Source organism: Paenibacillus sp. PK4536, from assembly GCF_028594455.2.
GTDB lineage: Bacteria > Bacillota > Bacilli > Paenibacillales > Paenibacillaceae > Saccharibacillus > Saccharibacillus nuruki.
Genome location: NZ_CP126313.1, coordinates 10001 through 125343, shown reverse-complemented (window position 1 = coordinate 125343; position 115343 = coordinate 10001). Strand labels below are relative to the sequence as shown.

Genomic DNA, 115343 nt, shown 5'->3' with positions numbered 1-115343 from the left:
TTTCCAAAAGCATGTTCAGCAGTCTTCGTCTTGGTTATGCGATCTTGCCAACTGTGCTTGCTGAAGCTTTAACGGCTGCTAAGCGATTATATGATCCATTACCGCCTGCTCGATTAGAACAAAGAGCACTGGCACGATTTATGATCCGTGGTGATTATGTACGCCATTTGCGCCGTATGACCCGATTATATCGTTCCCGTTACGATGTTTTTCAACAATCTATTCAAGAAGAGCGATTGGATGAACTATTTGATTGGCAACAAACCGATTGCGGTCTACATGCCTATGCCACATGGAAGCACGATGCTACCCGGTACAATCAATGGATGACAATTGCTCGCACATACGGTGTGATCTGGCGCGATGCTGCTGATTATCAGTTAACGCCTAGCGCTCCATCGGCGTGCTTTATTTTCGCTCATTTATCAGAGTCTCAGATCATTGAAGGTGTTAAGCGCCTTCGGCAATCTTGGGAAAGTCTACAATAGAAGGATTGACGATTACTGACTTTTTGGTCAATATAAAGTAAAGTTATCTAAAACATAGCTATACAAACTATTTCATCATCAACTTATATTCAAATTGAAAATAAATCTAAAACCAAGGAGGGTTGAGTGATGCTGAATTTGTCACCTTCTTCATTTATACTAAAACCAGCGTTTGCCAAAATCTTTTGCGAACCGGAATGGCGCTGGCCCAAAAGAGAGAAACCGATGCCGAACTATGACTTGTTCTATGTATGGAGTGGCGAAGGAGAATTAATGTTGAACGGCGAGGCTTATCCAATCAGTCAAGGAAGTTGCTTTTTATTTTATCCCGGGGATGAGACAACAGCAACACACAATCCGCAAAAGCCGCTAGTCCTTACCTATATTCACTTCGATATTGCTGAACCTGCACAAATGATTCCTGTACGTTATCGCAAATTAGACGAACGGATTGATTTTGAATATATGCTTGTACGGTATGTGAGACTATTTCTTGAACAAGCTTTTGCCGCAGAAGAAGAAGCGAAGTTGATTCTGAAGCAATTAATGATTCATTTACTGCGTGAAGATCAGCGTCAACCCGTTGAACGTAAAGTCAGTAACCAACTGAGTGAAGTGGTGCAAGAGATCGCTAACTATATTCGTCAGCATCCAAGTCTAGCTCACCGGGTAGAAGATTTGGCTTCTCGGGCTGGTTTGTCGCCACGCTATTTTTCGATCAAATTCAAAGAGTTAATAGGTGTATCTGTGCAATCGTATATCATTAAGATGCGGATTGAGCGGGCAGAGCATTTACTGGTCTATACTGGAATGAATGTGACTGAGGTTGCCGATGCGCTGGGGTATCGTGATATTTTCTTTTTCAGCCGTCAATTCAAGCAATACACAGGCAAAAGCCCCTCAGAAATTAGATAAAGTTATCGATTTACTGCGTATCAGGATATTCTGCGAACTTTGCATTTTACATGATGCTTGATTTAAGATGAGTATACTCGTGATTACAGTTTGTTTCACAATAATTGTCAACGGGTAATACTTGTCATGTTAACGTAATGTAAATGGAAGGAGGAATATACCTAATGCGTTTTAGACAGCGGATTCGTAACAGAGGCGGTTCATCTACAGCAGGCAAAAACATTTTTCGCAATCGGCTGCGTCGATTTAAAGGATCGACGACTGTAACTGAATCATGGTTTTAAGCAAACCATATACTTAAGCCGTTCATTTAACTCATAAGAAGCTTGTTGAATGCTTATTCAGCAATCTACTATATATAGCATATCTCAATCATTATTGGTTGACGCATAACAGAAAGACAGCCCTATTTGAAAGTATTCTTTCAAGCAGGGCTGTCTTTCTATTCCTATTCTTTGGTAGATCCTATACTTTCAGGTGCAACACGGCGATACGGTCGAGTTGCTTGTAGATCCACTAATGTACCTAAACTCTCACCCATTTTGACTTTGCTGCCAATCTGTAACTGTTCATTAGCTACAAATGTTCCTTGTTGTACCAGAAGCACAACGGTAGAACCAAATTCAAAATAAGCAAGTTCATCACCTTTTTGCCATGAGGTGCGTTCAGGATCAGCATATTGAATACTACTTACATTTAATGCACCTACTTTGACGACAGCCACTTCGCCACAATCATGAGACATATACGTAATTAATCGTTCATTACGACTAAGTACAGAACGCATAAAGGTCATGCCTTTATCATTAACCGGATAGACTTTACCCGGAATATGCTCTGATTCAGTTTGTCTACCGGTAACCGGTGAATGAATACGATGGTAATCGGTTGGGCTTAAATACAACACAAACATATATCCGTCTTTGTATGACTCCATACGTGGAGAATAATTAAGTAGTTCTTCCAGTAAGTAATCTTGGCCTTTCACTTGTGGAATAACATTATGCTGAAGTGGACCCATTGCTGTAATCACAGCATCCACCGGACTCACAAGCGACATCGGATCGGCATCAATCGGACGCATACCCGGACGAAGTCGACGTGTGAAAAATTCATTAAGGCTATTATAATCTTGTATATTTTTTTCTGCTTCTTCCGCTGGAATATGATATGCCTGAATAAATTTCGGGATAAATTTCCGGCTGGCCCGTGATTTAGCGAAGCTTCCTGTAAGCCGCGAAACCCACTTGCGTGAAGATAACTCGGTCATCAGGCGAAACACTGTATTGGCCATAATCAAGTTGAACCCCTTTCTACATTCGGGAAAACGATAAAGATGCAAAGCAAACTATCTTACGATAAGCGCTTGGTAGTATAAGCGCGACCATAATGCAATCAAAAGTGATTTTTGCAAAGCAAAATATCTTACAATAAAGCTCTTTAGTGCGCTACGTTATATTGCCATATATAACACATGAAATCAATGCTTTGAATCAAATGTGACAGTATCGTATCTAAAATCAGCCTACGAATCGTCACCTAACAATGATAAAATAGATAGAACACGTACGTGAATGGAGGAATAAGAATGACTACATTTGGATTAATAAGACACGGAAGTACCATTTGGAATAAAGAAGGTAGAGCACAGGGAAGTTCAGATATTCCTCTGGATGAAGGTGGTTGGGAACAAGCACGTCAACTGGGCAAACGCATCAAAACTGAATCTTGGGATCGGATTTATGTAAGTGATCTGATTCGTGCACAGCAGACGGCTCAAGCGATTGCAGAAGGTGGCGATTTGCAGATTAGCTCGGATCCTCGTCTACGTGAATTAGATGGAGGATTGATCGAAGGTACAACTCAAGCTGATCGGATCGCACGCTGGGGAGAAGATTGGAAAAGTCAGGATCTTGGACTGGAAACACCAGAATCAGGAGCGGCACGTGGAGTGAGCTGTCTGGAAGAACTGGTAAGCTTATATCCCAATGAACGTATTCTAATTGTAAGTCATGGTGTGCTACTTAATCATGTGCTGAATCAGATTCTATCTGACGAACCGAAATGGCATGGACTGGAAAATATGTCGATGACTGTTGTACACTGTAATGAAGATCATGTATGGAGCTGTGAATTATACAATTGTACTCAGCATTTGTTGCCGTCTGAAGCTGAAGCATTAGACTAAAAGGGACAGAGTGTGGCTGATCAAAGGAGAGCATAATCATGCAATTAAAGTGGCTAGAGTGGGCCAAACAAATTCAAGCAATCAGTCAAGCAGGGTTAGAATATTCTAAAGACATGTATGATATTGAACGGTTTGAACAGTTACGCGCACTTAGTGTAGAGATTATGCATCAGTACACCGATGTAGAAGTAGAAAAAGTACAAGAACTTTTTGCAAGTGAAACTGGTTATGCTACACCGAAAGTGGATATACGTGCAGTAGTTTTTCAACAGGATAAAATACTAATGGTACGTGAAAAGCAGGACGGTGCATGGGCATTACCGGGTGGATGGGGAGATATCGGATTGTCGCCCAAGCAGATCGCTGTGAAAGAAACTAGAGAAGAGTCTGGCTTTGAAGTAGAAGCGGTACGTCTGCTTGGTGTGGCTGACAAAAATTTTCATAATCACCCACCTTCTCCGTGGCATGTGTATAAGTTTTTTATTTTGTGCCGTATTGTCGGTGGAGAAGCAACTGTAGGTGACGAGACATCCGATGTAGGCTTTTTTGCTGCGCATGAATTGCCACCTTTATCGGTTGAACGTAATACAGAAGAGCAAATGTTGAAAATGTTTGATTGTATGAAGAGTCCGCACAAAACCGTATTTTGCGATTGATACTCATAAAATCTATCTATCCTCAGGATCAGCTTAGGACTGTAACCAGACAATCAATACAGGCATTAGAATAAATGAAGCCAGCGTAGTCCAGAGAATACAACGTGAGACAAGCTTAGGCGCGGCATTGAATTGCCCTGCAAGAATAACAGCATTAACGGCTGTTGGCATTGAGGTCAAGATTAATAAGACACTAAACAATATCCCTTCTACTTGTAACCATGTTAACAATAGCCATGACAGCAACGGAGCGACCAGCAGACGGATACTTAGACCTGCCCAGAACGCTCTGTTGCTAGACTGTGTTGTCTGGTTAGCAGTAACTGTAGCGCTTGTAGAGCCTACACTGATCATTTGTGTACCTAGTACGACAAGAGCGACGGGTGAATAGGCAGCAGCTAACATCACAAATCCTGAATCGAGTGCAGTAGGGAGCGCAATATCAGTGACTCTCAAGATCACAGCAATCAGTGTGGCATAGATGGCAGGCAGACGAAATATAGCCAACCCTGCTTGCTTAACGGAAAATTGAGAACGAGCTGCAAAAAACACACCTACCGTATTTACAATAATCATTTGCCCGATAACATAGACAGAAGCTTTATCTAATCCCAATTGTCCAAAAGCAAGCAACACCAACGGTAATCCATAATTCACACAATTCGTAAATGTAGAAATAAGGGTTAGACCTGCTTGTTCTTCTTTATTTAATTTCAGGATACGGCTCATACCGATTGCAATTGCCCATAACAATACAAGGCTTAATAAAGAGAAACTAATCGTGGTGCCGATATCATTTAAAGAAATATCTGCATGTAGCAACGTATTAAAAACAATGGCGGGCGTCAATACATAAAGTGACATCGTAGCAATCGGTTTGCTATCCAGATTGCGGAAGCGCTTGAGTAGAATACCACCAATCACAGGTAGCGAAATCGGTAAAAAAACTTGGTATAACGTGTGTAACAGATTCATGATCAAATGATATTCATCCTTTCCAGTACGATGTTATCAATTTACGTCTGAATCTATAGTTCGTCAAATACCTATATCCTATTCGTTTATAGGCTGTAACTATTAATTTTATTTTACTTATTGGTTATAGTGATGTAAGGATAAACATACTGATATGTATACACGCAAAAGCCACTTCGCTATTCTACATCACATAGAATACGTTGAAGTGGCTTTTGCGTCTTCCTAGCTTTTTAACCTAATGATTTAAAACATTGTGTTTTTATTTGCTGATTTCTCAGGGACGGCTTGAACAGTGTCCCAGTGTTCTACAATTTTACCATTAGCTACACGGAAAATATCGACAACCGCAGACCCACGATCATTTTTATCCATACGACTCCAGCTATGCAGAACAACGATATCGCCTTCAGCAATCACGCGAATAATTTTGTTACTGCTGCTTTTATTCGATTGCAAGAAAGAAGCGAATTGATTCAAAGGTTCTCTGCCTGTAGGTACACTTGGATTATGTTGAATATAATCTTCAGCAACATATTTATTGATTACAGAGACATCATGTTTGTTGAATAGATCATCGTAAAAAGTTCGCACCATTTTGGCATTGGCTTGGACTTCACTTGGACTGAGAGGAGTCACTTCTACTGGTGTGCCTTTAGCAGGGAACATGGTATTCGTATTTGCTGATTTCTCAGGAACCGGTTGGAAAACATCCCAGTGTTCGACGATTTTATTGTTTTTGATACGGAAAATATCGACTACGGAACTTCCACGATCTTTTGCACCTGTTGTCACATGATTATGCACAACCACTAGATCATTTTGAGCGATAATACGTTTGACTTCGGATTTATAATTTGGATTCTGCTTCAGATAAGATCCAAAAAATTTCACAAAAGCTTGGCGACCGTCACCAGCTAACGGATTATGTTGCTTATAATTAGAAGCAATATACAAGCTAGTTTTGTTCAATTCATGATCATTGAAAACATCTTTGTACATGTTGAGTACCAGCTTTTTATTTTTGGCCAGTTGAGCTTCAGTAGACTTGGCTGTTGTCGCACTAGCTGCTGTAACACTGGTGGAAGACATTGGGGTAGGAGAAGAAGTGCATGTATTATCTTTTGATCCTGTAAGCGGACTTGCATGTACTCCTGTCACTGCTAGTGCAGATACCAATGTAAAGCTGATCGCTAAAGTACTTGTTTTCTTCATCATGAATAACACTCCTTTGTATAAAAACATTGTCTATCCTGTATGGATGAAATGATTGTAACTTATATAGTTACAAGTGTGCAAGTTTTACTTTAAACCGTTTACATACTTGTAGAAACAACAAAAAGAGCCACTTCGTGTCAGGTAGACGTTGAAGTGGCTCTTCGTATATAATGACTTCTATTCGTTAACGTGTAGAGGTGTGAATGTGACAGGATACTCTTTGACTCCAAATACAAAAGCACTTTGAATCGGTTGTAGTGGTGTATTAGGAACCAATTGAATCTGATCCATATGACTTAATAAGGTCTGAAGTACAACTCTGCCTTCTAAGCGAGCAAGCGGAGCACCGAGACAGAAGTGGATTCCGAATCCGAATCCCATATGTTGATTTGGTTTGCGATCAGGAATAAATGAATCTGCGTTCGCAAATTTCTGTTCATCTCGATTGGCTGAGCCGACCCATGAGATGACTTGATCACCGGCTTGAATTGTTTGTCCACCTAATTCAACGGTTTCTTTGGCAACACGTCCAATAGCGACAATTGGTGGATAATAACGTAGAGTTTCTTCTACAGCGGTCTGAATCATTTCAGGATGTTCACGCAATTGCTGTTGCAACTGAGGTTGTTCCGCTAGAATACGGACAGCATTGGTAATCAGATTAGTGGTAGTTTCATTACCTGCTGCTAATAATAAAATACAGAAACCGACGATTTCTTTGTCTGTTAATTTCTGTCCATCAATTTCAGCGGCTAATAATAACGATATCAAATCGTCTTCTGGTTGAACACGGCGTTGCTCCATAATATTCATAAAGTACGAAGACAATTCTTCATGATTTTTAGCCTTTTCAACCATTAACTCTTGAAAAGCTTCATCACTATCATTTTTAGCACCTTTGACCTGAATATCAGACCACTCTTTAAATCGTTCACGATCCGATGAAGGCACACCGATCAATTCAGCGATTACGATCACAGGTAGGGGTGTAGCTAGATCATGTACCATCTGAATCTGTCCTGTAGCTAAATGAGGAGCTAACAGATCATCAGCAATCTCTTGAATCCGTGGTGCCAGTGCTTCGATCGCCCGTGGAGTAAATGCTTGATTGACTAGATCACGTAATTGTTTGTGTTTGGGTGGATCCGTAGTTAACATACTTTCATTGGCACGGTTACGTTGGGACGAGAACAATTTCGGATTTTTAAGTACATATTGTACATCTTCATAGCGAAAAATATCCCAACATTTGCGATTTTCATCATAACGAACAGGAGTCTGTTCTCTCATTTCATCATAAACGTTAAAGGGAGAAAGCTGACTTTCTATCGCCGCTAGTTCTCGAATAGGAATGTAGTTGGCATATTTCTTGGTAGCTTGATTCATCATATTCCTCCACCTTTATATATTTATTTACATATTAATTTCTTTCTTTATTATAAACGTACTTGTACTAAGATACAAATTTTGTAATTTTTTATGTTGAATATACAGATCTAAAGGAAGTGTCAATCATGCATTCATTATGGAAAAAGATCGAACAAAGTTCTTTAGAGACTTGGCCTGCACTGCATAGTAAAAAAGTAGGCGGATGGAATATACGCTTGTCAGATGGATATAGTAAACGTTCCAATTCAGTCAGCACTTTAGAAGATATTGATCCCGATGTAACACTAGAAGATCAGATTGCTAGTTGTGAAGCGGATTATCACAAGGCAGGATTACCTGTGGTCTTCAAGATGACTCCTTTTACCCGACCATCAGAGTTAGATCAACAGTTGCACCTACGCAATTATCAGATTCAAGATGAGACCCGTGTGCAGTGCAGATCATTAGCAGGAATAGAGGAAGAATATAAGCAGTACCAGGAGTCCAGATCAGATAAATTATCGCAACTGACTTATACGATTCAAGAGCAGTGGAGTGAAGAGTGGATTAAGCAAGCAAGTGCACTTGGAGAATGGCCTGACAGTGTGGGACATTCTATCGCCAAGTTGATGAGTGTAAATACATTGCCCAAAGCATACATGGCTGTATATCAAGCCGATCAACCTGTAGCTTGTGTTATCGGTGTGCTAGATCATGATTATATGGGTATCTATGATGTGATTACAGGCGCTGCGTATCGTCGTCAAGGTATCGCCAAAATGATGTTATATCATTTAATGAAATGGGCTCAATCACATGGAGCAAGTTATACGTATCTACAAGTGGGCGAACATAATCAAGCGGCTATTCAGTTATATGCAGGTTTAGGATTTGAGGAAGTCTATCGTTATTGGTATCGTGTACTGTTGGAAAAATAAACAAGAGCGCCTATTTTCTAAGGCGCTCTTTGTTATATAGTAATACTTCAAATCCTGATTTTAGCTACAATAATCAGCGATTCGATTATTTCATTGCTGAATTCAATTCTATACAATCAATATATACACATTTCACATAAATACTTTTCACGGTAAGGAGGCGTTATATTAATATTAAAAAAGGTATATGAAAGGAAGCACAGTATGACAGATGAAATACTGCCTATTGTTAAAATAAACTCTATTTCTGAACAGCATCATTATATGGGAATTCCCAAGCCTGAACATCCTCTAATTAGTATTTTTAAAATAGACGATCTTCCGCATGCTAATCATGATGCAGTCCGTATGAATATGAATTTGTACACCATTTCTTTGAAAAGAAACGTAGATAACAAAATAAAATATGGTCAGAATTATTACGACTTTGATGAAGGAATCATGGGGTTAATGTCTCCTGGTCAAATTTTTACTAATGATAATAGAGGAAATATTACTGGATGGTTTTTAGCTTTTCATCCTGATTTTATTAGAAATTATCCATTAGGGCAAAAAATCAAAAACTACGGCTTTTTTTCCTATAATGTAAATGAAGCATTGCATGTATCAGAAAAAGAAGAAAACATGATCTTGAATATTATGGATAGCATCAAAAAAGAATATCATGCCTCTATTGATAATTATAGCCAAGATGTTATGGTCTCCCATCTTGAGGTGTTGCTAAATTACACAAATAGATTTTATAACAGACAGTTTATCACACGCAAAGCACCTAATCTGGATTTGCTAGACAAAATAGATGTTTTGCTTACTGGCTATTTAGATAATGAATTAGGACAGGAACATGGTCTTCCGACTGTACAATATCTGTCAGAACAATTAAATATCTCTGCAAATTATTTGAGCGATATGTTGAGAAAATATACAGGACAAAGCGCGCAAAAACATATTCATTATCAGTTGACCGAAAAAGCAAAAAATTACTTGGCAACGACAACATTATCCGTCAGTGAAATTTCATATTTGTTGGGATTTGAGCATCCACAGTCATTCAGTAAATTGTTCAAAAGTAAAACGGATCAATCACCATTAGAATATAGAAGTTCTTTCTATTAATAGGATGAAAACTATTGATAAATTGGCAATAGATGAGAACATTAAAGGAGATTAAAACAATGAAAACGACAAAATTAGGCAATAGCGATGTGACAGTATCTTCTATCGGTTTGGGACTTATGGGAATGTCAGGTATATATGGTCAAAGTAATGATGAGCAGTCTATTCAAACGATTCATAGAGCATTAGAGCTTGGTGTGACTCTTTTGGATTCTGCAGATGTGTATGGAAATGGACATAATGAAGAATTGCTTGGGAAAGCTTTACAAGGTCGCAGGGATCAAGCAATAGTCGCTACGAAATTTTCATACGGACCTGATTTTCAAACTATTAACGGTCATCCCGATTATGTGAAAAAAGCAGTAGAAGAAAGTCTTCGCAGATTAAATATGGATTATATTGATCTTTATTATCAACACCGTGTAGATCCAAATGTGCCGATTGAAGAAACTGTAGGAGCTATGAGTGAGCTAGTTAAAGCAGGTAAAGTACGTTATCTTGGACTATCTGAAGCTTCTGCACAGACCATTAGACGAGCACATGCTGTACATCCTATTTCTGCACTGCAAACAGAGTATTCTTTATGGAGTAGAGAAGTAGAAGCAGATATTTTACCTGTTCTTAACGAATTAGGTATTACTTTTGTAGCTTATAGTCCTCTAAGTCGTGGCTTTATTTCTGGCGAATTGCGTAAATTTGAAGATCTGGCAGAAGATGATTTACGTAGGTATTTACCAAGATTCCAAAAAGAAAATTTCCAGAAAAACGTAGATATTGTTGAAGAGATTTTGAAAATGGCTAACGAAAAAGGATGTACAGCATCACAATTAGCATTGGCATGGACGATAGCTAAAGGTGCTCTACCTATTCCAGGAACTAGAAGAGTTAGTTATCTAGAAGAAAATGCAGAAGCAACAAATATTGTATTAACTCCAGATGAATTAGAACGTATAGAAGCGGTTAGCCCTGAATCTGCTATTCAAGGCGGTCGTTACGAAGATTCGCATATGAAAGGTTTAAATATTTAAAATAGATCATGATGTGAAATCTAGAACGTGAAAAGAGCGCTTATGATAGAGCGCTCTTTTTTCTTGAAATTTATTGAGCCGCTTTCGGCAATACAGATGGGGTGTCTTTGTAATATACTCTGGTCTCATATGGACGTAATGGCAACGAATGAAGATGATGATGTTCATGCTCATCATAATTAGACAACACCAATTCCCAACCTTCATCACTAATACGTTCAGACAATTCGAATGTCGGTTCATCGTCAAAGAAGTTCATAATAACCATCAGTTCTGTACCTTCATAACTGCGTATAAATGAATACACTTGATGATGCAGTGCGCATAGTAAACGATAATCACCATAGATCACGACCGGATATTTTTTGCGTAAAGCAATCAGGTTTTTGTAATAGTAAAAGATCGAATCTGGATCATTCAATGCTTGTTCAACATTGATATCGGTATAGTTCGAATTCACTTGAATCCACGGATTACCGTCTGTAAAACCCGCATGGGTTGTGTCGTCCCACTGCATAGGGGTACGGGCATTATCACGACTACGTCTAGCTAGATTTTGAAGAATTTCTTTTTCGGTTTTGCCTTCTTTTAACGAAATATTATAGTAATTAATCGTCTCTACATCACGATAATCTTCGATATGTTCAAAGCTAGCATTCGTCATCCCAATCTCTTCACCTTGATAAATATAAGGCGTTCCTTGCAGTAAATGGATAAGAGTGGCTAGCATTTTGGCAGATTGTTTACGATATTCGCCTGTATTTCCGAATCGGGATAGATGTCTGGGTTGATCATGATTAGAGAAATAGTTAGCATTCCAGCCTTTACCATGAAGAACGGTCTGCCAGTGACTCATAATCTTTTTGATATCAAGTAAGTTCCAGCTTCGTCCAACCCATTTGGAACTTCCTGTACCCACACAATCCAGATGCATATGCTCAAATTGGAATACCATATCCAGTTCATGACGTTCATTACCTACATATTCTAATGCTTGTTCAGGGCCAAGACCGGATGTTTCGCCGACAGTCATTAGATCACGAGTTGCAAATACCTGTTGATTAAGGTCTTTGAGTAGGGTGTGTACTTTTTCGAGATTAGAGAAAAATTGAAAAGCTTGCACTACAGGTAAGTTTTGCGGATTATCTGCGTCAGGGAGACCGACAGCTTTGACAATATGAGCAATCGCATCCAAGCGGAATCCATCGACCCCTTTGTCCATCCACCAGCGGATCATATCATGAAGTTCGTTGACGACTTCTTTATTTTCCCAATTGAGATCGGGTTGTTGACGAGCATAGAGATGCATATAATATTCTTCAGTTTCCTGATCATATTCCCAGACCGATCCACTAAAGTAAGATTCCCAGTTATTCGGATAACCGCCATTTTTCCCTTTGCGCCAGATATAATAATCGCGCTTCGGATTATCGATAGAAGAACGTGATTCTACAAACCAATCATGCTTATCGGATGTATGATTCAGCACCATATCCAGCACGACTTTAATTCCACGTTCATGAGCTTCTCGCATAAATTCGTCGAAATCTTGCATCGTTCCAAAATCTTTCATAATCGCTTGAAAATCGCTAATATCGTATCCGTTATCAAAATTAGGAGATTCATAGATCGGACATAGCCAGATCGCACCGATCCCTAACTCTTGCAGATAATCTAGTTTGGAAATAATTCCTTGAAAATCACCGATACCATCACCGTTAGAATCTTTGAAACTTCTTGGATAAATCTGATAAATAGCATTTTCTTTCCACCATTTGCGTATCATCGTTGTTCCTCCATCTGCAAGCTGATTATATGTTCGTTGTTAAAAGTGTTTTCCACCATTTTGTATAGTTGTCGGTATAAAATAGGGGCTTAACGTTCTAAGCACTACGATGTACGCTATATCTCTACTTTACTTTTATCCAATTTACCTACTTACGAAAACGAAAATAAGTATTCTTATCGCATTCTTACCTGAAATGTGTATTTATTGTGGTCATTCATCGTATCTGCTAAACTGCTAACAAATACATATTTATCTAAAGGAGCTTGTCATAATGAATAATCATACGGTTGTTATTCGTGAAGCACATCAGCAAGATATCACGCCATTAGTAGGATTGATGGAGCAATTAGGTTATCCGACGACAGAAGAAGTTTTTAAAATAAGAATGGATGCTTTAGAGCAACATGAAGATTATCAAATCTTTGTTGCTGAAGTGGATGAGCAAGTGGTTGGGATGATTGGATTAATCCGTGAACTTCGATTTGAACGAGATGGTGTACATGTACGTATCGGTTCATTAGTCGTGAATGAGCAATACCGCGGAGCAGGAATTGGACATTCTTTAGTACAAGCGGCAGAAGGTTGGGCAGGCAGTGTCGGTGCTCAAGCGATAGCTCTAAATAGTGGTAATCGTGATGAACGTACAGGAGCACATGAATTTTATCGTAAATTGGGCTTTGCAGGGTTATCCACAGGGTTTGTCAAAAAACTATAATTCAGTAGAGTATAATATGTCTATATCAGAATAATCACATCTATGTATAGAGAGGATGTTCATGATGGCTAAAGCATTTGATTCGATCTCTCCCGAGCATGCGAATTTTATTCAAGCACAGAAGATGTTTTTTGTAGGTAGTGCTGGAGTAGATGGTCATGTCAATATTTCGCCTAAAGGTTACGATTCATTTCGCATGTTATCTCCTAATCAGGTCGCTTATCTTGATCTAACAGGTAGTGGTAATGAGACCAGTGCACATTTGCAAGATAACAATCGAATGACGTATATGTTTATCGCTTTGGAAGGCAAGCCCCAGATTCTGCGCTTGTATGGAGATGGACAAGTTATTTTACCTGATGATTCTGCATGGGAGCAATATGCCTCACTATTTGATCTACATCCCGGATATCGACAGATTATTGTATCGAATATTCACCGGGTGCAGACTTCTTGCGGGTATAGTATTCCTTTCTATACGTATGAAGGTGAACGAAATACATTAATAGATTGGGCAGGCAATAAAGGCGAAGAACAATTGGAACAGTATCGTAAGCAGAAAAATTCAACCACAATCGATGGCATCACAACCCCGATCGGTAAAAAGTTTGCTGATATGCGGTAAATTGTTGTATTTCACCTGTATTATTGATAGCATTCAAATGATGGATTATATATGCAGATGAAGAGGGATGAGCATGAAATTGATCAATACGATCAAAAATAATTTTAGAATATCTGATTTTATTACATGGTATGTGATTATGGCGATTTTGTTGACTGTATTAGAAGTGAAAAATAATCCAGATGGTGTTACTTTTCTAGGTGTACTGATTACACTTGTAACTGCACTGATTCCAGCGGCTATTTTTAGTTTCTTTTTCCGCTTGATTACAGGATGGATTGTAAAGCTTAACGAATAAATGAAAGTTTAGACCTACAAAGGAGTCATTATGATGAAAAATCATGCGATTGCGAGACGAGTCCGTGAATTGGAACAATATGCCCCGATGCACACAGCACAATCTGATTTAGCTGATTTTTGGCAATACACATTACAACAATTTAAAGATAAACCTTTACATGCACAGCAAACGAAGCAAGTGACACCCATGAAAGCTATTGAATCGTATCAAGTGATCTATGAAGGGTTTGACGATACGCCTTTACATGGCATTTATGTACGTCCTGCCGATCAAAAAGGGCAACCGATACCTTGTATCGTTATGTTCCACGGGTATACGATGAACAAAGGGTATCCTGAAGATTATGCACACTGGACAGCGATGGGCTATGCGGTATTTGCGATTGATATTCGCGGTCAGGGTGGAGATACAGGCAATCATTTGAATTCTGATTTTGGGATGAGTAGTGGTTGGTTGTCTCAAGGATTATTGGACAAAGATCACTTCTATTATCGAGCGATTACGGTGGATGCACTTAAAGCGATAGAATGGGTAGCTCAGCAAGCCGATGTAGATCATACCAAGATTGCTGTTTATGGAAGCAGTCAAGGTGGCGGACTGGCACTGATCACGTCTGCACTTAGTGATATTCCAGTGATTGCTGTCGCTAATATTCCGAATATGAGTCATATGGATTTTGGGATCTTAAATTCAGAAAGTTCACTACGTGAAGCTGCTCAATTGGTAAGTCGTTATCCTGAGCATTTGGATCAAGTGTTAGAGACGTTGAGTTATTTTGATATGATTAATCTAGCTGATCGTATTCAGGTGCCTATCTTGATCTCATGTGGTCTTAAAGATACGGTCTGTATGCCTGAAACGGTCTATGCTGTCTATAACTGGATTCATTCGGAAAAAGAAATGTGCTTGTATCCGTTTGATGGGCATATGGTGAGTCCATATCATCAACGTAAAACGATGGAATTTGTGCAGAAACATTTCGGATAAAGTATAGATATATTGCTAAAAGACTGTTTCGAGATAGATAAGAAACAGTCTTTTTTTGCTGAAAATTATTTCTTTTTAAATAAAAGGTCAAAATAGGTCAAAATCGCTAAAAGAAGTTGAAAACAAGAATTTTAATATAAAAAAGACCTGAAAATCGATCTAAATGAACTTATTTTGTCTATAATCAATTTTGATCAAATCCAAGGTCATAACTATAATAAAGACATAAGGTCAAACAAAGTCAAACACATCAAAAGCAGTTAAAATCATTTAAGGAGGAGATTGTATATGTTTGATTTAGTTCCTTTTGGTAAACGTCGTGAGGATATGTTGAGTCAATGGATGAAATCTTTTCAAGATGTATTTGAAGATGATTTGTTAACACCGTTCAAAGGATCGACCTTGTCCTTCCGTACGGATATTCGAGAAAATGAAAAAGCATATCTAGTTGAAGCCGAACTGCCTGGTTTGCAAAAAGAGAATATCGACATTGATTATGCAGCTCCTTATCTGACGATTAAAGCTGTTCAGCAACAAGAACGCCAAGAAGAAAATACAGATCAACGTATGGTGCGTAAAGAACGTCGTTATGGAGAATATGTCCGGAGATTTTATGTACAAGATATTGAAGAAGATCAGATTCAAGCCACTCTGAAAGATGGGATATTGTTACTAACTATTCCGAAAAAACAGCGCTCTGAAGGACGAAGAATTCAGATTGATGATGGAAGTTCCTCTACAGCTCGACTTGAAGACGGACAGCAAACGTCTTCTGAATAAAGGTCGCATCATTCGCAGGTTAGCTGTAAAATAATTGTATATCTAGAGGTGCATTGTAGATTAAACAGCTATGATGCACCTTTTTTAAGTAAAAAGAAGCCATTCCGCTTATTTTCCTGTAAAGTACGTTAATAAATAGAAAGATTAGAGCTACAGGAAAGGGGGAGAACCTATGGTCAAAGATTACTATAAGATTCTAGGGGTTAATCGCGAATCTTCATCCAAAGAGGTTAAAAAAGCATATCAACAATTGGCTAAGAAATGGCATCCTGATGTTAATAAAGCAACAGAAGCGGAAAGTAAATTTAAAGAAATTGCAGAAGCTTATGAAACGTTAAGTCATACTTCTAAAAAAGAACAATATGATCAACAACTATATGCTCAAGAAAATCCTGCTCGTCGTACAAGAGCGAATACCGCATATTCAACCCGTGAAAATAACGCAGGTCGAGCTTACAATTTTGATAGTTTTGATAATGCAGGTTTTCCTGATGAAGACCTATTCGATATGTTTTTCAATAGTCGTACCGGTGGTCAAGGGATGGGTATGGGAAATATCACTCAAACGTTGCGTGCCAATCTAGATATTACATTAGAACAAGCATACCGGGGAGATCGTATCTCTGTACGGGTTAGTGGGAAGTCGATTCAACTTAAACTGCCTGTTCGTATCAAAAATAATAGTACTTTAAAAATCCGTGGCAATGGTAGCAATGGACTTGATCCGAACGAAGAATTATTGATTAGTTTCCATATTGTACATCATTCTATGTATACGATAGAAGAAAGTAACCTTGTTGCAGTAGCTCAAATAGCACCATGGCAAGCAATTTTCGGTGGAGATATACCTGTACGTTTACCTGATCAATCTACGGTTCGCCTTAAAATCCCTGCTGGCACACAGACTGGTCACACCTTGCGACTATCAGGCAAAGGATTAAGCAAAGATAAACATAACTATGGTGATGTACTCATCCGTATTGAAATGATTATTCCTGAAATTAATGATATCGACGAGCAAGAACGTAAGCTTTATCGTCAATTAGCAGAATTTAACCCGTTCCAACCTCAAATCAAAAATAACTAAGGAGGAGTTCACAATGGATTATAATAAGCTGACTCAAAAGCTTCAAGAAGCTGTCGCTTCTTCACAATCCATTGCTTCAACGATGGGGCATCAAGAGATTGATACGACTCATCTGTTAAAAGCATTACTAGAACAATCAGAAGGTTTATTACCTCGATTATTGCAAAAAATGAATATTTCACTGTCAGAAGTAACCAGACTGAATAACGAATTATTGCGTCGCAAACCAACCATTAGCGGGTCTTCTGGGGCAGTGCGTCGTTTTGCATCACCTGCTTTATTATCTGTGTTAGATCAAGCCGAGCACGAAGCCAATAAGATGCAAGATGAATTTGTAGCGGTAGAACATGCTGTACTGGCTATCGTATCGGGACATGATCGTGAGAATCAAGAGATACGCAAAATGCTAGAACAACAAGGATTAACACGTGATCCTTTATTAGCGGCATTGGCTGAGATACGAGGTCATCAACGGGTAACCAGTCGTGAACCGGAAGCCACTTATGAAGTATTGCAAAAATACGGTCGTGATCTTGTGGCAGAAGTGCGTAGTGGCAAAGTCGATCCAGTGATCGGACGAGATGCAGAGATTCGCCGTGTGATTCGTATTTTATCGCGTAAAACCAAAAATAATCCGGTATTAATCGGTGAACCAGGTGTCGGTAAAACAGCCATCGTAGAAGGTCTAGCTCACCGAATTGTTCGTAAAGATGTACCGGAAGGGCTGAAAGACAAAACGATCTTTTCATTAGATATGAGCGCACTCGTTGCTGGTGCAAAGTATCGGGGTGAATTTGAAGAACGTCTACAAGCAGTACTCAAAGAAATTCGTGAAAGTGATGGACGGATTATCTTATTTATTGATGAATTGCATACGATTGTTGGAGCAGGGAAAACAGAAGGCTCCATGGATGCAGGTAATATGCTCAAACCGATGTTAGCACGTGGAGAACTTCATTGTATTGGTGCAACCACACTGGATGAATATCGCAATTATATCGAGAAAGATCCAGCTTTGGAGCGTCGTTTCCAACAGGTACTTGTACATGAGCCCAATGTTGAAGATACGATCTCTATTTTACGTGGCTTAAAAGAACGATTTGAAGTACATCATGGTGTTAAAATTCATGATAGTGCGATTGTAGCGGCGGGTGTGTTATCAGATCGTTATATTTCAGATCGTTTTTTACCAGATAAAGCGATTGATCTGATTGATGAAGCGTGTGCGATGATTCGTACAGAGATCGATTCGATGCCAAGTGAAATGGATGAAGTGACACGTCGTATTATGCAGATTGAGATCGAAGAAGCAGCACTGACTAAAGAAACCGATGACGCCAGTCAACGTCGATTAGAGCATTTACAACGTGAACTTGCAGATCTTAAAGAAAAACAATTAGAAATGACAGCACGTTGGGAAAAAGAAAAGTCAGCGATTCAAATCGTACGGGATCTCAAAAAGAATTTAGAACAAGCACGCAACGATCTATTAGAAGCACAAGAAGAATATGATTTGAACAAATCAGCTGAACTCAGTTATGGGATTATTCCAGATCTGGAACGTCAATTGAAGCAAGCCGAAGAAGAAGCTTATCAAGATCAAGACAATCGTTTATTACGTGAAGCTGTCACTGAAGAAGAAATTTCAGATATCGTTTCTCGCTGGACGGGTATTCCAGTGAGTCGTCTGGTTGAAGGAGAGCGAGACAAGTTATTACGGTTAGAAGACAGTCTGCATGAGCGTGTAGTCGGTCAAGATGAAGCTGTACAATTAGTTGCTGATGCTGTTATTCGTTCGCGCGCAGGGATTAAAGATCCTAATCGTCCGATTGGTTCTTTTTTGTTCCTTGGACCGACAGGAGTAGGGAAAACAGAACTTGCCAAGTCGATTGCTGCTTCTTTATTTGATCGTGAAGATGGTATGATTCGAATCGATATGTCAGAATATATGGAGAAACATAGCGTTTCTCGTCTGGTCGGAGCGCCACCAGGATATGTTGGTTATGAAGAAGGTGGTCAGTTAACAGAAGCTGTACGTCGTCAACCATATTCAGTATTGCTGTTGGATGAAGTAGAGAAAGCTCATCCAGATGTATTCAATATTTTATTGCAATTACTAGACGATGGACGATTAACCGATTCGCAAGGACGAGTAGTGGATTTCAAAAATACGATCGTTATTATGACTTCTAATATTGGTTCTGCTCATCTAGTTAGTGGATTAGGGGAAGATGGAGAGTGGAGCGAGACGGTACGTGGACATGTGATGCGTGAACTCGGTCATCATTTCCGCCCTGAATTTCTAAATCGTGTCGATGATATTGTGTTGTTCAAACCGCTAAGCTTAACTGAAATTGGACAGATCGTCCGTAAATTGGTAGAGCATTTGCAAGCACGTCTGAATGATCGTCAGATTACACTGCAATTGACCGATGAAGCCGTGAATCTAATCGCTGAACAAGGTTTTGATCCTGCATATGGTGCAAGACCCCTCAAACGGTTTATTCAGCGAGCCTTAGAAACCAAAGTTGCTCGTGCAATGATTGCTGGTGAAGCGTCAGAAGGATCGACTGTTGTAGTGAGTGTGGTGGATAACGAATTGCAGATTGTAATTCAGCCAGCATCTGGATCACCTGAAGACCAACCGATAGAAGGCGATTCTGCTGCGGTATCAATCGGATAACTATAAAGTTATTTACAGTTGAGAATAGATATGATATTCTTGCCAAAAGAAAACTATGTCTTAATACCTATAATATCGCGAAGCACGCGGATTATTCCTTACTAAGGGAGTAATCCGCTTTTTTGTGTTTAATTCTCGATATAACTGATTATTTGCTAACTAAATAAGTACTTGGAAGAATCCTATTTATCCCATATAATGATGCTTGTGGTACATAAATTAGGTTTAAATACCTAAAAATTGATGAATAGAGGAATAACTTATATGAAAAAATTAATAGTATCTGTTTTGGCAACATCTATCGTTTGTGCAGGCATCACTTATTCAGAGCCGCTGTTACATTCGTCTACAGCATCCCAACCCCATTCTGTGGCTTATGCAGCCAGCTCCTCAGGGAATTTTAAAGATGTCAAAGGACACTGGGCAGAAGCAACAATTGCCAAAGCGTATGCTATGGGACTTGTTCAAGGTTATCAAGATGGTACTTTTCGTCCTAATGCCAAAGTAACACGGGCTGAATATGCTTCACTGTTAACAAGAGCAACCAAGCTTGGAAGCGGAACGGGTGGTTCATCCTTCAAAGACATGAAAGGACACTGGGCAGAAAATGCAGTCACTAGATTATCAGCACTTGGTTTTATTAATAACAGTGATTATTCGAATGGATTCAAGCCTAATACAGAGTTAACGCGCTTAGAAATGATGAAATGGATGAGCAATGGATTAGTGCAGTCCAATATCAGCTTTAAGCAAGCCTTTGAAGATACTCAAAATACATTATTGCCTACACCAGAAGCGACAAAAGGTAAAATTGCTAAATCTCAAATTCCTTATCTTGCTCTTGTTAGAGGTACGGGGATTGTAGGCGGATTTGCAGACGGTTCATTACAACCGGAAGAACCGACAACCCGTGCAGAAGTTGCTGCTATTTTATTAAGATATATTGATATTGAAGGTCAAGAAGCCAGTAAGTATGCTGATCTGAATGAAATGAGAGAGGTAGGGACAACAGGGACTAATTTGTTGACGATCTCGAATTATAAATACACTGAAGGCGATTTTGGAAAGATTATGGATGCGAAAATGACTTTAAGCAATAAGTCAGCTTCCTTGAAATTACATCATTATATTGTTATTGATGCTCGTAATAGCAAACCTAGAAGTGTATATTCTGATTTATTTATTGATCCACAAAAAGGGTTAAAATCTTATCAAAAAGGATTGTTTTTGACGTATGCAGATATAACGTTTACTTCAAATATAGAGTACGCTATTTCAAATATGAATACGTTCAATAATGGTTTAACAAATGGTGTAATTAGAATAAATAGAATTTCTGATTTTGACTATATTAAAAAAATGGGAATTAATACTATATCTATGAACTCTAGCAATTTTGATACAAAAGGTAAAACTACAACATTTTGGACTGAATCTAATATCAATGCTTCAGGAGTTGGATATTCTTTAAAAGTAGATGATGGCACTAAAGTTCAGTTTGAAAATTAATTAGATCAACGGTGGTGTAAAGAGTTGTCTTTTAAAATGCTGACTCAATATTTTAGTTTTATAATTTTTAGTATAGTAATTTTAATTTCTATATTCTCATTTTTTTCATTTTCAATTGAAGAAAATAAAAGTTTTGCGGCTGAATCTGTGCCTCCTAAAACTCAAAAAGTAGTAAGCGAAATTTCTTCAATTTTGAGAACTGGAACTCCTGGAGTTTATTGGTATCAATTAGATGATGGTTCTTTTAATGCAGATCATTCTAATGGGAAAACTACTAATACTCCAATGACAGGCACTTGCAAAGTTCCTTTGCCTCAAAAAACAACTATACCCGATGAAATTGACTTAGCTAAATGGCCTCCTACTGAATGGAAAAAGTATAAAGATAATACCGTACTAAGTAATTGGGTGAAAAATATCAAATTAGAATCTGTATTATTCCATCCTCAAGGTACATTTGAAAAAGTAGGAGAACCTATTATTACTTCTGCAACAAAAGCTAAAATAGAAACTAAAACTGGCGGCGATTTAAACTATAGTATGTATGATGTTTTCATGAACAGACCCTCCGGCAACTGTTCTAAAGTAACAGTAGGCTATGATACTCCTGTCGATATTATTTGGCAGGGAGATTTAATAGAAGAAAAAGAAATTGAAGTTGATCCAGATTCTGTTTTGCAAATTAATGATACGAAGCAACTTAAAGCATCTATTCGTACTAAAAGTATTGGAAGTGATACATGGGGCAATTACATTGATATCACTTCTAGAACAGACGAACTGAAATGGTGGTCTTCGGATGAGTCGATTGCTACAGTCGATCCGACAACCGGGTTGGTGACTGCTGTTAGTGAAGGCAAAGTGACGATTCGAGCGATATGGAAAAAAGAAGAGTATCTGATCTCCGATACAGCAGAGGTTATTGTTGGAGAGGGCGGAGCAAGAATTGCGATAGATTTGCCAAATGAAATATGTACGACTGATACATCACCCATACAAGCAGAAGCTACATTAACCAAGATGGATGAAACTACATATAGCTTGCAATCCCACCCTTCATTATCATGGGCAAGTTCAGACTCAAGTATTGCGACGATAGGGAAAAATGGTGTACTCACACCTACGGGAACTATTGGAAGTACAGAGATTACAGCGCATTTTGTAGATACCGAACAAGCTTTAGACGTACAAGATACGTTTACGGTGCATGTGGTCGATTGTAACGGGTCACAAGAACCCGATGCAGGCGTGATTTGTACTATACCTGCTGTCAGTAATACGTTACATCCTGCTTATATAGACCCGACGCCTACTGGCGTGATCAAAGCAGACAAACGAGATCAGGAAACATTTGATGTCGCTCAAGGGATTCCCACTTCTGAAGATTTATATGGGAATGTTCTATCTCGTGAATATTTATATGATGCAACATTTACGCAAATGACGGGAACATGTGATTTTAAAGTACCGGTTACCAAAGTCTATCATCGTAAATGGGATGCAGGAAAATATAAAGAACGAAGCAATGGCAATCGGTATTGGGATTCCGATTGGAAAAGTGATGATAAAAAAGTAACTAAAAATTATACGATTACCCGACCTTATTCATATTGGACGATTCCATCATTAGCGATGTACCAATTGTCGCAAGCGGAACTTGCAAATTATGCGTTACCTAATGGGAAAATTATTCTCACTCCAAATGGATATCATCCGCCGTCCTATCAGGCAGAATATACAGGAGGGTTTACAAAGCCAGAATCGGTTAAAGCAGATGCCCCTTCTTCTTCACTTAATGGAGGACGGAAAAAGTCAGCACCTTCGGTACCTACAGAAGATTTAAGCCGATTTGCAGAAAAAGAAGTTCCTGATATTCAAGTGCATAATGATAAGCTTATTGTTGTAGGACAATTGATTATGGATGCTCAAGAAAAAACAGTGTCTACACCAACACCGACCAGTATGCCTACCCCGACCATGATCGGACGTAATGTTCTTTATAAAAGTGGAAATCGAATTGAAAAAACAAAAGTGAATCGGAAAGATACTCAAAGTACAGGAACCGTTTTTTACACCATAATGGAAGGTGGTAAAGGAAACTATACTCCTATTCAAAAGCCGATCCAAGGTATCCATACGGTGACTGTACATACACCTGTCGTCAACTATTCACTAGTAGCGGATGATCAATCACATAATCAGAAAACAATCCCGGATCTATATCGTTCTGCGCTTATATTAGATCGTCCTTTCTCTGTTCGGATTCCAACGAGTGGACAGCATACAAATTATCCGGGCTATGGGAATCGAGATTATGCGAAATATATGCGTACCAAACAAGTACAGTTTCCTTTTGATGTATATAACAACGAACAGACCACATTTATTCCCAAACATACATGGATAGATATACCGGTAAATCAATTGGATACATCTTTCTTTTTGCCGGTATGGGTAGATGAAGGCAAGTATGATATTTTATTTCGTACCATTGCTGAAAATGCACCGGCTGCTTTTACAGTTCAACATAACGCTAATGTGACTCTAGACAATCATGTCGCTGTAGAAAGTGTTCCTGTTGATGTGATTGGACGTGTCTATGAATTTCATATTACCGATATTGCTGATTATAACTGGCAGATTGTATTTGCACCGTGGAAGAACTTAGACATTCCTCAGTCAGCTTCTTATTGGGTTGGTGATAAAGGAATAGATGGTGAAACGCGAGGAACTACGGCTCCTTATATGCTGCCTGTTCGTCAAGGAAGTCATCCGATTTATCGCAACTTAGCGGTCAAAACCGGTTATCATTTCAAATTCGATCTCAAAACCAAAGGCAATATGTTTGGAGCACAGGATAGTATTCGAATTACACCTTCATTCAGTTATGTTTCTCGTCAGGGTGGAAAGCCGTTTCCAGTCGATTTATATTATTCGAATGCGAGTAAAAACTTTATTCAAATAGGATCGGCGCAAGACCAAGTACAACGGTATACGATTTTGAATAATCCTTTGCGAAAAGTACCTGCTGAAGAACTCCAAAATACGGCTCTTTATATGTATGATCGATTATTACAACAACCAAATGAACCAATTAGTAGCTCGGAGTCTAATGGATCAATTGTAGACCAACAACAATCCAATCATTTCTGGACAGCCCTGATCGAAAGAGTAGCCGAATCCATCTGGGTTAATCAAACGGGAATCTCGTGGGAAATTACAGCTGAACAGATCCAAGCAATCACGCAAAAGTTAAGCCATAGTAACAATAATACAGATACACCCGCTTCATTTACACAACATACGACGAAGTCATTACCTGCTAATTCAGGAGAAGCAATTGCTATGTTTGCAGATGCTAGTGCTAAGCGCAAAGTCAATATAGGCAAGTTCACTCAATTGTTACTGACTCAGCCTTTACGTACATTGATAGGGCCACAGCAACATCTACCTGAAGGCAATAATACGATGCGTTCATTAGCAGCTGTGCAGAAATGGTACGGTGAATATAGTCTGCCTGCTGATGTATATGTCGTGAAGCAAGGAACTCGTTTGCAAGATGTAACAGGGTCAACGTCTACCAATCGTTCCAACAATCCATCTTTAACAACAGAGTCTAAGCATTCATCTATATCTGCGATAAATACTCCAAAAGGGTTGGATGATCATTCTTCTATTTTTCTAAGTGATGGCTATATCGTTGTTAATTTTAATATCGAAACGATTCAGAATGGAGATCTGGAACATCCACATCTTCAGTACATTCATGCGCCACTTATGAATCAATGGCAACTGGAAGGATTTCAAAAGCAATTTAATGATCCATGGGGATTTACATTTGAGCTTCAAGATGGTGATGTGATATTTTATCATGCGAATAAAGGAAGTAAAGATGACTTCCAATCTTCGGTGACGCATTAGTACCATGTATCTCCAATCAAACCTCTATATGAATAATATAAAATGGATATACAAAAAGTCTGTATTCTTTATGTCAAAGATACAGACTTTTTTGTGTTTATTTACGAGGGTATTTATTTAAGTCGTTATTTACGAAGGAATAGATATAGCCGACTCGATAAATAATTCTTCAGCGGTTTTGATCAGTAACTGCACAGCAAGTGAAGCATTTGGTAATGAAGGAATAGCGATGCCTATTTGGCTTGTGATCCGTGGTGTAACTTCTCGAACATCTAGTTGATGGGGGTGCATAGATAAAGCTAGATTGGATACAATACCGATGCCTAGCCCCTGACGTACCATATTAATTAATGCACTCACATTATGAGTAGTAAATGTAATATTAAGCTCACAATTTTCGTTGTCAAAAGCTTCAATAATCGCTGTTTCGTGTCCACCTTTGCACAAAATCATATCTTCTTTATGAAGATGTTGAATCGTAATATGAGCTTGTTGTTGTAACGGATGGCTAGCAGGTAAAAGAAGCACCATATCATTTTGACATAACGGAATCACATCTAATTCGGGTGCAGGCAGAAGAACAATACCGACTTCGATTTTGCGATTGTATACCCATGCTTTTACATCGTTTGCAGAGCCTTCATGAAGATCGAAGACCAGGTTAGGATAATTTTGTTTGATTTTTTGAATAATAGGCGGTAAAAAATAAGCAGATGCTGATGGAAAAGCTCCTACACAGATTGTACCGACATCAAGCCCTTTGACAGCAGCTACCTGTTGTTGTACTTTTTCCATGCTGTGTAAAATAGTACGGAATTGCACCAAAACTTGCTCACCGATCTCTGTCAGCAAAACTCCTTTTTTGCGATCACGCAGTAGTAATAGAGTATCTAATTCATTTTCAATACTGGCTATAGCATGGCTCACCGCAGGTTGGGTCATATGCAAATCATGAGCAGCTTGAGTAAAGCTTAATGTCTCAGCAACACGTACAAAAGTCATAATCTGAGTAATGGTCATAACAATATCGTTATCTCCTTTATGCAAAACATTCATTTTCTTTATAAGTGATAACAGTATAACCTAAAGAAGCACAAATTTAAAACAGTGTAAACGCAGTAGATGAAAGGATGAATAATATGAAGACATTATCCCCTAAAACAACATTATGGTTGGTGATTTTCCTTGTTACGATCTGGGGAATCAACTGGCCTTTAACCAAATTAGTATTACCTGATGTGCCACCTCTTTTATTTTCAGGACTGCGGACTTTAATAGGAGGTCTAATTTTATTAGGATTTACTTTAAAACATATTGAACGATTGCAATGGAAACGGAATATGAAAATCTATGCAGTGCTCGCTATTCTGAATATTATCGGATATTACGGACTACAGACGATAGGCATTGGCTATTTGCCAGCAGGTTTATTTTCAACGATAGTATTTTTACAACCGATTTTACTTGGATTGTTTTCATGGTTATGGTTAGGTGAAAAAATGAATACGATGAAAGTGGTTGGATTGGTACTTGGGTTTGCCGGTGTGGCTGTGATTAGTTCTGGCGGAATCGAAGGCAACTTATCGGTAACAGGTATCGTTTTGGCTCTGGCATCTTCATTATGTTGGGCGCTAGGTACGATTTATATGAAGAAAAATAATCAGCAATTGGATTCTCTATGGACAGTGACCATGCAATTGTTAATTGGTGGAGTTGTACTGATGATTCTTGGATCATCTACTGAAAGTTGGAGCGATATTCAGTGGACGCCTTCCTTTATCGAAGTCTTATTGTTTATTTCCCTTTTTGTGATTGCGGGTGGTTGGATGGTGTATTTCAAATTAATCGACAGTGGAGAAGTAAGCACTGTAGGAACGTATACCTTTTTAATTCCGGTATTATCTAATATCTTTAGTATCTGGATATTAAATGAGTCGATCACTTTACCTTTATTGATCGGTCTGGTTATGATTGCTTGTAGTATAGCGTTTGTAAATTGGAAAAAGGCAGTCAAGCCTCCATTGATCGTACAAGTTCCTTTAGATAAAAAGTAACTGCATGCATAATTAAAATATATAGAGAAAATATAAAAGCAAATATAAAAAGACTATTTCTATTAAAGAGCTAGTCTTTTTTTTTGTGATCAGATTGTATTCTAGAATTTGTATCCTTTTAGAGGTATCTTTTATAATATAGTAGTGAGTTCTATAGAATATTTATGTAGGATTTAATTTTGATTATTATTTTATATTTTATAGAGCTTTATGAAATCAAAAGGAGGCAGACCTTGTTATCATCCAAAGTTGAACAATACTTCAAAGAACAAAATGGCTGGTATGAAGAAGCTTCGTCTGACTATGTAGGTGCTTTGGAACAGTTAAATATTCCGCTAGACTCAGACTTTGCTCAATTTTATTTGCATGCTGAGACAGGGCCTACGTTTTACAGTAGACATCGTGAACTTTACCATATTGCTTGGTTTGTACTGTATTCGAATTATGATCTAAGTGTACATAGTGCCCGCACGACGTTGCAATTACCAGAAGAATATCTTCCACTGGATGCTTTTGTCGGTGAAGGTGGATACTTTTATAATCGGCAGACGGGACAAGTGTTAGAATTGAGTCTTGGTCAACCGTTACAAGACTTTTGGGCAGGGCAATTACAACCGCAATGGTCCGATTTTAATTCATTTTTAGAATGGTTTTTTGAACTGGATCATTCTGCTCATTCTTCTTCCTAAATCAGTCGCTAAGATCATCATGATCTGGCGGCTTTTTTTAAGCTTTCCTTTACCTTCCTTTAAGCTGAATTTATAACATTTACGTTATAGTAAAAAGGATTTTGGGAAAAGCGGGAGGGAACGAGGTATGCTGCAAGTCCAGCAAGTAAGCAAATGGTTTGATCAGCGTCGCAGTGTAGATGGAATAGATTTTGAGATGAAGCGTGGTGAAATTGTTGGTTTTCTCGGCCCTAATGGAGCGGGTAAAACAACAACTATGCGAATGATTACAGGATATTTAACCCCTTCTACGGGACAGATATGGGTAGATGGACTACCGATGCATGAACAATCCAGACAAGCACGTAGTAAAATCGGCTATTTGCCAGAGACACCGCCACTTTATCCCGATATGACCGTGCGTTCGTATTTACGTTTTGTGGCGGATCTACGTGATGTGTCGGTACGAGAACAGAAGTTACGGATAAGTGAAATGGTGGATCGGCTTGGACTACAAGGAAGAGAACGACAGGTGATTCGTTCTTTATCTAAAGGATATAAGCAACGTCTAGGATTAGCAGGTGCGATTATTCACCAACCGGAATTATTGATTTTAGATGAACCAACATCTGGGCTTGATCCAAATCAGATTATGGAAATTCGTCAATTGATTCGAGAATTAGGAGAGCAACATACCGTGTTGTTGAGCACTCATATTTTGCCAGAAGTCAGTATGCTCTGTAACCGAATGTTGATTATCCATGAAGGCAAATTAGTACTGGATCGAGCAGCTGATCATATTGGTGATTCATTGCACGAGAATTTCCAGATTCAATTGGAAGTGAAGTCTAAGCCTGCGATCGTACGATCAGTACTGGAACATTTAGTCTTTGCACATATGGAATTTCAGTATTCAGATACCAATGAACAACAAGAACAATTGATTACGATCCAATTAACTGGAGTCGATCAGGAAGATTTTAGAGAATCACTTTCTTTATTATTAGCCGAAGCACGAATACCTGTATTAGAAATGCGTAAAGAAGGTCACAGTTTAGAAGATCTATTTGCCAAATTAACAACAGATTCGATATCGAGTAAAGAAACCAATGTATCATCTGTCGATGTTACAGATACTCCTGAGACAAAGGAGGATACATCCAAGTGAGACGTATGTGGGCGATCTGTTCTAAAGAATTACAGCTGTATTTTTTAAATCCAACGACTTATTTTGCAATTGCCGTCTATGTATTGCTATCCAGTTATATGTTTTATGTTAGTTTTGTCGGTTACCAGCCAAGTATATTGGATTACCGTTTGATTTTGGGCAATACGATTTTTATGTTATTGATTATTATTCCGTTGTTAACAATGCGTTTGATATCTGAAGAATTTAGACAAGGAACCGATGAACTTCTGCTCACTTCGCCTGTTACAGTGACAGAGATTGTGGTGGGTAAATACTTAGCTTCGCTTGGTTTATTAGTAGTATTGATTGCATGTAATCTAGTGTATCCGGTGACGATGTCTTTTTTCGGTACGATGAATATGCCAATGTTATTGTTATCTTTATTGGCGGTATTTTTACTCGGTGCTGCAATGATGGCGATAGGGCTATTTGCTTCTAGTCTGTCTCAACACCAGATGATATCGGCAGTGATCGCATTTGTACTCTTACTGGGACTATGGATTATTGATTCTTTTACAATGAATTCAGATATTGCACAGAAATGGTTAGAACCTTTTTCAATATCGAGTCGAATCGATAATTTAATTAAAGGCATACTGCATGGACCTGATATTCTGTTCTATCTTACGTTATCTCTATTGTTCCTCGTGCTGAGTATACAAGTCGTGGAACGGAAAAGGTGGAGGTGATCAATATGAAAAAATGGATACAAGGTACAAATGCAGTTGTCTTTTCAGTAGCAGTGATCGGGATTTTTATTATTGTGACACTATTTCTAAATTCGATTGGCACTTTTCAAGTCGATCTAACCAAAAATAAACAATATACGTTATCCGATCAGACGATAACAACATTGCAAGGATTAGACCAGAATGTCGAAGCACTGGTCTTTCTTAACTCGCAAGATGCTGAAGTCTATACCCGTGAAGTGACAGATTTATTAGCAGAATACCATAAAGTGAACAGCAAGTTGCAAGTCAAAACGTATGATCTGTTGACCAATCCAACACTTGCCAAGCAATACGGAGTGACTGAAAGTGCAGTAGTGCTCAAAAAAGGAGATAGTACCAAAATCGTTCCGGTATATGATATGTTTGCTGATGGGGCAGGAGCAAGTGATATGAGTGCAGAAAGCGCAGAAGCCAGTACTTCTTATCAATTTAGTGGTGAAGAGAAGTTAACTTCAGGTCTGTTATCTCTATCTTCATCTACAACACATAAAGCATATCTGCTCAACGGGCATAATGAATTTGCCACCACTGATATCAGTACACTGGTGAATCATTTAAAAGAAGAAAATATTACGGTGAGCGATCTGTCTCTACTACAAGAAGGCGCTATTCCGAAAGACGCAAGTCTACTTATGATTGTAGGCCCGCAAAATGATTTGAGTGATGGGGAAACCAAGCTTATTAAGCAGTACTTGAGTAATGGAGGCAAGTTATTCTTATCTCTTGGATTTAATGAAAAAATGAGTAGTAGTTGGAAGAACTTGGACTCATTAATGAGCATGTATGGGGTTAAAGATACTCATACTGTAGCTGTAGAACCTAAAGACACGACCTTATATGATCCACTGACGATTATTCCAGACTATGGACAACATGAGATTACATCCAAATTAGCAGCAAGCAAGCTGTATACGATGATGTCTCTGTCAGTTGGTTTGCAATTAGAAGCGGTAGAAGGTTGGACAACAACACCGTTACTGACTTCTTCGAGTAATAGTTATGGAGAAACCAATCTGTCAGGCTTATTAGAATCCAAAACAGAACGAGATCCGAAAGATTTACCCGGCCCTTTCGATCTGGGATTTGCTGTCGCTGATAGCAAAGGTACACCCAAAGCAGTGATTTTAGGCGGATCTACTTTTATGATGGATCAGGAAATTGTTCAGCAAGCGAATTTAGATTTTGCACTGAATAGTATCAATGATCTGTTAGGTAATACGAGTAAAATCACGATTCGACCTCAAGTACAAGAACAATACCAGACTGCGAATTTATCATTATCTCAAGCGAAAATGATTTTCATCGGAACGGTGATTGTATTTCCTTTACTCTTTGTCATTATAGGGATTGTACTATGGTGGAGACGACGGAGAGGATAGAAAGGAGTCTTGCAGATCGTGCAATTTCGTCAATGGATACCGACTATAAGTATGGTTATCATTTTACTGGTAGGTGGAGTATACGCGTATTCACAGAACTTTTTTCAAAAAGATCAGACAACTCCTGTAGAAGCCCAATGGATTTCGTTTACACCTGATACTGTGCAGAAGATCCAAATCAAACCTTTACCTGAACATCAGGAAGCGACTACACCATCAGGATCTTCAACACTGATTGTGCTTGAAAAAAATAAGGATCAATGGCAAATGAGTCTACCTGCTAGCTACCCTACCAATTCATATATGATTGCAGATTGGTTAACCACATTACAAGCTGCGACAGTGCACAATATTGTAGAAGAAGCACCAACCGATGTAACCAAATACGGGATAGATCCACAGCAACCTAATATGGTATTAACCACATCGACAGGGCAACAAGATAGACTGTATATTGGGAGCAAATTACCAACCGATGGATATTATTATGCACGCTTAAATGAAGGAGCAATTATCCAATTAGCACAGCAGACCGTTACGGATTTGTCAGCTACTGTTTTTGGATTTGTTGATACAACGCCAATCGGTTGGAATGATCAAGATATGACAGCTTTGAGTTGGACAGATTCCAAAGATCAGAGCCATTGGACAGTACATCATCAAGCCAATGTAGAAGATCCATCGCAAGATCATTGGACTTTTAATGGTCATTCTATTACTGCTGAACAAGCATCCAATTTGACAGATAGTATCAAAAATATACCAACTGATCAATTGCCACAACCTGCTTCTAAACAATCATCGCAATCGTCTGTATTCACTTTGAAAGTGACTCGAACAGAGCAAGGGCATACGGTTGTAGATACGTATCAAGGATTTCAAAATGCCGATGATCCTACATCAATTTGGGTCACTGAACCTACTCATATGTGGGTGTATCGTCTACCTTCAGAATCGATCCATCAAGTGATACAGTCGGCACAAGCGCTCTCTAAATGATATGCTTATCTGTTATCAATGATCGTTGTCTAATCATCAGTTATCCACAGCCAATAAAGTGAACATTCACACCAAACACCTTTTATTGAGTAGATTGCATACTTGGTAAAAGGTGTTTTTTTGAGTTCGATATCTATCTATATTGATTTTATTTGATAAAAAAAGAAGGTAAAAGGATAAAATGATTGACTGTAAGCAGTTTTGAGAATAATATTTAACTATAAATTAATCAAAACATAATCAAAAAGTGATAAATGAATCAAAATATAACAATGATACAACTATTGTGATGATCTATTGAAGTGTATTCAATTAGAGGAGGAACAAAAATGACAGAAGCGCTACAAGTAGAAAAGCTAAAAAATTATATCAATGGGGAATGGGTCGAAAGTAAAACAACCGTCTACGAAGATGTCTACAATCCAGCGACCAAAGAAGTTATTGCTAGAGTTCCCCTGTCTACCAAAGAAGATATTGATTATGCTGTTGAAGTAGCCCATCAAGCTTTTCAATCCTGGCAAAAAATAGCTGTTCCTCGTCGTGCACGCATTCTGTTCAACTTCCAACAATTATTGTCTACTCATAAAGAAGAACTGGCTCGTCTGATCACTTTAGAAAATGGGAAAAATTTGACCGAAGCATTAGGTGAAGTAGGTCGTGGTATCGAAAATGTAGAGTTTGCCGCGGGTGCGCCTACATTGATGATGGGCGATTCACTGGCTTCTATTGCAACAGATGTAGAAGCGGTAAATTATCGGTACCCGATAGGCGTAGTTGGTGGGATTGCTCCATTTAACTTTCCTATGATGGTGCCTTGTTGGATGTTCCCGATGGCGATTGCTTTAGGCAATACATTTATTCTCAAACCTTCTGAACGTACACCGTTATTAACTAGACGTCTGGTTGAATTATTTACTGAAGCAGGATTGCCTAAAGGGGTATTCAATATCGTATACGGAGCGCATGACGTGGTGAATGGTATTCTGGATCATCCTTCGGTACAAGCAATCTCATTTGTTGGTTCGAAGCCTGTAGGAGAATATGTATTTAAGCGTGGAAGTAATAATCTCAAAAGAGTGCAGGCATTAACAGGAGCCAAAAATCATACGATTGTACTGAACGATGCTGATCTAGAAGACACGGTAACCAATGTGATCGCTTCTGCTTTCGGTTCAGCAGGTGAACGGTGTATGGCATGTGCTGTTGTCGCTGTTGAAGAAGGCATCGCAGATGCTTTTATCACCCGTTTGAAAGAGCGAGCAGGCGAGATCAAAATCGGAAATGGTCTTGATGACGGTGTATTTCTAGGTCCGGTGATTCGAGAAGAAAATCAGAAACGCACTATAAGCTACATCGAAAAAGGGATTAGCGAAGGGGCAACGTTGGTCTACGATGGTCGTGAACACATTTCAGAAGAAGGCTATTTTATCGGACCAACTATTTTTGAAAATGTCACAACAGATATGACGATCTGGAAAGATGAAATTTTTGCGCCTGTCTTATCGGTTATTCGTGTGAAGCATTTGAAAGAAGCAGTCGAGACGGCTAATCGCTCGGAATTTGCTAATGGAGCTTGTATTTTTACATCCAATGCTTCAGCGATTCGTTATTTCCGTGAAAATATAGATGCCGGGATGTTAGGCGTGAACTTAGGTGTACCTGCACCGATGGCATTCTTTCCATTTTCCGGTTGGAAATCTTCCTTTTTCGGTACGCTACATGCTAATGGAAAAGACAGTGTAGACTTTTATACGCACAAAAAAGTAGTCACTGCTCGTTATGTTACGCCTACGTTTGAATAAGGAGGGTTCCGAATCATGAGTCGTTTATTGCGTAAACCTCAACAACAACTTCTCAGCACAGGAGTAACTCTGCTACATGAAGTGAATCAAGATAATTCTCCTTTACACTATGTAGGATTCAAAATGATAGATATCGAACCCGGTACGACATATAGCGAAGCACTGGGAAAAACCGAATGTTGTATTGTAGCCGTCACAGGCCAAATTACAGTCAGCGATCATGAACAAACGTTTACCGGAGTAGGAACACGTGCAAGTGTTTTTGAGAAAAAGCCTACAGATAGCGTCTATATTTCAAATGATCGTGCATTTACTATTACCGCAGAGACAACAGCTAGAGTGGCTTTATGTTATTCACCTTCTATCGAACAACGTCCAACCCGTATGATTCAAGCCGCCGAAAATGGTGTCGAGCATCGTGGGAAATACAACAATCAGCGTCTGGTGCATAATATTTTGCCAGACTCTGATCAGACGGTAAATAGTCTTTTGGTCGTTGAAGTCATCACAGAAAGTGCGAACTGGTCCAGTTATCCACCTCATAAGCATGATGTTGATCAATTGCCTGCGGAATCGTTATTAGAAGAAACATACTATCATGAGATCGATCCTGCACAAGGGTTTGTATTTCAACGTGTTTATACTGATGATCGTTCAATAGATGAGACGATGGCGGTTGAACATCGGAATGTTGTGATCGTGCCTGTCGGTTATCATCCTGTAGGTGTGCCTGACGGATACACTTCGTATTATCTTAATGTGATGGCAGGACCCAAGCGCATCTGGAAGTTCCACAACGATCCTGATCATGAATGGATATTGCAACGTTAAGCTGATGATCAAGCTTGTACAGAATAGAAATTTGTGAAGGAAACGGAGTGGAAGAACAGATGAAGTACGAATTAAAAAGTGAACGTGTTTTCGATATTATTGCGATTGGTAGAGCCTGTATAGATCTGAACGCTACAGAATACAATCGTCCTATGGAAGAAACGATGACGTTCACCAAATACGTCGGTGGATCACCTGTTAATATCGCAATTGGAAGTTCCAAATTAGGGCTCAAAACAGGCTTTATCGGAAAGCTAGCAGATGATCAACATGGTCGCTTTATTGCTAACTATATTCAGAATCTAGGTATCGATACCACAGGAGTCGTAATTGATCGAGCAGGTCACAAAACAGGGCTTGCTTTTACCGAAATCAAAAGCCCTGAAGAATGCAGTATTCTGATGTATCGTGATAATGTAGCCGATCTGTACTTGGAACCTAGTGAAGTAGATGAAGACTATATCCGACAAACAAGTACTTTATTGGTATCAGGTACTGCTCTTTCGCAAAGTCCTTCACGGGAAGCTGTACTCAAAGCAGTCAGTCTCGCGCGTAAACACAACGTAAAAGTGATTTTTGAATTAGATTATCGTCCATATACATGGAACTCTATAGAAGAAACGGCTATCTACTATGCACTGGTTGCCGAGCAAGCAGATATTGTGATCGGAACACGCGATGAATTCGATATTCTTGAACATCGTAAAGGAGAAAATGAGCAAACGATCGCTTATTTATTCCAGCATCTTCCGCAACTGATTGTAATCAAGCATGGTGTCGAAGGATCATATGCTTATACAAAGTCAGGTCAACGTTTTCAAAGTAAAGCGTATATCACTCAAGTATTGAAAACATTTGGTGCAGGTGATTCGTATGCTTCTGCTTTTCTGTATGCTTTATTTGCAGGTAAAGATATCGAGACCGCTCTCAAATACGGTAGTGCTTCAGCATCGATCGTGGTGAGCAAGCATAGTTCTTCTGAAGCCATGCCTACAGTAAATGAAATTGAACAATTGATTACAGCAGATGAAAAAGAGGCATAATACAGATAGAGGTGACATGATGCAAACCATTCGGCTGACAACAGCACAAGCCTTAATCCGTTTTTTGAATGCCCAATATATCCATGTAGATGGTCAAGAATCTCCTTTTGTCGAAGGGATATTTACTATTTTTGGACATGGTAACGTACTGGGAATCGGTCAAGCATTAGAACAAGAATCCGGTCATCTCAAAGTCATACAAGGTAAAAATGAACAAGGAATGGCTCATGCGGCTATCGCATACAGCAAGCAAATGTTACGTCAAAAAATATATGCAGTTACCACATCGGTAGGGCCAGGAGCAGCGAATCTAGCAGCGGCGGCAGGGACAGCATTATCTAATAACATTCCAGTATTATTTTTACCCGGAGATACGTTTGCTACAAGACAGCCTGATCCTGTACTTCAACAAATTGAACAAGAATATAGTGCAGCGATTACAACCAATGATGCGTTAAAACCATTATCACGCTATTGGGATCGGATTACTCGTCCTGAACAATTAATGTCTAGCTTACTACGAGCTTTTGAAGTGATGACTGATCCTGCCAAAGCTGGCCCAGCTACGATCTGTATTGCGCAAGATGTAGAAGGAGAAGCTTATGATTATGATGTATCCTTTTTTGCACGTCGGGTTCATTATTTAGATCGTAAATTGCCTACGATGCGCGAATTAACAGGAGCAGCTGCATTAATCCAATCCAGTCGTAAGCCAGTGATTATTGTAGGTGGTGGAGCTAAATATTCGCAAGCACGGGATATATTGATCCAATTATCTGAAAAGCATCATATTCCATTAGTAGAAACACAAGCAGGTAAAGCAACAGTTGAATATACATTTGCTAATAATCTAGGTGGTATAGGCGTAACCGGGACACTTGCCGCGAACCAAGTGGCAAGGCAAGCTGACTTAGTGATTGGTATTGGTACAAGGTACACTGATTTTGCGACATCTTCCAAAACGGCTTTTGATTTTGAAAATGGTCAATTTTTAAATATTAATGTTAGCCGTGCTCAAGCATACAAATTGGATGCTTTTCAAATGGTAGCGGATGCTAGAACAGCCTTGGAACAACTGTCTCCTTTATTAGAAGGATACGTTAGTGAATTTGGAGATCAGATTCAGCAATTCAAAGCAGAATGGAATCAGGAACGAGATCGTTTAAGTAAGATTACTTTTCAGCGGGACAATTTTAAGCCAGAAGTAAGCGATCAATTTGATCAACAGATGCTCAATGAATATGCCGATGCACTTCAGACTGAATTACCACAGACGACAGCATTGATCGCTATCAATGAAGTTATTCCAGCAGATAGCATTATTATTGGCTCAGCAGGATCATTGCCAGGTGATCTACAACGCATTTGGAATCCTACAGTGGCTAACACGTATCACTTGGAATATGGATACTCTTGTATGGGGTACGAGGTGTCTGGTGCTCTAGGGATTAAGTTAGCTGTACCTGACAAAGAAGTGTATTCTATTGTTGGTGACGGTAGCTTTCTCATGTTACACTCTGAATTGATTACAGCGATTCAATACAATCATAAGATCAATATTATTCTTTTTGATAATGCAGGTTTTGGCTGTATTAATAATCTACAAATGGAGAACGGTGGAGATAGCTATTTCTGCGAATTCCGTACTCACGATCAACGGATTATGAATATTGATTATGCCAAAGTAGCTGAAGGTTATGGCGCCAAGTCTTACAAAGTGAATACGATAGAACAATTGCAGGCGGCTTTGAAAGATGTATCACAGCAATCGAACTCCACATTGATCGAGATCAAAGTATTACCGAAAACAATGACCAATGGCTATGATAGCTGGTGGAATGTGGGCGTGGCTGAAGTCTCTGACAACGAAAAGATTCATGAAGTATTTGAAGCTAGACAACATCAGTTAAAAAAAGCTAAACAATATTAAAATAGGCTCTTCTGAAATGATGATGATTAAAGGAGAGATGACATGTGCGAACCGTATCAATGAAATCTATGCTAATAGAAGCTTTAGCAGGTGGTTATGCTGTCGGGCAGTATAATATAAACGGTGTGCAGTGGGTACAAGCGATTTTGCGAGCAGCAGAAGAAGAACAAGCACCTGTGATTCTAGCAGCTTCTGATCGATTGGTAGACTATCTGGGTGGATATGCACTGATTGCTGCTATCGTAGACCTTTCGATACAAGAGTTATCCATTACAGTACCTGTCTCTTTACATTTAGATCATGGCATCAGTGTAGAACGTTGTAAAAAAGCTATCGATAGTGGATTCAGCTCTGTCATGATTGATGGTTCACATCATTCGATCGAACAAAATATAACCATGACTCGTGAAGTGGTAGAGTACGCTAGAGCATATGGCGTATCGGTTGAAGCAGAAGTGGGCACTGTAGGTGGTATGGAAGATGGACTCATCGGAGGCATTCAATATGCAGACCCGCTTGAATGTGATCGACTGGTCAAAGAAACAGGGATTGATGCACTAGCAGCAGCGCTCGGTTCAGTGCATGGTCCTTATCAAGGTGAGCCTGTACTTGGATTTGCTGAAATGAAGCATATTGCAGACTTAACAGGTATTCCGTTAGTTCTACATGGAGGTTCAGGTATTCCACAGCATCAGATCCAGCAAGCCATCGCATTAGGGCATGCCAAGATCAATGTAAATACCGAATGTATTCAAGCATGGGCATTAGCTGTTCGCCAAGTATTGAATCAAGACACTCATATATATGATCCAAGTAAAATTCTTACCCCCGGTACTGAAGCGATCCAAGCAGTGGTGCAAAGTAAAATGCAGGAATTTGGCACAAGTGGTCAAGCGAATGCCAACTATTCTAAAGTATAATAAGTCTCTCCCCATCAGGATAAAGCTAATATTCCATTAAAAAGACATATCTTGTTCTAAGTTATTCTTAGAGTAAGATATGTCTTTTTGAGTCCTTTTATTTACAAATATATAATTCAATCCGATGCTCACGACAGAACGAATGGTATTCTTCTGATAATGCACCAGAGGTGATCAATACATCGACTTCATGCAAAGGAGCATAGGTAAGCTGAGTAGATTTGCCGAATTTGGAGGCATCTGCTAGCAAATATAAAGTCTGAGCTTTTTCAGCGATTCGTTTTTTTATTTCGTACTCCAAAATATCAGAGTTGGTCAACCCATGAGCAATCGATACACCCGTAGCCGCCATAAAAGCTTTGCTGATATTATATTTATCCAAAATATGTAGATCATCAATACTAACAAATGATTTGGTTTTGCGTTTGTAGCGATTACCAATTGTGATCAGCGTAATATTTTCAAAAGCAACAGCCGCATTAATCACATCCAGACTGTTGGTCAAAATGGTTAACTGTTGAGAAGAAGGAAGGAACTCAATCATATTGCGAGTCGTTGTGCCCGAGTCGATAAAAATCAAATCTTGATCTTCTACGAGTGCAGCCGCTTGTTGTCCAATTTTCACTTTTTCAGGATGATTAGTATGATCCCGATTTTCAAATGGAATTAGAGCAGGAGTTACAGAAGTCACTCCACCGTAGACCTTTTGAATCGTTCCTTTTTCAAGGATTTGATTCACATCACGACGGACGGTATTTTTAGAAACGTTAAAATATTCACAAAGTTCATCTAAAGAAACTGTACCCACCGAGTGAATATAATCTTCAAGATGTTGTAGCCTTTTTTCCTTCATACGATTGAACTCCTGTCTTGTTGAACATAGTACTCAAAATATAACATATGACCAAAAGTTAATCAATAGTTAATCTTAAAACAATAATTTGAAGTCCAAACTCATAAAAAAGCAAGTTCTCTATGATCAAAAACAGAGAACTTGCTAATACCGCTTCTATTCATTATATGATTTCAATAACCCTTTAATAAAAATATGCTGTAATTCCATATCTGGATTCAGTACTAGGATATCAGCACGTTTACCGATTTCAAGACTACCTGTCTGTTCGTATAATCCTAGTTCACGCGCAGGATTACCACTACCTGCGGCAGAAGCTTGTAGAATCGATAGCCCTACTTGCTGAATCAAAAAGCGGAAACCTTCGATCATGGTTAAACGGCTACCTGCAAGTGTTCCGCTATCATCCGGCAAAGTCGCTATACCGTTGAGGACTTTGACAGGTTGATCACCAAGCATATATTCGCCATCCCCAAGCCCGGCAGCAGACATCGCATCGGTAATCAGGATTAAATTATCTTGTTGCTTAAGTTGAGCTAAGATCGATACTGCCGCAGGGTGAACATGAATCCCATCTGCTATAATTTCGGCATGAATTGCAGGGGTACTTAGTACTGCACCGGCTACTCCCGGTTTGCGATGATGAAGTGGAGTCATTGCATTAAATGTATGAACCGCATGATTAAGTCCTTGTTCGACCGCTAACATAATCTCTTCATACGAAGCATCGGTATGACCTGCGGCAGCTGTAATGTCATGCTGACGTAGCCATGAGATCAGTTCCAAAGCACCTTCTCGTTCAGGAGCTAGAGTAAGTTGTTTGATTAGCCCCGGATAACGAGATTCCCATTGCTCTAACCATTCGATATTTGGGAGTACGATATGTTCTGGATTTTGAGCACCTGGCCACTTAGGACTGATAAAAGGGCCTTCTAGATGCACGCCTTCGATCTGTGCACCGGGCATTTTTCCATTTTGCATATAAGCATAGACTTGTTCTAATACATGATCGATATCAGCATGAGGTGCGGTCATCGTTGTCGCTAGTAGAGCTGTCGTTCCTTGACTGGCATGAAAAGAAGTAATCGTATCTAATACGTGTGGATCGGAATCCATAAAATCGGCACCCATCCCACCATGCACATGGATATCAATAAAGCCGGGAATCACAAGTCCAGATTTGGCATCATATGTTGTCTGTTCTTTCCATATCGGAGCGTTCGCTGTAGAACCTACATACGTAATCGTCTGATCTTGGACTTGTACCGTTCCATTTTCAATCACTTTTGTAGGTGTAACCACACGTCCATGAATAATTTGAAAGGAATGTGGTACATCTGTTGAAATAGACATTACTGGAACAACCTCCCTGCTTCTGCATCCAGCAGTACAGTAACGTTAGAATGCAGTTGTAATAGTGAAGCAGGGCATTGTGTTGTGATCGGGCCTGTTACAGCGCGATGGATAATTTCAGCTTTGTCTGCACCACGTACAAGCAGTAGAATTTGACGAGCTTTCATAATACTACCTACACCCATCGTAATCGCTTGTGCTGGAACGTCATCCACCGAACCAAAGTAACGAGAATTTGCTTCTCGGGTCTGTTCTAATAATGTCACGACATGAGTCGCAGGATTCAAACTATCATCGGGTTCATTGAATCCAATATGCCCATTATGTCCAATGCCTAGAACTTGTAGATCGATCACCGCTTCAGACAACATTTCATCATACAGGCGACATTCGGCATCCAAATCGGTTGCTTGTCCATCAGGCACATGAGTATTTTCAAGATTAATATCAATATGATTAAATAAATGCTCGTTCATAAATGTACGATAGGAAGCTGGATGTTCTGTCGGTAGACCTGCATATTCATCCAGATTGTAACTTTTCACTTTGGCAAAACTGACTAATCCTTGCTTATGAATCTGAATCAATTCACGATACAAGCCTACAGGCGTACCTCCTGTAGCCAATCCTAATACAGCACGAGGAGAAGTTTGTACCAGACTAGCAACAATATGAGCAGCTACCTTGTGAAAATCTTCTTCATGAGTCACTTTGATTACATTAGCCATTATTCAAAACCTCCTGAGTCTTTGCGATAACGTTGCACATTTTTATAAGATAGCTCCAACTTCGCTACAGAATCGTTAAATTGGGCGCTAATCATACCAGTAAACAAAATATCAATAATATGCAGTTGAGCAATCCGTGAAGCCATATCTCCACGGCGAACTCCTTGTTCGAGTGACGATGAAAATAAAGCAATATCTGCTATCGAAGCGAGTTTATTATTGCTGTATTGAGTCAGTGATAATACAGTTGCTCCATTATCTTTGGCACACGATAATGCATCGATCGTTTCTTTAGTTTCTCCAGAATACGAAATCGCTAACGCTACATCTTCTGAAGAAAGTGTAGAAGCAGAAGTGATCTGCATATGAGAATCCGAAAACGATGTACTGTTTTTACCGATTCGAATCAATTTCTGATAAAAATCTTGCGCTACGATAGATGAAGTAGCGATACCATACAGATCAATCCGACGTGCACGGGTAAGGTAACCTATCGCTTGCTCAAGCTTGGGTAAATCGAGTAAACGGGTAGTATCGTTGATCGATGTAATATGATTCGTTTCAATTGCTTTAACAATCTCGGCAAGCGGATTACCTGCAATAATATCTTGATACGAACTTGGAATCGACTGTTGCGCTAATTCACTAGCTAACTTCATTTTGAAATCAGGAAAGCCTTCGAAATGAAATGTTTTGCAGAAGCGAGTAACAGTAGCAGGACTGATTCCACATTGAGTCGCTAACTGTGTAATTCCAAGCCGAATAACAGTGGAAGGTTGTTGTAAAATATAATGAGCCAGTCGGCGCTCTTGAGGAGATAAACTTTCGATGCGTTGCTCCAACATATGCAAAATAGGAGACAAGTTTAACCCTCCCTAATGAAAATTATTTTTATTATTAAATAAAATATATAGAAAATTATTTTCTTTCACCATTATCTTAAAGCACCCTAACAAAGATTGCAACTCATAAATTTCTATTTTGGGGCATGATTATAAATAAGGTAGATTAGAGTGGATAAGAAGGAGATATTGCTCCGTTATAGATGCACGATATATGATCCGGATTCATCTGAAAAATGACCACGAGTAACGGATTCTCCCAAAAATGAACGGTAAGCATTAATCGTTCCATCATGAAAAACAATATAATATATTAACAAAAAGAGTCTGCATCCTTATACAAAAGGATACAGACTCTCTAAATTTACTTCATCTCATCATTATTATGGTGCAGAGCGGATCACACTATCATTCTTAACTCCATAACACCCTAGTTAAGCCGTCTGCTTACGACTGCGATATTCTGGTAAAATCAATCTCCATACCATCCAGATCAAGACGATCATTTGAGGAATAAAGGTCTCCCATGTCGGATACATACCGATCCAACTGATCGAAGGTAATTCTGCCACTGTATGTGCAGGGAATTTACCTGCCACTTGAAGGGCATGAATACTTTCGCCCAGAAAACGAAATACCAGATAATAAATCAATACTGTTGCCGTTAAGAAGAACGGACGAATCGGTAATTTTACACTGAACTTGATAATCAGTACAGCAATCACAATCAGAATAACAAGGGCAATCGCTATACCCAAAATGAATTGCGAAAGAGCAATCGCAGGAGCCATACCGATATAGAAAATCGCTGTTTCAGCACCTTCACGTAAAATGGCGAGTCCAGAGACAATCGCTAATGACCATAGACTACCACGTTCTAAAGCACCACTGACTTGATTTTCAATATAAGTATTCCAATTTTTTAAGTTGGCTTTCTGATGTAACCAGTGTCCTACACTAAGCATCATCACAACAGCGACGAGGCCGGTAATGCCTTCGATCATTTCGCGTGTACTACCGCTACTTGATACTTGAGAGAACGCATAGACAAAGATCACTGCCATAACACCACTGAGCACTAGACCTGAAATAGCACCAGACCAGATATACTGTCCTGCGGTACGGCTACCACTACGTTTGGCATAAGCGAGTAAAGCAGCTAATACCAGAATCGCTTCCAGACCTTCACGTAGTAATATAATCGCTGCATCCCAAGCCGTATATGATGTTTTGGATGTTAAAGGAGTGAGTTCATCCAGCATGGTCTGAATCACAGTACTAGCTTGTGTCCATGCAGGAGGATTAGATACCAAATATCCTTGTACTTCAGCCATTTCATTTTCAATTGAAGTATAGGTCGAAGCCGAAGAAATCTGTACTTCTCCTTCAACTAGAGGCCACATTGAGATAAATTGAGTCATCAGATCAGACGCTTTGTTCTGATCTTGAGCTGTTGTTGCTGTCTGTACTTGTTGAAGTAACGTTACAGCATCACTTAAGCGAACGGTACCACTCGCAGGAGCCGTATCTGCAATATCACCTGCGGCATATTCGTTGAGTAGTTTAATGAGAGCTTGAGTGTCTGCTTTGGCTTGTTCTTCACGTGGAGGATCAGCTTGTAAAGCTACACGAATCATACTCATTTTGATCTCTAGTTGACTATACACCGTAAAATTATCGGCACGAATCGCATTTTCAACATCCGGCCATGAATTGACGATCTGTTTATAACTATCTTGAGCGGCTTGCCAGTTACGCTCATCAATATGTTGAATCGTGGTATCTGCAAGTGGAAGAATCACTTTCACAGCGGTCAATCCTTGCTGAGAAGGTCCATTGTTATCTGTCGTTGTACCGCTTGCTTTGGCTTGACTTGCTTCTGCGTACGTATTGACTGCACGTGCTAGTGTACCTAGCGCAGAGGTAGCAGCTTTGGGATCAGACGAAGCCCCAGCAAGCGCTGTCTGTGCATCCGTCAGAGCTGTATTGACTGCGTCAGCTTCTGTTGGAGCGGTAGATGTATCAATCGTTTGCCATGCTGTGGCGAAAGTATCTAATTCCTGCTTGGCATCTGTCCATTTTTGCTGTCCAGCATCGACAAGCGCACTACCTACAAGCGGTAACAGTTGATCGATAGAGGAAGAATCGGTAGCAGATGCTTGTGCAGTAGATATTCCTACGCTCAAAGGTGTTCCACCTAAAACAATCAATAGACTCAAGCAAAGCATAAACCTGATCAACAGGGCACTTTTACGCATAGCCTAGAACCCTCTTTTCTATATCAAAATAAATAACGATCGGTTATACCAATTCATCTCCGATATAACCGCCTTGCTGTACACCCGGAAAACAAGCAAAAACAGCACTTCCGATATGCTGAATATATTCATTCAATGCGTCAATCTGTGCGAGTCTTTGCTGCATAGGAATAAATTGTTTGTCGATACTGCGCTGATAACTGATAAAAAACAATCCTGCATCCAATTGTCCAGTAACTTTATCCATCCCACTGGAGTAAGAATAAGGACGACGCAAAATCTGCATACTTCCATCTCCACGAGCCACACGCATATGTGCATTCATCGGAATAACAGGTTTGCCTGAAGCGTCTTTGGCTTCCATATCGCCACGATCAAATTCATGATGTGAACCGATTGGAGCACCACTGACCCGTTCTCGTCCAAACGTATTTTCCTGATCTGCTAGACTGGAGCGATCCCATACTTCGATACGCATCCGGATACGACGAACGACCATATAACTACCGTTGGTCATCCAACCTGCACCATCTTGCGGTTGCACCCAGACAACTTCATTCATCATCGAGTTGTCTTTGACACTTGGATTAGCAGTACCATCTTTGAAGCCCATTAGATTCCGTGGAGTGGCTTGATTCGGATCTGCTGCACTACTGCGCTGGAATCCTTCTTGACTCCAACGGAGAACCGCAGAACCACGAGCAATTCGGATCAAGTTACGCATTGCGTGAAAAGCGACCTGCATATCATCTGCACAAATTTGTACGGCTAGATCGCCACCGCACCATTCCGATTGTAGATTATCTCCATTAAAGGCAGGCAAGTCTGCAAAATTAGCAGGCTTTTTGCCAGATAGTCCAAATCGATGATCAAATAAAGCAGGGCCTGCGCCAAATGTAATCGTCAACTTGGAAGAAGAAAGTCCAGCCGCTTCACCCGTATCAGCAGGCGGAAGATTCGGATTTTCATTTTGCCCATCTAACAATTCGCCAGCCATCAACGAAGCACTGGCTTTCGTCCATGCTTGAAATAAGCGACGTAAACCTGCTGCATCACTTAACGTTACATCAAAAGAAGCAAAGCACATAAAGTTCTGACTTGGTGTAACAATCCCTGATTGATGAGTGCCATAAAAAGAATGTTCATCGCCTACGTTCGTAATACCTGTCGTTACATTTTCAGCACTACCCGGCGTATCTGATAAAGGTTGTTTGGTCAGTCCCGTAGCTTTCATAATTCCAAGCGCGCCTGAACCTCCTAAAAGAAGCCCAACGCCAGAAGCGCCTGCTAACCGCAACATATCGCGACGGCTAACAGGCTTTTTGAATACTCCAGTTTGAGATTCTGTCGACACTTCTGTAGAAGAATCGACATCAGACTGAACAGGAGTTGATTTTGTTTTGTTTTCGGAAGAGTCTTTTTTGCTCATAATAATTACACCCCTAAAATTGTACCCATCTGGGATAAAGGTTCAGCCAAAGCATCAAGGTTCTGACTTAATGTACGAATATCTTCTTTAGTTAATTTGTCATACGTAACATATCCACCGTCTTTAGTAGCAAAAGGAGCCAATTCTTTATTTAACGCATCAAAACGTTCGCCGATTTGTTTTTCCAAATCAGGATCTTTTTCAGCCAAACGTGGTTTGAGGATTTCGTAGATTTTTTCTGCACCTTCTACATTGGCTACAAAATCATACAAGTCGGTATGAGAGTAACGTTCTTCTTCACCTGTGATTTTGGAAGAAGAAACTTCATTCAGTAGTTCAACGGCTCCAACCACAAGCATACTTGCATCGATTTCAACCGTTTCGACTTTAGCACGTAACAACTGTGCATCTTGCAAAAGACGATCTGCATATTCACTCATACCATCGGTTGTTTTCTTTTCCCAAAGAGCTTGTTCAATCTTATGGAACCCACGCCAGTCTTTATCATCCACATCGCCTGCACGAGCATCGATATCAGGATCAAGATTTCCTAACGCTTCGGCAATCGGCTCGATCCGTTCATAATGCATACGAGCTGGCGCATATAGCGCTTGAGCTTCTTTTAATTTCCCTGCTTTGACCGCTTCCGTAAATTTCTCTGTCTCTGTTACAAAGGAATCAATCTCACCGATCGCATATGTACGATATTGTTCGGTTTCATTTTTAAAATCAGCTGTTGTAGTTGTTGCTTCGGTAGATGAGGTAGATGCTGCTGGTGTTGTAGTCGTTGCTTCTGTTGTTGCTGGAGCTGTGGTTGTATTGGTAGCAGCTTGATTCCCACAAGCGGCAAACAGTACAGAAGATAAAAGAATTGTAGCTGGTAAAGTTACACGTGCTTTCATTAAATTACACTCCTTAATAATGATAATCGTTCTCAATTATTAATCTATCATAATGGTGAACGATAAGAGCGTCAATCTTTATTTTTATGTAAATGAATACAGGGAAGGTGGAAAATAAGCCGGAGGGTTGGGGGAGTGGCGAAGGTTGTGAGGGAATATCGCTCTGGTAAAGGATCATTCATACGATCGCTGTTAAGATCGGATATATTGGATTCTGTTTTCAACAGATTATATCCGATCTTAAAGGCGAACGCTTCGCTTCTGCTGAACGATTCCTTTACCTCCGCTAGGTTCGTTGAGCACCTTTGCCGGGTGTTTAGTAGGGAGTGCTTATTTTCAATCAGGGGGGAGGAGGTAGGAAAGAGGATAAGGGAATAAAATATAGTTATATTTTATTTGGAATGAGTGAAGGATGAATGGATAAAACATACAAATCTTATTTGTTATTAAAATAGATTCATCTAATTGTATTGTTTAATCTTGTTGCTTAATTTTAGAGGGAAATTAACTTTACGGGCATATGCTAAAGTAAGAAATGATATATAAAACAATAATGTAGATAAGCACCTCTAGCGGAGCAAACGGAATCGTTCTGGAGAAGCGGAGCGTTCGCCTTTAAGAATAGATATCCTCTGCGACAGCAGATTTCAAAGATATCTATTCTTAACAGCGATCAGAAGAATGATCCGTTTGGGTAGCAGAATGACCTTTACCAGCCTCACATATCTGCGATTCACTTCACACTGAAATACCGATTTTTCCACTTCATCTCCAAATATAATTTAGCGTTCTCTGTCTAGTATCCTTGTTTCTTGTTTAATAAAGAACATACTTAATTTGTTAACCCATCACTACAAATCATTGAACATACCCGAGGAGGAAGTAATAATGACAATTAAAGCAGTTATTTTTGATCTTGATGGCGTGATTGTATCGACAGATCATTATCATTTTGAAGCATGGAGTAAAATCAGTGAAGAAGAAGGCATTCCTTTTAATGAAACGATCAATCATCAGTTGCGCGGAGTAAGCCGGATGGAGAGTCTGGATATTATTTTGCAACGTGCGACCAAAACATACTCGGATGAAGAAAAATTGCAATTGGCAGAGAAAAAGAATGAGTACTATCGCCAATCGTTGCACCATTTAAGCCCAAGCGATCTTTTGCCGGGAGTAGAATATACGTTAAAAACATTGAAACAAAATAATATCAAAATCGCGATCGGTTCTTCGAGCAAAAATACACCGACTATTCTGAAGCAGATTGGTCTGGATAAAGAGTTCGATGCGATTGCAGATGGTAACGATATTACTCGCAGTAAGCCTGATCCTGAAGTCTTTTTGCTAGCGGCAACTCGTCTGGATATCGTACCGGAAGAATGTCTGGTTGTAGAAGATGCGTTAGCAGGTGTGGAAGCGGCGATTGCAGGTAAAATGAATGTGGCTGCTGTAGGTGAAACATTGCGTAGTTCAGATGCAGACTACTATCTGGAAAGTGTCGATGAATTGCTTGAATTAGTATTATAACTTGAACACCCTCCAAAACCTGATATGATGAATATATCTTAAATTCATTCTGGGATAAAGACAATGAATAGATAGAATATTTGGATAGATGGATATGGAGGGACTTGTATGGATTATACTTCAACATTTGATCATACACCTGAGCGCATAGGGACTGGTTCAGAGAAATGGGATGCACTGCATAAGCATTTTGGCAAAGAAGATATTATTCCTTTGTGGATAGCAGATATGGATTTTGCGGCACCTTTGCCTGTGCAGGAGGCTATACGTCAACGGATCGAACATGGCGTACTTGGATACACATTTCGTACCGATGAGTATCATCAATCTATTGTAAATTGGATGGAGCGTAAGCATCAATGGACGATAGAAAACGACTGGATTGTTTTCACACCTGGTGTTGTATCTGCCTTGAACTTTGCGGTGCAAACCTATACAGAACTTGGAGATAAAGTGATTATTCAGACGCCAGTGTATCCTCCTTTTTATAATGTAGTCAAAGGGCATGGACGAGAATTGATCGAAAATCCCCTCATGCAAGATCAGTATGGAGATTATCGTATGGATCTTGAACAGTTAGAGACTGTGCTGGACGAACAGGTGAAAATGTTGATTTTGTGTAATCCACATAATCCGATAGGGCGAGTGTGGACACGTACAGAGTTAGAACAGTTAGAACATTTATGTGCGAAGTGGAATATTATTGTCGTGTCCGATGAAATTCATGGCGATCTTGTTTATGCACCTCATGCTCATATTCCGTATGCCAGTCTATCTGAATCTGCGATGAACCGTAGTATTATTTGTACAGCACCAAGCAAAACATTTAATATCGCCGGTATGAATACATCTAATATTATTATCCCGAATGAACAATTACGGAATGCATTTGCGTTAAAAATCAATCAATTCGGTGTGGGACAAATTAATACATTTGGTGCTGTAGCCACCCAAGCCGCTTATACGTATTGCGAAGAGTGGTTAGAGCAGTGCAAAGTCTATACTTATCGAAATATGGAATATGTACAGCAATATATCGCTACGCATATACCGGAATTATCGGTACGTCTACCAGAAGCTACGTATTTGCTATGGATCGATTGTAGTAAGCTACGGATGGAGCAATTAGATTTAGTTTCTTTCCTACTGGATCATGCCAAAATTGCGCTGAATGATGGCAATGCATTTGGGATAACAGGTCAAGGATATATGCGTATGAATATCGCTTGTTCACGTTCTTTATTGGAAAAAGCGATGGAGCGATTGCATCATGCTATAAAGACATGGCGAGCCACCCAAGCAGTAACGACCACTTCACACATGAATAATGAATAGATAGATGAATAGGTATGCTTGAAAAAGAAACTTCATCATAATTAAAAACAGACTGTTTTCTATAATACCGACATACAGGTATCTAGAAAGCAGTCTGTTTTGTTTGAGAAATAATCATCTAATTATAGAAAGAAAGACAATTCAGTATTAAATGTAGCTATCCATTTAGATTTGGTTTAGATATTCTACAATGGTAAGCAAGCCTTTATCAAAGTTCTCCAAGTTGAAATGCTCATTCGGTGCATGAAGGTTCTCATCAGGCAGACCGAAGCCCATCAATACTACTGTAGGAGCAATCAGACGAGAGAAAGCTTCAACGATTGGAATGGAACCGCCATCTTTGGTAAATAAGGCACGTGTTCCATAGACCGTTTTGAATGCATCAGCCGCTTTTTGCAACAATTCGCTAGAAGGATCGATATTGAATGCACGTGCTTTTTCACCCGGTTTGATATCAATCGTTGCACCTGTCGGTACATTGGCTTCCAAATGCTTGATAATTTGATCCAATACATAAGCTGGATCTTGATTAGCCACTAGACGACAAGTGATTTTGGCACTTGCTTCTTTAGGAATAACGGTTTTGCTACCTTCGCCTTGGAAACCACCATACAATCCATTAATTTCAAGTGTCGGACGAGCACCAACACGTTCTACAAACGAATAGCCTTCTTCTCCATGAAGAGATTCAAGAGCTAAAGATTGTTGTAATTTCTTCTCATCAAAAGCTTGTTTGATAAATTCATTACGCATCTCATCAGACAAAGGCAATACGCCTTCATAGAATCCATCGACCAGTACACGACCTTGTTTGTCATGCAAAGAGTTCAACAGTTCTACAATCGAATGAAGAGCATTTGGAACACCGCCACCGAAGCTACCAGAGTGTAGATCCGTATTAGCAGTATGAATCGTAAATTCAAGTGAACATAGTCCACGTAATCCAGTGCAGATCGCTGGTTTACCTTTTTCGATCAAAGACGTATCTGAGATTAATACCGCATCCGCAGACAACATTTCTTTGTTGCTTTCCAAAAAGCCAGGTAGATTTGCGCTTGAAATTTCTTCTTCGCCTTCGATACAGAATTTGACGTTAACCGGAAGTGTTCCTTCTTGCTTCAGAATGGCTTCAACTGCTTTGATATGCAAAAAGATTTGACCTTTATCATCGGTTGCACCACGAGCAAATAATTTGTCACCACGAATCGTAGGTTCAAAAGGAGGCGTCTCCCATAAGTGTAATGGATCAACAGGTTGTACATCATAATGACCATAGACCAATACCGTTGGTTTGCCAGGGGCATGAAGGTAATCAGCAGTAACAATCGGATGACCTGCTGTTGGATGAATCTCTACATGTTCTAAACCTGCTTTTTTCAATGTTGCAGCTAACCATTCAGCCGCACGTTGCATATCAGGCTTATGCTCTGAAATAGCAGAAATACTTGGAATCGATAACCATTCATTTAACTCATTTAAATGGTGTTCACGGTTTTCTTGAAAATATGTAGCATAATTCGTCATTATATAATCCTCCTTGGGAAATAGAGATCATTGCTTAAATCTGATAGATCATTTCTATCATCAAAAAGCGTATGTTTCTATTTTACTACGTTTTGCTCCAATTGCGAAAATTTTAACCACAAATCAAATCGATTGATGTTCAAACTCTCTTTTAAAATCGTAGATACCGTATAGATGGCATAAGAATATAAAAATAATTTTTGTAGCAACATCATAACGATAAGATTAATGGGTAATGTGTAATAGATCATATACATATTTTATAATATGAACATGGCAAAGCGATGCCTTTTATATTGTCATTAGCCATAAAAATTAGCTGTTGACAAATATGTTTCCCTAGTGCAAAATATGGTCAATGTATTATGTTGCTATTGATATAAAGATAGATAGGCTGTTGCGCTTATATTCTAAATCAAATCAGTCAAATATATAGAAGGCTAGAGAGAAAGGAGAGAGATGAAGAATGGATTCCAACACAGAATTAAATGCAAAGATAGATGTCAAAAAATCAAAATGGTTACATTCCAGTTCAAGTATCAGTATGGAAGAAGTCAATAATACCGTTAAGATTCCTGAAAATGCTGGATTCTGGCGCAAATTCTTCGCTTTTTCCGGTCCGGGAGCATTGGTTGCTGTTGGATATATGGACCCGGGGAACTGGGCAACTTCAATAGCAGGAGGAGCACGCTTTGGTTACGCCCTATTATCAGTAGTACTGATTTCTAATCTTATTGCTATGTTATTACAAAGTCTGTCTGCCAAATTAGGAATAGTAACAGGTCGAGATTTGGCACAGGCTACCCGTGATACGACTAACAAAAGAACAGCTGTGTTTCTATGGATACTGACAGAGCTTGCGATTATTGCTACCGATCTAGCTGAAGTTATCGGTTCAGCGATAGCACTGAATTTATTATTTGGTATCCCACTATTATGGGGTATTGTCATCACTACATTTGACGTTTTACTTCTATTACTATTGCAGAAAAAAGGATTTCGGATTATCGAATCGATTATTATCGTATTGATGGCAACGATTTTCTGTATCTTTGTGTTTGAAGTGATTATTTCTAAGCCGGAAATTCATGCACTATTAGGTGGATATGTACCGAAGTTCGAGATTGTTACGAATCCAGCGATGTTATTTGTCGCTTTGGGGATTTTGGGTGCAACAGTGATGCCACATAATCTATATTTACATTCATCGATTGTACAGACCCGGCAATATAAGCGAACCGAAAAAGGTCGCAAAGAAGCTGTGAAATTTGCAAATATCGATTCGATTCTTTCATTATCGGTCGCTTTTCTAATCAACTCGGCGATTCTTATCTTGGGAGCTTCTGCTTTTTTTGGAACAGGATTGAATGTAAGTGGGATCGAAGATGCATATGCCTTACTTAGTCCAACACTAGGAGTAGGAATCGCCAGTACATTATTTGCAGTAGCCTTACTGGCTTCAGGTCAGAATTCTACAATTACAGGTACACTTGCAGGGCAGATAGTAATGGAAGGATTTATCAACTTACGTATCTCGCCAGTGTTACGCCGAATCATTACTCGTTTATTAGCCGTTATTCCTGCTTTTATTGTGACATGGATTGCAGGTGCCAAAGGAACAGGAGAATTGCTATTATGGAGTCAGGTAGTACTGAGTCTTCAATTACCATTTGCGATTATTCCATTGGTACGATTTACAAGCGACCGGGCGAAAATGGGTTCATTTGTAAATCCAGCATGGGTCAAAATTTTGGCATGGATCGCTACAGTCATTATTGTTGCTTTAAATATCTTTTTAATACTTTATATTTTTGCAACAGGTGGCGGTTTTTAAGTAAAAGATTCATTAAACCTATGAGCTGCATAGTCTATCCAAAAAGCTTTTATCCTTTTTATAGGGGTAAAAGCTTTTTTTATTATATTTTCTTTACATTTTTAATATAAAAAAAGTGGTAAAATTTGAATGTTTTTTGATAAAATACTAATCGTTTTCTTTGTTTTTTACGTATATATAAGTAGAACACCTTTGAAACAGAATAAGGCTTGGTCAATAACTAAATATTCCTTTTCAGATTTGTTTGATACACTGTGGTTACAATATATACAACAGTACTTATCAGCTTCATTATAAAAGTTACTGGTGAGTAATAATACCTACTTACTCCTATTGATTTATGGTTCTATAGACATGCTATTCCTATTCCTATACCTATATATAGGAATATAAAAATGTCGAAAAAGAACGAATGAGAGGAAAGTGCTATAAATATTATGCAAAATTTACCGATAAACTATATAACAGGCACAAAGTCGCATGAAAGACTCCAATATTACCTAAAATCTAAGGGGGATTCAACCTATGAATTATACTAAATTATCCAACGTAAAAATTATGGAAAAAGCTAAAGCAACTTCTGGTGGATGGTTCCGATTTGTAGAAAATAGCGAAATTAAAAACAATGCTAATGAAATGGAACAATGGGCAGCGATTTACCACGTAGCTAATGACAAATATATCGTAACTAATGATTTTCTAAATGTGGGATTAAACGATCACGCTAACCAAGTGAATGTTGTAGGTTATGGTGATAATTTAGATAGCATTATGTTCGTGATCTGGGAACACCAAAAAGAATCAGGCAAATCATTTACTATTCTTGATGAAATTCGTCAAATCAAAAATGATGAGATCGAAAAAGCAAGCCAAAAATTGTGGGATTGGAACGAAAAAGCAGCAGACAGCACGTACTTCAAGCATGAAATGTTCAACCCATGGGAAGAAAGTTATTGAGCAATGAATGACCGATTCAAAAATAAGCTCTTCTGAACACCTCAGGCTATAGAGGTGCAATCAGGAGAGTTTTTTGTGTTTGGATCGTTTATAATAGAAATATAGACGGATTGACGGAGGATACATACATTATGGAATTACCAGAAATCACAATGTTTGAACACGGGATTATTCAGGTGAAAATAGCTATGTCTTATCCATTGCGCTGGGTAAACAGTTATATTATCGTTGGCGATCGTACATGGAGTGTTATAGATCCAGGACCTCGTAGCGAAGAAAATGAAGCCGCATGGCAAAAAGTATGGGGAACACTCGAATTAGACGTTGCCCAATTGGAATCTATTATTTTAACTCATCATCATCCAGATCATTATGGTCTGGCTGGCTGGTTACAAGCACAAAGTGATGCACCTGTATATATGTCAGCACGTTCACTCGCAGAAGCACGATTATCATGGGGAGAAGGCAATACAGCAGCACATGACCTTATTAATTTTTACACTGTTAATGGCATGCCGAACGAAATTACAGAACAGCTTCCAGAACATTTACAAAGTTTTGTTGCGCAGGTATTACCACAACCTCAAGTATCCATAATTACGCCAGAACAACCTTTTAAGATATCCGGTCATTGGTGGATACCGATTCAGACTTCCGGCCATGCGGCAGGGCATCTTTCTTTTTATCAAGCGGATTGGAAATTAATGATCTGTGGTGATGCTGTATTACCTCAGATTTCGCCTAATATTAGTTTGATTCCAAATAGTGACCCTGAACCACTACAATCTTATCTAGATGGATTGCGTATACTGGGTGAATACGAAGTAGAGTGGGCATATCCAGGACATCGTCGTCCTTTTACAGGATTTAGAGAGCGAACGATTAAATTACTGGATCATCATGAACAGCGATTGGATGCTATGGCAGAACGTATTCGTATACAATCTTTGAATGGATACGATGTATGTATGTCTATATTTAATAGTAAGCTCACTTTACATCAATTACGATTTGCGATGTCAGAGACATTGGCACATCTAGAAGAATTAATTCGTCGTGATCGTGCTCATAAATATCAGCAAGATGGAATTTGGATCTATACAGCTCATGAATAGAGCTGGATTATCAACTCTCATCCATAACTAAAAAAGCATGATATAGGCTGATTACAGTCTCTATCATGCTTTTTATTATGGAATGTACATCTTATTCAAAATATTTGTATTTAGATAACTTTATATTTAGCTAACGGGTAGTAGACTATTATTCAGTGAGATCGCCAGTTAGTTTAGCAATTGCACGCCGGGCAATCTGTAATGTTTCTTCAGAGTGTGCTTTATTTTGAGCAGATTGAACTTGTTCTAACTGTCTTTCGGATTGATGAATTGTGTGTTGCAGACTGCGAAGAAGCACATCACGTTCATTTTCATCGAATAATGCTTTGAGCTTATCGGTGACATTCGGCTCATGTGGCATCTGATTATACTCGGAAGCTGACATCTTGCGAATATCAAGATAGCTATTTTTGTATTCGATAACTGTTTCTGTACTACGAGCATTACGCTCTGTTTCCACAACCACCATTTTGTTAGCATAATCAGGATAGACATTCACAATTTTTTGCCTGATATGCAACAGCCCACATATTTTACGAAAAGGAATTTTGTGTACTCGACTCACTTCTTGTGACATCAGATCAACCTCCGCAACCTATCATTATTAGTTTTAACTAAGATTAAGTCCATTTTCATCCAAAATTAAGCTAATTCTTTTACAATAAGTCTAGTCAACACCCCGAAACGTGAAAGGGGCATCTAACATGTTCAGCACAAATGGAACGATATTGGATATCACAGTCGAAGGATTGCGATTCCTTGCTTATTTATTACTGCTTATTGGTGCAGTCATCGGAATATTTAGTAATATGTCTATGATACAAGAAAAGTACCGTTCTGTCTGGTATCGTTACCGTAATACGATGGTCTATATGGGACTTGGTGTAGGTATTATTCAAGGAATTACCAGTATGGTGAACATAATGATTCATCAAGGATGGTCTGCTGCTATTATTCCATTTACTACTGCATCAGGACGTTTGGCAAATGGCTGTGCGCTGATTGCTTTCTATATCACTCTGGCTTATGTGATTCCGGCTATTCTACTCTGGCAACGCCGTAATCATCATCCTTCACACCGTTTTATTTCGGTATTATTGTATCCCGTATTAGAATTGTTGTTATTATCTGGATTATTGACTCGCAATGATTCAGGTGTTATATCGATTCATTTATTTTATGTATTTACAGGATTATGTTTAATCTGGCTATTCGTATTGCAATTTATGTCAGGAGAAAGCAAAAGGCGACGTGAACACAAACACTGGTGGGTTAGCCCTGATATCAAAGTCGGTCATCACTCCTCATCTAATGTACAACCAGAATCCAAACCAGATTCTTCATTATTTCATTCCAAAGGATTCTAAAATGTATTCAAATAGGTATAACAATTATCCTAAGCAAAAACTCTGATCCCCTTTTAACATACTAGGGAGTCAGAGTTTTTTTGTTGGATTTACATTGGTTGCTTCGGTTCATCATCTTCAGGCAGTTCAGTATCAGTCGTATCAACAGCGGGATCTTGTTCTTTATATTTACCATGCGCAATCCGGCTACTTGCCGCTGCTGCAATCGCACCTACAATATCATCAAAAAACGTATGGATTGGTCCGATACTTTTATCATTTAATCGTGCGAGAACGCCCGGTTTTAATTTATCCACATAACCGTAATTGGTAAAGCCGATACTTCCGTATACATTTACAATTGCAAATGCCAAAATTTCATCGACACCATACAGACCTTCATCATTTTCGATCATTTCTTGTAAAGGTGAGATAAGCTTTCCTTCTTCTGCAAGAATATCCAGTTGAATACCCGTTAAGACAGCATTCTGTACTTCGCGTTTGAGCAGTACTTTTTCTACGCTTTCTACACACTCTTCAATCGTAAGTGAAGGATAATAACTTTTTTGTAGAAACATCACAATATCAGCTATTTCCAAAATCGTTACCCCACGTTTAAGCAACCATTCTCTCGTGGCTTGTTCTACATTTAGACTACTTAGATTATAAGGAACTTTGCTTGGTTTGGATTCCATGAGTAGACACCTCTTTCATAGATAACGTTATGTAGTATTAACCTTATTTTTTGTGAAAATCTCACGGTTCCTCATCAACGTTAGAATCAATCGTCAGATAAGGATGCTTTTACAAGTTAGGTTTGTTAGAATAAGAAGGTGAATATGACGCAGGAGGCAACCATTTATGAGAACAGACGGACGACAAGCCAACGAATTACGCCCGTTAACGATAACACCGAACGTGAACAAATATGCAGAGGGTTCTGTATATATTGAAGTAGGCGATACCAAAGTATTATGTACGGCATCTGTGGAAGAACGTGTACCGCACTTTATGAAAGGTCAGGGTAAAGGTTGGGTAACCGCAGAATACTCTATGTTACCCCGTGCTACACATACCCGTAACCAACGTGAAGCCGCTAAAGGTAAATTAGGCGGACGTACGATGGAGATTCAACGTCTGATTGGACGTGCTCTTCGTTCTGTGATTGATCTACAAGCTCTTGGAGAACGTACAATCACAGTCGATTGTGATGTGATTCAAGCGGATGGAGGTACACGTACCACTTCAATCACAGGTTCTTTTGTCGCTTTAGCGATTGCGATGAACAAATTATCAGCTCAAAATAAATTTACTAAATTCCCTATTACAGATTATTTAGCTTCTGTGAGTGTAGGTGTTGTAGGAGATCGTGCATTACTGGATCTGAACTATGAAGAAGATTCCAAAGCCAAAGTCGATATGAATGTTGTCATGACCGGTGGAGGACAATTTGTAGAAGTTCAAGGTACAGGTGAAGAACGTCCATTTTCACGTGACGAATTGGATCAATTGCTTGCACTGGGTAGTGAAGGTATTGAGAAAATGATCGCTATGCAAAAAGAAATTCTAGGACCGATCGCTTTGAAAATTAATTCGGGTCAAGCAGGTACACAAGTATGAATATGATGAGTAGCTCTATTGTCGTTGTTGCTACTCAGAATAAAGGGAAAGTTAGAGAGTTTACACATGCTCTAGCTTCTTTGGGTAAAGAAGTACGCAGTATGTTTGATTATCCTGATCTGCCTGAAGTGGTCGAAGATGGAGCAACATTTGCAGAGAATGCACTGAAAAAAGCCAAAACAGTTGGTGATGCTCTAGGTATTCCTGTACTTGCTGATGATTCAGGTCTATGTGTGGATCGCTTGGATGGAGCACCGGGTGTCTATTCGGCTCGTTATGCAGGCGAATCAGCTACAGATGCAGATAATAATGCCAAGTTGCTAGATGCACTAGAGCGATTGCAGATGGGTGAAGATACCGATCAGACCTTGCTGAGTACAGCACGTTTTGTATGTTGTCTGGTATTGTACGATCCAGCGACAGGGTTAGCTATAACCACAGAAGGTTCGGTGGATGGTTGGATTACTTCTCAACCTTCTGGAAATGCAGGCTTTGGTTATGATCCATTATTTTATTTGCCAACACATAACAAAACAATGGCAGATATAACGATCGAAGAAAAGCAAGCGATTAGCCATCGTGGTGAAGCTTTGCGTAAATTAGTCGATCAATTGAATCTGAATACTTAAATCAAAAATAGCTTAACCTGTATGAGACGGGTTAAGCTATTTTTATATTAAATGTATATATATCCTACTTTGATTGTAGTATTATCTGTGTTATAAAATAAAAGAAATCTAGTTCGAGGAGGGTTTATGTATGGAAGTGAAATTCTCAGTTGATTATGATCAGAATGAAAAAGGGGTACGCTTAAAAGATTTGATCACAGGACTGGTGAGTGATCCAGAGCCTTGTCGGGGAATTACCAGTCTGATTATTGGGGATTGGGGTGCAGCTTATGAAGATACAATGGATGATGCTATTCCAGCTCTGATTGAAGCGAGTCCCCTATTACCGAACTTAAAAAGTCTATATATTGGCGATATGTCATCAGAAGAATGTGAAGTGTCTTGGATCAATCAGACCAATCTTGGTCCTTTACTTGCTGCTTATCCACAGATTGAATCGTTTACGATTCAAGGAAGTACAGGCTTATCGTTAGAACCTTTACATCATGATAAATTACATACATTAACTATTATTTGCGGAGGCTTGCCCAAATCGGTTTTGAATGAGATTTATAATGCGCATTTGCCTGAATTAACAACACTTACTTTATATTTAGGCGTAGAAGATTATGGATTTGATGGTTCGATCGAAGATATTTTGCCATTTTTGAATCAGAATCCTTTTCCTAAATTAAAATATTTAGGTCTAACCGATAGTGAAATTCAAGATGAGATCGCTATCGCAGCCGCAAATGCGCCTGTACTTGAGCAACTCGATACGCTCGACTTATCGAATGGAACACTATCTGATAAAGGGGCAGAAGCCCTTATTAATAGTGATGCGGTCAAAAAGCTTAAACATTTGAATTTAAATTATCATTATATGTCGGATACGATGATTAAACGTTGGAAAGATACAGGCTTATCTGTGGATACAGGAGACCAACAAGAAGTAGACGAAGATGGCGAGTACGAATGGCGTTATCCTGCACTGACGGAGTAATGAATGATATATGAATAGATCTCCATCATCTTCCTATCAACAATGGCTAGCTTCTGCGTCTGCTTCTATTTTATTTGGTAATCCAGATAATAAGCGGACAGCTGGCTGGCAACAAGCAAGAGCGCATCATCATCTCTCTTCTGCATTGGTTGTTCCTTATATTCGTATACTGCATACGATTCGTGCTGGAGAATCTCTGGATGATCTATTACAAGCGGTATTTCAGAGACAGTCCCATCAGTCTCATCCTATTGAGGTAGCATCATCTATTTCACATCAAGTGCCGTTATTATTGCGTCTGGATGCACCGGGTGATCATTTTGCTGTGGAACGTGAATTGATTGCTTTAGGTGCATCAGATGCAGAAGGAGATATAGATGATCGTTTAGTCCCTTTAGATGCGTATACGGTAGGGCATTTGATTTCAGCAACAGAAGCTCGCCGTTTACAGCCTCAACATGGACGTATCTGGTATCCTGCTCAGTGGTTTCGCGGGTATTGTCGGTTATTATCTTGGCTTCAGCGTGAAGTTTCTATACTATTACCGCAAGCTCAGTGGATGAATGATCCTGCTGATATTGCGGTAATGTTCGATAAAAGGCGTTGTCATCAATGGTTACATGCAGCAGGTGTAGCGGTTCCACCACTTGTGCCTGATCTGTTAGGGCAACAGAGTAATTATGAACAGTTGCGACAATCGATGGAGCAACATCGAATTCATCGTGTGTTTATCAAGTTATTCTGTGGCTCTGCGGCTTCAGGTGTTATTGCTTATCAATATAATCCTCGTACAGGTGCAGAGATTGCAACGACCACTATAGGGATTGATCATAGTGGGCATGAACCTTTTTATTATAATTCAGGTAGATTACGTCGTTATACAGATTCAGCTACAATTGTGCAGATCATCGATTGGTTAGGGCGAGAAGGCATGCATGTGGAACGATGGATTAGCAAAGACAGCTGGCAAAACAAAGCTTATGATATTCGTCAGTTGGTCTGCCGCTATGAATCAGGTCATGCTGTGATGCGGTTAAGTCACACGCCAATCACGAATTTACATTTGCGTAATGAGCGCTTATTGGTCGATCAATCTCATCTGTCTGCTGAGCAAGTATTGCAGATTCAACAGATTGCTTCGGCAGGTTTGCATTGTTTTCCAAATTCATTTTGCGCAGGTATAGATGTGTTGGTTCCTAGTAGTGGCGGACATCCGTATATCATTGATATGAATCCATTTGGAGATTTACTTTATTATGTAGAGCATCAAGGGTTAGGCACTTATGCGTGGGAATTACAGCAATGGTTGGAGCATGAGTGTATATGAAAGGATTAGCGTTATGATGAATATGAATGAAATTGTAGGTACACACGATATTTTGATGATTACACTGGATACACTGCGCTATGATGTGGCAAAGCTAGAAGAAGACAATTGCCCTCATCTATGTGCAAGTGGTGGATGGGAAAAGCGTCATAGTCCAGGCAGTTTTACGTATGCGGCTCATCATGCTTTTTTCGGCGGATTTTTACCTACACCTGCGAATACGGATAAAGATTCGCATATTCGACTTTTTCACGGGAAGCATAGTGGATTTCGTACTCATCCGTATACATGGTTGTTTGATGCTCCTGACATCGTATCGGGATTAGCGCAAGAAGGATATCGAACGATCTGTATCGGTGGCGTAATCTTTTTTACCAAAAAAAATAAGTTAGCCAAAGTGTTGCCTGCTTATTTTCAAGAAAGTTATTGGCGAATGACATTCGGAGTGACGAATCCACGATCTACAGAACATCAAGTCAATCATGCGTTACAATTGTTAGACGGAGCTGATCTAGAGCAACGTTTATTTTTATTTCTCAATGTATCTGCTATTCATGGACCGAATCATTATTTTATTCCTAATCATATTCGCAAAGATTCAATCGAGACTCAGCGAGCGGCACTCCGTTATGTTGATGGAGAATTAGGACGTTTGTTTGCTGCTTTTCGCAAGCGGAAGCGACCGACCTTATGTCTGGTCTTTTCCGATCATGGAACAGCGTATGGAGAAGATGGGTACGAAGGGCATCGTTTAGCTCACGAAGTGGTCTGGAACGTGCCTTATCGTGAATTTATATTATAAAAAGGTGAATTTAGTACAATTCATCTGTTATTGATCAAAAAGGAGTGTAGCCTTATGAATTCGGAATCATTGCAGTTACCGCTCCATGCTCTTCCACCAGCAGAATGGACACCAGCGTTGCAGGAATGGGAACAACAGATGAAGAGTGCTCCTTATCGTTCATATCTTTACTCTTATCCACATAAGACTGCCTATCGTGAACTTGATCCACCGTATGATTTGCAATCATTATGGGAGCAAGAACAATTGGAAAGTTATTTTCTATATATGCATATTCCATTTTGTGGTGCTCGTTGTGGATTTTGCAATTTATTTACGTTGCCTGATAAGCGGGTAGATGTACATGAACAGTATGTGGATGCGCTAGAACGTCAAGCCAAGCAATGGGCACCTTTAGTAGCGAGACGACCTTTTTCACGATTTGCAATCGGTGGAGGAACGCCTACATTACTACAGCCTGATCAATTGAATCGATTATTTGATATTGCTGAAAATATTATGGGGCTTGATCCTAGACATGCTTCCATTTCTGTAGAGACTTCGCCAGATACCGTAACACCTGAACGCTTAGAGATTCTAAAGCGTCGTGGAACGGATCGGGTGAGTATGGGAATTCAGAGCTTTGTCGAATCTGAAAGTAAAGCGATTTATCGTCCACAAAAGCCAGAGTTAGTACGTGAAGCATTACGTATGTTAGTCGATTATGATTTTCCGTTACTCAATGTGGATCTGATCTATGGATTACCGGAGCAGACGATAGAGACATGGTTATATTCGGTAGAACAAGCATTATCATATGATCCCGGTGAGATCTTTATTTATCCATTATATATTCGTGAAAATACGATATTAAAGCCGGGACATACAGGGCTGGAAGAAGATATCCGCTTGGAGTTATATCATGCTGCTCGTACTCGCTTAGAAGCCGCTGGATACACCCAGTACTCGATGCGACGTTTTGCCAAGCCATTATCGTCCTCTAAGTCATTATTACCGTATAGCTGTCAGGAAGAAGGGATGGCAGGGCTTGGATGCGGAGCACGTTCGTATACGCAAAATGTACACTATGCTTCTCATTATGGAGTGAGTGCCGCTACAACACGCAGTATTATCGAAGATTATGTCACCGCAGAGCGTCATGATCAAGCGAATTATGGATTTGTGCTTAATCTAGAAGAGCGTCAACGTCGCTTTATTCTCAAAGCTATTTTACACCGTGAAGGATTGACGATCACCGATTATGTAGCACGTTTTGGTGCTTCGCCGCTTGAGCATTTTCCAGAATTGCAGAACTTGATCTGGACAGGGATGGCAGAACTGATCGACAATGAGGATCAACCACAGGTATTACAATTGACGACTGAAGGGCTAGCTTACTCCGATGGGATAGGGGATTGGTTTATTTCCGAAGATGTGTATGCTTTGATGGAAGGATATGTAGGCTCATGAGTATGCAGGCGACTATTTATTATCGTGGCAAATTATCTTCCTGTAACTATAGTTGTCCTTATTGTCCATTTAGCAAAACTGTCGATAGCAAAGAAACACTGATGCAAGATCGCCAGCAATTAGCACAATTTATGGAGTGGGTACGTCAACAAGAGCATGCAGGTCATCAACTGTCTATCTTTTTCAATCCGTATGGAGAAGCGCTGGTACATGCTTGGTATCGTGAAGCGATGATTGAGTTATCTCATATGTCTCATATTACTAAAGTGGCTATCCAGACGAATCTATCGGTCAAATTAGATTGGACCGCTCAATTGAATCCAGCCAAAGCATCGTTCTGGGCAACATACCATCCGGGACAAGTACGTGAAGACCGATTTATTGCACAAGGGATGACTTTGTATAACCAAGGGATTGTGTTTAGTGCAGGTACAGTCGGTCTACGTGAAGCTTTTCCAGCGATTCACCAATTACGAGCCAAGTTACCTGAAGATGTATATGTGTGGGTGAATGCATTCAAAGATCGTCCACGTTATTATAGCGAAGCAGAGATTGAAGAATTAAGCGGAATCGATCCTTATTTTAGAGATAATTTGCAAGATTATGATAGTCTTGGACAAGCTTGTCGTGCAGGGGAGCATGTTTTTTATGTGCAGGGTTCAGGGATTGTGAAGCGTTGTTATCAGGATAAGCGAGTGATTGGACATTTGTATCGACATTCATTAGAGCAGTTGTCTCAAGAACGTCCGTGTCAGATGAAAACATGCGGTTGTTATATTGGATATATTCATATGAAAGATCAACCGTTTGCATCGCTTTATGGAGAACGTCTTTTAGAACGCGTGCCTCAATCGTATCGTAATCTAGCCAAGCCTGTACACATCTAAAAAAACCGGAATGGAGATGATCCATTACCGGTTTTTGTTTTGAAATTTTATTGTATCGGTAGATTGTATTTAAGGTGAAGTCAACGTAGATTGTTGAGGAATCTTTTGTTGAGCTAACATATATTCCATTGTGAACAACTGTTTTTCGACTTTTTCCCAAATATTCAACTTATAGCTATCGATCATAATACAGCCGTTATGCATCTGGTTCACATAGATATGAGTGCGTGCTTTGAGAATGCAATGTGCATTGCTACCGCTACCTACATTTTGAGCTACTATCCGATCCATCGCTTCTAGCTGAGAACCACGACATACTGAATGTTCATCTAGAAAAGCAATACTTCCAGCAGAATACAGCTCACTTTGAATCACGCCTGCTTTAGTAACAACAATATCACCATTGGATTTGATAATAGCTCCCTGACACTGAGCCATTTCAATACTCACTTGTGTTTCTTGCATACTGGCGACATTCGAATGTAATTGTTCTAGTAGTAATCGCATACGTGCTAATGTCTGTTCACAAAAGACATCGGCTACTTGAGCAGATTGAATAATTTGCTGAAGCAAGAGCAATAACTGTTCGTTTTGTTCAGTCTGTACTTGCTGAATACTAGCAAATACTTGTAACAGTTCACGAGCCAGTTCAGGAATGATTTTGAATTTACTTTCGAGCAATAACATAATGACTTGCCCGTAACGCACCGTTTGCTTGCGAGCCCGAATTTCGTTATTTAGTAATTGAGCTGCAATTTCTAAGCGCTCCATTTCTTGCTTGAGCTGCTTGGAGACCATATACATTCGATTGAACATCACACCGAAGTAGCCTGAGTACAATTGACCGCTGATCACATTGCCTTTCACCAGAATACTCCCTGTCGCTGTAATTGTAGAATTGTATACATTCCCATGAACATAGACATTGCCTAGCGATTCAATAATCATATGATCTGTCACATGACCATGAATAATCACATCTCCTGAAAACACGATATTACCTGTGCTTAGATCGACATTACCTTCTACGATAAAAGCATTAGAAATATCGAATTGATGCACTTTTTTACCTGTTAAACGGGGTCTGCCGGGAGCAAGCGCAATAATCTCACCTTTATCGTTCATTTCGGTGGAGTCTTTGGCCACAACAATAATATCTTGAGCAGGTGTAGGCGGAAGCATATCTCCATACACATCATAGCCGGGAATTCCATCAACCAGCGCATGTTTTACCGCGATCACGTCTCCTTCATGTACAGAAGGGATGCGGCGATGGCTACGATAATCGATCACACCACCAATTTCATGGAAGATCGTCTCTACTTGTTCAGGGAAAAATAACTCTAGCCTTGCATCTATGCCCGGTGTCGATGCTTTGCCACGCGCAACGACTACCGGTTGATGAGTAGGGTGTTCCAATTCTGCCATGATCGCTGCGGTATCCAAATGTTTGCGAATTCCTAGCTTTTCGAGCGTGTTAATAATATGGTTGAATTTCACCACATCAATCACAAGTTCTTTATTGGGAGCGGCTTTAATAAAAGCACGATCAGATGCAGGTACATCTTGTAGTTCCCATGTATATTTTTCACGCGAATACAGAATCAATACGGCTTCCATCCGGTCGCGGGAGACTTTGATTTCAAATAATGGCGGGTATTTTATATCCCAAGTAATAATATCGTCTTCAGTGACTTCAGTCGCACCATTTAAAGGAATACCATTAATCAATAAGGTTAACGGAGAGACTGCACAAATCGTAGCCGGTTTTTTACCTTCATCCGGTGAAGTCACCATAATCTGATGATTCTCTACCTGAATCCATCCATTACCGTTCGATGAATAAGATGATTGACCAGACTTACGATCGTCAGCATCAGAAGATGAGTCTAAGTTCATCCGATGAATAAGTAAGCCCAGTTCCTTTTCGGAGATGGGTGTAGCCATATGAATACCTCCATTTCAGTTCAATTGTAGGCAAATGCTATAGGAAAAGGAAACCGACAAGAGTATTATTGAAAAAGATGTGGGAGCGTTTGCAAGTAACAAAGGTATGTATGCGTGGGAGATTCGATATAGGTATATTAATCCACTTTTTTCCAATTGAAACTTATAATTGAATATAAAGTACCACATATAGCACACAAAAAACAGGTAATTATAAGTATATAATAATTTTTTTTGAAATTAAATACATAATAGAGTATAATCAATAATGTTGTGTTGCATACATATCTGATTTGTCTCAGTAGCTCAGCTGGATAGAGCAACGCCCTTCTAAGGCGTCGGTCGGGGGTTCGAATCCCTCCTGGGACGTAAAAAAAGAAGTCTTCTCATTGTTCAAATGGGGAGACTTCTTTCTATGTTTAATAACAAAAATAAAAAAGATAAGTGAGCGTACACTTCAAAAATCTTTTTATTTACGTGTTACTAATTAGATAAGTCACATTACATACATTTCCACTACCACCAATCACCTGTATATTGTAAGCAGGTGAACTACTTTGTGCCGAAAATCCATCCGAACCTACATACGGATCATCAAAATATAGAGTGATCTCTCCTTGAGGTAGCTTGTAATACAGCGTACCTTCTACACCCGTAGCGAACCCATCTGAATCTGCTTCAAAAGTAGCTGGTTTTGCATTGTTAGGGACATTAGTTGGGGAGACAACCCATTCACCATGAGCCAAATTTGTTTTACTTTCCAAAACCAATTCACTATCCGTTACATTAATCACAGAAATGTGTACTTCGCGTTGAGCCATAAACAAATCACTCCTCTTAGTATAAGATGGGCTTGCAGAATCTATAATAAGTTAATTGTATAAATTAATCAATAAATAAATTTTTAGTAATAAATGGTATAAAAAGTAAAATGTAAATATGAATGTAAACCGTTGTATCGTTTCATTGCGGCATCTCAATTCCGCCTGTATAATCTAGAGATACAGCATGAATATTCAACATCTTTGTCTTTATTTATAATCCAATCGTCAACAAGTAATAAGCTGAAACGAGCAAGCTATAAGGAGGATGACCTTGAAACCGTGGATGAATTATGTTTATAAAGTGCCTGCTATTTTACAAGGGATATTAAATGTAACCCTTGTATTAGTAGGTTTCACATTGACCTTTTTTCTATTGAAAGAAACATGGTATATTTTTAGCTTTATGTTTATTGATTCAGATGTAGGTAAAACCGATTATGAATTTACAGAACAGCTTTTGGTCTTCTTTTTGTATTTTGAATTTATTGCATTAATTATTCAGTATTTCAAAAGTGGATTCCATTTCCCATTACGTTATTTTATCTATATTGGTATTACAGCGATTATTCGGTTAATTATTATTGATTACACCAATGCATCGAATACATTATTATGGTCGATTTCGATTGCTGTATTGCTAGGTGCACTGGTACTCGCCAATATGAAAGTTATGCGAAGAGACGAACATTAACGAACCATCAATCTGACCACTAATCTTGGAGGAATCATCATGAGTGTACAAGTTAAAGTGTCACAACGTACTGCATTGATTCTAGAACGCTTACGTCGTGATGGAATAACGCAAGACCAACTGCTAGATGCTTTGGAGCGTCAAGACGTAGCTCCATTGGAACAGATCACTTCTTCACAGACTGATTTTCAAGAATGGTTCACCTATGCGACAGAGCATGGAGAACCTTTAGTACAAGCGGTCAAAGAGGGATATCGAATTACATTTAATACGGTTCAGGGTCTTAAAATGTGGTTGGATTACCGATTTTTGCTTGAGGAAGATGATGATTATACCGAAGGCGAAGGTCGCTTAGATGATATCAAGCTTAGTCTTGATCAGATCGAACAATTAAAAAATGCACTGGCTGTAAACTGGGTCGTGCTTGAACAGGGTGAAGGTACGGTTTCACTGGCTTTACGAGGTTTGTTACCTGCTTAATAACCGTATGAAATAAAAAAGACTTCTATTCTCACACTTCGATGATATCCATCGGTGGAGATAGAAGTCTTTTTTAGGCACTCCATTTCAAGTAGTGTATAGATTCAATAACTGGGGTATAGCTAAGCAATCCGAATCATTAAGCTCCACAAAATAGTCTAATTGCCATTTCTGTGTGTCGATCGCTTGTTTGCTAGTAGGCTTTTCCCATTTAGGATACACTCTAATAGCCATTTTTCCTTTTGTCGTAGCTGTTTTAAGAATATTTTGTTTGAAAAGTACTTCTTTGGGGAATACAAATTGCCCCCAATGATTATCGCTAGTAAACGTATTGATCACCAATAGATCTGTAGCCTTTGCATATGAAAAAGGTTGGTTTTTATCATGCTCATCTTTTTCCCAAAAAGCAACAAATTGTCCGATCTTAGTAGGTGTTATTTTTGCGACTCTAAATCGAATAGATTTAGAATTTAACTGAAAAATTCCTGCACCATAATCTGCATTTTGTGCTTCTTCTTGGACAGCTTGGATTATGAATTGATTAGGTGTATAGATCATTTGATTGACATAGGCTAGCGCATGATAAAAGTCATTCACTGCTTTAGGCTCCTTTAATTGAATGTAGCATTGCATTGCGATATGGTATACATAGGTTCTAATCAAAAAAACAATAGGAGAACAATCATGCACAATATTGAAACAGAGCGATTACGATTGAGAAATTTTATTGAAGCAGATGCCGAAGGTCTATTAGAATATCTAGGACATCCGAGAGTGAATTGTTTTCTGGATGACAAGATCAGTACATTACAAGAAGCACATTTGAAAATTGAAAAAAGAAGTAAAGATGATTCCTATATAGCAGTCTGCTTGAAAGAAAGCAATGAACTGATAGGAGAATTATTTGCGTTAAAAGAAGAACCGGATACCTATTGTATAGGTTGGAATTTTAATGCTCGATTTGAAGGCAAAGGCTATGCCAGTGAAAGTGTAAAAGCGCTTCTAGCATATCTATTTACACAAATGGATGCAAGAAGAATATATGCATACGTTGAAGATGATAATCACAGATCACAAAAACTATGTGAACGATTCCATATGCGCCAAGAAGGTTGTTTTGTTGAATTTGTATCGATGACTACTTATGAAGATGGCACTCCTAAATACGAAAATACATTTCAATATGCATTGCTCAAAAAAGAATGGCTACAACATCAAGCGATACACTAATCTATTTGGATATCTGTATACCCAGATGCTTGGCTGAGTCCCGATACTCACGAGGGCTTACCTGAGATAGATGCTTAAACATTTTACCGAAATGCGAAAAATTACCGAAGCCTACGATATTTGCGATATCAATAATTTTAAGCTCAGATTCTCGTAATAATCGCTGTGCTTCTTGAATACGTATGGTGTTCAAATATTCGGTGATACTGAATCCTGTTGTTTTTTTGAAAATTCGACTGAGGTATGACGGGCTTAAATGAAATTGTTCTGCAAGCAAAGGCAACGAAATCTCTTGTTGATAATGAGACTTAATGTAGCGAGCCACTTCAGACATATGCTGATGAGCTTCAGTTCCGATTGTGGCAGGGAGCTGAGCTTGCTCACGATGGAGACGAGCACAGGTAATTAATAATTCAGTCACAATACACTGCATACATAATTCATAGCCCGGCGCTTGTACAGTTAACTCACGCAATAGTTTTTGTATAAGAGGATTCAGATGAGATTGCTCTCGTGCAGATAAATGAAAAACAGGTTGCTTGGACTGAAATAAAGACAATATCCAGGCACTGTGTACGGCAAAATGATTTTCAGCAAAATGATCATTAAAGTACATCACAATACGTTCATGCTCAGGGAGTTCAGCAGGAAGTGTACGATGCAATTCATTTTTGGCGATAAAAACAATATCTCCTTGTTGCACACGATAGATCTGATCTCGTATAAAATAATGCCGTTCCCCTGATAGCAAAATATACACTTCATAATGAGGATGAAAATGCTCATGGGTCATCGCAAAATAATCGCTCCGTCCTGCATATTCTACCGTGAGTGAATGGGGAGTCTGAGTATCGGTCAAGCTTGATCGTGTCTTATCTGCATGATTCATATTCCACGTCCTCCTGATGGATAAGCTTATATGTACAATATGTATATTTATATCTGTAAGCGTTCTCTTAAAATAAGTATATCACAACAAAATAAGCGGTATATATGAAATAAAACAAGATTTGCGGAGAAATATCATGCTTTATTTGCTACTCTTTGGATAACCAATTATACAGTGATGAGAGGGGAAAACAGCATGACTTTAAAAAAATATGTATTGGTAGGTACAGGTGGACGGGCTGAATTTTTCTATGGAGCTATAGCAAATACATACCGAGAGACTTCAGAATTAGTAGGACTATGTGATATCAATAGCACTCGCGCACGTCATGCTAATCAATTATTACAAGATAAATATAATTACCATGCTGTAGATCTATATACCGCAGATCAATTCGAGCAAATGATTCATGACAAACAGCCAGATGTTGTGATTGTCACCAGTGTCGATCGTACCCATCATCGTTATATTATCAAAGCACTGGAATTAGGATGCGATGTGATCACAGAAAAACCGATGACAGTAGACGAACATAAATGTCAGGAAATTATCGATGCAGTAGAGCGTACCGGTCAGAAAGTACGTGTGACATTTAATTATCGTTATGCTCCTCATCATACCAAAGCACGAGAATTGATTGCAGATGGCACGATTGGCGATGTGACTTCTGTTCATTTTGAATGGTTGTTGAATACCGAACATGGGGCAGATTATTTCCGTCGCTGGCATCGAGACAAGCGCAATAGCGGTGGATTATTAGTACACAAATCAACTCATCATTTCGATCTGGTGAACTTCTGGATCGGTTCACAACCGGATACGGTATTTGCTATGGGCGACTTATTATTTTATGGACGTGAAAATGCAGAAGAACGAGGAGAAACTCATTTTTATGCACGTTCTACAGGCAGCGAAGTCGCTAAAAATGATCCGTTTGCGTTACCACTGGATACCAACCCGAATCTAAAAGCGATGTATCTGGATGCTGAACATGAAGACGGTTATATTCGAGATCAGAGTGTGTTTGGAGATGGAATTAATATAGAGGACACAATGAGCGTTGTGGTTCGGTACAAAAATAAAGCTATGCTCACGTACTCTCTAAATGCTTATATGCCGTGGGAAGGATACCGTATTGCTTTTAACGGAACCAAAGGACGTATCGAAATGGAAGTTGTCGAGAAATCTTATGTAAATGCAGGCGGAGAAAAAGCAGACGAAGGTGCTCTCAAGCGCAAAACGATCAAAGTGTTCCCTATGTTCGCTGAAGCCTATGAAGTAGAAGTGGAAGAAAAAGAAGGCGGTCATGGCGGCGGTGATCCTGTTCTTCTGAACGATTTATTCGGCGAGCCTGTTGAAGATCCATTCCACCGCGCAGCCGATCATGTCGATGGAGCACGCTCTATTTTAACAGGCATAGCGGCTAATCAATCGATCCGTACTGGCTTACCTGTCAAAATCGATGGCTTGGTTCATTTTAACCAATAGAAGCTATTCATGATATGTACCTGCCTTTCTTGATGATAAAAGAAAGGCTTTTTCTTATTTCAGTCAATCGTATCGATAGTGATTGCAATCACTACGTTGGTATTAAGCGCATGTTACGATCTGTTTGAGAATAATTCTCAGTTAACAATAGGATTATCAAGCAGGGTCGATACGGAAGGAATGGATATCATGAGCGAATTAATTAATAACCGAGAACACCGTAGTTCGTTAGACAACAACCGCCAACAACTACTTAAAGAAATTATCAAAGAGCTTCATCAAGGTAAAAGTACGGAAGAAGTCAAAGCTAGATTTACAGAAGCCGTAGGTGATATTACGGTAGAGGAAATTTCGATTTTGGAACAATCCTTGATGGAAGACGAAGGGATTCCTGTTGAAGAGGTACAACGATTATGTAGTGTCCATGCAGCGATTTTCAAAGGCTCTATCCAAGATATTCATCGTTCTCATCAACCAGAAGAACAACCAGGACACCCTGTATATACATTAAAAAAAGAAAATGCAGAATTGGATCGTTTATTGCATTTCTCAATCAGTCTGCATCTAGATCAATTTCGTAAATCAGATGACGAGCATAACCGTCTTAAATTACTGGAAGATTTAAGTTTATTATATGATGTGGACAAACATTACAGTCGTAAAGAAAATTTGATTTTTCCGTTTTTAGAAAAGTACGGCATTTTCGGACCAACCAAAGTGATGTGGGGTGTCGATGATGCGATTCGTGGAGCGATCAAAGAAGCCAAACAATACCTGATCGATTACAATGGCAATGTAGAACAAGTGATTGCTTGTATCGAACAAGTCAGTCGTGAAGTCAGTGAGATGATTTTCAAAGAAGAACATATTTTACTACCTATGGCGCTGGATAAATTAACAGAAGATGAATGGGTATCGATTGCTCGGGAGAGTGACCAGATCGGATTTTGCTTAATTGATCCTGAACATGAATGGAAGCCTGACCGCCAGCCATTACCTGTACAGTCTACTGAAGAACGTTCAGGTTATATTCATCTCGAAACAGGCATACTTTCTGTACAGCAGTTAGAGCTGATGATGAATCATTTACCGGTTGATCTTACATTTATTGATGAAAATGATGTGGTTCGTTATTTCTCCCATGGCAAAGAACGAATCTTTGCTCGTACCAAAGCTGTGATCGGTCGAACTGTACAAAATTGTCATCCTCCACAAAGTGTTCATGTCGTTGAAGAATTGCTTCGAGATTTCAAAGCAGGCGTGAAAGATATAGAAGATTTCTGGATTCCGTTAAAAGATCAATTTATCTATATTCGTTATTTTGCGATTCGAGATCAAGAAGGTAAATACATGGGAACATTAGAATTCACACAAAATATCAAACCGATCCAAGCACTAGAAGGACAAAAACGTATTTTATCCTAAACTAGTGGCATGAATTATATAATAAAAAAGAACTGTTTTTATCGGCAAAGACACATCAATAAACAAAAAAAAGAAGTATTCTATAAAATATAGAATACTTCTTTTCGTTACGTCCCAGGAGGGATTCGAACCCCCGACCGACGCCTTAGAAGGGCGTTGCTCTATCCAGCTGAGCTACTGAGACAAATAGAATGTGCGTTTGAAGCGCAACAAAAATAGTATAGCACAGCATTAATAAGTAAGACAACACTTTTTTTAGATTGTAAAATATGGTGATGTAGTCATTCAAGAACTGTTACATACTTTTTGAAGCAGAGACAAGCTATGTTATAATCATAAAATCTTAATATTCATGAATATTTTTATCCTATTCATTATACAGTTAGCATTGAAATGTAGGAGGTGCTATTATAACGGACTCAACGAATTCACATACAGAATCATCAGGGAATGTTATTTTGTTTCCCAAAACGCTAGACTTTTATCAGATTGAATTAACCAATATGTTAGAGACCGAACGATACGGTGAAGCCATGGCTTTGCTGGATTTTTTACTGCATTGTCAGGGACAAAGCGAGCAACAGATGGAAGAGTGGGAATCGCTTTTGGGCTGGCTACGTATGAGTTTTCCAGAAGCCGCTATCGAAAGTAGTGCTTTGGATCAACAAGAAGATGAAGAAAATCATACAAATAGTGATACAATCATGCGAGATCGTATTAAAGGGAAGCAATCAGCAGACCATTCTTATGAATCTAAATTATTAGAAACAGCGATGGAACAGCCGGTAACCGAACGTACGTTGTTGGCACTTGAACAATTATCTTATCTCGATCAACCGAAGATCGATGATGAATTGATTGATTGGTTAAAAACAGGTAAGCAACATCCGTTAATTCAGTTCCGTATTTTGCAAACGTTGCGCAGGCGTGGACATTTGGGTAATGTAAGCTTTGAACGTGATCATGAATGGATAGAAGTTGAGATTGAAAATGTTCCTTTAGAGCCAGCCGAGTTTCCTTTAACGGCTATTCAGATTTTGGAGCGAGTGGCTGATAAAACAGAAAGCGATGCGCCTAATCTGTTTTATTTTGCTCAGGAACTATGGTCACAATTTATGATGGCTGCTTACGGTACTTCGAATTATCAGTACATTGTCAGAGGTGATGATGCCGAATTGGATATTTGGGCAGCTGCTCTTCACCAGACCGTTTCTGAGACGCTAGAAGGCACCAAGGAGGAAGAAAGCATCCGTCTCCTCTACGGCGTAACCGATAATATTCGCTTCCGCTATGAGCAAGCTTATCGCGCTATGCATCAATTTGTGTCAGGACAATTGCCACGTTCTTGATCCAAGAACAGAGAGTCCAGACCATCAAAGGAATCACGCTTGAAAAACCATCGATAGTTGTATATACTATAATGGTTATTCTGTACGTGAAATTAACATTTATACAATGTGAAATATTTTTTGGAGGGGAATACTTGAAATGACAGCAAAATGGGAAAAAACAGAAAAGAACCTTGGGGTTCTTGAGGTAGAAGTAGGTGCAGAGCGTGTAAGCGCGGCACTTGATAAAGCATTCAATACAGTAGTTAAAAAAACCAGCATCCCTGGTTTCCGCAAAGGTAAAGTGCCACGGTCTATTTTCGAAGCACGCTTTGGGGTAGAAAGTCTTTACAACGATGCAATCGATATCTTGCTTCCAGAAGCTTACTCTGAAGCTGTTGACGAAGCAGATATTTTCCCGGTTGATCGTCCTGAAATCGAAATCGAGCAATTCGCAAAAGGCGAAACTTTCAAATTCAAAGCTAAAGTTACTGTAAAACCTGAAGTTAAATTGGGCGAATACAAAGGACTAGAAGTACCTGTTGCTAAAGCTGAAGTTAGCGAAGAAGACGTGAACGAAGAATTAACACGTTTGCAACAACGTCATGCTGAATTGTCTGTACTTGAAGAAGGCGCTGCTGAAAACGGAGACGTAGTTGTTATTGACTTCGACGGTTCTGTAGATGGCGTTCAATTCGAAGGCGGACAAGCAGAGCGTTATTCTCTTGAATTGGGTTCTAACTCCTTTATCCCTGGATTTGAAGAGCAAGTAGTAGGTATGTCTACTGGTGACTTCAAAGACGTAAGTGTAACTTTCCCAGACAGCTACCATGCGGTAGAACTTGCTGGTAAAGATGCAGTATTCAAAGTAAAACTTCACGAAATCAAACGCAAAAATCTTCCTGAATTGGATGATGAGTTTGCTAAAGACGTAAGTGAATTCGATACTCTTGATGAGTTCAAAGCAGATTTGAAATCTCAAATCGCTACTCGTAAAGAAAACGAAGTAAAAGCAGCAAAAGAAACAGCAGCAGTTGAAAAAGCAGCTGAAAACGCTGAAGTAGAAATTCCTGAAGCAATGATCAGCTCTGAAACAGAAAACATGGTTCGTGACTTTGACAACCGTCTTCGTCAACAAGGTATGAATCTTGAAATGTACACAGGATTCTCTGGTCAAACAACAGATGATCTTAAAGAGCAAATGAAAGAAGAAGCTTCCAAACGCGTTCGTAACAACCTAGTGTTGGAACAAATCGCTAAAGAAGAAAACATCGAAGTTTCTGAAGAAGAAGTAACTGCGGAATTGGAAAAAATGGCTGGACAATTCCAACGTGATGCTGAAGAAGTTCGTAACATTCTTGCTGCGAATGGTTCTCTTGCAAGTCTTTCTGACGAAATCAAATTGCGTAAAACAATCGAAGTCTTAGTAGACAACAGCAAAGAAGTTGAGCCTGTAGCTGCTGAGCAAGCTGAGTAATTTTTAACTTTATATGGACGTTGCAAATATTTGCAACCTTTTTAGATAAGGCACGTATACATTTGCGTGCCTTATTTTTACCTATTTATATATAAAATGATTAGCACTGAAAAAATGACATGAGACACAGTACATGTTAAAATAGTTCTGTGTCATTATTTCTATGCTTTTTTATACGTCCTAATTTTCATGGCACAAGTCATGACAAAGAAAAGAGGTTGGTCTTATGAGTCTAGTACCTATGGTTGTCGAACAAACCAGTAGAGGTGAACGATCTTACGATATTTATTCAAGATTGCTCAAAGACCGTATCGTGTTTCTGAGCACGGCGATTGATGATGATGTAGCCAATCTCATTATTGCACAACTATTGTTTTTAGCTGCGGAAGATCCAGAGAAAGACATTCACCTATACATCAACTCTCCTGGTGGTTCTGTCACAGCAGGGATGGGTATATACGATACAATGCAATTCATTAAGCCGGATGTATCGACGATCTGTATCGGTATGGCTGCAAGCATGGGTTCACTGTTGTTAACAGCAGGTGCTCCAGGTAAGCGTTATGCACTTCCGAACAGCGAAGTTATGATTCATCAACCGCTTGGTGGTATTAGCGGACAAGCTTCAGATATGAAGATCCATGCTGAATGGATTATCAAAACACGTCAAAAATTGAACCAAATTTATGTAGAACGTACGGGTCAATCTTTAGACAAGATTGAAAAAGATACTGATCGCGATTATTTCTTAGAAGCTGAGGAAGCGAAAGCTTACGGAATTATAGATCAAATTCTCACTCGTCCGATCACAAGCTAAAGAGGGGTGTTTGCATGTTTAAATTTAATGATGAAAAAGGACAACTTAAATGTTCTTTTTGCGGAAAATCTCAAGATCAGGTCCGTAAGCTTGTAGCAGGTCCTGGTGTCTATATATGTGATGAATGTATCGAACTTTGCACAGAGATCGTTGAAGAGGAATTGGGACATGAAGAAGAGTTAGATCTTAAAGATATCCCAAAACCACAAGAAATCCGTGCGATTTTGGATCAATACGTTATCGGACAAGATCAAGCCAAAAAATCATTGTCTGTAGCGGTATATAATCACTACAAACGTGTAAATTCACAAAGTAAAATCGAAGACGTTGAATTGCAAAAAAGTAACATTATGCTTGTAGGACCAACAGGTTCTGGTAAAACGTTGCTTGCGCAAACAATGGCTCGTATCTTGAATGTGCCTTTCGCTATTGCTGATGCTACTTCACTAACAGAAGCAGGTTATGTAGGGGAAGATGTTGAAAACATCTTGCTTAAATTAATCCAAGCTGCTGATTATGATGTAGAAAAAGCAGAACGCGGCATTATCTATATCGATGAAATCGATAAAGTAGCTCGTAAATCTGAAAATCCTTCAATCACTCGTGACGTATCCGGTGAAGGTGTTCAGCAAGCATTGCTGAAAATCCTAGAAGGTACTGTTGCTTCTGTTCCACCACAAGGCGGACGTAAGCATCCTCATCAAGAATTTATTCAAATCGATACCACTAACATCTTGTTTATCGTAGGTGGTGCTTTTGACGGTCTGGAACAATATATCAAACGCCGGATCGGTAAAAAAGTAATCGGTTTTAACTCTAACAATGAAGGTCAAAAAGAATTGAAAGCAGGCGAATACTTGAGTATGGTATTGCCAGAAGATTTGCTTAAATTCGGATTGATTCCTGAATTTGTAGGACGTTTGCCAGTTATCTCTGCTCTAGAACCACTAGATGAAGAGACATTGGTACGTATTTTGTCCGAACCTAAAAATGCATTGGTAAAACAATATTCCAAAATGTTGGAAATGGACAATGTAGAATTAGTATTCGAACAAGGTGCACTTGAAGCGATTTCCCGTGAAGCGATCAAACGCAACACAGGTGCTCGTGGACTTCGTGCGATCATCGAAAGCATTATGCTTGATGTGATGTATGAAGTACCGTCTCGTGACGATGTAACCAAATGTGTTATTACTCAACAAGTCGTTGAGGACAAAGTGGTTCCAGAATTGCAGACAGGCAAAGATAAAAAGCAAGAAGAAAGTGCATAATAACTTGACGTAAAGGTTGAGTATGCGTTTCTTCTATGATGTTCATAGATAACGCGCCGGCCTTTTTCCTTTGTGGAATAAAGGCTGGTTTGCGATTAAGCCCACATGTAAGGGAGCAAAATAAATGTTTTTGAGAGAAAACACAAGACCGGTGAAAGTCGGAGATTTGACAATTGGTGGCAGTAATGAAGTCTTGATTCAAAGTATGTGTACAACCAAAACAGCAGATGTAGAAGCAACTGTAGCTGAAATCCTTCGTTTAGAAGAAGCAGGTTGTCAGCTTGTTCGTGTAACTGTTAATAACGAAGAAGCAGCAGAAGCAATTAAAGAAATCAAAAAACGTATTCATATCCCTCTAGTAGCGGATATACATTTTAACCATAAGTTAGCTTTACTTGCGATCGAAAATGGAATCGACAAAGTACGTATCAACCCGGGTAATATCGGTAGACGTGATAAAGTCGAAGCTGTTGTACGTGCTTGTAAAGAAAAAAATATTCCGATTCGTATCGGTGTAAATGCAGGATCACTTGAAAATCATTTGCTTGAGAAATACGGTTACCCAACACCAGAAGCAATGGTAGAAAGTGCATTATTCCATATCGGTATTTTGGAAGAACTGGATTTCCACGATATTATCGTTTCGCTTAAAGCATCTGATGTGCCAATGGCGATCGAAGCTTATAGCCAAGCGGCTAAAGTGATTCCTTATCCACTTCATTTAGGAATTACAGAAGCAGGAACATTGAATGCAGGAACAATCAAGAGTTCAGCAGGTATCGGTGCCCTATTAGCCTTAGGAATCGGTTCAACTGTACGTATTTCCTTGAGTGCTGATCCTGTAGAAGAAGTGAAAGTAGCTCGTGAACTTCTCAAAACATTCGGATTGATTACAAATGCAGCAACATTGGTATCTTGCCCAACTTGTGGACGTTTGGATATCGACCTATTCTCGATTGCGAATGAGGTTGAAGAGTATATTTCCAAATTGAAAGTGCCGATTAAAGTATCTGTATTGGGTTGCGCAGTAAATGGACCGGGTGAAGCGAAAGAAGCTGATATCGGTATCGCTGGTGCTCGTGGAGAAGGATTACTTTTCCGCTACGGTAAAATGATTCGTAAAGTGCCAGAAGCAGACATGGTTGTCGAATTGAAAAAAGAAATCGATGCGATTGTTGTCGCTTTTGAAGCAACAGGTAAAATTCCAGGTCGCGAAGAACGTCATGCACCTGCAGCTAAGTAAATATTTTGATTAATGATATAACGTAAACTTAAAGATACTGGTAGAGGAAGTTGCCTCAATCAGTATCTTTTTTTACATGAATTTAAGCTAAATTTGATCGGTTGGAGGATCATTGGTTTTTCAATGTGATATTTGGTAAACTAGGAATGATATAGGCAGTATGATACGCACAAGCATAGGAGGTTGAAAGCGATGGGACCAAATAAAAATAAGGGGCGTCGTTTTCCTTTACTGCCTTTGAGAGGACTACTTGTCTATCCAAGTATGGTATTGCATCTGGATGTAGGACGAGATAAATCTGTAAAGGCATTAGAAAAAGCGATGGTTGACGATAATTTAATTCTTCTTTGTTCGCAATCGGAAGTCAGCATCGAAGAGCCGAGCGAGGACGAGATTTTTAGAATCGGTACGGTAGCTAAAGTCAGACAAATGTTGAAGCTGCCTAATGGAACGATTCGTGTACTTGTTGAAGGTCTGGAACGTGCAGAAATTATTCAATATATTGATAATGAAGAATATTATGAAGTTCAAGCGAGAGAGCTACCGGAAGAAGAAACCAATGATCCGGAAGTTAGCGCATTGATGCGGACGGTATTGACTCAATTTGAACATTATATTAATTTGTCCAAAAAGGTAACACCAGAGACATTAGCAGCGGTATCTGATATTGAAGAACCGGGTCGATTAGCAGATGTAATTACCAGTCATCTATTGATCAAGATCAAAGACAAACAAGATATTTTGGAAACTGTAGATATTCGTGCTCGTTTGGAACGTTTGTTAGATATTTTAAATAATGAACGTGAAGTACTAGAATTAGAGCGCAAAATCAACCAACGTGTTAAAAAACAAATGGAAAAAACACAACGTGAATATTATTTGCGTGAACAAATGAAAGCGATCCAAAAAGAGCTAGGTGAAAAAGAAGGTAGAGCGGGTGAAGTGGAAGAATTGCGCCAGCAACTATCTGAACTTACGGTACCTGAGAAAGTGCAAGAGAAGATTGAAAAAGAAATCGATCGCTTAGAGAAAATGCCTGCTAGTTCTGCGGAAGGTAGTGTTATTCGCAACTATGTAGACTGGTTAATCAGCTTGCCGTGGTCGAAATCGACAGACGATGATCTGGATCTACATCATGCAGAAGAGATTTTGAATGAAGATCACTATGGACTCGACAAGCCCAAAGAACGTGTACTTGAGTATCTAGCGGTACAGAAATTAGTGAAAAAGCTAAAAGGTCCTATTCTTTGCCTAGTTGGACCTCCGGGTGTGGGTAAAACGTCACTCGCTCGTTCGATTGCCAAGTCATTAGGACGTGAATTTGTGCGTATTTCATTAGGTGGTGTACGTGATGAAGCTGAGATTCGTGGGCATCGTCGTACGTATGTAGGTGCTATGCCTGGACGTATTATTCAAGGAATGAAAACAGCAGGTTCAACCAATCCAGTATTTCTAATGGATGAAATTGATAAAATGGCTTCTGATTTCCGTGGCGATCCTTCGGCGGCATTGTTGGAAGTGCTTGATCCCGAGCAAAACAATACGTTTAGTGACCATTTTATCGAAGTGCCGTTTGACCTGTCGAACGTTATGTTTGTAACGACAGCCAATAGTGTACAAAGTATTCCTCGTCCATTATTGGATCGGATGGAGATGCTTTCTATTCCGGGATATACCGAACTTGAGAAAATGCAGATTGCTAAGCAGTATTTATTGCCTAAACAGACCGAAGAACATGGTCTAACGCCTGAGCAATTAGAAATTGGCGAAGAAGCTTTGTTACGCATGATTCGTGAGTATACACGTGAATCCGGTGTACGTAACTTAGAACAGCAAGTCGCTGCATTGTGTCGTAAAGCAGCGAAAGCGATTGTCTCGGATAATTTAGAAAAAGTATCGATTGAACCTGATCAAATCAAAGATTATTTAGGCGTACCTAAATTCCGTTATGGTTTGATTGAAAAAGAAGATCAAATCGGTAGTGTAACCGGACTAGCATGGACAGAAGTTGGCGGAGAAACGCTAACGATCGAAGTGACGGTTGTACCGGGTAGTGGTAAATTAATGCTGACAGGTAAACTAGGCGATGTCATGAAAGAATCAGCACAAGCTGCATTCAGTTACACACGCTCCAAAGCCAAAGCCCTGCATATCGCAGACGATTTCCATGAAAAAAATGATATTCATATTCATATTCCAGAAGGCGCTATTCCCAAAGACGGCCCTTCCGCAGGGATCACGATCGCAACAGCTCTTATTTCCGCATTGACCGGTCGCCCTGTATCCAAAGAAGTCGCTATGACAGGTGAGATCACACTACGTGGACGTGTATTGCCGATTGGTGGCTTAAAAGAAAAAACGCTAGCTGCTCACCGTGCAGGATACAAAAAAATCTTACTTCCTATGGATAACGAACGCGACTTACGTGACATCCCAGAAAGCGTAAGAAATGATCTTACCTTTGTTCCAGTATCTCATATGGATCAGGTACTAGAAGAAGCACTTATCGCTCCAAAAGAAACACCTGAAACGATCCAACCTTTAATCTAAAAAAGCTCAACTTCATAACAACCAACCAACGGAATCGTTCTATAAGCAGTAAATAGAGCGATTCCGTTTATTTGATGTGCTATACTATTACTAATCCGTTGTAAGGGACAGAGTATCTTTTGTAGCACGGAACGAAGCAAACGGTATTATTCGATAGAAGCGAAGCGTTCGCCTTTAAGATCGAATATCTACTGCAACCAGCAGTATTCCAAGATATTCGACCTTAACAGCGATCGACAGAATAATCCGTTTGTGGAGTGGTCAAGCTACTTGAGGCAATGTTTACCTTCAACTTCTAACTAAAGGGGAACTTGTAATTATGAAAGTAAATAGCGCGGAATTTATTATTAGCGCGGTGCGTCCGAACCAATACCCGGAAGATGGGTTGCCAGAGATTGCTCTAGCAGGACGATCTAATGTAGGTAAATCTTCAATGACTAACCGCTTGATTAGCCGTAAAAACCTGGCACGTACCAGTGCAACACCAGGTAAAACTCAACATCTTAACTACTATATGATCAACGAATCGATGTATTTCGTCGATTTTCCTGGATATGGTTATGCCAAAGTCTCCAAAAGCCAGCGTGAAGCTTGGGGTAAAATGATTGAAAAATATCTACTTGAGCGTGAAACATTACGTATGGTAGTACTGGTAATCGACCTTCGTCATCCGCCTTCCAAAGATGATGTGATTATGTATGAATGGCTTAAATACTACGAACGTGATGTGTGTATTGTAGCGACCAAAGCCGATAAGATTCCACGTAGTAAATGGGACAAGCATGTCAAAATCGTTAAGCACGGTTTGAGCTTTGTACCTGAAGATGATTTTGTGCTGTTTTCATCTGAAACAGGATTGGGTAAAGATGAATTATGGTCCGTCATCGAACGTTATGCTTTTGCACTTCCAGAGTCAGAAGAGGAAGAAGAGTATGCACAAGTAGAGAATGATAACGAAGAGCACCAACCAAAAACAGAAGAGTCCGAACCCCCTCATAGCAATCAATAAAGTCACGAACAGGTCAGCAAAACGAAGAAGTTTGTATAGAAAAGTGAGTATTCAGGCCGTTCTTTAGAACTTTACGGGGATTGTTCCGTTTTTTTCTGGAATATGGTGAAAATCATTCATCTTGATCACAAGCATAGCGTTTCGCAGATGATGTATAATGAATATATTGGAATGTTAAAAGAATTGAGGAGATTTTTATGGCTCAGCGGTTAGCCACAGAATATATTAAAGCCAGTTTACAGTTGTCGAAAGCTCAAATGTCCCAGTTTGTCCATTATGCCGAAGACCCTCAGATCCATCATCGAGTGAAAATACTTGATAACGGAAATCAGGAAATTGTTCTCGGAGTGAAAAACGGAGAAGAAGTGCATTTACCTTTTGACCTCAGAGAAGGAAGCTATGTCTGTGAGTTGTCTTTCCGCTTGGTAAACCCGCAGTTAACAAATATAGTACGCAAATTATTTGTTGCTTTTAAAGGTAATGGTGTTGTAAATCGCATTTATCATGGATTTACGATGAGATATCATTACGAACAGGGTTCTGTTCGCCAGATTGTAGAATGTACAGGCGAACATGAAAAAATGATTTACCAACACAAAAACACAGCAATAGATATGAAGAGCGAATGGCAATCCGTATCTGTTGAGACTGATATTGAATTAGTACGGAGTATAGTCGATCGATTATTAGATCAACGGTTAGCTTCAGAAGGACCGTACGATCAGATTGATCAAGAATTAAAGGTTCAGTCAAGTCGATTGTTCCGTATGGAAGCTTAACATCAGATCTAACGCCTGTTTTCCTTTGAAGGAGAACAGGTTTTTTTATTTTAACCGTATTATATTTATACATAAAAATGAATGAGCAATCTGCTGTAATAATGAATCTTTAAATATTTAATGAATATTGCAAAAAGGCTTGCATTTCATGGAGATAGATGTTATTTTTAATCTCGTTGAAAATAATATTAGGAACCAGGATTCACTCAGGACATAGTAATGTTGCGAGAGCTAAAACCCTCGGGAAGTGAATGACGTAGGTCCTAGCGGATGAAATTTTTCAAACATTTTATTCCTAGGAAGGGGGAACCGGAAGATGGAATACTCAACTTTCGGAAGACACGTTGCTGTTGATACTTGGGGTGTAGATTTTGATATGCTGAATAATGCTGAGGTTTTGCAAGCTCATATGGTTGATGCAGCTGAAGCATGCGGAGCAACAGTAATGTCTGTTCAAGCCAAACAATTCGAACCACAAGGTGCTACAGTACTTGTTTTGTTGTCGGAGAGTCACCTCTCGATTCACACATATCCTGAGAGAGGATTCGCGGCTATTGACTGCTATACCTGCGGAGAAACCGTAGATCCACAGTTAGCTATTGACTACCTGGTATCCGTTCTGAAACCTGAGAAAACGTATGCCAAAAAATTAGTTCGTGGTTTGGGAGAACTTCAAGTGGAAACACCTGAGATCAAATCCATTGAACTTATCAATCAATAATATAAACTTTGCTTGTACAAGCAAAAGATTAAAATGAAATAGGTTTTACACAATAGCCATAGGGGTTTACCTATGGCTATTTCTTTTGAAAGATGGGATTGGATGATATGAAATATTTTGATTATTGTCAATCATAAAGAAATTGTGTCTATTTTCCGATGATGATTTCATAAACATTTCATAAAAACGGCGAAATTCGTAATTTAGCTGTGATATAATTAACGTATTGTTAATGAACGTATAGAGAAATGACTTTTAGATTAGGCAGGTGAACTTGCAATGCACATCGTTGTTGTCGGATTGAATTACCGCACAGCACCCGTTGAAGTGAGAGAACGGTTTGCTATTGCGGACGAAGATTTACCGCAGGCGCTCCGGCAGCTCAGAGAAACTAAGAGTGTGTTGGAAGGGACTATTGTAGCGACTTGCAACCGTACGGAGATTTACGTGGTACTGGATCGTCTGCATATGTGTGGACATTTTATTCGTACCTTTATGGAGCAGTGGTTCGGTATTCCCCGTCAGGAATTTACACAGCATTTATATATATATGAAGATGAGCAAGCAATTAGTCATCTTTTTCGTGTAGCTTGTGGATTGGATTCGATGGTGCTCGGTGAGACTCAGATTTTGGGTCAAGTAAAGCGTTCATTCCAATGGGCGCAAGAAAATAAAGCTACAGGTACGTGGTTTAATATGTTGTTTAAGCAAGCTGTCACACTGGGCAAACGTGCACATTCAGAAACAATGATCGGTGAAAGTGCAGTTTCGATCAGTTACGCAGCAGTAGAATTAGGCAAGCGCATTTTCGGTGCTTTTCATAATAAAGTGATTATGATTCTAGGCGCTGGTAAAATGAGTGAGCTTACGGTGAAGCATCTCTATGCAAATGGAGCAGCTGAAGTGATTGTAGCGAACCGTACACTTGGACGTGCGCAAGAGCTTGCGCATAAGTTCAACGGTACCCCGTGTACAATCGAACAAGCGATGGATCGTTTGCATCAAGTGGATATTCTGATCAGTTCTACAGGAGCACAAGGTTATGTACTGAGTGCAGATACGCTTGCTCAAAGTATGAAATTGCGTAAGTCTCGTCCTTTGTTTATGATTGATATAGCGGTTCCGCGCGATATTGATCCAGCAATTGGCGATATTAGCAATGTATTTTTGTATGATATTGATGATTTAGAAGGCATTGTAGAAAGCAATATGGAAATGCGCCGCGCAGAATCGATTAAGATTGAGCGTATGATCCGTGAAGAAGTAGAATCTTTTAATCAATGGCTCAAAACATTGGGCGTACGTCCAGCGATTCGTGCTTTACAAGAACGTGGAGCCGATATTCATGCAGAGACACTAGAAAGTTTATTTAATAAATTACCAGAGTTAGATGAAAGACAACGTAAAGTGATCAGTCGTTTAACCAAGAGTATCGTGAATCAGATGAATCACGAACCTATTCATCGTATTAAAGAAATGGCTGCCGAGAAAGATGGGGCTGAAGTACTTGATTTGTTCACTCGAATATTTGCTTTAGAAGATCAGCTTGAAGATGCAGCAGATCAAGTCAATCAAAGCGAAGTTTCTAAAGCACAGTCGCCTGTGCAAGCTAATAAATTGGGATTAGAAGGTAGTTTTGGGTCTTTCGCTCCCGCAACCCTATAGGCAGGTGATTCGCTTTGACGCTTTTTAACCTGTTATACGATATTATTATTTATTTATACGCCCTGAGCCTTCTGTTTTATTTCTCGGATTGCATTCGTCGCAATCCGAGGGCGAAGCGGTTAGGCACAGGGTTTCTTATTTTGGTATTTGTGATCCAAATTGTCAGTATTACGATTCGAACGATAGAGGAGAGAACGTTACCTTTATTTTCAACGTATGACTTTTTCTTTGTACTGACTTTTATTTTAATATTGATTTCCTTTTTTATCGAAAAGGTATTGAAGACTGATTATGCCGTATTGCTGTTAAATGTAATCGGCTTTTGTGCTATGGTGCAAAATCGTCTTCATTCACCGGGTGAAGGTGTACTCCCTACAGGTTGGGATACGGTTCATGGACTATTAATTTTACATGTGATATTCGCTAATATTAGTTTTGCCGCTTATACAGTAGCTGCTGTTTTTGGTTCAATGTATCTATTTTTACATCGTAAATTAAAACAGAAAAAATGGGATAATACGGTTCGCCGTCTACCTAGCTTAGAAAGTATGGAAAAGTATACGTATACAGCGATGTTAATCGGTACGCCGGTACTGATTGTATCTTTAATTGTGGCATTGATGTCGATTGTAGCAGAAGGTCGATATATTCTTTTGCTCGATTCCAAAGTGGTGTTCACTTTGTTAGCGTTATGCGTATATGTAGCTTTCTTTGCAACAAAGAAAATGCGCAATTACTCAGCCAATACGATGGCAATCTGGGCAATCTTAGGATATATCTTGTTTATTTTAAATTTTGTTTCTAATTCTTGGTCTGCTTTTCATCAATGGGTGGGTGTATGAGTGATTCTATTCATTATCTACCTATTATGTTGGACTGTAGAGATCAAGCTTGTCTGATTGTAGGCGGTGGTCAAGTGGCTGAACGTAAAAGTATATCTCTACTTCAAGCAGGAGCGATACTTACGATTATCAGCCCTACACTGACTCCTAAGTTACAACAGTTAGTCAATCAGCAACAGTTGATCTGGCATGCTCGTGAGTATCAGACAGGAGATATAGCTTATCACTGTACTTCAGATGAGAAACTTAGTGAATTTGGTTACAGACCTTATTTTCTAGTACATGCAGTGACTTCGGTGCCAGAGATCAATAATCAGGTTGCTACCGAAGCCAAAACTTATCGTATTCCTGTAAATGTAGCTCATCAGCGTGAACAAAGTACATTTATCAATCCGAATGTGATTCGTCGTGGACGATTGACGATAGCTGTAACAACCTCAGGTGCAGGACCTTTAGCAGGTCGGTATATTGTAAAAGAAATCAATCAACATTTCGGTAACGAATATGAGATTTATATTGATTTTCTGTATCATTTACGAGAAACCATTGCTCAAAAAGTAAGCGATGAATCTTTACGTAAATCATTGCTACATCAAGCGATGTCACTTTCTATTTTAGAAGAGATTCGTCAGGGGATCTTTGAACCCTGGGATGAACAACAAATAGAACACTGGATCAACCAATCAATAGAATAATAGACTATTGAATACAATGGGCTCAGGAGATGAATATATGCGTACGATTGTAGTAGGGAGTAGACAAAGTGCTCTAGCTTTGACGCAGACTGGTCATGTGATTGATGCGTTAACAGCGATTAGTGAAGAGCAGGGATTAGATGTTCATTTTGAAATTAAAAAGATTATTACCAAAGGAGACCGTATTCTGGATGTGACTTTATCTAAAGTCGGCGGAAAAGGTCTATTTGTCAAAGAGATCGAGCAAGCGTTACTTGATGGTGAGATCGATATGGCTGTGCATAGTATGAAAGATATGCCTTCTGAATTACAAGAAGGGCTTATCAATGGAGCAATTCCTCCAAGAGTCGATCCTAGAGATTGCTTAATTACACGTACAGGTTGTTCCTTAGAAGAACTTCCTCAAGGAGCTAGACTGGGTACCAGTAGCTTGAGACGTGCAAGTCAGCTCAAGTTATATCGTCCTGATCTACAAATCGAATCGATTCGTGGGAATATTGATTCACGTTTGCGTAAGCTTGAAACCGAAGGCTTTGACGCTATTATGTTAGCAGCGGCAGGCTTGGAACGTATGGGCTGGTCTGATCGAATCACTTCCTTTTTACCGACAGAAATCTGTCTGCCAGCAGTAGGGCAAGGGGCACTTGGAATCGAATGTCGTGCAGATGATATTGAAATGTTGCAATTGCTGTCTTTGTATAATGATGATCTCACTGCGGTAACTGTAACAGCTGAACGTACTTTTTTGTCTGAATTAAATGGGGGCTGTCAGGTTCCTATTGGTGCCTATGCTGTACGTCTACAAAGTTCGGATGGGACTGAAGAGCAAAATATTATACAATTAACAGGAATGGTTGCTACACCGGATGGTAGTATTATGTTGAAAGAAACGATGCAGGGTACAGACCCTGTAGCATTGGGTATTGCTGTAGCAGCACAACTGAAAAGTCAGGGAGCAGATCGGATACTGGCAGAAGTAAGGGGATGAGTGTATGACCGGTAAAGTGTATTTGGTAGGGGCAGGTCCTGGAGCATTGAAGTTAATAACGCTTCGGGGCTGGGAATGCATAGGTCTTGCAGATGCCATTGTATATGATCGTCTAGCAAGTCCACGGTTGCTCAAGCAAGCCAAGCCAGGAGCCGAGAAAATCTATGTCGGCAAATTGCCTGATCGTCATACAATGAAGCAAGAAGAGATTAATCAGTTATTGGTTGATTTAGCTCTACAGGGCAAAGTGGTCGTGCGCCTTAAAGGTGGAGATCCGACGATCTTTGGTAGAGTAGCAGAAGAAGCTGAATTACTGCGTCAACATCAGATTCCCTACGAAATTGTACCGGGTATCAGTTCTTCGATTGCTGTGCCTGCTTATGCTGGTATTCCTGTAACTCATCGTGACTTTGCTTCTTCTTTATCGATTATTACAGGGCATGAGAGTCCAGATAAATTAGATCAAAGTATTCACTGGGATAAGGTGACTAACGCTACAGGTACACTTGTCTTTATGATGGGCGTTGCCAAGATCGGCTATATTAGCGAGCAATTGATGAAGCACGGACGACCCACTTCTACACCTGTAGCTTTGATCCGTTGGGGAACACGAGCGGAGCAGGAGACGTTGGTAGGTACACTTGAAGATATAGCAGCGAAAGTTGAAGCTGCACGATTCAAGCCCCCTGCTGTAATTGTGGTAGGCGAAGTGGTGAACCAGCGTGAACATTTAAAATGGGTCGAAGAGTTGCCTCTGTTCGGGAAGCGAATTCTGGTGACTCGTGCACGTAGCCAAGCGAGTGAACTGGTGAACCGAATCGATGAACTGGGTGGAGAACCTTACGAGTATCCAGTGATCGAGACAAGGTTACCTGTTGCTGAAGAAAGTATACGAAATATCGGTACAGCCTTATCGAATTTGCAAAAATATGATTGGGTATTCTTCACAAGTGTTAATGGAGTAGAGTACTTCTTTGAACATTTGAGACAACATGCTCAAGATATTCGTGCATTATATCGTGCGAAGATTGTAGCTGTCGGTCCTGCTACATTAGAGGCTTTACGATTGCATGGGATTACAGCTATGCCTTTACCAGAGAAGTTCCAAGCAGAAGGCTTGCTGGACAGCTTAGAAGGTCAATTACAAGCTGGACAGCATATTCTATTACCACGTGGCGACCTAGCACGCTCATGGTTACCCGATACACTGCGTACAATGAATATGGAAGTAACAGAGATTGATACGTATGAGACCGTTATGGTTGGAGAAGACGATATCGAATTGCGTAAGTTGCTGGAAGAAGAAGCCATTCATGCAGTGACATTTACCAGTTCTTCAACAGTCACTAATTTACTGGCTGCTTTAAAAAGTATGGGCATTGAAGATCCTGTACAAGCACTAGAGCACTCGATGATTGCTTGTATTGGTCCACAGACCGCTTTGACTGCTGAACAAGCAGGTCTCAAAGTAGGATTATTAGCTGAAGAAGCAACGATTGAAGGATTGTTAGATGTTCTTTGTCGTTGGAATGCTGATGTATTAATAGATGTGTAATATGTAAATTGATGATCGACATCAGATATGCCGACCTTGCAAGTGCTGGTCGGTTTTATTTATCTAGTCTAGCAAGAATGATAAGTACAAATAAGATATATACATTCAAGGAGGAATATCGTTATTATGAGCCAACCTTTTTCACGTCACCGTCGTCTTCGCAAAACGCCTGCTATTCGTAGCATGGTAAGAGAAACCATATTGCATAAAAGTGATTTTATTCAACCTGTTTTTGTTACGTATGGTACGAATGTAAAAGAAGAAATTTCGTCCATGCCTGGCGTATATAATTTTTCATTAGATACGATGCAAGCTGAAATTCAAGAAATAGTGGATCTGGGTATTCCAGCAGTATTAATATTTGCAGTCCCTGAAGTAAAAGATAGTGTAGGTACAGGTGCTTATGCTCAAGATGGTCTGGTACAACAAGCGACTCGTTGGATCAAAGCAAATTACCCGAACCTATTAGTGATTGCAGACACGTGTTTATGTGAATTTACAGATCATGGACATTGCGGTGTTGTACATGCACATGAATGTGATGGTCATATTGAAGCAGAAGTGGATAACGATGAATCATTAGCATTGTTGGTAAAAACAGCAGTATCCCAAGCGGAAGCAGGCGCAGATATTATTGCTCCTTCCAATATGATGGATGGATTTGTGTATGCGATTCGTGAAGGCTTAGATGCAGCAGGATATAAAGATATTCCGATCATGTCGTATGCAGTTAAATATGCGTCAGCATTCTACGGTCCATTCCGTGAAGCTGCTCAATCGGCACCACAATTTGGTGATCGCAAATCATATCAAATGGACCCTGCTAATGTGCGTGAAGCACTGCGTGAAGCAGAAAGTGATGTTGCTGAAGGCGCAGATATGTTGATGGTCAAACCATCTCTTGCTTATATGGACGTATTGCGTGCAGTGCGTGAGAACTTTGATCTTCCTTTGGTTGCTTATAATGTAAGTGGTGAATATGCAATGGTCAAAGCCGCTGCACAAAACGGATGGATTAATGAACGCGGGATCGTAACTGAAATGATGCTTGGCTTCAAACGTGCAGGAGCAGATATGATTATTACTTATTTCTCCAAAGACGTTGTGCGCTGGTTACGTGAAGAACAATAATTCAGCTAAAAATAAATAAATTGATGGAGGTATTTGCTCATGGAATCTACTCATTCTGTTCGTCGTGATGAACGTTCACGAGAAGCTTTTGAAGAAGCAAAACAATATATTCCGGGAGGCGTAAATAGTCCTGTTCGTGCATTCAAAACAGTAGGATTGACTCCAATTTATGCAGAACGTGGTGAAGGTTCACGCCTATATGATATTGATGGTAATGTATTTATTGATTATATCGGTTCTTGGGGACCCCTCATTATGGGGCATGCGCATCCTGATGTGGTACGTGCGCTACAAGAAACAGCGATCAAAGGAACAAGCTTTGGTGCACCGACTGAATTAGAAACGAAAATGGCGAAGCTTGTCGTAGAACGTGTTCCTTCTATGGATATTGTTCGTATGGTTAACTCGGGAACAGAAGCGACGATGAGTGTGATTCGTCTCGCTCGTGGCTATACCAAGCGTAACAAGATTTTGAAATTTGAAGGTTCATATCATGGTCATTCTGATAGTCTATTGATCAAAGCAGGTTCTGGTGTAGCGACATTAGGTTTGCCGGATAGTCCGGGTGTCCCTGAATCAGTAGCTACCAATACAATTACCGTTCCTTATAATGACCTTGAATCGTTGCGTTTGGCTTTTGAACGCTTTGGTGAAGAGATTGCTTGTATTATTGTAGAACCTGTTGCTGGTAATATGGGTGTTGTTCCACCACAACCTGGATTTTTACAAGGATTACGTGATATTACAACTCAATATGGTAGTCTGCTTATTTTTGATGAAGTGATGACTGGTTTCCGTGTCGATCTGAATTGTGCACAAGGACGTTATGGTGTAACCCCAGACTTAACATGTCTAGGTAAAGTCATTGGTGGTGGCTTACCTGTAGGTGCGTACGGTGGTAAACGTGAGATTATGGAGCAAGTTGCTCCAACAGGACCTATTTATCAAGCAGGAACATTAAGCGGTAATCCATTAGCGATGGCAGCAGGGTATACAACATTGAGTCTGTTAACACCAGCAGTCTATGAGCGTTTAGAAAATATCTCTGCTCGTTTGCAAGCAGGTTTTGAAAAGAATGCGGCTGAGTTTGGTATTCCGTTGACTGTTAATCGTGTAGGTTCGATGGTTTGTCCATTCTTTACAGCAGGACCGGTTACTGATTATGAGTCTGCCAAAGCAAGTGATATGGATGTGTTCAAGCGTTACTTTGGAGCCATGTTAGATCGTGGAATCAGTGTAGCTCCATCTCCATTTGAAGGTATGTTTGTATCGGGTGTTCATAGTGACGAAGATATTGAACAGACGATAGCAGCTCATTATGAAGTGATGAAGTCTTTGCAATCATGATCAATGCATCTAATGCTGTATCTGATCACAAGTCACCTTCTATTCTTGCTGAATGTTCGGTAAGAGATGGAGAATGGTTAGAAATCACACCGCATAATGATCTTCTACAAGCAGGAGGCAATGCCAGACATAAAGCAGTTATGCAGTGGTTAGAAGAAGTGTCGGTTCCAGTTAAATTAAGCGGTAGACTTCATTCCAAAGGTGAAGTGAAAATAGACGGAGCCCATATCCGGCTTCGCCTATTTCCACCGATGGATTATGGATTTGATCCTCGGCCGCATGATCGTGTCAAAGTACTGTATGAAGATGATTATGTTCTGGTGATGCATAAGCCAGCTGGCATGAATGTTCATCCTTCTGAAGCTTCTGACCCAACGATTACTTTAGCACATGCCGTCGCTGATCATTATCAAAAAACGAATCAGAAGTGTGCTGTTCGTCATGTCCATCGTTTAGATGAAGATACAACAGGACCTGTATTATATGCTAAAAATGAATTTGCTTTATCGAAGTTAGATGAGCAGATGCGTTGTAAAACGATTGATCGCAAATATATCGCGATTGTGCAAGGCAAAGTAAGTGATGGATTAACGGTGATTGATCAACCAATCGGTAAAGATCGCCATCACAAACAGCGCCGCCGTGTTTCTCCTACAGGGCAAGAAGCGATCACTCATGTTGAGAAAATATACGGTTCAGCTCGAGCAAGTCTTGTTCGTTTAACCTTAGAAACAGGACGAACCCATCAGATTCGTGTGCATATGAGTGATGCTGGACATACGTTGATAGGTGATGTCCTTTATGGAGGCAGTCAGGAATTTTACCGACAGGCGCTTCATGGAGAACAGTTGACCTTTGAACACCCATTTACAGAGCAAACGATGACTGTAAATGATCCATTACCTGAAGATATGACCGAATTAGTCGATCAATTAGGTATACCTCGTCCTTAAGTCAGCTCTATGACAGGTTTTTTATTGACTTTGATACTAGCAACAGGTATGATTTGGAGTAAATATTGATTTATTCATGATCTCAATAACCTTGAACGGGAATAGTAGACAATATCGTCCTCAAGAGAGTAGAACTGCTGCGCTGAAAGGTTCTATAGGATACGGTATATCGAAGTCGCCTGGGAGTTGTTTATTTGAATATAAAGTGGAGGATTATTCTAACACTATATATAGAATAGACCGGTAGCAGCCGTTATCTGCCTCGGAGTGTCGTTCATGGGCTTTTTTATACATGGGCGAAACAAAGGTGGTACCGCGAGAGCTAAGTCCTTTCGTCCTTTGAGACGAAGGGCTTTTTTTATTGAGAATTTTAGCAAAATGACTACAAATATGGGGGGTATTTACTATGGCAGATACGAATGAGAATCAAGCAACAACTTCAATGCCGACCACGTATGATCCTAAATCGGCAGAACGTAAATGGTATGATTATTGGATGGAAAATGACTTTTTCAAAGCAGGGCAACGTCCTGATGCTAAGCCGTACACCATTGTTATTCCACCTCCTAACGTAACAGGTATGCTTCATATTGGACATGCTCTGGATTTTACATTACAAGATATTATGACACGTACCAAACGTATGCAGGGCTTCGATGCACTCTGGCTTCCTGGAGCAGACCATGCAGGGATAGCGACACAGACCAAAGTGGAGCAGAATCTACGTGCAGAGGGTATTACTCGTCATGACTTGGGTCGTGAGAAATTTGTAGAAAAAGTATGGGAATGGAAAGATAAATACGCAGCTAACATTCATGAGCAATGGGCGAAAATGGGCTTTTCTCTCGATTATTCACGTGAACGTTTTACATTGGATGAAGGTTTGTCCAAAGCCGTTCGTGAAGTATTTGTAAAGTTGTACAACAAAGGTCTCATTTATCGTGGAAAATACATTATTAACTGGGACCCTGAAGCACGTACAGCTCTATCCGATATCGAAGTAGAATACAAAGAAGTGAACGGACACCTTTATCATTTACAATATCCACTTCAAGATGGTAGTGGACATATTGTTGTAGCAACGACTCGACCAGAGACAATGCTTGGTGATACAGCTGTAGCAGTTCATCCCAAAGACGAACGTTACAAAGATATGATTGGCAAAATGATAGTCTTGCCAATTACCGGACGTGAAATTCCGATTATTGCTGATGATTATGTTGACCGTGAATTTGGTAGTGGTGCTGTAAAAATTACACCTGCCCATGATCCGAATGACTTCGAAATGGGACATCGTCATGATTTGCCTCAGATCGTAGTGATGGATGAGACAGGCACCATGAATGAAAATGCAGCTCAATATGAAGGCTTAGATCGTAGCGATTGCCGCAAACAAATCGTTAAAGATTTGGAAGCAGCAGGCGTATTGATTAAGATTGAAGATCATGTACACCAAGTAGGACATAGTGAGCGTACAGGTGCTGTTGTAGAACCGTATTTGTCTACTCAATGGTTCGTTAAAATGAAACCACTTGCTGATGTTGCGATTCAAGCGCAAAAACAAGGTGAAGGTGTCAACTTTGTACCGGATCGTTTTGAAAAAACATATTTGAACTGGATCGAAAATGTGCGTGACTGGTGTATCTCCCGTCAATTATGGTGGGGACATCGTATTCCAGCATGGCATTGTGATGAAACAGGCGAGATTATCGTAGCTACAGAAGACCCAAGCCATTTGCCTGAACATGCAGGTAAAACATTACGTCAAGACGAAGATGTATTGGATACTTGGTTTAGCTCTGCTTTATGGCCTTTCTCTACATTGGGATGGCCGGATGAAACCGAAGATTTGAAACGTTATTATCCTACAGATTTATTGGTAACTGGATATGATATCATTTACTTCTGGGTATCACGTATGATCTTTACAGCACTTGAATTTACAGATCAAATTCCATTCAAAGATGTATTGATGCATGGTCTAGTACGTGCAGCTGATGGACAGAAAATGTCCAAGTCATTGGGTAATGGTATTGATCCACTTGAAGTGATTGAACAGTACGGTACAGACGCGATGCGTTATATGCTTTCAACAAGCAGTACACCGGGACAAGATTTACGTTTCCGTCTCGAACGTGTAGAACAAGCACGTAACTTTGCAAATAAAATCTGGAATGCTTCCCGTTTTGTATTGATGAATATGGAAGGTTTCCGTTATGAAGATATTGACTTGAGTGGGGAACTGAGTACAGCAGATCGCTGGATTTTACATCGTATGAACGAGACTGCACGTGATATTACACGTCTAATCGATTCTTATGAATTTGGTGAAACCGGTCGCTTATTATACAACTTTATCTGGGATGATCTATGTGACTGGTATATCGAAATTGCTAAGTTGTCCTTGTATGGTGAAGATGCAGTAGCGAAGAAAACAACGCAATCGGTATTGGCTTATGTATTGGATCGTACATTGCGTATGATTCATCCATTTATGCCATTTATTTCAGAAGATATCTGGCAACATTTGCCGCATGAAGGCAACACGATTACACTTGCGGCTTGGCCTGAATTTGATCCTGCTTTGGAAAATGCAACCGCACAAGAAGAAATGAACCTGTTGATGGATCTGATCCGTGCTGTTCGTAATATCCGTGCAGAAGTAAATGTACCGATGAGCAAAAAAATAGAATTGATGGTTAAAGCCAAAGATCAAAAAACACTCGATATTATCCAGTCTAACGAAGGATATATTCGTCGTTTCAGCAATACTTCTGAGTACCAGTCGGGTCTTGATCTCGCTGTACCAGACAAAGCGATGACAGCGATCATTACAGGAGCAGAATTGTATTTACCACTTGCAGGATTGCTAGATATTGGTCAAGAAATCGCTCGTTTGGAAAAAGAAGTGGCTACACTGACTTCTGAAGTAGAACGTGTTGACAAAAAGCTAGCTAATCAAGGATTTGTAGCTAAAGCACCTGCTAAAGTGATCGAAGAAGAACGTGCTAAACAAGCAGATTATTCGGAAAAACGTGAAAAAGTTCTTGCCCGTATTGAAGAGTTGAAAGGGTAAGGTGAAGAAGATGGAACATGGAACATCGGAGGGGCAACAAGCCCCTTTTCATACCTATGAACAAGCGGTGGAATGGATTAATGGTCTAATTCCTTTTGGTATTCGTCCGGGATTATCTCGTATTGAAGGACTTATGGAATTATTGAATAATCCTCATCGTAAGCTTAAATTTGTACATGTTGCAGGAACCAATGGTAAAGGAAGCACTTGTGCCTTTTTGACAAGTGTTTTATTGGAGTGCGGTTATGATGTAGGTACATTTACATCACCTTATATCACCAAATTCACAAATCGTTTTCAATATAACGGTGTAGATATTCCTGAAGAGACGTTATGCCGTCTAGCTAATCGTTTGTATCCTTTAGTGGAGCAAATGGCGACAACAGATCTAGGATCACCAACGATGTTTGAAGTCTCAACTGCGCTTGCGATTTTATATTATGCAGAAGAGTGTTATCCCGATGTTGTTATCTGGGAGACAGGTCTTGGCGGGCGATTAGATGTTACCAATATCGTACATCCTATACTGTCAGTCATTACGAACGTAGGCTATGACCATACAGATATTCTAGGAGATACCTTAGAGCAGATTGCTAGTGAAAAAGCAGGCATTATTAAACCAGGTGTTCCCGTAGTCAGTAGTGTCGATCAGCCAGAAGTGATTGAAGTGCTACGTGCTAAAGCGAGAGCTTGTAAATCTACGCTTTACCTCGTTGGTGATCAATACACAGCAGAGCGTATATCTGGTGATGAAGAAGAGCAAGTTTTCCGTTATAAAGGTCTTTTCCGTGAGTTAGATATTACGATTTCGATGCAAGGAGAGCATCAATGTGCTAATGCAGGTGTAGCGATGATGGCGCTGGAAATACTGCGTCAATATTCTGCTTTTGTATTAGATGATGAGCGATTGCTCGAGGGATTTAAGCATACGTTCTGGGCAGGACGGTTAGAGAAAATGCCGGGTGAGCCAACGATTGTATTAGATGGAGCGCATAATCCTGAAGGGGCTGCTATGCTTGTCAAAAGTGTACCGCAGACGTATCATTACAAGAAGCTTCATATGCTTGTAGGAATGTTAGAAAACAAGCACCATGAGCCTGTATTTAGACATCTGTTATCTATTGCAGATACAATTATTTTGACAGAACCTGATTTTCGACGCAAAATGGATGCAGATCAATTAGCAACATTAGTGGCGAAATTACAACAAGAAATGAACAGAACAGAAGTCAATGTTATAGTGGAGCGTGACTGGCGGCAAGGTATTCAGTTGCTTCAATCACGAACAGAACGGGAAGATCTAGGGGTCGTAACCGGAACACTGTATTTAATTTCGGATGTAAGAGCGACTCTTTTGCATCAAACCGATTCTGAAAAGGGCTGGTGAGTCAGATGAATAAGACAGAACATGTACATTTTATCGGGATTGGTGGGTACGGTATGAGTGCCATCGCCCGTGTTATGCTAGAAATGGGATATAAAGTAACAGGCTCCGATATGGCAATGAGCGCGCTAGCAGCAAAATTGCAACAAAAAGGAGCAATGATTCATATAGGTCATGCAACAGAGCAAGTTCATGGTGCAGAGCTAGTTGTTTATTCTACAGCTCTATCTGATGATAATGCTGAATGGGTAGAAGCGAAGCGTCTAAATATTCCAGTTATCCATCGTTCTGAAATGCTAGCAAGATTGCTGAATGAACGTAAAGGGGTAGCTGTAGCTGGTGCTCATGGTAAAACAACCACTTCTTCGATGATCGCTCTAGTGATGGAAGAATGTGGTACAGATCCAACGTATATTATCGGTGGTGAAATTGTTAATTTAGGTACGAATGCCAAAGCAGGTAAAGGTGATTATGTCGTTGCTGAAGCCGACGAAAGCGATGGAACTTTTTTGCAATACCATCCTGCAATTGCGGTAGTAACAAATATTGAAGCTGATCACCTTGAAAATTATGATGGAGACTTTGCGAACCTTAAAGCGGCTTATGTGCAATTTTTGAGTCAATTGCAACCGGGTGGTAAAGCTATCGTCTGTGGCGATGATGAGAATATTCGTGAGATTATACCTAATATTCAAGGCACAACAATTACGTATGGTGTAGAAGCAAACAACGATTACACAGCGACCGATATTCAGCCGGGTGATCGCAAAATCTCGTTTACGATGCAATATCAAGGATCAGATCTAGGTAAGATTGAATTGTCTGTTCCGGGACTGCATAATGTATATAATGCGATGGGAACTGTAATCGCCTGTTTAGAAGCGGGAATTTCATTTACAGCGATTGCAGCAGCAATCGTTCATTTCCATGGTGCCAAACGTCGTTTCCAAGTCGTTGGTGATGCGAATGATATTCTAATCGTAGATGATTATGCACATCATCCTACAGAGATCGAAGCAACAATTGTAGCGGCTCAAGCTACAGGCAAACGTGTTATTGCTGTTTTTCAACCTCAACGTTATTCACGTACCTTCTTTTTACTGGATGCATTTAGTCGTGCATTTACAGGAGCCGATGAAGTGATTATTGCTGATATTTATTCGCCAGCAGGGGAAAAGCAGATTGAAGGAATTAACTCTGCACGTCTTGTCGAATTGATTAAGCAAAACAGTAATGCTGGAGCACGCTATATTGCACAAAAAGAAGATATTATTTCAGACTTATCTACTCGTATTCAACCCGGCGATCTTGTGATCACAATGGGTGCAGGCGATATATGGAAAGTCGCAGAAGCACTGGCTACTGATTTACAAGCTACGGAGAAAATAGAGTAATTTGATCAAAAAGGCTGTCTCCGGACAGTCTTTTTAACTGGAATCATAACAAAAAGTTTGCGAAATGAAGGCGATAAGTTACAAAAAATTGTTACTTTCATTTTTGTTTGTATTGATGTAGGAATACACGTATAATGATGAAGTGTCAAATTAAAGGCAGGAGAAATAAGAATGAAAAAGAATGCAGGTATGCTTATTTTATTTTTATTGCTAGGCTGGTTTATTGGCACATGGGTGGCCACTTTACTTGAACCTGTAGCGATGGTATCTTTTCTGACTCGATCGACAACGATCGATTGGGAGCCGAGCGCTAATTTAGACATGATTCGTTATCATCTCGATATTCATTTTAAAGTGAGTTTACTTAGTTTGATCGGTATTGTTGCTAGTATTTGGGCATATCGCAAACTATAAAGATTAAATCTGACTTTTAAAAAAAGGAGAGGACCTTTCGATGAACAGAGAATCTACACGTCGCCTGATTTTGGCGTCCGCTTCTCCAAGGAGAAAGGAATTAATGACCTCTTTACAACTGGAATTTGAAGTGTTACCCAGTGATACAGATGAATCGGTACCTGAACACTGGTCACCAGAACAAATGGTCAAAGAGCTCGCACTGCGCAAAGCAGTTGCTGTCCAACATAATCATACAGCCCAAGTAACTAATGCTGTCATTATAGGAAGCGATACAATCGTTGTTTTGGATGAACGTGTATTTGGTAAGCCACGTGATGATAATGAAGCTGTAGAGATGTTAGATGCTCTACAAGGAAGAAGTCATTATGTATACACAGGTGTGGCTTGTATCGATACGTTTACAGGTGTAATTCGTGTGGAATACCGGCGAACTCTTGTACATATGAAGCCACTCACCCCTTCCAAAATTCAATCATACGTACTTAGCGGTGAACCTGCTGACAAAGCGGGGGCTTATGCTATTCAAGGTCTAGGTTCTGTGTTGATCGATAAAATAGAAGGCTGTTACTTTACAGTCGTCGGATTGCCTGTATCACTTTTGAGCGATATGTTGGAACAATTTGGTGTGCAGATTATTTGAATCTGTCGTGGAGAAGAGGAACATATTAATGGAGGCGCCACAGTACCTTTTACGTGATGTTCCGCAGGAAGAAAGACCCCGGGAACGGATGATGAATTACGGTGCAGAGGCGCTTAGTCATGCAGAATTACTAGCGATTCTACTACGCACTGGCACCAAAGATGAATCGGTAGTTCATTTGGCAAATCGCATTATGCGTCAAGTAGGTAGCATAAGGCAACTGGTTGATCTAAGCATCGAAGAATTAACAGAGATCAAGGGAATCGGCACAGCCAAAGCGATTCAGATCAAAGCAGGCATTGAACTAGGCAGACGTATCACTCGTACAGGCAAAGAAGAAGTCAAAGCTATTCGTAGCCCTCGTGATGCAGCTGATTTACTGATTGAACAATTACGTTATCTTCAAAAAGAACATTTTGTATGTCTGTTTCTGAACACGAAAAATCATATTATCTCCCAAGAAACACTGTCGATGGGTAGTTTAAATGCGTCTATTGTACATCCGCGCGAAGTTTTTCGAGCGGCGATCAAATGTAGTAGTGCATCTGTTATTTTTGCACACAATCATCCAAGTGGTGATCCTACACCAAGCCCGGAAGATGTAGCATTAACCAAAAGGCTTGTAGAAGCAGGCAAAATTATCGGAATTGAAGTGCTGGATCACCTTGTGATTGGTGATATGAAATTCGTAAGTTTGAAGGAACAGGGCTTAATGTAATATAATAGTCGAGATTTAGGAAGAAAGGGAGTTAATAGTTATGTTGGGTGGCTTTTCAAAAGATTTAGGGATTGATTTAGGTACAGCAAACACGTTGGTATATGTAAGAGGTAAAGGTATTGTCGTTAGAGAACCGTCTGTTGTTGCGATTCGTACAGATACGAATACAATCGAAGCAGTAGGAGAATCAGCAAAAAAAATGATCGGTCGTACACCGGGAAATATCCGTGCGATTCGTCCGATGAAAGATGGCGTTATTGCTGATTTTGATACAACAGCTACGATGATTAAATATTTTATTCGTCAAGCGCAAAAACAACGTTCGATGTTCCCACAACATCCAAACGTTATGGTATGTGTACCATCGGGTATTACAGCTGTTGAACAACGTGCAGTCGAAGATGCTACTAAGCAAGCTGGTGCGCGTGAAGCTTATACAATCGAAGAGCCTTTTGCAGCTGCAATTGGTGCTGATCTTCCAGTATGGGAACCTACAGGTAGTATGGTTGTTGATATCGGTGGCGGTACAACAGAAGTCGCTGTTATTTCTCTTGGTGGTATTGTAACAAGTCGTTCCGTACGTGTTGCTGGTGATGAGATGGATGAGTCTATTATTCAATACATCAAACGTCAGTACAACTTGATGATTGGTGAACGTACATCAGAACAATTGAAAATGGAAGTCGGTTCTGCAACTCCATTTGAAAAAGTAGAAACGATGGAAATTCGTGGTCGTGACCTTGTGAGTGGTCTACCAAAAACATTAACAATCACTTCAGATGAAATTGCTGAAGCATTGTCTGATACGGTAGCTGCTATTGTAGAAGCTGTAAAAGTAACGTTGGAGAAATGTCCTCCAGAACTTGCAGCAGATATTATGGATCGCGGTATTGTGTTAACAGGGGGCGGAGCATTACTTCGTAATCTGGATAAATTGCTTGCGGGTGAAACAGGTATGCCTGTTATTGTTGCTGAGAATCCTTTGGATTGCGTAGCAATTGGTACAGGAAAAGCATTGGAAAATATCCACCTGTTCAAATCACGCAGCAGTTCATCGCTTCGTTCAAAACGCTAATTTTCGGCCAGGTATGGTCAACCCCTACTAGGGAAAGAAAAACCGTTAATTAAGAGGGTGTTGAAACTGTTTAAGCTGCTGGGTAACAAGAAACTGTTTATCCTGCTTGTAGGACTCATTTTATTTATCGCTTTAATGGGATTTACGTTGACGAATCGTACATCTTTGTCCTGGCCTGAGAAATTCGTCCGTGATACTGTTGGTTTTGTTCAAGGTGTGTTTTACAAGCCCGCTTCTTACATGGCGGGCTTGTTTGAAGATATCGGCAACTTGAACAATTTGTATGAAGAAAACCAAGAGTTGAAGCTGACGGCTGCGCAGTACTTACTGCAACAAGCTAATTACAACAAATTAGTACAGGCCAATAAGCGGTATAAAGAAGATCTTAAATTTACACAACAGCAACTTGCTCAAAACCAATTTGATCTTCGTATTGCAAATGTAACCAGTGTGGATACAGATGCAGATACAGGAACAATTGTGATTGATCTGGGGCAAAATGATGGCGTACGTAAAGATATGCCGGTTATTTCCACAGAAGGTATGGTTGGAATCATTAGTGAGACAAGTCCGTTCCATTCAACAGTGAAGTTGTTAACGACACTTGATCCACTCGATTCGAACTCCAAAGCAATTGCTGCCACTGTAGTAGGTAAAGAAAATGAATCTTTCGGCATGATAGAAAGCTATGATAAAGCAACAGGTATGCTTACAATGACACAAATTAAAGAAAATGATCCGCTCAAAAAAGGCGATGAGATTGTTTCGTCGGGTAGTGGTGGATTATTTCCAAGTGGCATGATCATTGGTAAAGTCGTTAGTCGTCAAGTTGGTGATTTTGGATTGACCAATACAGCTACAATTCAACCAGCGGCAGATTTTAAAGACTGGAAAGAAGTATTTGTAGTGTACACCAAGGAGACTCAGGAATAATGGTACGTCGTATCGTATTGTTGCTGTTGTTATTTCTAGTATTTATCTGTGAATCAACCATCGTGCCATGGCTGATTCCAGATGTATTGCATACTAGATTGATTCCGCATTTAGCGTATATTTTGATATTGTTTGTTGCTGTTTATTATCATCGTCATACAGCACTTGTGCTTGGATTAGTGTTTGGATTATTGCATGATGTTGTATTTTATGGCGATATGATTGGTGCGTATTCGTTCTCTATGGGACTGTCTGCGTATGTATTAGGACTGTTGTTCCAATCTCCTCGAGCACCTTATCCATTGATGATGACAGTGGTATTAATCGGTAGCTTGTTACTGGATAATATGTTGTATGGACTTTATTTGGTCTTTGGTTTGACGAGAGAACCTTACAGTTGGGCATTAGGACATTATATGTTCCCTAATTTGCTGCTTCATTTTATATTTGCTTTACTGGTGTTTGTTCCTGTTCGTCGCCAACTAGAGAAGGTAGCCAAGTTGCGTAAACGGAATGCCGAAGATGAGTAAAAGTATAATATTCCCACATGCAGAGACATTCAGTTCCTGCTTAATTTGCGGATGGAGCAGGAAAATCCCGCGACTAGCACGAACTGATAGTAAGGTGGGGGTGACAGATGAATGGCTGTAAAATCATCAAGATATGTAACCATCAAAGGGATCAAAGATGGATTGGTTTTTCAATTTGATGATCAATGTGAATTTAATGACCTTGTCACAGAGCTGACGTATAAGCTGGAACATAGTCATCAAAATATTTTAACAGGCCCGCTAGTTCATATTGATATGAAATTAGGGAACCGGGAAATTACAGATGAAGAAAAAGATACATTGCTAGATATACTTAGTCAAAAAGGAAATCTGATTGTTCGTTCATTTGATTCTCCGTATGAAGAACCTGTAGAAGCACCTTTACCAGAAAAGCATATGGTCAAAACGATCAGTGGTATGATCCGTTCGGGTCAGGTACTTCATCATGAAGGCACTGTTTTGTTTCTAGGTGATGTGAATGCAGGCGGTACGATTATCAGTACAGGTGATATCTATATTTTGGGAGCACTTCGTGGAATGGCTCATGCTGGAATAGATGGCAATGAGCAAGCAGTCATTGCTGCTTCTTTTTTCTCACCTACCCAGATTCGGATCGCAGATATGATTAGTCGTCCACCGGATGAAGGTGAAAGCCGAGAATCTCATATGGAATTTGCTTACTTACAGGACGGAATTATGAAGATTGATAAAATGGCTAATATTGCCCGGCTTGGTCGGGATTTCAATGTGTTCAAAGGGGTGTAGTACATGGGAGAGGCTATTGTCGTCACTTCAGGCAAAGGCGGAGTTGGAAAGACAACCACTACTGCTAATATAGGTACCGCGCTCGCGCTTCTTGGTAAAAAAGTCTGTCTGGTGGATACAGATATTGGTCTACGTAATTTGGATGTTGTAATGGGACTTGAAAACCGTATTATTTATGATCTATGTGATGTAGCAGATGGTCGTTGTCGTCTGAATCAAGCATTAGTTAAAGATAAACGTTTTGATGAGTTGTACATGCTTCCAGCGGCGCAGACAAAAGATAAAAACTCGGTATCACCTGAACAAGTCAAAGAAATTATTTTAGAACTCAAAAAAGACTTTGACTATGTATTGATTGATTGCCCGGCAGGTATAGAGCAAGGATTCAAAAATGCGATTGCAGGTGCAGATCAAGCGATCGTTATGACCACACCTGAAAATGCTTCTGTTCGAGATGCAGATCGAGTCATTGGATTACTTGAAAATTCACATATTACAGCTCCAAAATTAGTTGTCAATCGTATTCGTCAGAGTATGGTGAAATCAGGAGATATGCTGGATATTGATGAAGTATTGCAAGTGCTTAATATCGATCTTCTAGGGGTAGTACCTGATGATGAAATGGTGATTAAAGCTGCCAATTCAGGTGAACCTACTGTGATGAATCCTGATTCCAAAGCAGCGATTGCTTATCGTAATATTGCTCGTCGTATTCTAGGAGACACAGTTCCTTTGATGCCACTGGATCAAAAGAAAAGTGCATTTACTCGCTTTAAGAAGTTTTTTGGAATGGGTTGATCGATTTTGCTTAACAAGCTAAAAAAGCTAGACTTGGGTATTATTACTTTACTCGTAATTTTTATGGTGTTTAGCACGTTGATCGTGCGCAGTGCAATTGCCCCTGATCCCAAATTTCAGGGCTATGATACGCGGACGATCATTTTCTATGTCATCGGGTTCATTGTTTTATTTGCAGTCAGTATATTTGATTATCGAATTTTATTACGCAAACACTGGTATTTATATGGATTAGGCTTACTTTCCTTATTGTTATTATATCCTTTTGGATCTGAGATTAATGGTGCCAAAAGTTGGTATGCTTTTCCAGGAGGTTTACAATTCCAACCTGCTGAAATGGTAAAAATTGTTCTGATTTTAACTATGGCTCATATGCTGAGTAAAAGAGATGGAGATCCTCTTCGTTTTCGTTCTGATCTAATACCAACGGCTTTTATTGCATTGGTACCTTTTCTGATTGTATTGGTTCAACCGGATCTGGGAAATGCTATTATCTATCTGATTATTCTGGTAGGTATGTTGTGGATCGGAAATACCAAGTATACACATGTATTGATTGGTTTAACGACAATTGTAGGTGGATTGATATTGGTTGTCGTGATGTTTACTACATTTAATACTCAGATTCATGATTATTTAGAAAGTCATAGTAAATTACATTGGTACCAGCGTATCAATACGTTTATAGATCCTGCTCAAGCTTCTGATGATGATAAGCATCAATCAAGTTATGCATTGATCGCTGTAGGATCGGGTGGATTGCTAGGCGATGGATATATGAACGGACAATTGAAAAACAATAAATTTGTGCCATATCCGTATTCAGATTCTATCTTTGTCGTTATTGGAGAAGAGTTTGGATTTATCGGAGCGTCTGTATTACTACTTCTATACTTTTTACTGATTTATAGGATGATTTTAATCGCTTTGCAGTGTTACGATCGGCGAGGTTCATATATTATTATCGGAATTGTCAGCATGTTCGTATTTCAGATTTTTGAAAATGTGGGTATGATGATTGGTCTGATGCCAATTACAGGAATCACGTTGCCATTTATTAGTTATGGCGGTACGTCACTACTACTGAATATGTTCAGTATAGGGCTTGTACTGAGTATTAAGATTTATCAAGAAAAATACGAATTGGAATAGCCGGTGCCGGAAGGTACCGGTTTTTTGCGAATACAATAGTAATCATGAAACATTTTACTTACAGATTGCGTCTAGAAATCAAGGGAGTCTATAAGGTTCGTTAGAATAATGAGTAGCCTTGATGGAGAGATAGAGGTGGAACATAGAATGAAGCAAATGATCGTAAACTGTGGTGTCAAAGATACACGTATGGTACTGCTTGATAATAATAAATTAGTAGAATTTGCTTCAGAACAATCATCTGGTAGCGGAATAGCTGGAAGTTTTTATAAAGGGAAAGTAATGAATGTTCTACCGGGTATGCAAGCTGCATTCGTAGATATTGGTCAGAAAAAGAATGCTTTTCTATATATTGATGATGTTCTGCATGCGCATTTAGATAAACAGCCCAAAGTGAAGCCGAGCATTGCTGATTTATTAAAGCCCGGTCAAGAAATCTTAGTGCAAGTGACCAAAGAACCTTATGCTAATAAAGGGGCACGTATTACAACGCATTATTCTTTACCAGGACGATGGATTGTATATATGCCTGAAGCTGACTATATCGCTGTATCCAAAAAGATTAGTACAGATGGAGAGCGAGCAAGATTACGTCAATTGGGTTCTCATTTAAAGCAAGGCGAAGAAGGGCTTATTTTACGTACAGTTGCTGAAGAAGAAAATGATGAAGCAATTACCAATGACCTTAATATGTTAAGACAGCACTGGCAACGCATTCGTGAATCTTTTGCACAGAAGTCAGCTCCGGCAGAGTTGCACCGTGATTTAGGTATGGTAGAACGATTAATTCGTGATGTATTTAATCCATTGCAAGATCAGTTAATCATTGATAACCAAGAACGGGCGACATCGGCTATTACCTTTCTTCAAACGTTACTGCCTGCGAATGTTCATCCACCTGTATCTATTCATACGGAAAAAGAACCGATATTTCATGCGATGAATATACATGAGCAATTGCATCGAGATTTTCAACGTAAAGTATGGTTGCAAAGTGGTGGCTACATTGTATGGGATCAGACAGAAGCTTTTACTGTGATTGATGTAAATACAGGCAAATTTACTGGTGGTGTCACCCTTGAAGATACTGTGACTCAGACGAATCTTCAAGCCGCTTCTGAAATTGCCCGATTGCTTCGTTTGCGGGATACGGGTGGAATCATTATTATTGATTTTATAGATATGGATAAAGAAACGAATCGTCGCTCCGTAGTGGAGGCGCTGGAAATTATTTTACAAAGAGATCGAACCAAAACACACATTGTAGGATGGACACGATTAGGTCTTCTAGAATTGACTCGTAAAAAGGTTCGTGAAGAAACAGGTGGCTTTTCCTATGAGACATGTACAGTATGTCAAGGAACCGGTAAAATAGCATCTTGGATAAAAGATTGATTTCTTAAAATGGCTGTGATAGAATAGTCAAGTATGTGTCTGGGTAATAAGTTTTTCACATGCTGTAACCGCTCCGATGGGGTACAAGTTCATATGTTGTATAACGTATGACACCTACATTAGGCGAGTCTGAGACATGAGGAGGTGCAATTCAAATGTACGCAATTATCGAAACAGGTGGTAAACAATACAAAGTTCAAGAGGGCGACGTATTGTTCATTGAGAAGTTGGACGCTAATGATGGCGACAGCGTAACTTTCGACCGTGTTCTAGCAGTATCTAAAGAAGATGGTTTGGTAACTGGTTTACCGTTGGTAGAAGGTGCTTCTGTAACAGCGACTGTCGAGAAACACGGCAGAGGAGCTAAGGTTGTAGTTTACAAATACAAACCTAAGAAGAACTATCACGTGAAACAAGGTCATCGTCAACCATATACAAAAGTAACTATCGGAAAAATCCAGGCATAAGAAGGTGCGGTAATTGATTATCGTACGTATCGAACGTAGACCAGATGGTACAATTGATGGTTTTTCATCCCGAGGACATGCCGGCTATGCCGATCCTGGTGAAGATATTGTCTGTGCTGCTGTTTCCGCCATTACAATCGGAACAGTGAACTCAGTTGAAGCTTTAACAGGAGTAATCATGAAATCAAAAATGAAAGACGGATTTCTAAGTGCGCGTTTACCGAAGCTTTCGGAAAATGCAAATGTCGAAAAGATTCAACTGTTACTCGAATCTATGCAGGTTATTCTTATTGGAATTGAAGATGAATATGATAAGTATATAAAAATAAAGCAAGTCACAATCTCGTAAGAAGGAGGTAGACCACATGTTAAAAATTAATTTGCAGTTATTCGCATCGAAAAAAGGTGTAGGTTCCACAAAAAACGGACGTGATTCTCACTCCAAACGTTTGGGAGCAAAACGTGCTGATGGACAATTCGTAACTGGTGGTAATATTTTGTTCCGTCAACGCGGTACAAAAATTCACCCAGGAACAAATGTAGGCATCGGTAAAGACGATACACTATTTGCAAAAGTGGACGGCGTTGTTAAATTCGAACGTTGGGGCCGCGACCGTAAAAAAGTGAGCGTCTACCCGGTTGACGTTGCACCAGTAGCAGCAGCAATCGAAAATTAATCATAAACCTGATAGGTTAGATTAGATAAGCCTCCGGTACTTGATGTGCCGGGGGCTTATTATATTTGCATATAAGTTGGACGTTAACGTAATTTTTAGTATAATAATGTCATAAAATTCTGCGCAATATGTTATACTTGTTCTTGGTTAAAAAGCCATTGAAAGAATGGAGAGAGACCATGAAGCAATCCAATCAAGTACCCACGTTGTTACTTATTTCTATTATCATCCCATTAATTATTGCTTATTGGACGCAATCTTGGATTGCTTATATCGTGCTCGGCGTATGGATTGTTGCTGTGTATGCCAAAGGTGTGCAGTATACACGTGATTTTTATGAGAAGCGTGAGCAAGTGCAACTCGGAGAATACCATAATGGACAATCTAAAATGGCTGTAAAAAAGAAACAGTATCAAGCAGAACATCAAAAACAGCGTGCAGAAATTGATCAAGCGTATACACAATTGGATGAAGTCTATGCAGTAGCAGTTGATGCTCTAAGTCATCATCGGCATGATTGGATGAACGAACTTCAATTATTGTATGGTTATGTTCAATTAGGCAAGCGTGATAAGCAAGTAGAATGTGTAGAACGAATTAAAGAGCAAATGCTAGCAGAGAGTCGCGTTTCCAAACTGGGTATCCATTCCCTTGTTTTTTATTTACAATCTTTTAAAGCAGTGAACCGTTCGATTCAATTAGAAGTCGAATTAAGTGACGGAATCACGCTTGCAGATCGATTGGGAACGGAACAGAGTGAGGAATTGACCCGAGTCATCAAAGAGACGGTCTCTGCGTATGAGCAATTTGGTGGATCGTCCTGGGGTGAGTGCCCCACACTATTTCTGATGGTTAGCGAATATGAAGGAGCAGTTCATTTTATATTTGAACCGGAAGAAGAGTATCCTAATCCCGATGGAGCATGGGAAGCTGTGAACTTGATCATTCAAGATACAGGAATTACAGCAACTCGAACGGAAGAAGATCCGGCCTCCATTTCCCTGCAAGTGTTAGTGGATTCTAAAAATTAGAGGTGTAATCATGTTTGTAGATAAAGCGAAGATTTATGTAAAAGGCGGTGACGGTGGAGATGGTATTATCTCTTTCCGTCGTGAAAAATATGTGCCTAACGGCGGACCTGCGGGTGGCGACGGTGGACGTGGCGGAGATGTTATTTTCCGTGTAGACGAAGGTTTGCGGACATTAATGGATTTCCGGTACCAACGTCACTTTAAAGGTGAACGTGGCGTTAAAGGTCGTAACAAAAGTCAGCATGGTGCGAATGCAGAACATACCGTTGTTCGTATCCCTCCAGGCACAGTGATTGTGAATGATGATAATGGCGAAGTGATCGCTGATTTGACTCGTCATGGTCAAGAGATCGTTATTGCTAAAGGTGGACGTGGTGGACGTGGTAATGTGCGTTTTGCCACGGCTGCAAATACAGCTCCTCAGATTGCTGAAAATGGGGAAGAAGGACAAGAACGTTATATCGTCCTTGAACTGAAAGTGATGGCTGATGTTGGGCTAGTAGGATTCCCGAGTGTAGGTAAATCGACTCTTCTATCGGTAGTATCTGCTGCTCAACCTAAAATTGGTGCATACCATTTTACAACAATCACGCCTAACTTGGGTGTAGTTGATGTAGGAGATGGACGTAGTTTTGTTATGGCTGATTTACCTGGATTGATCGAAGGGGCACATGAAGGCATAGGGCTAGGACATGAGTTCTTGCGTCATGTTGAACGTACCCGCGTGATTATTCATGTGGTGGATATGTCCGGTTCAGAAGGACGCGATCCTTTTGACGACTGGCAGAAAATTAATGAAGAACTAAAACTATACAATGCAGAGCTAGAACATCGTTTACAAATTATTGCTGCAAATAAAATGGACGATCCACAAGCTCAAGAAAACTTAGAAGAGTTTTCTAAAAAAGTACGTGAAGTTCGTTCAGATATTGAAATTCTTCCTATTTCTGCATTGACTCGTGATGGCATTCAAGAGATGCTTTACAAAACAGTCGACATGTTGGATAAATTACCAGATGCTGTGGCTGTAGAAGAAGTAGAACAGATTGCTGAACGTAAAGTGTATACTTTAGAAAAGAAAGAAGACGATGGCTTTATTATTCGTCGCGAGAACGATACTTTTGTTGTGGAAAGTACTAAGATTGAGAACATGATGAAACGGATGCAGTTGAACTCTCATGATTCTATTCTCAAATTAGGACGTACACTTCGTCATATGGGTGTCGATAGTGAACTACGTAAACGTGGAGCTAAAGATGGTACGCTTGTACGTATTGGCGAACTTGAATTTGAATTTGTTGAAGGTAGTAGCTACTTCTAAGCACATTCTATATCAAAATAACAAGACCGAACATAGATCATGATGTTCGGTCTTTTTGCTGTTCAGAATATAGTCAAAATCTTCTTTTTTAGCAATATAGTTGCCTAACACCAAAGGTTACTTTATAATGTCCACTATACGAATACATGAGTCTTTGAGGAGAGGACGTTGTGAAAGAACGCTATTATTTAGTACGGGAAGATATTTTACCTGAAGCAGTGATCAAAACGATGCGTGTGAAAGAGTTACTCGCTGCTGGAGAAACACGGACAATTAATGAAGCTGTTGAAAAAGTAGGTTTAAGCCGGAGTGCTTTTTATAAATACAAAGATGGAATTCATCCGCTTAACCGTTTGGAAAAAGATCAGATTATTACAATCTCATTTGATTTAGAACATCGTTCAGGTATTTTATCACATGTGCTTGGTCTGATGGCTGAGTATGGTGGAAATGTTTTGACGATTCATCAGAGTATTCCTCTTCAAGGTCGAGCGAATGTAGTATTGTCTGTAGAAATATCTCGTTTAACTGAAGATTTAGAGACGATGGTTGAAGCAATGGAAAATGTATCAGGTGTCAAACAAATTCGTATTACCGGTCAAGGATAATCTTATTAGTGAATACACTTTAATCTAAAAGCAATATAGGATAAGCTACAATAAAATAAATATCCTATACTCAAAGCTTGCTAATGAATAGTTCCAGGAGGGAAACAACATATGAAATCAGTAAAAGTAGGATTGCTTGGGCTCGGTACAGTAGGTACAGGAGTAGTTCGTATCGTAGAAGGAAATCAAGAAGATTTGAGCAGTCAGGTTGGATCTCCTATTATGATCAGTAAAGTAGCTGTGAAAAATATAGATAAGCTACGTAATATTGAAATTGATTCGTCCAAGCTTACTGAAGATCCGTGGGAAGTTATTCGTGATCCTGAGATTGATGTGATTGTAGAAGTCATGGGTGGTATTGAACAGACCAAAGAATATATATTAGAAGCGCTCAATCTAGGTAAACATATTGTTACTGCTAATAAAGATTTAATGGCACTACATGGCTCAGAGATTTTAGCTAAAGCACAGGAAAAAGAGTGCGATGTTTTCTATGAAGCAAGTGTAGCAGGGGGGATTCCGATTATTCGTACATTGATCGAAGGATTCTCTTCAGATCGGATTCTTAAGATAATGGGTATCGTAAACGGAACAACCAATTATATTTTAACGAAAATGAGTCAAGAAGGTGCTTCTTATGAAGATGTTCTCAAAGAAGCTCAAGAATTAGGATATGCAGAATCGGATCCGACAGGCGATGTCGAAGGTTTGGATGCTGCTCGCAAAATGGCAATTCTCAGTACCCTGGGATTCCGTACAAATGTTGATTTAAGCGATGTAAGTGTTAAAGGGATTTCTTCTGTTACCAAAGACGATATTACTTATGCTAAAAATTTAGGTTATGAAATGAAGCTAATTGGTATTGCAGAGCGTCAAGATGAGCATATTACAATCAGTGTACAGCCAACTATGATCAAGCAGTCTCATCCAATCGCTTCTGTAAATGGTGTCTTTAATGCTGTAGTGGTACATGGTGAATCTGTAGGAGAAACAATGTTTTATGGCGCAGGTGCTGGAGAATTACCAACAGCAACCTCGATTGTAGCTGATCTGATCGCTGTGATCAAAAATCTTAAACTAGGTGTAAACGGGCTTAAAGCGATTGTTCCTTATAAGACGAAGAAGATACAAAGCGATGAGCAAATCTTTTACAAAAACTTTATCTTACTTCATGTCGATGACAAAGCAGGGGTGCTTGCTCGAATCACACAGATTTTTGCAGAATATGATGTGAGTCTAGCTTCTGTAGTTCAACAACCGAATGAGCATAACCCGGATGCAGAGATCATTATTATCACTCATAAAGCAAGCAAAGCGAATATGGACAAAGTACTTAAACATTTTGAACAGTTGGATGTTATTCAACGAATCAAAAGTGTATATCGCGTAGAAGATATTTAATTGACTACCGATCGTTGAATACATTTGAGTAAGGAGTCATTTATGATGATAGAGCAAGATCAACAAGAACAATGGCACAACCATACCGTTCGTATAGCTGTACCCGCCAGCACTGCTAATTTGGGCCCTGGATTTGATACTTTAGGAATGGCAGTTAATCTGTACTCTTGGATCGAAATGAAAGTAGCTACAGAAACCAAGATCACACTATTAGGTGATGAACTTTACGGTATTCCTACAGACAAAACCAATTTGATCTACAAAATGGCACAATTGGTTTTTCAAAAAGCACAAGTCACTATTCCAGATTTAGAAATTACAATGTATTCTGATATTCCACTTACCCGTGGATTAGGCAGTAGTGCGTCTGCTTTTGTAGGCGGGTTATGTGCAGCGAATGCATTAATCGGTTTCCCTTTAACAGATAAAGATATTTTAAATATATCGACTGCTATTGAGAAACATCCTGATAATGTGGCTGCTTCCTTATATGGAGGGATAGTCGTAGCAACATGGGATGGACAAGAAGCTAATTGTATTCAGATCACTCCACCAGAGGATTTAGAAACTTTAGTAGTCATCCCGGACTTTCAACTTTCGACTTCCAAAGCTCGTGAAGTTTTGCCTAGCCAATTATCTGTAGCTGATGCTATTTTTAACATCAGTCGTAGTTCATTATTAGTAGCTGCTTTATCATTAGGACAATTAGAAATGATCAAAACAGGGATGCAGGATCGACTTCATCAACCTTATCGTGCTTCTCTTGTACCCGGTATGCAACAGATTTTAGAACAAGCCACAGAGCAAGGTGCATTAGGGATAGCACTGAGTGGAGCAGGGCCAACTATGATTGCTTTTGTAGATCGTCATTCACAACAAAAAGAACAATTGGAACATTATCTTGTAGATACAATGAAAGCTCAAGATATTACTGCACAGGCAATGTGGCTTCAGCCTGTCAAAGAAGGTGTCATATACTATGATGATACCGAATCTCATTCATTCATGGATGTAATCAAAGGAGAAGTACGTTTATGATTCGTATAGCTGCTTTACCATCTGGGTCTGTTTCACACGAAGCACTTCTTCATCTATTAGGCGATCAAGAAATTGAGATCACACATCATAAGCTAATAGCCGATGTATTTCTTTCAACAGCTGAAGGCAAAACAGATTATAGTGTGATCCCTATTGAAAATACAATTGAAGGTTCTGTAAGTCTGCATATGGATTGGCTTGTTCATGAAGTGGATATTCCAATGCAAGCAGAATGGGTGTATCCATCTATTCAGAATTTGATTGGTAATCGCTCGGAATTTGGCAATGAAAAGAACGAGCTTGATTACAGTGGAGTACAGAAAGTCTTATCACACCCTGTAGCAATGGCACAATGTCTTCATTTTATCCGAAAAGAAATGCCTCATGCAGAATTAGAACATGTAGGTAGTACAGCAGAAGCAGTAGAGATGGTTAGCAAAAATGCAGGTAAAGGTTGGACTGCAATTGGTACTTCTTTGGGAGCACTTCGATATAATCTTGATATACTAGCAGATCGAGTAACTGATCATGATAACAACTACACACGATTTGTGTTGATTGGTCCTCAACCTATTCAGATCGCTCGAGCAGAAGATCATACCAAAACCAGTATCTTAGTTACTTT

The 115343-nt window shown here is 39.6% G+C and carries 104 protein-coding genes, 2 tRNA genes and 2 other annotated features (2 of these 108 running past the window's edge); of the genes, 85 read left to right on the top strand and 21 right to left on the bottom strand.

The window, feature by feature from the left end; translation table 11 throughout:
• On the top strand, positions 1–488 hold the end of the coding sequence (gene pdxR / locus PO903_RS00610) for a MocR-like pyridoxine biosynthesis transcription factor PdxR (protein WP_273592365.1). 1048 nt of this gene lie to the left of the window's left edge; only the last 488 of its 1536 coding nucleotides appear in the window; the start codon falls outside the window, past its left edge; it ends in the stop codon at positions 486–488.
• A gap of 129 nt (positions 489–617) precedes the next feature.
• On the top strand, positions 618–1403 hold the full coding sequence (locus tag PO903_RS00605) for a helix-turn-helix domain-containing protein (protein ID WP_069326275.1): 786 nt from the start codon (positions 618–620) through the stop codon (positions 1401–1403).
• A gap of 448 nt (positions 1404–1851) precedes the next feature.
• Here the strand turns inward: PO903_RS00605 and asd are convergent, their stop codons facing one another.
• Entirely contained in the window at positions 1852–2697 is an 846-nt protein-coding gene (gene asd, locus PO903_RS00600; protein ID WP_273592364.1) for an archaetidylserine decarboxylase, read from the bottom strand.
• Positions 2698–2991: 294 nt separating this feature from the next.
• Here asd and PO903_RS00595 point away from each other — a divergent pair, with 294 nt between their 5' ends.
• Positions 2992–3591 carry a histidine phosphatase family protein gene (locus tag PO903_RS00595; protein WP_069326277.1) on the top strand — a complete coding sequence of 200 codons (600 nt, stop codon included), beginning with the start codon at positions 2992–2994 and terminating at the stop codon, positions 3589–3591.
• 38 nt (positions 3592–3629) lie between these two features.
• Complete coding sequence (locus PO903_RS00590; RefSeq protein WP_137223698.1) at positions 3630–4247, top strand: NUDIX hydrolase; 618 nt, start codon at positions 3630–3632, stop codon at positions 4245–4247.
• A gap of 33 nt (positions 4248–4280) precedes the next feature.
• On the opposite strand, the gene PO903_RS00585 is transcribed toward PO903_RS00590, so the two are convergent.
• The 3 genes from PO903_RS00585 to PO903_RS00575 form a co-directional block, all read right to left on the bottom strand.
• Positions 4281–5228, bottom strand: coding sequence for an AEC family transporter (locus PO903_RS00585; RefSeq protein WP_273592363.1), 948 nt, complete (start codon positions 5226–5228; stop codon positions 4281–4283).
• 240 nt (positions 5229–5468) lie between these two features.
• The gene (locus PO903_RS00580; RefSeq protein WP_137223694.1) at positions 5469–6440 is read right to left on the bottom strand and encodes a nuclear transport factor 2 family protein; all 972 of its coding nucleotides are present in this window, start codon (positions 6438–6440) and stop codon (positions 5469–5471) included.
• Between the two features lie 177 nt (positions 6441–6617).
• Complete coding sequence (locus PO903_RS00575; protein ID WP_273594604.1) at positions 6618–7826, bottom strand: cytochrome P450; 1209 nt, start codon at positions 7824–7826, stop codon at positions 6618–6620.
• 128 nt (positions 7827–7954) lie between these two features.
• Between PO903_RS00575 and PO903_RS00570 the strand changes: the two genes are divergently transcribed.
• The 3 genes from PO903_RS00570 to PO903_RS00560 all read left to right on the top strand — a co-directional run bounded on the left by PO903_RS00570 (position 7955) and on the right by PO903_RS00560 (position 10890).
• Positions 7955–8746, top strand: coding sequence for a GNAT family N-acetyltransferase (locus tag PO903_RS00570; protein ID WP_273592362.1), 792 nt, complete (start codon positions 7955–7957; stop codon positions 8744–8746).
• A gap of 204 nt (positions 8747–8950) precedes the next feature.
• Complete coding sequence (locus PO903_RS00565; protein ID WP_273592361.1) at positions 8951–9862, top strand: helix-turn-helix domain-containing protein; 912 nt, start codon at positions 8951–8953, stop codon at positions 9860–9862.
• 59 nt (positions 9863–9921) lie between these two features.
• A complete protein-coding gene (locus PO903_RS00560) occupies positions 9922–10890 on the top strand; it encodes an aldo/keto reductase (RefSeq protein ID WP_137223685.1) in 969 nt (322 codons plus the stop codon).
• 70 nt (positions 10891–10960) lie between these two features.
• Here PO903_RS00560 and PO903_RS00555 read toward each other — a convergent pair whose 3' ends face one another.
• Positions 10961–12676 (bottom strand): glycoside hydrolase family 13 protein, encoded by a 1716-nt coding sequence (locus PO903_RS00555; RefSeq protein WP_273592360.1) that lies wholly within the window; start codon positions 12674–12676, stop codon positions 10961–10963.
• 274 nt (positions 12677–12950) lie between these two features.
• Between PO903_RS00555 and PO903_RS00550 the strand changes: the two genes are divergently transcribed.
• From PO903_RS00550 to PO903_RS00510, 9 genes are all read left to right on the top strand, one after another.
• A complete protein-coding gene (locus PO903_RS00550) occupies positions 12951–13394 on the top strand; it encodes a GNAT family N-acetyltransferase (RefSeq protein WP_069326285.1) in 444 nt (147 codons plus the stop codon).
• A gap of 64 nt (positions 13395–13458) precedes the next feature.
• Positions 13459–14019: a pyridoxamine 5'-phosphate oxidase family protein gene (locus PO903_RS00545; protein WP_137223681.1), complete on the top strand. Its 561-nt coding sequence runs from the start codon at positions 13459–13461 to the stop codon at positions 14017–14019.
• A 73-nt stretch (positions 14020–14092) separates the two neighbouring features.
• On the top strand, positions 14093–14317 hold the full coding sequence (locus PO903_RS00540) for a hypothetical protein (RefSeq protein WP_069326287.1): 225 nt from the start codon (positions 14093–14095) through the stop codon (positions 14315–14317).
• A 33-nt stretch (positions 14318–14350) separates the two neighbouring features.
• A complete protein-coding gene (locus PO903_RS00535; RefSeq protein WP_273592359.1) occupies positions 14351–15307 on the top strand; it encodes an acetylxylan esterase in 957 nt (318 codons plus the stop codon).
• Between the two features lie 288 nt (positions 15308–15595).
• Positions 15596–16087 carry an Hsp20/alpha crystallin family protein gene (locus PO903_RS00530; RefSeq protein ID WP_069326289.1) on the top strand — a complete coding sequence of 164 codons (492 nt, stop codon included), beginning with the start codon at positions 15596–15598 and terminating at the stop codon, positions 16085–16087.
• Positions 16088–16259: 172 nt separating this feature from the next.
• Positions 16260–17174 carry a DnaJ C-terminal domain-containing protein gene (locus tag PO903_RS00525; RefSeq protein ID WP_273592358.1) on the top strand — a complete coding sequence of 305 codons (915 nt, stop codon included), beginning with the start codon at positions 16260–16262 and terminating at the stop codon, positions 17172–17174.
• 13 nt (positions 17175–17187) lie between these two features.
• A complete protein-coding gene (clpB, locus tag PO903_RS00520) occupies positions 17188–19857 on the top strand; it encodes an ATP-dependent chaperone ClpB (protein WP_273592357.1) in 2670 nt (889 codons plus the stop codon).
• Between the two features lie 264 nt (positions 19858–20121).
• Entirely contained in the window at positions 20122–21366 is a 1245-nt protein-coding gene (locus PO903_RS00515; RefSeq protein WP_273592356.1) for an S-layer homology domain-containing protein, read from the top strand.
• 147 nt (positions 21367–21513) lie between these two features.
• Positions 21514–25287 (top strand): DUF5704 domain-containing protein, encoded by a 3774-nt coding sequence (locus tag PO903_RS00510; protein ID WP_273592355.1) that lies wholly within the window; start codon positions 21514–21516, stop codon positions 25285–25287.
• Between the two features lie 129 nt (positions 25288–25416).
• Here PO903_RS00510 and PO903_RS00505 read toward each other — a convergent pair whose 3' ends face one another.
• Positions 25417–26307 (bottom strand): LysR family transcriptional regulator, encoded by an 891-nt coding sequence (locus tag PO903_RS00505; RefSeq protein WP_273592354.1) that lies wholly within the window; start codon positions 26305–26307, stop codon positions 25417–25419.
• Between the two features lie 119 nt (positions 26308–26426).
• Between PO903_RS00505 and PO903_RS00500 the strand changes: the two genes are divergently transcribed.
• From PO903_RS00500 to fba, 11 genes are all read left to right on the top strand, one after another.
• Positions 26427–27341 (top strand): DMT family transporter, encoded by a 915-nt coding sequence (locus tag PO903_RS00500; RefSeq protein WP_273592353.1) that lies wholly within the window; start codon positions 26427–26429, stop codon positions 27339–27341.
• Positions 27342–27574: 233 nt separating this feature from the next.
• On the top strand, positions 27575–28030 hold the full coding sequence (locus tag PO903_RS00495; RefSeq protein WP_137223637.1) for a hypothetical protein: 456 nt from the start codon (positions 27575–27577) through the stop codon (positions 28028–28030).
• A gap of 127 nt (positions 28031–28157) precedes the next feature.
• Positions 28158–29177: an ABC transporter ATP-binding protein gene (locus PO903_RS00490; protein ID WP_273592352.1), complete on the top strand. Its 1020-nt coding sequence runs from the start codon at positions 28158–28160 to the stop codon at positions 29175–29177.
• Positions 29174–29887 (top strand): ABC transporter permease, encoded by a 714-nt coding sequence (locus PO903_RS00485; RefSeq protein ID WP_273592351.1) that lies wholly within the window; start codon positions 29174–29176, stop codon positions 29885–29887. Before PO903_RS00490 ends, PO903_RS00485 begins: the two co-directional genes overlap by 4 nt.
• Before the next feature lie 5 nt (positions 29888–29892).
• Positions 29893–31308, top strand: a complete 1416-nt coding sequence (locus PO903_RS00480; protein WP_273592350.1) for a GldG family protein — start codon at positions 29893–29895, stop codon at positions 31306–31308.
• 18 nt (positions 31309–31326) lie between these two features.
• Positions 31327–32307 (top strand): DUF4340 domain-containing protein, encoded by a 981-nt coding sequence (locus PO903_RS00475; RefSeq protein WP_273592349.1) that lies wholly within the window; start codon positions 31327–31329, stop codon positions 32305–32307.
• Between the two features lie 329 nt (positions 32308–32636).
• Positions 32637–34109, top strand: coding sequence for a methylmalonate-semialdehyde dehydrogenase (gene iolA / locus PO903_RS00470; RefSeq protein ID WP_273592348.1), 1473 nt, complete (start codon positions 32637–32639; stop codon positions 34107–34109).
• A 15-nt stretch (positions 34110–34124) separates the two neighbouring features.
• Entirely contained in the window at positions 34125–34940 is an 816-nt protein-coding gene (gene iolB / locus PO903_RS00465; RefSeq protein ID WP_273592347.1) for a 5-deoxy-glucuronate isomerase, read from the top strand.
• Between the two features lie 59 nt (positions 34941–34999).
• The gene (gene iolC / locus PO903_RS00460; protein WP_273592346.1) at positions 35000–35983 is read left to right on the top strand and encodes a 5-dehydro-2-deoxygluconokinase; all 984 of its coding nucleotides are present in this window, start codon (positions 35000–35002) and stop codon (positions 35981–35983) included.
• 16 nt (positions 35984–35999) lie between these two features.
• Positions 36000–37913 (top strand): 3D-(3,5/4)-trihydroxycyclohexane-1,2-dione acylhydrolase (decyclizing), encoded by a 1914-nt coding sequence (gene iolD, locus PO903_RS00455; protein ID WP_273592345.1) that lies wholly within the window; start codon positions 36000–36002, stop codon positions 37911–37913.
• A 44-nt stretch (positions 37914–37957) separates the two neighbouring features.
• Positions 37958–38833, top strand: coding sequence for a class II fructose-1,6-bisphosphate aldolase (fba, locus tag PO903_RS00450; RefSeq protein ID WP_273592344.1), 876 nt, complete (start codon positions 37958–37960; stop codon positions 38831–38833).
• Positions 38834–38930: 97 nt separating this feature from the next.
• Here the strand turns inward: fba and PO903_RS00445 are convergent, their stop codons facing one another.
• From PO903_RS00445 to efeO, 7 genes are all read right to left on the bottom strand, one after another.
• Positions 38931–39686: a DeoR/GlpR family DNA-binding transcription regulator gene (locus PO903_RS00445; protein WP_069325561.1), complete on the bottom strand. Its 756-nt coding sequence runs from the start codon at positions 39684–39686 to the stop codon at positions 38931–38933.
• Positions 39687–39842: 156 nt separating this feature from the next.
• Positions 39843–41039 carry an N-acetylglucosamine-6-phosphate deacetylase gene (nagA, locus tag PO903_RS00440; protein ID WP_273592343.1) on the bottom strand — a complete coding sequence of 399 codons (1197 nt, stop codon included), beginning with the start codon at positions 41037–41039 and terminating at the stop codon, positions 39843–39845.
• Positions 41039–41767, bottom strand: a complete 729-nt coding sequence (gene nagB, locus PO903_RS00435; RefSeq protein ID WP_069325560.1) for a glucosamine-6-phosphate deaminase — start codon at positions 41765–41767, stop codon at positions 41039–41041. Before nagB ends, nagA begins: the two co-directional genes overlap by 1 nt.
• Positions 41767–42630 carry a MurR/RpiR family transcriptional regulator gene (locus PO903_RS00430; protein ID WP_273592342.1) on the bottom strand — a complete coding sequence of 288 codons (864 nt, stop codon included), beginning with the start codon at positions 42628–42630 and terminating at the stop codon, positions 41767–41769. Before PO903_RS00430 ends, nagB begins: the two co-directional genes overlap by 1 nt.
• A gap of 413 nt (positions 42631–43043) precedes the next feature.
• Positions 43044–44795, bottom strand: coding sequence for an FTR1 family protein (locus PO903_RS00425; protein ID WP_273592341.1), 1752 nt, complete (start codon positions 44793–44795; stop codon positions 43044–43046).
• Positions 44796–44910: 115 nt separating this feature from the next.
• Positions 44911–46296 carry an iron uptake transporter deferrochelatase/peroxidase subunit gene (gene efeB, locus PO903_RS00420; protein ID WP_083243269.1) on the bottom strand — a complete coding sequence of 462 codons (1386 nt, stop codon included), beginning with the start codon at positions 46294–46296 and terminating at the stop codon, positions 44911–44913.
• 5 nt (positions 46297–46301) lie between these two features.
• Positions 46302–47198 (bottom strand): iron uptake system protein EfeO, encoded by an 897-nt coding sequence (gene efeO / locus PO903_RS00415; RefSeq protein ID WP_069325557.1) that lies wholly within the window; start codon positions 47196–47198, stop codon positions 46302–46304.
• 888 nt (positions 47199–48086) lie between these two features.
• Between efeO and pgmB the strand changes: the two genes are divergently transcribed.
• Both pgmB and PO903_RS00405 read left to right on the top strand, forming a co-directional pair.
• Positions 48087–48725, top strand: coding sequence for a beta-phosphoglucomutase (gene pgmB, locus PO903_RS00410; RefSeq protein WP_273592340.1), 639 nt, complete (start codon positions 48087–48089; stop codon positions 48723–48725).
• 108 nt (positions 48726–48833) lie between these two features.
• On the top strand, positions 48834–50060 hold the full coding sequence (locus PO903_RS00405; RefSeq protein ID WP_273592339.1) for a MalY/PatB family protein: 1227 nt from the start codon (positions 48834–48836) through the stop codon (positions 50058–50060).
• A 165-nt stretch (positions 50061–50225) separates the two neighbouring features.
• Here PO903_RS00405 and PO903_RS00400 read toward each other — a convergent pair whose 3' ends face one another.
• A complete protein-coding gene (locus PO903_RS00400) occupies positions 50226–51584 on the bottom strand; it encodes a dipeptidase (RefSeq protein ID WP_069325554.1) in 1359 nt (452 codons plus the stop codon).
• 466 nt (positions 51585–52050) lie between these two features.
• Here PO903_RS00400 and PO903_RS00395 point away from each other — a divergent pair, with 466 nt between their 5' ends.
• The 3 genes from PO903_RS00395 (at position 52051) to PO903_RS00385 (ending at position 55490) form a co-directional block, all read left to right on the top strand.
• A complete protein-coding gene (locus PO903_RS00395) occupies positions 52051–53418 on the top strand; it encodes an Nramp family divalent metal transporter (protein WP_273592338.1) in 1368 nt (455 codons plus the stop codon).
• 525 nt (positions 53419–53943) lie between these two features.
• Complete coding sequence (locus PO903_RS00390) at positions 53944–54375, top strand: hypothetical protein (protein WP_069325552.1); 432 nt, start codon at positions 53944–53946, stop codon at positions 54373–54375.
• 131 nt (positions 54376–54506) lie between these two features.
• Positions 54507–55490 (top strand): MBL fold metallo-hydrolase, encoded by a 984-nt coding sequence (locus tag PO903_RS00385; RefSeq protein WP_273592337.1) that lies wholly within the window; start codon positions 54507–54509, stop codon positions 55488–55490.
• 148 nt (positions 55491–55638) lie between these two features.
• Here PO903_RS00385 and PO903_RS00380 read toward each other — a convergent pair whose 3' ends face one another.
• A complete protein-coding gene (locus PO903_RS00380) occupies positions 55639–56067 on the bottom strand; it encodes a hypothetical protein (RefSeq protein WP_137223605.1) in 429 nt (142 codons plus the stop codon).
• Positions 56068–56194: 127 nt separating this feature from the next.
• Here PO903_RS00380 and PO903_RS00375 point away from each other — a divergent pair, with 127 nt between their 5' ends.
• On the top strand, positions 56195–56857 hold the full coding sequence (locus PO903_RS00375) for a hypothetical protein (RefSeq protein ID WP_273592336.1): 663 nt from the start codon (positions 56195–56197) through the stop codon (positions 56855–56857).
• Positions 56858–56946: 89 nt separating this feature from the next.
• Here PO903_RS00375 and PO903_RS00370 read toward each other — a convergent pair whose 3' ends face one another.
• Positions 56947–57531 carry a phosphatidylglycerophosphatase A family protein gene (locus PO903_RS00370; protein ID WP_137223601.1) on the bottom strand — a complete coding sequence of 195 codons (585 nt, stop codon included), beginning with the start codon at positions 57529–57531 and terminating at the stop codon, positions 56947–56949.
• Between the two features lie 166 nt (positions 57532–57697).
• On the opposite strand from PO903_RS00370, the gene rph reads away from it, so the two are divergent.
• From rph to PO903_RS00335, 7 genes are all read left to right on the top strand, one after another.
• A complete protein-coding gene (gene rph, locus PO903_RS00365) occupies positions 57698–58456 on the top strand; it encodes a ribonuclease PH (protein WP_069325547.1) in 759 nt (252 codons plus the stop codon).
• A gap of 2 nt (positions 58457–58458) precedes the next feature.
• The gene (locus PO903_RS00360) at positions 58459–59085 is read left to right on the top strand and encodes an XTP/dITP diphosphatase (RefSeq protein ID WP_137223829.1); all 627 of its coding nucleotides are present in this window, start codon (positions 58459–58461) and stop codon (positions 59083–59085) included.
• Between the two features lie 130 nt (positions 59086–59215).
• Complete coding sequence (locus tag PO903_RS00355; RefSeq protein WP_069325545.1) at positions 59216–60067, top strand: STM4015 family protein; 852 nt, start codon at positions 59216–59218, stop codon at positions 60065–60067.
• A 10-nt stretch (positions 60068–60077) separates the two neighbouring features.
• A complete protein-coding gene (locus tag PO903_RS00350) occupies positions 60078–61394 on the top strand; it encodes an STM4014 family protein (RefSeq protein ID WP_273592335.1) in 1317 nt (438 codons plus the stop codon).
• Between the two features lie 13 nt (positions 61395–61407).
• Positions 61408–62196, top strand: a complete 789-nt coding sequence (locus PO903_RS00345) for an STM4013/SEN3800 family hydrolase (protein ID WP_069325543.1) — start codon at positions 61408–61410, stop codon at positions 62194–62196.
• A gap of 138 nt (positions 62197–62334) precedes the next feature.
• The gene (locus PO903_RS00340; protein WP_273594603.1) at positions 62335–63645 is read left to right on the top strand and encodes an STM4012 family radical SAM protein; all 1311 of its coding nucleotides are present in this window, start codon (positions 62335–62337) and stop codon (positions 63643–63645) included.
• Positions 63646–63647: 2 nt separating this feature from the next.
• On the top strand, positions 63648–64532 hold the full coding sequence (locus tag PO903_RS00335; RefSeq protein ID WP_273594602.1) for an STM4011 family radical SAM protein: 885 nt from the start codon (positions 63648–63650) through the stop codon (positions 64530–64532).
• A gap of 69 nt (positions 64533–64601) precedes the next feature.
• Here PO903_RS00335 and PO903_RS00330 read toward each other — a convergent pair whose 3' ends face one another.
• Positions 64602–66479 (bottom strand): FapA family protein, encoded by a 1878-nt coding sequence (locus PO903_RS00330; RefSeq protein WP_069325541.1) that lies wholly within the window; start codon positions 66477–66479, stop codon positions 64602–64604.
• 295 nt (positions 66480–66774) lie between these two features.
• Here PO903_RS00330 and PO903_RS00325 point away from each other — a divergent pair.
• A tRNA-Arg gene (locus PO903_RS00325) sits at positions 66775–66848 on the top strand.
• 104 nt (positions 66849–66952) lie between these two features.
• Here the strand turns inward: PO903_RS00325 and PO903_RS00320 are convergent.
• Complete coding sequence (locus PO903_RS00320; protein WP_069325540.1) at positions 66953–67300, bottom strand: aegerolysin family protein; 348 nt, start codon at positions 67298–67300, stop codon at positions 66953–66955.
• A gap of 274 nt (positions 67301–67574) precedes the next feature.
• Here PO903_RS00320 and psiE point away from each other — a divergent pair, with 274 nt between their 5' ends.
• Positions 67575–67994 (top strand): phosphate-starvation-inducible protein PsiE, encoded by a 420-nt coding sequence (gene psiE / locus PO903_RS00315; protein WP_137223589.1) that lies wholly within the window; start codon positions 67575–67577, stop codon positions 67992–67994.
• Between the two features lie 39 nt (positions 67995–68033).
• Entirely contained in the window at positions 68034–68474 is a 441-nt protein-coding gene (locus PO903_RS00310) for a hypothetical protein (protein WP_273592334.1), read from the top strand.
• 87 nt (positions 68475–68561) lie between these two features.
• Here PO903_RS00310 and PO903_RS00305 read toward each other — a convergent pair whose 3' ends face one another.
• Complete coding sequence (locus PO903_RS00305) at positions 68562–69071, bottom strand: MepB family protein (protein WP_273592333.1); 510 nt, start codon at positions 69069–69071, stop codon at positions 68562–68564.
• 87 nt (positions 69072–69158) lie between these two features.
• Here PO903_RS00305 and PO903_RS00300 point away from each other — a divergent pair, with 87 nt between their 5' ends.
• A complete protein-coding gene (locus PO903_RS00300) occupies positions 69159–69704 on the top strand; it encodes a GNAT family N-acetyltransferase (protein ID WP_273592332.1) in 546 nt (181 codons plus the stop codon).
• A gap of 1 nt (position 69705) precedes the next feature.
• Here PO903_RS00300 and PO903_RS00295 read toward each other — a convergent pair whose 3' ends face one another.
• Positions 69706–70593 (bottom strand): AraC family transcriptional regulator, encoded by an 888-nt coding sequence (locus tag PO903_RS00295; RefSeq protein WP_137223580.1) that lies wholly within the window; start codon positions 70591–70593, stop codon positions 69706–69708.
• Positions 70594–70788: 195 nt separating this feature from the next.
• On the opposite strand from PO903_RS00295, the gene PO903_RS00290 reads away from it, so the two are divergent.
• A complete protein-coding gene (locus tag PO903_RS00290; RefSeq protein ID WP_273592331.1) occupies positions 70789–72081 on the top strand; it encodes a Gfo/Idh/MocA family protein in 1293 nt (430 codons plus the stop codon).
• Positions 72082–72270: 189 nt separating this feature from the next.
• Positions 72271–73506 carry a DUF438 domain-containing protein gene (locus PO903_RS00285; protein ID WP_273592330.1) on the top strand — a complete coding sequence of 412 codons (1236 nt, stop codon included), beginning with the start codon at positions 72271–72273 and terminating at the stop codon, positions 73504–73506.
• A 110-nt stretch (positions 73507–73616) separates the two neighbouring features.
• On the opposite strand, the gene PO903_RS00280 is transcribed toward PO903_RS00285, so the two are convergent.
• Positions 73617–73690 (bottom strand) — tRNA-Arg (locus PO903_RS00280).
• Between the two features lie 274 nt (positions 73691–73964).
• On the opposite strand from PO903_RS00280, the gene PO903_RS00275 reads away from it, so the two are divergent.
• The 39 genes from PO903_RS00275 to pheA all read left to right on the top strand — a co-directional run.
• The gene (locus PO903_RS00275; protein ID WP_502921659.1) at positions 73965–74855 is read left to right on the top strand and encodes a hypothetical protein; all 891 of its coding nucleotides are present in this window, start codon (positions 73965–73967) and stop codon (positions 74853–74855) included.
• A gap of 139 nt (positions 74856–74994) precedes the next feature.
• Positions 74995–76311, top strand: a complete 1317-nt coding sequence (gene tig, locus PO903_RS00270) for a trigger factor (RefSeq protein WP_069325533.1) — start codon at positions 74995–74997, stop codon at positions 76309–76311.
• Positions 76312–76537: 226 nt separating this feature from the next.
• Positions 76538–77128, top strand: a complete 591-nt coding sequence (clpP, locus tag PO903_RS00265; protein ID WP_069325532.1) for an ATP-dependent Clp endopeptidase proteolytic subunit ClpP — start codon at positions 76538–76540, stop codon at positions 77126–77128.
• Between the two features lie 14 nt (positions 77129–77142).
• Positions 77143–78399: an ATP-dependent protease ATP-binding subunit ClpX gene (gene clpX / locus PO903_RS00260; RefSeq protein ID WP_069325531.1), complete on the top strand. Its 1257-nt coding sequence runs from the start codon at positions 77143–77145 to the stop codon at positions 78397–78399.
• A 124-nt stretch (positions 78400–78523) separates the two neighbouring features.
• Positions 78524–79642 (top strand): flavodoxin-dependent (E)-4-hydroxy-3-methylbut-2-enyl-diphosphate synthase, encoded by a 1119-nt coding sequence (ispG, locus tag PO903_RS00255; protein WP_069325530.1) that lies wholly within the window; start codon positions 78524–78526, stop codon positions 79640–79642.
• A 192-nt stretch (positions 79643–79834) separates the two neighbouring features.
• Entirely contained in the window at positions 79835–82192 is a 2358-nt protein-coding gene (gene lon / locus PO903_RS00250) for an endopeptidase La (protein WP_273592329.1), read from the top strand.
• Between the two features lie 319 nt (positions 82193–82511).
• Positions 82512–83201, top strand: a complete 690-nt coding sequence (gene yihA, locus PO903_RS00245) for a ribosome biogenesis GTP-binding protein YihA/YsxC (RefSeq protein WP_069325528.1) — start codon at positions 82512–82514, stop codon at positions 83199–83201.
• 197 nt (positions 83202–83398) lie between these two features.
• Entirely contained in the window at positions 83399–83980 is a 582-nt protein-coding gene (locus PO903_RS00240; protein WP_137223570.1) for a non-ribosomal peptide synthetase module, read from the top strand.
• Between the two features lie 316 nt (positions 83981–84296).
• Positions 84297–84701 (top strand): adenosylmethionine decarboxylase, encoded by a 405-nt coding sequence (gene speD, locus PO903_RS00235; RefSeq protein WP_069325526.1) that lies wholly within the window; start codon positions 84297–84299, stop codon positions 84699–84701.
• A gap of 279 nt (positions 84702–84980) precedes the next feature.
• Positions 84981–86366, top strand: a complete 1386-nt coding sequence (gene hemA / locus PO903_RS00230) for a glutamyl-tRNA reductase (RefSeq protein ID WP_273592328.1) — start codon at positions 84981–84983, stop codon at positions 86364–86366.
• Positions 86367–86515: 149 nt separating this feature from the next.
• Positions 86516–87208 (top strand): cytochrome c biogenesis protein CcsA, encoded by a 693-nt coding sequence (gene ccsA, locus PO903_RS00225; RefSeq protein WP_308642435.1) that lies wholly within the window; start codon positions 86516–86518, stop codon positions 87206–87208.
• Positions 87205–87903, top strand: a complete 699-nt coding sequence (locus tag PO903_RS00220) for a precorrin-2 dehydrogenase/sirohydrochlorin ferrochelatase family protein (RefSeq protein ID WP_273592327.1) — start codon at positions 87205–87207, stop codon at positions 87901–87903. Before ccsA ends, PO903_RS00220 begins: the two co-directional genes overlap by 4 nt.
• Before the next feature lie 37 nt (positions 87904–87940).
• Positions 87941–88891, top strand: a complete 951-nt coding sequence (gene hemC, locus PO903_RS00215; RefSeq protein ID WP_069325522.1) for a hydroxymethylbilane synthase — start codon at positions 87941–87943, stop codon at positions 88889–88891.
• A gap of 4 nt (positions 88892–88895) precedes the next feature.
• A complete protein-coding gene (cobA, locus tag PO903_RS00210) occupies positions 88896–90446 on the top strand; it encodes a uroporphyrinogen-III C-methyltransferase (RefSeq protein WP_273592326.1) in 1551 nt (516 codons plus the stop codon).
• A gap of 126 nt (positions 90447–90572) precedes the next feature.
• Positions 90573–91577, top strand: a complete 1005-nt coding sequence (hemB, locus tag PO903_RS00205; RefSeq protein WP_069325520.1) for a porphobilinogen synthase — start codon at positions 90573–90575, stop codon at positions 91575–91577.
• Positions 91578–91616: 39 nt separating this feature from the next.
• Positions 91617–92924, top strand: coding sequence for a glutamate-1-semialdehyde 2,1-aminomutase (gene hemL / locus PO903_RS00200; RefSeq protein WP_273592325.1), 1308 nt, complete (start codon positions 91617–91619; stop codon positions 92922–92924).
• Entirely contained in the window at positions 92921–93877 is a 957-nt protein-coding gene (locus PO903_RS00195; RefSeq protein ID WP_273592324.1) for an RluA family pseudouridine synthase, read from the top strand. Before hemL ends, PO903_RS00195 begins: the two co-directional genes overlap by 4 nt.
• 82 nt (positions 93878–93959) lie before the next feature.
• Positions 93960–94220 (top strand) — a binding site (T-box leader).
• A 63-nt stretch (positions 94221–94283) separates the two neighbouring features.
• Positions 94284–96953 (top strand): valine--tRNA ligase, encoded by a 2670-nt coding sequence (locus tag PO903_RS00190; protein ID WP_273592323.1) that lies wholly within the window; start codon positions 94284–94286, stop codon positions 96951–96953.
• Positions 96954–96963: 10 nt separating this feature from the next.
• On the top strand, positions 96964–98340 hold the full coding sequence (locus PO903_RS00185) for a bifunctional folylpolyglutamate synthase/dihydrofolate synthase (protein WP_273592322.1): 1377 nt from the start codon (positions 96964–96966) through the stop codon (positions 98338–98340).
• 5 nt (positions 98341–98345) lie between these two features.
• On the top strand, positions 98346–99731 hold the full coding sequence (murC, locus tag PO903_RS00180; protein ID WP_273592321.1) for a UDP-N-acetylmuramate--L-alanine ligase: 1386 nt from the start codon (positions 98346–98348) through the stop codon (positions 99729–99731).
• A 171-nt stretch (positions 99732–99902) separates the two neighbouring features.
• Positions 99903–100145 (top strand): DUF4321 domain-containing protein, encoded by a 243-nt coding sequence (locus PO903_RS00175; protein ID WP_069325515.1) that lies wholly within the window; start codon positions 99903–99905, stop codon positions 100143–100145.
• A 40-nt stretch (positions 100146–100185) separates the two neighbouring features.
• Complete coding sequence (locus PO903_RS00170; RefSeq protein ID WP_137223554.1) at positions 100186–100788, top strand: Maf family protein; 603 nt, start codon at positions 100186–100188, stop codon at positions 100786–100788.
• Between the two features lie 28 nt (positions 100789–100816).
• Complete coding sequence (gene radC / locus PO903_RS00165; protein ID WP_137223552.1) at positions 100817–101506, top strand: RadC family protein; 690 nt, start codon at positions 100817–100819, stop codon at positions 101504–101506.
• A 40-nt stretch (positions 101507–101546) separates the two neighbouring features.
• Complete coding sequence (locus tag PO903_RS00160) at positions 101547–102581, top strand: rod shape-determining protein (RefSeq protein WP_069325512.1); 1035 nt, start codon at positions 101547–101549, stop codon at positions 102579–102581.
• A 60-nt stretch (positions 102582–102641) separates the two neighbouring features.
• Positions 102642–103514 (top strand): rod shape-determining protein MreC, encoded by an 873-nt coding sequence (gene mreC / locus PO903_RS00155; RefSeq protein WP_175425091.1) that lies wholly within the window; start codon positions 102642–102644, stop codon positions 103512–103514.
• A complete protein-coding gene (gene mreD / locus PO903_RS00150) occupies positions 103514–104044 on the top strand; it encodes a rod shape-determining protein MreD (protein ID WP_069325510.1) in 531 nt (176 codons plus the stop codon). The genes mreC and mreD overlap by 1 nt, the downstream gene beginning before the upstream one ends.
• Positions 104045–104155: 111 nt before the next feature.
• On the top strand, positions 104156–104830 hold the full coding sequence (minC, locus tag PO903_RS00145; protein WP_069325509.1) for a septum site-determining protein MinC: 675 nt from the start codon (positions 104156–104158) through the stop codon (positions 104828–104830).
• A gap of 3 nt (positions 104831–104833) precedes the next feature.
• Positions 104834–105628, top strand: a complete 795-nt coding sequence (gene minD, locus PO903_RS00140; protein WP_069325508.1) for a septum site-determining protein MinD — start codon at positions 104834–104836, stop codon at positions 105626–105628.
• Positions 105629–105634: 6 nt separating this feature from the next.
• The gene (locus PO903_RS00135; RefSeq protein ID WP_069325507.1) at positions 105635–106780 is read left to right on the top strand and encodes an FtsW/RodA/SpoVE family cell cycle protein; all 1146 of its coding nucleotides are present in this window, start codon (positions 105635–105637) and stop codon (positions 106778–106780) included.
• A gap of 147 nt (positions 106781–106927) precedes the next feature.
• Positions 106928–108175 carry an Rne/Rng family ribonuclease gene (locus PO903_RS00130; protein ID WP_273592320.1) on the top strand — a complete coding sequence of 416 codons (1248 nt, stop codon included), beginning with the start codon at positions 106928–106930 and terminating at the stop codon, positions 108173–108175.
• Between the two features lie 56 nt (positions 108176–108231).
• Positions 108232–108316, top strand: a sequence feature (ribosomal protein L21 leader region).
• Between the two features lie 14 nt (positions 108317–108330).
• Positions 108331–108642: a 50S ribosomal protein L21 gene (gene rplU, locus PO903_RS00125; protein ID WP_069325505.1), complete on the top strand. Its 312-nt coding sequence runs from the start codon at positions 108331–108333 to the stop codon at positions 108640–108642.
• Positions 108643–108655: 13 nt separating this feature from the next.
• On the top strand, positions 108656–108991 hold the full coding sequence (locus PO903_RS00120; protein ID WP_069325504.1) for a ribosomal-processing cysteine protease Prp: 336 nt from the start codon (positions 108656–108658) through the stop codon (positions 108989–108991).
• 16 nt (positions 108992–109007) lie between these two features.
• On the top strand, positions 109008–109319 hold the full coding sequence (rpmA, locus tag PO903_RS00115) for a 50S ribosomal protein L27 (protein WP_069325503.1): 312 nt from the start codon (positions 109008–109010) through the stop codon (positions 109317–109319).
• 179 nt (positions 109320–109498) lie between these two features.
• Positions 109499–110350, top strand: coding sequence for a Spo0B domain-containing protein (locus tag PO903_RS00110; RefSeq protein WP_273592319.1), 852 nt, complete (start codon positions 109499–109501; stop codon positions 110348–110350).
• Positions 110351–110360: 10 nt separating this feature from the next.
• On the top strand, positions 110361–111671 hold the full coding sequence (obgE, locus tag PO903_RS00105; RefSeq protein WP_069325501.1) for a GTPase ObgE: 1311 nt from the start codon (positions 110361–110363) through the stop codon (positions 111669–111671).
• A 170-nt stretch (positions 111672–111841) separates the two neighbouring features.
• On the top strand, positions 111842–112279 hold the full coding sequence (locus PO903_RS00100; protein WP_069325500.1) for an ACT domain-containing protein: 438 nt from the start codon (positions 111842–111844) through the stop codon (positions 112277–112279).
• A gap of 111 nt (positions 112280–112390) precedes the next feature.
• Positions 112391–113680, top strand: a complete 1290-nt coding sequence (locus tag PO903_RS00095; RefSeq protein WP_273592318.1) for a homoserine dehydrogenase — start codon at positions 112391–112393, stop codon at positions 113678–113680.
• 42 nt (positions 113681–113722) lie between these two features.
• Positions 113723–114718, top strand: a complete 996-nt coding sequence (thrB, locus tag PO903_RS00090; protein WP_273592317.1) for a homoserine kinase — start codon at positions 113723–113725, stop codon at positions 114716–114718.
• Positions 114715–115343 carry the 5' portion of a prephenate dehydratase gene (gene pheA / locus PO903_RS00085; RefSeq protein ID WP_069325497.1) on the top strand. The gene runs 250 nt beyond the window's last position, so the window shows 629 of its 879 coding nt (coding positions 1–629); the start codon lies at positions 114715–114717; its stop codon lies beyond the right edge, outside the window. Before thrB ends, pheA begins: the two co-directional genes overlap by 4 nt.

What these genes read in the sequence shown, in the direction of transcription:
- PO903_RS00605 (WP_069326275.1), top strand. Translation starts at nt 618, where the DNA reads ATGCTGAATTTGTCACCTTCTTCATTTATACTAAAACCAGCGTTTGCC.
- asd (WP_273592364.1), bottom strand. Translation starts at nt 2,697, where the DNA reads ATGGCCAATACAGTGTTTCGCCTGATGACCGAGTTATCTTCACGCAAG.
- PO903_RS00595 (WP_069326277.1), top strand. Translation starts at nt 2,992, where the DNA reads ATGACTACATTTGGATTAATAAGACACGGAAGTACCATTTGGAATAAA.
- PO903_RS00590 (WP_137223698.1), top strand. Translation starts at nt 3,630, where the DNA reads ATGCAATTAAAGTGGCTAGAGTGGGCCAAACAAATTCAAGCAATCAGT.
- PO903_RS00580 (WP_137223694.1), bottom strand. Translation starts at nt 6,440, where the DNA reads ATGATGAAGAAAACAAGTACTTTAGCGATCAGCTTTACATTGGTATCT.
- PO903_RS00575 (WP_273594604.1), bottom strand. Translation starts at nt 7,826, where the DNA reads ATGAATCAAGCTACCAAGAAATATGCCAACTACATTCCTATTCGAGAA.
- PO903_RS00570 (WP_273592362.1), top strand. Translation starts at nt 7,955, where the DNA reads ATGCATTCATTATGGAAAAAGATCGAACAAAGTTCTTTAGAGACTTGG.
- PO903_RS00565 (WP_273592361.1), top strand. Translation starts at nt 8,951, where the DNA reads ATGACAGATGAAATACTGCCTATTGTTAAAATAAACTCTATTTCTGAA.
- PO903_RS00560 (WP_137223685.1), top strand. Translation starts at nt 9,922, where the DNA reads ATGAAAACGACAAAATTAGGCAATAGCGATGTGACAGTATCTTCTATC.
- PO903_RS00555 (WP_273592360.1), bottom strand. Translation starts at nt 12,676, where the DNA reads ATGATACGCAAATGGTGGAAAGAAAATGCTATTTATCAGATTTATCCA.
- PO903_RS00550 (WP_069326285.1), top strand. Translation starts at nt 12,951, where the DNA reads ATGAATAATCATACGGTTGTTATTCGTGAAGCACATCAGCAAGATATC.
- PO903_RS00545 (WP_137223681.1), top strand. Translation starts at nt 13,459, where the DNA reads ATGGCTAAAGCATTTGATTCGATCTCTCCCGAGCATGCGAATTTTATT.
- PO903_RS00540 (WP_069326287.1), top strand. Translation starts at nt 14,093, where the DNA reads ATGAAATTGATCAATACGATCAAAAATAATTTTAGAATATCTGATTTT.
- PO903_RS00535 (WP_273592359.1), top strand. Translation starts at nt 14,351, where the DNA reads ATGAAAAATCATGCGATTGCGAGACGAGTCCGTGAATTGGAACAATAT.
- PO903_RS00530 (WP_069326289.1), top strand. Translation starts at nt 15,596, where the DNA reads ATGTTTGATTTAGTTCCTTTTGGTAAACGTCGTGAGGATATGTTGAGT.
- PO903_RS00525 (WP_273592358.1), top strand. Translation starts at nt 16,260, where the DNA reads ATGGTCAAAGATTACTATAAGATTCTAGGGGTTAATCGCGAATCTTCA.
- clpB (WP_273592357.1), top strand. Translation starts at nt 17,188, where the DNA reads ATGGATTATAATAAGCTGACTCAAAAGCTTCAAGAAGCTGTCGCTTCT.
- PO903_RS00515 (WP_273592356.1), top strand. Translation starts at nt 20,122, where the DNA reads ATGAAAAAATTAATAGTATCTGTTTTGGCAACATCTATCGTTTGTGCA.
- PO903_RS00505 (WP_273592354.1), bottom strand. Translation starts at nt 26,307, where the DNA reads ATGACCATTACTCAGATTATGACTTTTGTACGTGTTGCTGAGACATTA.
- PO903_RS00500 (WP_273592353.1), top strand. Translation starts at nt 26,427, where the DNA reads ATGAAGACATTATCCCCTAAAACAACATTATGGTTGGTGATTTTCCTT.
- PO903_RS00490 (WP_273592352.1), top strand. Translation starts at nt 28,158, where the DNA reads ATGCTGCAAGTCCAGCAAGTAAGCAAATGGTTTGATCAGCGTCGCAGT.
- PO903_RS00480 (WP_273592350.1), top strand. Translation starts at nt 29,893, where the DNA reads ATGAAAAAATGGATACAAGGTACAAATGCAGTTGTCTTTTCAGTAGCA.
- iolA (WP_273592348.1), top strand. Translation starts at nt 32,637, where the DNA reads ATGACAGAAGCGCTACAAGTAGAAAAGCTAAAAAATTATATCAATGGG.
- iolB (WP_273592347.1), top strand. Translation starts at nt 34,125, where the DNA reads ATGAGTCGTTTATTGCGTAAACCTCAACAACAACTTCTCAGCACAGGA.
- iolC (WP_273592346.1), top strand. Translation starts at nt 35,000, where the DNA reads ATGAAGTACGAATTAAAAAGTGAACGTGTTTTCGATATTATTGCGATT.
- iolD (WP_273592345.1), top strand. Translation starts at nt 36,000, where the DNA reads ATGATGCAAACCATTCGGCTGACAACAGCACAAGCCTTAATCCGTTTT.
- PO903_RS00445 (WP_069325561.1), bottom strand. Translation starts at nt 39,686, where the DNA reads ATGAAGGAAAAAAGGCTACAACATCTTGAAGATTATATTCACTCGGTG.
- nagA (WP_273592343.1), bottom strand. Translation starts at nt 41,039, where the DNA reads ATGTCTATTTCAACAGATGTACCACATTCCTTTCAAATTATTCATGGA.
- nagB (WP_069325560.1), bottom strand. Translation starts at nt 41,767, where the DNA reads ATGGCTAATGTAATCAAAGTGACTCATGAAGAAGATTTTCACAAGGTA.
- efeB (WP_083243269.1), bottom strand. Translation starts at nt 46,296, where the DNA reads ATGAGCAAAAAAGACTCTTCCGAAAACAAAACAAAATCAACTCCTGTT.
- efeO (WP_069325557.1), bottom strand. Translation starts at nt 47,198, where the DNA reads ATGAAAGCACGTGTAACTTTACCAGCTACAATTCTTTTATCTTCTGTA.
- pgmB (WP_273592340.1), top strand. Translation starts at nt 48,087, where the DNA reads ATGACAATTAAAGCAGTTATTTTTGATCTTGATGGCGTGATTGTATCG.
- PO903_RS00405 (WP_273592339.1), top strand. Translation starts at nt 48,834, where the DNA reads ATGGATTATACTTCAACATTTGATCATACACCTGAGCGCATAGGGACT.
- PO903_RS00400 (WP_069325554.1), bottom strand. Translation starts at nt 51,584, where the DNA reads ATGACGAATTATGCTACATATTTTCAAGAAAACCGTGAACACCATTTA.
- PO903_RS00395 (WP_273592338.1), top strand. Translation starts at nt 52,051, where the DNA reads ATGGATTCCAACACAGAATTAAATGCAAAGATAGATGTCAAAAAATCA.
- PO903_RS00390 (WP_069325552.1), top strand. Translation starts at nt 53,944, where the DNA reads ATGAATTATACTAAATTATCCAACGTAAAAATTATGGAAAAAGCTAAA.
- PO903_RS00385 (WP_273592337.1), top strand. Translation starts at nt 54,507, where the DNA reads ATGGAATTACCAGAAATCACAATGTTTGAACACGGGATTATTCAGGTG.
- PO903_RS00380 (WP_137223605.1), bottom strand. Translation starts at nt 56,067, where the DNA reads ATGTCACAAGAAGTGAGTCGAGTACACAAAATTCCTTTTCGTAAAATA.
- PO903_RS00375 (WP_273592336.1), top strand. Translation starts at nt 56,195, where the DNA reads ATGTTCAGCACAAATGGAACGATATTGGATATCACAGTCGAAGGATTG.
- PO903_RS00370 (WP_137223601.1), bottom strand. Translation starts at nt 57,531, where the DNA reads ATGGAATCCAAACCAAGCAAAGTTCCTTATAATCTAAGTAGTCTAAAT.
- rph (WP_069325547.1), top strand. Translation starts at nt 57,698, where the DNA reads ATGAGAACAGACGGACGACAAGCCAACGAATTACGCCCGTTAACGATA.
- PO903_RS00360 (WP_137223829.1), top strand. Translation starts at nt 58,459, where the DNA reads ATGATGAGTAGCTCTATTGTCGTTGTTGCTACTCAGAATAAAGGGAAA.
- PO903_RS00355 (WP_069325545.1), top strand. Translation starts at nt 59,216, where the DNA reads ATGGAAGTGAAATTCTCAGTTGATTATGATCAGAATGAAAAAGGGGTA.
- PO903_RS00350 (WP_273592335.1), top strand. Translation starts at nt 60,078, where the DNA reads ATGAATAGATCTCCATCATCTTCCTATCAACAATGGCTAGCTTCTGCG.
- PO903_RS00345 (WP_069325543.1), top strand. Translation starts at nt 61,408, where the DNA reads ATGATGAATATGAATGAAATTGTAGGTACACACGATATTTTGATGATT.
- PO903_RS00340 (WP_273594603.1), top strand. Translation starts at nt 62,335, where the DNA reads ATGAAGAGTGCTCCTTATCGTTCATATCTTTACTCTTATCCACATAAG.
- PO903_RS00335 (WP_273594602.1), top strand. Translation starts at nt 63,648, where the DNA reads ATGCAGGCGACTATTTATTATCGTGGCAAATTATCTTCCTGTAACTAT.
- PO903_RS00330 (WP_069325541.1), bottom strand. Translation starts at nt 66,479, where the DNA reads ATGGCTACACCCATCTCCGAAAAGGAACTGGGCTTACTTATTCATCGG.
- PO903_RS00320 (WP_069325540.1), bottom strand. Translation starts at nt 67,300, where the DNA reads ATGGCTCAACGCGAAGTACACATTTCTGTGATTAATGTAACGGATAGT.
- PO903_RS00310 (WP_273592334.1), top strand. Translation starts at nt 68,034, where the DNA reads ATGAGTGTACAAGTTAAAGTGTCACAACGTACTGCATTGATTCTAGAA.
- PO903_RS00300 (WP_273592332.1), top strand. Translation starts at nt 69,159, where the DNA reads ATGCACAATATTGAAACAGAGCGATTACGATTGAGAAATTTTATTGAA.
- PO903_RS00295 (WP_137223580.1), bottom strand. Translation starts at nt 70,593, where the DNA reads ATGAATCATGCAGATAAGACACGATCAAGCTTGACCGATACTCAGACT.
- PO903_RS00290 (WP_273592331.1), top strand. Translation starts at nt 70,789, where the DNA reads ATGACTTTAAAAAAATATGTATTGGTAGGTACAGGTGGACGGGCTGAA.
- PO903_RS00285 (WP_273592330.1), top strand. Translation starts at nt 72,271, where the DNA reads ATGAGCGAATTAATTAATAACCGAGAACACCGTAGTTCGTTAGACAAC.
- tig (WP_069325533.1), top strand. Translation starts at nt 74,995, where the DNA reads ATGACAGCAAAATGGGAAAAAACAGAAAAGAACCTTGGGGTTCTTGAG.
- clpP (WP_069325532.1), top strand. Translation starts at nt 76,538, where the DNA reads ATGAGTCTAGTACCTATGGTTGTCGAACAAACCAGTAGAGGTGAACGA.
- clpX (WP_069325531.1), top strand. Translation starts at nt 77,143, where the DNA reads ATGTTTAAATTTAATGATGAAAAAGGACAACTTAAATGTTCTTTTTGC.
- ispG (WP_069325530.1), top strand. Translation starts at nt 78,524, where the DNA reads ATGTTTTTGAGAGAAAACACAAGACCGGTGAAAGTCGGAGATTTGACA.
- lon (WP_273592329.1), top strand. Translation starts at nt 79,835, where the DNA reads ATGGGACCAAATAAAAATAAGGGGCGTCGTTTTCCTTTACTGCCTTTG.
- yihA (WP_069325528.1), top strand. Translation starts at nt 82,512, where the DNA reads ATGAAAGTAAATAGCGCGGAATTTATTATTAGCGCGGTGCGTCCGAAC.
- PO903_RS00240 (WP_137223570.1), top strand. Translation starts at nt 83,399, where the DNA reads ATGGCTCAGCGGTTAGCCACAGAATATATTAAAGCCAGTTTACAGTTG.
- speD (WP_069325526.1), top strand. Translation starts at nt 84,297, where the DNA reads ATGGAATACTCAACTTTCGGAAGACACGTTGCTGTTGATACTTGGGGT.
- hemA (WP_273592328.1), top strand. Translation starts at nt 84,981, where the DNA reads ATGCACATCGTTGTTGTCGGATTGAATTACCGCACAGCACCCGTTGAA.
- PO903_RS00220 (WP_273592327.1), top strand. Translation starts at nt 87,205, where the DNA reads ATGAGTGATTCTATTCATTATCTACCTATTATGTTGGACTGTAGAGAT.
- hemC (WP_069325522.1), top strand. Translation starts at nt 87,941, where the DNA reads ATGCGTACGATTGTAGTAGGGAGTAGACAAAGTGCTCTAGCTTTGACG.
- cobA (WP_273592326.1), top strand. Translation starts at nt 88,896, where the DNA reads ATGACCGGTAAAGTGTATTTGGTAGGGGCAGGTCCTGGAGCATTGAAG.
- hemB (WP_069325520.1), top strand. Translation starts at nt 90,573, where the DNA reads ATGAGCCAACCTTTTTCACGTCACCGTCGTCTTCGCAAAACGCCTGCT.
- hemL (WP_273592325.1), top strand. Translation starts at nt 91,617, where the DNA reads ATGGAATCTACTCATTCTGTTCGTCGTGATGAACGTTCACGAGAAGCT.
- PO903_RS00195 (WP_273592324.1), top strand. Translation starts at nt 92,921, where the DNA reads ATGATCAATGCATCTAATGCTGTATCTGATCACAAGTCACCTTCTATT.
- PO903_RS00190 (WP_273592323.1), top strand. Translation starts at nt 94,284, where the DNA reads ATGGCAGATACGAATGAGAATCAAGCAACAACTTCAATGCCGACCACG.
- PO903_RS00185 (WP_273592322.1), top strand. Translation starts at nt 96,964, where the DNA reads ATGGAACATGGAACATCGGAGGGGCAACAAGCCCCTTTTCATACCTAT.
- murC (WP_273592321.1), top strand. Translation starts at nt 98,346, where the DNA reads ATGAATAAGACAGAACATGTACATTTTATCGGGATTGGTGGGTACGGT.
- PO903_RS00175 (WP_069325515.1), top strand. Translation starts at nt 99,903, where the DNA reads ATGAAAAAGAATGCAGGTATGCTTATTTTATTTTTATTGCTAGGCTGG.
- PO903_RS00170 (WP_137223554.1), top strand. Translation starts at nt 100,186, where the DNA reads ATGAACAGAGAATCTACACGTCGCCTGATTTTGGCGTCCGCTTCTCCA.
- radC (WP_137223552.1), top strand. Translation starts at nt 100,817, where the DNA reads ATGGAGGCGCCACAGTACCTTTTACGTGATGTTCCGCAGGAAGAAAGA.
- PO903_RS00160 (WP_069325512.1), top strand. Translation starts at nt 101,547, where the DNA reads ATGTTGGGTGGCTTTTCAAAAGATTTAGGGATTGATTTAGGTACAGCA.
- mreD (WP_069325510.1), top strand. Translation starts at nt 103,514, where the DNA reads ATGGTACGTCGTATCGTATTGTTGCTGTTGTTATTTCTAGTATTTATC.
- minC (WP_069325509.1), top strand. Translation starts at nt 104,156, where the DNA reads ATGGCTGTAAAATCATCAAGATATGTAACCATCAAAGGGATCAAAGAT.
- minD (WP_069325508.1), top strand. Translation starts at nt 104,834, where the DNA reads ATGGGAGAGGCTATTGTCGTCACTTCAGGCAAAGGCGGAGTTGGAAAG.
- PO903_RS00130 (WP_273592320.1), top strand. Translation starts at nt 106,928, where the DNA reads ATGAAGCAAATGATCGTAAACTGTGGTGTCAAAGATACACGTATGGTA.
- rplU (WP_069325505.1), top strand. Translation starts at nt 108,331, where the DNA reads ATGTACGCAATTATCGAAACAGGTGGTAAACAATACAAAGTTCAAGAG.
- rpmA (WP_069325503.1), top strand. Translation starts at nt 109,008, where the DNA reads ATGTTAAAAATTAATTTGCAGTTATTCGCATCGAAAAAAGGTGTAGGT.
- PO903_RS00110 (WP_273592319.1), top strand. Translation starts at nt 109,499, where the DNA reads ATGAAGCAATCCAATCAAGTACCCACGTTGTTACTTATTTCTATTATC.
- obgE (WP_069325501.1), top strand. Translation starts at nt 110,361, where the DNA reads ATGTTTGTAGATAAAGCGAAGATTTATGTAAAAGGCGGTGACGGTGGA.
- PO903_RS00095 (WP_273592318.1), top strand. Translation starts at nt 112,391, where the DNA reads ATGAAATCAGTAAAAGTAGGATTGCTTGGGCTCGGTACAGTAGGTACA.
- thrB (WP_273592317.1), top strand. Translation starts at nt 113,723, where the DNA reads ATGATGATAGAGCAAGATCAACAAGAACAATGGCACAACCATACCGTT.